Source organism: Flagellimonas sp. MMG031 (assembly GCF_040112705.1).
Taxonomy (GTDB): domain Bacteria; phylum Bacteroidota; class Bacteroidia; order Flavobacteriales; family Flavobacteriaceae; genus Flagellimonas.
Genome location: NZ_CP157804.1, coordinates 2710416 through 2824963, shown reverse-complemented (window position 1 = coordinate 2824963; position 114548 = coordinate 2710416). Strand labels below are relative to the sequence as shown.

General features: G+C 44.2%; 114 protein-coding genes, 1 other RNA gene and 1 pseudogene (2 of these 116 cut by a window edge). 53 read left to right on the top strand and 63 right to left on the bottom strand.

All coding sequences use genetic code 11. From position 1 onward, the window contains the following. The 3 genes in view from ABNE31_RS12835 to priA are tightly spaced (at most 2 nt apart) and all read left to right on the top strand, a layout consistent with a single transcriptional unit that may run on beyond the window. Positions 1–859, top strand: the 3' portion of a protein-coding gene (locus ABNE31_RS12835) for a YihY/virulence factor BrkB family protein (protein ID WP_306013131.1). The gene continues 122 nt to the left of window position 1, outside the view; only the last 859 of its 981 coding nucleotides appear in the window; its start codon lies off the left edge, out of view; its stop codon occupies positions 857–859. Continuing rightward, a complete protein-coding gene (locus ABNE31_RS12830) occupies positions 834–1283 on the top strand; it encodes a DUF2147 domain-containing protein (protein WP_179383960.1) in 450 nt (149 codons plus the stop codon). Before ABNE31_RS12835 ends, ABNE31_RS12830 begins: the two co-directional genes overlap by 26 nt. A gap of 2 nt (positions 1284–1285) precedes the next feature. Continuing rightward, positions 1286–3742 carry a primosomal protein N' gene (gene priA / locus ABNE31_RS12825; RefSeq protein WP_349351414.1) on the top strand — a complete coding sequence of 819 codons (2457 nt, stop codon included), beginning with the start codon at positions 1286–1288 and terminating at the stop codon, positions 3740–3742. Here priA and ABNE31_RS12820 read toward each other — a convergent pair whose 3' ends face one another. Continuing rightward, on the bottom strand, positions 3743–4435 hold the full coding sequence (locus ABNE31_RS12820) for a LytTR family DNA-binding domain-containing protein (RefSeq protein WP_100818563.1): 693 nt from the start codon (positions 4433–4435) through the stop codon (positions 3743–3745). Between the two features lie 236 nt (positions 4436–4671). On the opposite strand from ABNE31_RS12820, the gene rpsF reads away from it, so the two are divergent. The 3 genes from rpsF to rplI are packed head-to-tail and all read left to right on the top strand — an operon-like array spanning position 4672 to position 5776. Then, the gene (rpsF, locus tag ABNE31_RS12815) at positions 4672–5010 is read left to right on the top strand and encodes a 30S ribosomal protein S6 (protein ID WP_014031369.1); all 339 of its coding nucleotides are present in this window, start codon (positions 4672–4674) and stop codon (positions 5008–5010) included. A gap of 3 nt (positions 5011–5013) precedes the next feature. Further along, positions 5014–5310, top strand: coding sequence for a 30S ribosomal protein S18 (gene rpsR / locus ABNE31_RS12810; RefSeq protein ID WP_014031368.1), 297 nt, complete (start codon positions 5014–5016; stop codon positions 5308–5310). Between the two features lie 13 nt (positions 5311–5323). Then, positions 5324–5776 (top strand): 50S ribosomal protein L9, encoded by a 453-nt coding sequence (gene rplI, locus ABNE31_RS12805; RefSeq protein WP_179383957.1) that lies wholly within the window; start codon positions 5324–5326, stop codon positions 5774–5776. A gap of 76 nt (positions 5777–5852) precedes the next feature. On the opposite strand, the gene ABNE31_RS12800 is transcribed toward rplI, so the two are convergent. After that, a complete protein-coding gene (locus ABNE31_RS12800; protein ID WP_349351413.1) occupies positions 5853–6317 on the bottom strand; it encodes a DUF4168 domain-containing protein in 465 nt (154 codons plus the stop codon). Between the two features lie 171 nt (positions 6318–6488). Here ABNE31_RS12800 and ABNE31_RS12795 point away from each other — a divergent pair, with 171 nt between their 5' ends. Both ABNE31_RS12795 and hisS read left to right on the top strand, forming a co-directional pair. After that, a complete protein-coding gene (locus ABNE31_RS12795; protein ID WP_349351412.1) occupies positions 6489–6962 on the top strand; it encodes a DUF6495 family protein in 474 nt (157 codons plus the stop codon). Positions 6963–7101: 139 nt separating this feature from the next. Further along, complete coding sequence (hisS, locus tag ABNE31_RS12790; RefSeq protein ID WP_349351411.1) at positions 7102–8784, top strand: histidine--tRNA ligase; 1683 nt, start codon at positions 7102–7104, stop codon at positions 8782–8784. Here hisS and ABNE31_RS12785 read toward each other — a convergent pair. Both ABNE31_RS12785 and ABNE31_RS12780 read right to left on the bottom strand, forming a co-directional pair. Then, on the bottom strand, positions 8774–9322 hold the full coding sequence (locus ABNE31_RS12785) for an NUDIX domain-containing protein (RefSeq protein ID WP_349351410.1): 549 nt from the start codon (positions 9320–9322) through the stop codon (positions 8774–8776). The genes hisS and ABNE31_RS12785 overlap by 11 nt on opposite strands. Before the next feature lie 83 nt (positions 9323–9405). Continuing rightward, complete coding sequence (locus ABNE31_RS12780; protein WP_179383950.1) at positions 9406–10494, bottom strand: M42 family metallopeptidase; 1089 nt, start codon at positions 10492–10494, stop codon at positions 9406–9408. Between the two features lie 102 nt (positions 10495–10596). On the opposite strand from ABNE31_RS12780, the gene ABNE31_RS12775 reads away from it, so the two are divergent. Beyond that, complete coding sequence (locus ABNE31_RS12775) at positions 10597–11316, top strand: DUF4294 domain-containing protein (protein WP_179383949.1); 720 nt, start codon at positions 10597–10599, stop codon at positions 11314–11316. Here ABNE31_RS12775 and ABNE31_RS12770 read toward each other — a convergent pair. Further along, positions 11313–11549, bottom strand: a complete 237-nt coding sequence (locus tag ABNE31_RS12770) for a DUF6095 family protein (RefSeq protein ID WP_349351409.1) — start codon at positions 11547–11549, stop codon at positions 11313–11315. The genes ABNE31_RS12775 and ABNE31_RS12770 overlap by 4 nt on opposite strands. A gap of 57 nt (positions 11550–11606) precedes the next feature. On the opposite strand from ABNE31_RS12770, the gene ABNE31_RS12765 reads away from it, so the two are divergent. Then, positions 11607–12926: a GntP family permease gene (locus tag ABNE31_RS12765; protein ID WP_349351408.1), complete on the top strand. Its 1320-nt coding sequence runs from the start codon at positions 11607–11609 to the stop codon at positions 12924–12926. 7 nt (positions 12927–12933) lie between these two features. Here the strand turns inward: ABNE31_RS12765 and ABNE31_RS12760 are convergent, their stop codons facing one another. The 9 genes from ABNE31_RS12760 to ABNE31_RS12720 form a co-directional block, all read right to left on the bottom strand. Continuing rightward, positions 12934–13818 carry a DUF4249 family protein gene (locus ABNE31_RS12760; RefSeq protein ID WP_349351407.1) on the bottom strand — a complete coding sequence of 295 codons (885 nt, stop codon included), beginning with the start codon at positions 13816–13818 and terminating at the stop codon, positions 12934–12936. A gap of 139 nt (positions 13819–13957) precedes the next feature. Then, positions 13958–14851, bottom strand: coding sequence for a DUF4249 family protein (locus ABNE31_RS12755; protein ID WP_349351406.1), 894 nt, complete (start codon positions 14849–14851; stop codon positions 13958–13960). 4 nt (positions 14852–14855) lie between these two features. Further along, a complete protein-coding gene (locus ABNE31_RS12750) occupies positions 14856–17255 on the bottom strand; it encodes a TonB-dependent receptor (protein ID WP_179383944.1) in 2400 nt (799 codons plus the stop codon). A 252-nt stretch (positions 17256–17507) separates the two neighbouring features. Next, the gene (locus ABNE31_RS12745) at positions 17508–19727 is read right to left on the bottom strand and encodes an NADP-dependent isocitrate dehydrogenase (protein ID WP_349351405.1); all 2220 of its coding nucleotides are present in this window, start codon (positions 19725–19727) and stop codon (positions 17508–17510) included. 617 nt (positions 19728–20344) lie between these two features. After that, positions 20345–20695 (bottom strand): 50S ribosomal protein L19, encoded by a 351-nt coding sequence (gene rplS, locus ABNE31_RS12740; RefSeq protein ID WP_163627495.1) that lies wholly within the window; start codon positions 20693–20695, stop codon positions 20345–20347. Between the two features lie 123 nt (positions 20696–20818). Further along, a complete protein-coding gene (gene trmD / locus ABNE31_RS12735; protein ID WP_349351404.1) occupies positions 20819–21499 on the bottom strand; it encodes a tRNA (guanosine(37)-N1)-methyltransferase TrmD in 681 nt (226 codons plus the stop codon). A gap of 206 nt (positions 21500–21705) precedes the next feature. Continuing rightward, complete coding sequence (locus ABNE31_RS12730; RefSeq protein WP_179383941.1) at positions 21706–22299, bottom strand: tRNA (guanine-N1)-methyltransferase; 594 nt, start codon at positions 22297–22299, stop codon at positions 21706–21708. 108 nt (positions 22300–22407) lie between these two features. Then, positions 22408–23856: a glyceraldehyde-3-phosphate dehydrogenase gene (locus ABNE31_RS12725; RefSeq protein WP_349351403.1), complete on the bottom strand. Its 1449-nt coding sequence runs from the start codon at positions 23854–23856 to the stop codon at positions 22408–22410. 130 nt (positions 23857–23986) lie between these two features. After that, positions 23987–25384: a trypsin-like peptidase domain-containing protein gene (locus ABNE31_RS12720; protein ID WP_293282324.1), complete on the bottom strand. Its 1398-nt coding sequence runs from the start codon at positions 25382–25384 to the stop codon at positions 23987–23989. Positions 25385–25518: 134 nt separating this feature from the next. On the opposite strand from ABNE31_RS12720, the gene dapF reads away from it, so the two are divergent. The 4 genes and pseudogenes from dapF to ABNE31_RS12700 all read left to right on the top strand — a co-directional run bounded on the left by dapF (position 25519) and on the right by ABNE31_RS12700 (position 28659). Next, positions 25519–26301 (top strand): diaminopimelate epimerase, encoded by a 783-nt coding sequence (gene dapF, locus ABNE31_RS12715; RefSeq protein ID WP_349351402.1) that lies wholly within the window; start codon positions 25519–25521, stop codon positions 26299–26301. Continuing rightward, the gene (locus ABNE31_RS12710; RefSeq protein WP_293289385.1) at positions 26289–26822 is read left to right on the top strand and encodes a GNAT family protein; all 534 of its coding nucleotides are present in this window, start codon (positions 26289–26291) and stop codon (positions 26820–26822) included. The genes dapF and ABNE31_RS12710 overlap by 13 nt, the downstream gene beginning before the upstream one ends. Beyond that, a pseudogene (gene mltG, locus ABNE31_RS12705) lies at positions 26812–27854 on the top strand (endolytic transglycosylase MltG). Before ABNE31_RS12710 ends, mltG begins: the two are co-directional and overlap by 11 nt. A 160-nt stretch (positions 27855–28014) precedes the next feature. Next, the gene (locus ABNE31_RS12700) at positions 28015–28659 is read left to right on the top strand and encodes a hypothetical protein (protein WP_349351401.1); all 645 of its coding nucleotides are present in this window, start codon (positions 28015–28017) and stop codon (positions 28657–28659) included. Positions 28660–28706: 47 nt separating this feature from the next. On the opposite strand, the gene ABNE31_RS12695 is transcribed toward ABNE31_RS12700, so the two are convergent. From ABNE31_RS12695 to dnaA, 3 genes are read right to left on the bottom strand one after another with little or no spacing between them, the layout of a single operon-like run. Beyond that, complete coding sequence (locus ABNE31_RS12695; RefSeq protein WP_349351400.1) at positions 28707–29435, bottom strand: SAM-dependent methyltransferase; 729 nt, start codon at positions 29433–29435, stop codon at positions 28707–28709. Positions 29436–29439: 4 nt separating this feature from the next. After that, entirely contained in the window at positions 29440–29892 is a 453-nt protein-coding gene (locus ABNE31_RS12690; protein ID WP_349351399.1) for a low molecular weight protein-tyrosine-phosphatase, read from the bottom strand. Between the two features lie 19 nt (positions 29893–29911). Further along, on the bottom strand, positions 29912–31336 hold the full coding sequence (gene dnaA, locus ABNE31_RS12685; protein WP_179383932.1) for a chromosomal replication initiator protein DnaA: 1425 nt from the start codon (positions 31334–31336) through the stop codon (positions 29912–29914). Positions 31337–31538: 202 nt separating this feature from the next. Between dnaA and ABNE31_RS12680 the strand changes: the two genes are divergently transcribed. Next, positions 31539–31937, top strand: a complete 399-nt coding sequence (locus tag ABNE31_RS12680) for a thioesterase family protein (protein ID WP_349351398.1) — start codon at positions 31539–31541, stop codon at positions 31935–31937. A gap of 78 nt (positions 31938–32015) precedes the next feature. On the opposite strand, the gene ABNE31_RS12675 is transcribed toward ABNE31_RS12680, so the two are convergent. Genes ABNE31_RS12675 through ribD form a run of 4 tightly spaced genes read right to left on the bottom strand, consistent with a single transcriptional unit; the run spans position 32016 to position 35141 of the window. After that, complete coding sequence (locus ABNE31_RS12675; protein WP_349351397.1) at positions 32016–32630, bottom strand: YigZ family protein; 615 nt, start codon at positions 32628–32630, stop codon at positions 32016–32018. Beyond that, on the bottom strand, positions 32630–33493 hold the full coding sequence (locus tag ABNE31_RS12670) for a DMT family transporter (protein WP_349351396.1): 864 nt from the start codon (positions 33491–33493) through the stop codon (positions 32630–32632). Before ABNE31_RS12670 ends, ABNE31_RS12675 begins: the two co-directional genes overlap by 1 nt. After that, positions 33494–34096 (bottom strand): HAD family phosphatase, encoded by a 603-nt coding sequence (locus ABNE31_RS12665; protein WP_349351395.1) that lies wholly within the window; start codon positions 34094–34096, stop codon positions 33494–33496. Further along, positions 34089–35141: a bifunctional diaminohydroxyphosphoribosylaminopyrimidine deaminase/5-amino-6-(5-phosphoribosylamino)uracil reductase RibD gene (gene ribD / locus ABNE31_RS12660; protein ID WP_349351394.1), complete on the bottom strand. Its 1053-nt coding sequence runs from the start codon at positions 35139–35141 to the stop codon at positions 34089–34091. Before ribD ends, ABNE31_RS12665 begins: the two co-directional genes overlap by 8 nt. A gap of 31 nt (positions 35142–35172) precedes the next feature. Between ribD and ABNE31_RS12655 the strand changes: the two genes are divergently transcribed. The 4 genes from ABNE31_RS12655 to ABNE31_RS12640 are packed head-to-tail and all read left to right on the top strand — an operon-like array spanning position 35173 to position 38853. Next, entirely contained in the window at positions 35173–35658 is a 486-nt protein-coding gene (locus tag ABNE31_RS12655; protein ID WP_179383926.1) for a GNAT family N-acetyltransferase, read from the top strand. Then, positions 35658–36566, top strand: a complete 909-nt coding sequence (prmC, locus tag ABNE31_RS12650) for a peptide chain release factor N(5)-glutamine methyltransferase (RefSeq protein WP_349351393.1) — start codon at positions 35658–35660, stop codon at positions 36564–36566. The genes ABNE31_RS12655 and prmC overlap by 1 nt, the downstream gene beginning before the upstream one ends. Then, positions 36563–38563, top strand: coding sequence for an NAD-dependent DNA ligase LigA (ligA, locus tag ABNE31_RS12645; RefSeq protein WP_349351392.1), 2001 nt, complete (start codon positions 36563–36565; stop codon positions 38561–38563). Before prmC ends, ligA begins: the two co-directional genes overlap by 4 nt. Continuing rightward, entirely contained in the window at positions 38560–38853 is a 294-nt protein-coding gene (locus tag ABNE31_RS12640; protein ID WP_349351391.1) for a hypothetical protein, read from the top strand. Before ligA ends, ABNE31_RS12640 begins: the two co-directional genes overlap by 4 nt. Before the next feature lie 1088 nt (positions 38854–39941). On the opposite strand, the gene ABNE31_RS12635 is transcribed toward ABNE31_RS12640, so the two are convergent. Beyond that, positions 39942–40853 (bottom strand): metallophosphatase, encoded by a 912-nt coding sequence (locus tag ABNE31_RS12635; RefSeq protein WP_349351390.1) that lies wholly within the window; start codon positions 40851–40853, stop codon positions 39942–39944. A gap of 1 nt (position 40854) precedes the next feature. Next, positions 40855–41568: a 5'-nucleotidase gene (locus tag ABNE31_RS12630; protein ID WP_349351389.1), complete on the bottom strand. Its 714-nt coding sequence runs from the start codon at positions 41566–41568 to the stop codon at positions 40855–40857. Between the two features lie 116 nt (positions 41569–41684). Between ABNE31_RS12630 and ABNE31_RS12625 the strand changes: the two genes are divergently transcribed. From ABNE31_RS12625 to ABNE31_RS12565, 13 genes are all read left to right on the top strand, one after another. Continuing rightward, on the top strand, positions 41685–42218 hold the full coding sequence (locus ABNE31_RS12625; RefSeq protein ID WP_349351388.1) for a hypothetical protein: 534 nt from the start codon (positions 41685–41687) through the stop codon (positions 42216–42218). Positions 42219–42222: 4 nt separating this feature from the next. Further along, complete coding sequence (dapA, locus tag ABNE31_RS12620) at positions 42223–43113, top strand: 4-hydroxy-tetrahydrodipicolinate synthase (RefSeq protein ID WP_179383919.1); 891 nt, start codon at positions 42223–42225, stop codon at positions 43111–43113. 120 nt (positions 43114–43233) lie between these two features. Next, positions 43234–44055 (top strand): outer membrane protein assembly factor BamD, encoded by an 822-nt coding sequence (gene bamD, locus ABNE31_RS12615; protein ID WP_257023962.1) that lies wholly within the window; start codon positions 43234–43236, stop codon positions 44053–44055. Between the two features lie 22 nt (positions 44056–44077). Continuing rightward, positions 44078–44404 carry a DNA-directed RNA polymerase subunit omega gene (locus ABNE31_RS12610; protein WP_349351387.1) on the top strand — a complete coding sequence of 109 codons (327 nt, stop codon included), beginning with the start codon at positions 44078–44080 and terminating at the stop codon, positions 44402–44404. A 3-nt stretch (positions 44405–44407) separates the two neighbouring features. After that, a complete protein-coding gene (coaBC, locus tag ABNE31_RS12605) occupies positions 44408–45613 on the top strand; it encodes a bifunctional phosphopantothenoylcysteine decarboxylase/phosphopantothenate--cysteine ligase CoaBC (protein WP_349351386.1) in 1206 nt (401 codons plus the stop codon). Continuing rightward, positions 45606–46496, top strand: coding sequence for a DUF4835 family protein (locus ABNE31_RS12600; RefSeq protein WP_306013096.1), 891 nt, complete (start codon positions 45606–45608; stop codon positions 46494–46496). Before coaBC ends, ABNE31_RS12600 begins: the two co-directional genes overlap by 8 nt. Before the next feature lie 46 nt (positions 46497–46542). Beyond that, on the top strand, positions 46543–48195 hold the full coding sequence (gene recN, locus ABNE31_RS12595) for a DNA repair protein RecN (protein WP_349351385.1): 1653 nt from the start codon (positions 46543–46545) through the stop codon (positions 48193–48195). 72 nt (positions 48196–48267) lie between these two features. Further along, the gene (locus tag ABNE31_RS12590) at positions 48268–49080 is read left to right on the top strand and encodes an SDR family oxidoreductase (protein ID WP_293282367.1); all 813 of its coding nucleotides are present in this window, start codon (positions 48268–48270) and stop codon (positions 49078–49080) included. A 161-nt stretch (positions 49081–49241) separates the two neighbouring features. Further along, the gene (locus tag ABNE31_RS12585) at positions 49242–50249 is read left to right on the top strand and encodes a glycosyltransferase (RefSeq protein WP_349351384.1); all 1008 of its coding nucleotides are present in this window, start codon (positions 49242–49244) and stop codon (positions 50247–50249) included. Positions 50250–50290: 41 nt separating this feature from the next. Continuing rightward, a complete protein-coding gene (locus ABNE31_RS12580) occupies positions 50291–51208 on the top strand; it encodes a CdaR family protein (protein WP_293282370.1) in 918 nt (305 codons plus the stop codon). Next, positions 51205–51798, top strand: a complete 594-nt coding sequence (gene coaE / locus ABNE31_RS12575) for a dephospho-CoA kinase (RefSeq protein ID WP_349351383.1) — start codon at positions 51205–51207, stop codon at positions 51796–51798. Before ABNE31_RS12580 ends, coaE begins: the two co-directional genes overlap by 4 nt. Positions 51799–51862: 64 nt before the next feature. Beyond that, entirely contained in the window at positions 51863–53449 is a 1587-nt protein-coding gene (locus tag ABNE31_RS12570) for a HAMP domain-containing sensor histidine kinase (protein WP_179383909.1), read from the top strand. Between the two features lie 10 nt (positions 53450–53459). Next, on the top strand, positions 53460–54176 hold the full coding sequence (locus tag ABNE31_RS12565; RefSeq protein ID WP_179383908.1) for a response regulator transcription factor: 717 nt from the start codon (positions 53460–53462) through the stop codon (positions 54174–54176). A gap of 44 nt (positions 54177–54220) precedes the next feature. On the opposite strand, the gene ABNE31_RS12560 is transcribed toward ABNE31_RS12565, so the two are convergent. From ABNE31_RS12560 to ABNE31_RS12520, 9 genes are all read right to left on the bottom strand, one after another. Further along, positions 54221–55555: a gluconate:H+ symporter gene (locus ABNE31_RS12560; protein WP_349351382.1), complete on the bottom strand. Its 1335-nt coding sequence runs from the start codon at positions 55553–55555 to the stop codon at positions 54221–54223. Between the two features lie 3 nt (positions 55556–55558). Next, complete coding sequence (locus ABNE31_RS12555) at positions 55559–56050, bottom strand: gluconokinase (protein ID WP_349351381.1); 492 nt, start codon at positions 56048–56050, stop codon at positions 55559–55561. After that, entirely contained in the window at positions 56043–56966 is a 924-nt protein-coding gene (miaA, locus tag ABNE31_RS12550) for a tRNA (adenosine(37)-N6)-dimethylallyltransferase MiaA (protein ID WP_349351380.1), read from the bottom strand. Before miaA ends, ABNE31_RS12555 begins: the two co-directional genes overlap by 8 nt. Next, positions 56963–57814 (bottom strand): ion transporter, encoded by an 852-nt coding sequence (locus ABNE31_RS12545; RefSeq protein ID WP_349351379.1) that lies wholly within the window; start codon positions 57812–57814, stop codon positions 56963–56965. The genes miaA and ABNE31_RS12545 overlap by 4 nt, the downstream gene beginning before the upstream one ends. Before the next feature lie 3 nt (positions 57815–57817). Continuing rightward, the gene (locus ABNE31_RS12540; RefSeq protein ID WP_349351378.1) at positions 57818–59146 is read right to left on the bottom strand and encodes an exonuclease domain-containing protein; all 1329 of its coding nucleotides are present in this window, start codon (positions 59144–59146) and stop codon (positions 57818–57820) included. Between the two features lie 14 nt (positions 59147–59160). Next, positions 59161–59820: a YggS family pyridoxal phosphate-dependent enzyme gene (locus ABNE31_RS12535; protein WP_349351377.1), complete on the bottom strand. Its 660-nt coding sequence runs from the start codon at positions 59818–59820 to the stop codon at positions 59161–59163. Positions 59821–60104: 284 nt separating this feature from the next. Next, the gene (locus tag ABNE31_RS12530; protein ID WP_349351376.1) at positions 60105–61340 is read right to left on the bottom strand and encodes a DUF1015 domain-containing protein; all 1236 of its coding nucleotides are present in this window, start codon (positions 61338–61340) and stop codon (positions 60105–60107) included. A 6-nt stretch (positions 61341–61346) separates the two neighbouring features. Then, positions 61347–62234, bottom strand: a complete 888-nt coding sequence (locus ABNE31_RS12525; RefSeq protein ID WP_349351375.1) for a 3-hydroxybutyryl-CoA dehydrogenase — start codon at positions 62232–62234, stop codon at positions 61347–61349. A 51-nt stretch (positions 62235–62285) separates the two neighbouring features. Beyond that, positions 62286–63251 carry a Gfo/Idh/MocA family oxidoreductase gene (locus ABNE31_RS12520; protein ID WP_349351374.1) on the bottom strand — a complete coding sequence of 322 codons (966 nt, stop codon included), beginning with the start codon at positions 63249–63251 and terminating at the stop codon, positions 62286–62288. 115 nt (positions 63252–63366) lie between these two features. On the opposite strand from ABNE31_RS12520, the gene ABNE31_RS12515 reads away from it, so the two are divergent. Further along, a complete protein-coding gene (locus ABNE31_RS12515) occupies positions 63367–64008 on the top strand; it encodes a protein-L-isoaspartate(D-aspartate) O-methyltransferase (protein ID WP_179383899.1) in 642 nt (213 codons plus the stop codon). Here ABNE31_RS12515 and smpB read toward each other — a convergent pair. Then, on the bottom strand, positions 64005–64466 hold the full coding sequence (smpB, locus tag ABNE31_RS12510; protein WP_127141703.1) for an SsrA-binding protein SmpB: 462 nt from the start codon (positions 64464–64466) through the stop codon (positions 64005–64007). The two genes, ABNE31_RS12515 and smpB, sit on opposite strands and share 4 nt — an antisense overlap. An 80-nt stretch (positions 64467–64546) precedes the next feature. Between smpB and ABNE31_RS12505 the strand changes: the two genes are divergently transcribed. Continuing rightward, complete coding sequence (locus tag ABNE31_RS12505) at positions 64547–65284, top strand: DUF6503 family protein (RefSeq protein ID WP_349351373.1); 738 nt, start codon at positions 64547–64549, stop codon at positions 65282–65284. A gap of 2 nt (positions 65285–65286) precedes the next feature. Here the strand turns inward: ABNE31_RS12505 and ABNE31_RS12500 are convergent, their stop codons facing one another. Continuing rightward, a complete protein-coding gene (locus tag ABNE31_RS12500; RefSeq protein WP_313885110.1) occupies positions 65287–65823 on the bottom strand; it encodes a histidine phosphatase family protein in 537 nt (178 codons plus the stop codon). 61 nt (positions 65824–65884) lie between these two features. Here ABNE31_RS12500 and ABNE31_RS12495 point away from each other — a divergent pair, with 61 nt between their 5' ends. Next, positions 65885–67327, top strand: a complete 1443-nt coding sequence (locus tag ABNE31_RS12495; protein ID WP_349351372.1) for a PorP/SprF family type IX secretion system membrane protein — start codon at positions 65885–65887, stop codon at positions 67325–67327. A 123-nt stretch (positions 67328–67450) separates the two neighbouring features. Here the strand turns inward: ABNE31_RS12495 and ABNE31_RS12490 are convergent, their stop codons facing one another. Beyond that, positions 67451–68047: a TetR/AcrR family transcriptional regulator gene (locus tag ABNE31_RS12490; protein WP_349351371.1), complete on the bottom strand. Its 597-nt coding sequence runs from the start codon at positions 68045–68047 to the stop codon at positions 67451–67453. 118 nt (positions 68048–68165) lie between these two features. Then, positions 68166–70766, bottom strand: coding sequence for an ATP-dependent chaperone ClpB (gene clpB / locus ABNE31_RS12485; protein WP_293282404.1), 2601 nt, complete (start codon positions 70764–70766; stop codon positions 68166–68168). Between the two features lie 142 nt (positions 70767–70908). Between clpB and ytxJ the strand changes: the two genes are divergently transcribed. Next, the gene (ytxJ, locus tag ABNE31_RS12480; protein ID WP_349351370.1) at positions 70909–71298 is read left to right on the top strand and encodes a bacillithiol system redox-active protein YtxJ; all 390 of its coding nucleotides are present in this window, start codon (positions 70909–70911) and stop codon (positions 71296–71298) included. Positions 71299–71378: 80 nt separating this feature from the next. On the opposite strand, the gene ABNE31_RS12475 is transcribed toward ytxJ, so the two are convergent. After that, positions 71379–72563 carry a hypothetical protein gene (locus ABNE31_RS12475; RefSeq protein WP_293282408.1) on the bottom strand — a complete coding sequence of 395 codons (1185 nt, stop codon included), beginning with the start codon at positions 72561–72563 and terminating at the stop codon, positions 71379–71381. 250 nt (positions 72564–72813) lie between these two features. On the opposite strand from ABNE31_RS12475, the gene glyA reads away from it, so the two are divergent. After that, positions 72814–74088 (top strand): serine hydroxymethyltransferase, encoded by a 1275-nt coding sequence (gene glyA, locus ABNE31_RS12470; RefSeq protein WP_293288802.1) that lies wholly within the window; start codon positions 72814–72816, stop codon positions 74086–74088. 19 nt (positions 74089–74107) lie between these two features. Here glyA and ABNE31_RS12465 read toward each other — a convergent pair whose 3' ends face one another. From ABNE31_RS12465 to ABNE31_RS12425, 9 genes are all read right to left on the bottom strand, one after another. Further along, on the bottom strand, positions 74108–74773 hold the full coding sequence (locus ABNE31_RS12465) for a hypothetical protein (RefSeq protein ID WP_349351369.1): 666 nt from the start codon (positions 74771–74773) through the stop codon (positions 74108–74110). A 182-nt stretch (positions 74774–74955) separates the two neighbouring features. Next, positions 74956–75624, bottom strand: coding sequence for a response regulator transcription factor (locus ABNE31_RS12460; protein ID WP_179383890.1), 669 nt, complete (start codon positions 75622–75624; stop codon positions 74956–74958). Between the two features lie 32 nt (positions 75625–75656). Then, positions 75657–77267: an ATP-binding protein gene (locus ABNE31_RS12455; RefSeq protein ID WP_349351368.1), complete on the bottom strand. Its 1611-nt coding sequence runs from the start codon at positions 77265–77267 to the stop codon at positions 75657–75659. A 39-nt stretch (positions 77268–77306) separates the two neighbouring features. After that, positions 77307–77750, bottom strand: coding sequence for a hypothetical protein (locus ABNE31_RS12450; RefSeq protein WP_349351367.1), 444 nt, complete (start codon positions 77748–77750; stop codon positions 77307–77309). A 77-nt stretch (positions 77751–77827) separates the two neighbouring features. Continuing rightward, positions 77828–78064 (bottom strand): hypothetical protein, encoded by a 237-nt coding sequence (locus ABNE31_RS12445; protein WP_349351366.1) that lies wholly within the window; start codon positions 78062–78064, stop codon positions 77828–77830. A 6-nt stretch (positions 78065–78070) separates the two neighbouring features. Continuing rightward, complete coding sequence (locus tag ABNE31_RS12440; protein ID WP_349351365.1) at positions 78071–78241, bottom strand: hypothetical protein; 171 nt, start codon at positions 78239–78241, stop codon at positions 78071–78073. Positions 78242–78380: 139 nt separating this feature from the next. Continuing rightward, positions 78381–79115: a LytTR family DNA-binding domain-containing protein gene (locus tag ABNE31_RS12435; RefSeq protein ID WP_293282418.1), complete on the bottom strand. Its 735-nt coding sequence runs from the start codon at positions 79113–79115 to the stop codon at positions 78381–78383. Positions 79116–79548: 433 nt separating this feature from the next. Further along, a complete protein-coding gene (locus ABNE31_RS12430; protein ID WP_349351364.1) occupies positions 79549–79938 on the bottom strand; it encodes an acyl-ACP thioesterase domain-containing protein in 390 nt (129 codons plus the stop codon). A 2-nt stretch (positions 79939–79940) separates the two neighbouring features. Next, the gene (locus tag ABNE31_RS12425) at positions 79941–80981 is read right to left on the bottom strand and encodes a glutaminyl-peptide cyclotransferase (protein WP_349351363.1); all 1041 of its coding nucleotides are present in this window, start codon (positions 80979–80981) and stop codon (positions 79941–79943) included. Between the two features lie 99 nt (positions 80982–81080). Between ABNE31_RS12425 and ffs the strand changes: the two genes are divergently transcribed. From ffs to fsa, 3 genes are all read left to right on the top strand, one after another. Continuing rightward, positions 81081–81179, top strand: an RNA gene (gene ffs / locus ABNE31_RS12420) — signal recognition particle sRNA small type. 24 nt (positions 81180–81203) lie between these two features. Continuing rightward, a complete protein-coding gene (locus ABNE31_RS12415; RefSeq protein WP_349351362.1) occupies positions 81204–82013 on the top strand; it encodes an SDR family oxidoreductase in 810 nt (269 codons plus the stop codon). Between the two features lie 38 nt (positions 82014–82051). Then, a complete protein-coding gene (gene fsa, locus ABNE31_RS12410; RefSeq protein WP_127141719.1) occupies positions 82052–82708 on the top strand; it encodes a fructose-6-phosphate aldolase in 657 nt (218 codons plus the stop codon). Between the two features lie 56 nt (positions 82709–82764). On the opposite strand, the gene ABNE31_RS12405 is transcribed toward fsa, so the two are convergent. After that, complete coding sequence (locus tag ABNE31_RS12405; protein WP_349351361.1) at positions 82765–84153, bottom strand: transaldolase; 1389 nt, start codon at positions 84151–84153, stop codon at positions 82765–82767. Positions 84154–84324: 171 nt separating this feature from the next. On the opposite strand from ABNE31_RS12405, the gene ABNE31_RS12400 reads away from it, so the two are divergent. After that, on the top strand, positions 84325–85953 hold the full coding sequence (locus tag ABNE31_RS12400; protein ID WP_293282422.1) for an ATP-binding cassette domain-containing protein: 1629 nt from the start codon (positions 84325–84327) through the stop codon (positions 85951–85953). Here the strand turns inward: ABNE31_RS12400 and ABNE31_RS12395 are convergent. After that, positions 85950–86669, bottom strand: coding sequence for a hypothetical protein (locus ABNE31_RS12395; RefSeq protein ID WP_179383881.1), 720 nt, complete (start codon positions 86667–86669; stop codon positions 85950–85952). The two genes, ABNE31_RS12400 and ABNE31_RS12395, sit on opposite strands and share 4 nt — an antisense overlap. A gap of 214 nt (positions 86670–86883) precedes the next feature. On the opposite strand from ABNE31_RS12395, the gene ABNE31_RS12390 reads away from it, so the two are divergent. Continuing rightward, positions 86884–87411 (top strand): fasciclin domain-containing protein, encoded by a 528-nt coding sequence (locus ABNE31_RS12390; RefSeq protein WP_179383880.1) that lies wholly within the window; start codon positions 86884–86886, stop codon positions 87409–87411. Here the strand turns inward: ABNE31_RS12390 and pheT are convergent, their stop codons facing one another. Then, the gene (gene pheT / locus ABNE31_RS12385; protein WP_349351360.1) at positions 87412–89823 is read right to left on the bottom strand and encodes a phenylalanine--tRNA ligase subunit beta; all 2412 of its coding nucleotides are present in this window, start codon (positions 89821–89823) and stop codon (positions 87412–87414) included. 129 nt (positions 89824–89952) lie between these two features. Here pheT and ABNE31_RS12380 point away from each other — a divergent pair, with 129 nt between their 5' ends. After that, a complete protein-coding gene (locus tag ABNE31_RS12380; RefSeq protein WP_293282425.1) occupies positions 89953–91179 on the top strand; it encodes a TlpA disulfide reductase family protein in 1227 nt (408 codons plus the stop codon). Positions 91180–91196: 17 nt separating this feature from the next. On the opposite strand, the gene leuB is transcribed toward ABNE31_RS12380, so the two are convergent. Continuing rightward, the gene (gene leuB / locus ABNE31_RS12375) at positions 91197–92315 is read right to left on the bottom strand and encodes a 3-isopropylmalate dehydrogenase (protein ID WP_349351359.1); all 1119 of its coding nucleotides are present in this window, start codon (positions 92313–92315) and stop codon (positions 91197–91199) included. Positions 92316–92329: 14 nt separating this feature from the next. Then, positions 92330–93502, bottom strand: a complete 1173-nt coding sequence (locus ABNE31_RS12370; protein WP_349351358.1) for a 2-isopropylmalate synthase — start codon at positions 93500–93502, stop codon at positions 92330–92332. A 146-nt stretch (positions 93503–93648) separates the two neighbouring features. Between ABNE31_RS12370 and ABNE31_RS12365 the strand changes: the two genes are divergently transcribed. Next, a complete protein-coding gene (locus tag ABNE31_RS12365; protein ID WP_349351357.1) occupies positions 93649–95193 on the top strand; it encodes a hypothetical protein in 1545 nt (514 codons plus the stop codon). Here ABNE31_RS12365 and ABNE31_RS12360 read toward each other — a convergent pair. Then, positions 95183–95908, bottom strand: coding sequence for an RNA pseudouridine synthase (locus ABNE31_RS12360; protein WP_349351356.1), 726 nt, complete (start codon positions 95906–95908; stop codon positions 95183–95185). The two genes, ABNE31_RS12365 and ABNE31_RS12360, sit on opposite strands and share 11 nt — an antisense overlap. Before the next feature lie 174 nt (positions 95909–96082). Further along, positions 96083–96901: a 3-methyl-2-oxobutanoate hydroxymethyltransferase gene (gene panB / locus ABNE31_RS12355; RefSeq protein ID WP_179383873.1), complete on the bottom strand. Its 819-nt coding sequence runs from the start codon at positions 96899–96901 to the stop codon at positions 96083–96085. A gap of 70 nt (positions 96902–96971) precedes the next feature. On the opposite strand from panB, the gene ABNE31_RS12350 reads away from it, so the two are divergent. Next, positions 96972–97451 (top strand): nuclear transport factor 2 family protein, encoded by a 480-nt coding sequence (locus ABNE31_RS12350; RefSeq protein WP_349351355.1) that lies wholly within the window; start codon positions 96972–96974, stop codon positions 97449–97451. Here the strand turns inward: ABNE31_RS12350 and ABNE31_RS12345 are convergent. Then, positions 97448–98872 carry an L-serine ammonia-lyase gene (locus ABNE31_RS12345; protein WP_349351354.1) on the bottom strand — a complete coding sequence of 475 codons (1425 nt, stop codon included), beginning with the start codon at positions 98870–98872 and terminating at the stop codon, positions 97448–97450. The genes ABNE31_RS12350 and ABNE31_RS12345 overlap by 4 nt on opposite strands. Positions 98873–99103: 231 nt before the next feature. Between ABNE31_RS12345 and dnaK the strand changes: the two genes are divergently transcribed. Beyond that, the gene (dnaK, locus tag ABNE31_RS12340) at positions 99104–101020 is read left to right on the top strand and encodes a molecular chaperone DnaK (protein WP_349351353.1); all 1917 of its coding nucleotides are present in this window, start codon (positions 99104–99106) and stop codon (positions 101018–101020) included. 119 nt (positions 101021–101139) lie between these two features. Here the strand turns inward: dnaK and ABNE31_RS12335 are convergent, their stop codons facing one another. From ABNE31_RS12335 to ABNE31_RS12320, 4 genes are all read right to left on the bottom strand, one after another. Next, complete coding sequence (locus tag ABNE31_RS12335) at positions 101140–101784, bottom strand: response regulator transcription factor (RefSeq protein ID WP_349351352.1); 645 nt, start codon at positions 101782–101784, stop codon at positions 101140–101142. A 682-nt stretch (positions 101785–102466) separates the two neighbouring features. Further along, on the bottom strand, positions 102467–103309 hold the full coding sequence (locus ABNE31_RS12330; RefSeq protein ID WP_349351351.1) for a hypothetical protein: 843 nt from the start codon (positions 103307–103309) through the stop codon (positions 102467–102469). A 274-nt stretch (positions 103310–103583) separates the two neighbouring features. Beyond that, positions 103584–104600: a DUF4421 family protein gene (locus tag ABNE31_RS12325; protein WP_349351350.1), complete on the bottom strand. Its 1017-nt coding sequence runs from the start codon at positions 104598–104600 to the stop codon at positions 103584–103586. Between the two features lie 60 nt (positions 104601–104660). Next, positions 104661–105044 carry a DoxX family protein gene (locus ABNE31_RS12320; RefSeq protein WP_179383864.1) on the bottom strand — a complete coding sequence of 128 codons (384 nt, stop codon included), beginning with the start codon at positions 105042–105044 and terminating at the stop codon, positions 104661–104663. Between the two features lie 154 nt (positions 105045–105198). On the opposite strand from ABNE31_RS12320, the gene ABNE31_RS12315 reads away from it, so the two are divergent. After that, positions 105199–106386: a TlpA disulfide reductase family protein gene (locus tag ABNE31_RS12315; RefSeq protein WP_349351349.1), complete on the top strand. Its 1188-nt coding sequence runs from the start codon at positions 105199–105201 to the stop codon at positions 106384–106386. Positions 106387–106459: 73 nt separating this feature from the next. Here the strand turns inward: ABNE31_RS12315 and ABNE31_RS12310 are convergent, their stop codons facing one another. From ABNE31_RS12310 to ABNE31_RS12290, 5 genes are all read right to left on the bottom strand, one after another. Then, the gene (locus tag ABNE31_RS12310; protein WP_349351348.1) at positions 106460–107380 is read right to left on the bottom strand and encodes a DUF4382 domain-containing protein; all 921 of its coding nucleotides are present in this window, start codon (positions 107378–107380) and stop codon (positions 106460–106462) included. A gap of 162 nt (positions 107381–107542) precedes the next feature. Next, positions 107543–108460: a hypothetical protein gene (locus tag ABNE31_RS12305; protein WP_349351347.1), complete on the bottom strand. Its 918-nt coding sequence runs from the start codon at positions 108458–108460 to the stop codon at positions 107543–107545. Between the two features lie 89 nt (positions 108461–108549). Next, entirely contained in the window at positions 108550–109173 is a 624-nt protein-coding gene (locus ABNE31_RS12300; RefSeq protein WP_349351346.1) for a protein-tyrosine-phosphatase, read from the bottom strand. 15 nt (positions 109174–109188) lie between these two features. Beyond that, positions 109189–109653: a DUF6428 family protein gene (locus ABNE31_RS12295; RefSeq protein ID WP_349351345.1), complete on the bottom strand. Its 465-nt coding sequence runs from the start codon at positions 109651–109653 to the stop codon at positions 109189–109191. Between the two features lie 49 nt (positions 109654–109702). Continuing rightward, on the bottom strand, positions 109703–110032 hold the full coding sequence (locus ABNE31_RS12290; protein ID WP_349351344.1) for a metalloregulator ArsR/SmtB family transcription factor: 330 nt from the start codon (positions 110030–110032) through the stop codon (positions 109703–109705). A gap of 126 nt (positions 110033–110158) precedes the next feature. On the opposite strand from ABNE31_RS12290, the gene ABNE31_RS12285 reads away from it, so the two are divergent. The 6 genes in view from ABNE31_RS12285 to ABNE31_RS12260 are tightly spaced (each overlapping or abutting the next) and all read left to right on the top strand, a layout consistent with a single transcriptional unit that may run on beyond the window. After that, positions 110159–111337 (top strand): cysteine desulfurase family protein, encoded by a 1179-nt coding sequence (locus tag ABNE31_RS12285; RefSeq protein ID WP_349351343.1) that lies wholly within the window; start codon positions 110159–110161, stop codon positions 111335–111337. Next, the gene (locus ABNE31_RS12280) at positions 111334–112488 is read left to right on the top strand and encodes an XdhC/CoxI family protein (protein WP_349351342.1); all 1155 of its coding nucleotides are present in this window, start codon (positions 111334–111336) and stop codon (positions 112486–112488) included. Before ABNE31_RS12285 ends, ABNE31_RS12280 begins: the two co-directional genes overlap by 4 nt. Beyond that, positions 112485–113087: a nucleotidyltransferase family protein gene (locus ABNE31_RS12275; protein ID WP_349351341.1), complete on the top strand. Its 603-nt coding sequence runs from the start codon at positions 112485–112487 to the stop codon at positions 113085–113087. The genes ABNE31_RS12280 and ABNE31_RS12275 overlap by 4 nt, the downstream gene beginning before the upstream one ends. Beyond that, complete coding sequence (locus tag ABNE31_RS12270; protein ID WP_349351340.1) at positions 113084–113320, top strand: MoaD/ThiS family protein; 237 nt, start codon at positions 113084–113086, stop codon at positions 113318–113320. Before ABNE31_RS12275 ends, ABNE31_RS12270 begins: the two co-directional genes overlap by 4 nt. Continuing rightward, positions 113317–114330 carry a HesA/MoeB/ThiF family protein gene (locus ABNE31_RS12265; RefSeq protein ID WP_349351339.1) on the top strand — a complete coding sequence of 338 codons (1014 nt, stop codon included), beginning with the start codon at positions 113317–113319 and terminating at the stop codon, positions 114328–114330. The genes ABNE31_RS12270 and ABNE31_RS12265 overlap by 4 nt, the downstream gene beginning before the upstream one ends. Then, a protein-coding gene (locus ABNE31_RS12260) for a molybdenum cofactor biosynthesis protein MoaE (protein WP_349351338.1) crosses the window boundary here: on the top strand, positions 114323–114548 show its 5' portion. Its footprint extends 218 nt past the window's final position; the window shows 226 of its 444 coding nt (coding positions 1–226); the start codon lies at positions 114323–114325; the stop codon falls past the right edge of the window. The genes ABNE31_RS12265 and ABNE31_RS12260 overlap by 8 nt, the downstream gene beginning before the upstream one ends.

Below are 114548 nucleotides of genomic sequence, written 5' to 3'. Positions count from 1 at the left end.
GTATTTGGTGGGCATCGTTAAAGGAACCCTGTCGTCGCGGGCAAGTTCCATTGCGTTCAGCCTGTTTTTGGCCCTTTTCCCATTGCTTATTTTCTTGTTGACCCTGATCCCGTTCATCATACCCTATGTGAGTGTCGGCAATGAGAATTTTGATGCCCAATTCCTTGATTTTCTGGAGTCCTTTCTCCCTTCCGCCACCAGTGATTATTTTGGGGAAATCTATCAGCAGATTAAGGACCAAAAGCAAGGAGGATTGTTGTCCTCTGCCTTTATTTTGTCCATTTTTCTGGTGGCCAACGGCGTAAATGCCATTTTTGGGGGTTTTGAGAACTCCTATCATGTGGAACTGACCCGAAACTTTTTCCGTCAGTATGCCTATGCGCTCATGGTGGGGCTCATTCTTTCCATTTTATTGATTGTGGGAGCCGTTGCGTTCGTTTATTTTGAATTTTATATTGTGGAATACACCAGTGAATATTTGGGCAAAACCTTGGGGTACGATGTGGAAAAAGGCGATACGGTAGGCATTCAGATAGCCAAAGTCCTGTTCTTTTTGTTTTTGTCCTACATCACCACGGCCATACTGTACTATTTTGGAACCGCGGAAGGGCGCAAGGCACGATTCTTCTCCGCCGGGGCATTGATGACCACCCTCTTGTTCTTACTCACCTCTTACCTTTTTGGTATTTACGTGGACGAATTTGCCCGTTACAATGAACTTTATGGCGCTTTGGGAGGATTATTGATCCTAATGGTGTTTATTTGGTTAAATTCAAACATTTTATTGTTGGGCTTTGAGCTCAATGCAACCTTAAATTCCCTTAAAAAAAGGCATGAAAAACAGAAGAATGATGCGTAAATGGGTTTTCGCCCTATGTTTTCTGATGGGTCAAATCACCTTTGCACAGACCGTTTTTGGCAAGTGGAAAACCATTGACGACCGTGATGGTACGGAAAAGGCGATCATCGAAATATATAAGGACGGTGGCTTGTTGCATGCCAAGGTGGTGAAGATTTTGCAGGAAGGAAAAAAAGGTGCGGTATGTACCAAATGTGAGGGAGAACGAAAAAATAAGCCTATCCTCGGCATGAAGATCATGGAGGATTTTGAGGAAAAGAAAGATGGAATCTACAAAGGCGACAAACTCTTCGACCCCGAACAGGCCATGACCTTTAGGGGCAGGGTTTGGTTGGACGAGGAAAACGCCAACCGTCTCAAAGTACGGGGCTATCTCGCCTTTTTGTATAGAACCCAAACATGGCACCGGGTGATAGAGAACTAGATATGGATTATTTTTTGGAGGTTGTTTTGCCCATTCCCTTGGAGAAACTCTTCACGTATAAAATTTCAAAAGCTGAAGCGGATTTTTTACAGGAGGGTATGCGTGTGGCCGTTCCCTTCGGGAAATCCAAGATTTATACGGCTTTGGCCTACCGCATCCACCAAAATGCCCCGGAAGCCTACGAACCCAAGGAGATTTATCAGATTTTGGATGAACACCCGGTGGTCACACCAGTACAACTCAAGCATTGGGAATGGGTGGCAAAGTACTACATGTGCACCTTGGGAGAGGTGATTCGGACTGCGTTGCCCAGTGCCTTTATGTTGGAAAGCGAAACGCTGATTCTGCCCAATAAAAATACCGAAGTGGACGAACAGGAACTCAACGATGATGAGTTTTTGGTGTATGAGGCATTACAACATCAAACCGCATTAAAAATAGCTGAGGTCAGTGATATTGTGGACAAAAAGCACGTGTTGAAGCTTATCAATACCTTGGTGCATAAAGGCGTGGTGGTCCAAAAAGAGGAACTGTACGAGCAGTACAAACCGAAATTGGTCCGCTATGTAAAACTCTCCGAGCAGTACGAGGGCGAAGTGGAACTTTCTGCATTGCTCAACGAACTGACAAGGGCTCCAAAACAAAGCCAGGTTGTACTTTCCTTGTTCCAACTAAAGGCCAAAAGTTCCAAACCCATACCCATTGCCGAACTCGAAAAAGAAAGCAGGGCCTCACGGGCCGTGATCAAGGCACTGGTGGATAAAGGTATTTTGGAGGAGTACCACATCCGAAAGGATCGGGTAGATTTTGATGAGCGTTCCGATGCTTCCGAACAGGTCCATTTAAACGAGTACCAACAACTGGCGTTAGAGGATATCCATCACGGTTTTGAAGAGCAAAAACCAGTATTGTTGCACGGGGTCACCTCCTCAGGAAAGACCGAGGTGTACGTCAAATTGATACAGAAATGCTTGGAAGAGGGCAAACAGGCCTTGTATCTGCTGCCCGAAATTGCGTTGACCTCCCAATTGATCAATAGGTTGCGGCATTATTTTGGACATCAAGTATCCGTATATCATTCCAAATACAGCATTCACGAAAGGGTAGAGGTGTGGAACAATGTGCTGAAGAATGCCGAGAAAGCCCAGATTGTCATTGGTGCACGTTCGTCACTGTTCCTTCCGTTTACCCAATTGGGGTTGGTGGTGGTGGATGAGGAGCATGAAACCTCTTTTAAACAATTTGACCCAGCTCCACGTTACCACGCACGGGATGCGGCCGTGGTTTTGGCTTCCATGCACAAGGCCCATATTGTTTTGGGTTCCGCTACGCCAAGCATTGAAAGTATGTACAACGCCAAGACGAAAAAATATGGCTACGCTTCCATTGCCCATCGGTTTGGAGAGGTGCTGATGCCGGAAATCAATTTGGTGGATATCAAGGAAGCGACCCGTAAACGGCGCATGAAAGGACATTTTTCCGAAATTTTGATCAAGGCGATGACCGAAGCCTTGGAGGAGGGGGAGCAAATCATACTTTTTCAGAACCGAAGGGGTTTTGCCCCTGTGGTGGAGTGTACCACTTGCGGTCATGTGGCCCAATGTCCCAATTGCGATGTCAGTTTGACTTATCACCAACACAGAAACCAATTGCGTTGCCATTATTGTGGGTATCACATGGCTTTGCAGCAGGCGTGTTTGGCTTGTGGGAGCCCTACTCTGGACAACAAAGGTTTTGGTACGGAACAGATTCAGCAGGAATTGGGACAGTTGTTCCCCGATGTTTCGGTTGGGCGGATGGATTTGGACACTACCCGAGGAAAATATGCCTATGAGAAAATCATTTCATCTTTTGAAAATCAGGAAATGGATATTCTGGTCGGTACCCAAATGGTAACCAAGGGGCTGGATTTCAGAAATGTGAGCTTGGTGGGCATCATGAATGCGGATTCCATGCTCAATTTCCCCGATTACCGGGCGCATGAACGCAGTTTTCAAATGCTGACACAGGTAGCGGGCAGGGCAGGGCGTACCCAAAAACGGGGTAAGGTCCTCATTCAAACCTACAATCCATACCATCAAATATTGCAACAGGTGACCACGAACAGCTACGATAGCATGTTCAAGGAGCAATTCTATGAAAGGGAGCAGTTTAAATATCCCCCTTTGGTGCGGTTGATCAAAATCACCTTAAAGGATAAAGATTTCAATAAATTGAACGAGGCAGCGGACTGGATGGCAGGGTCGCTGCGGAATGTGCTCGGCACGAATATTCTTGGCCCTGAATACCCACCGGTATCCCGAATCCGAAGGGATTACCTCAAAAATATCTTGATCAAGGTGCCCAGAAAAGAGCCCTTGGCCCAAACAAAAAATAGCATTAAAAGAATCGAAAAATCCTTTAATGCTATTTCTAAGTATAAAAGTGTACGATTGGTCTACAATGTGGACCACATCTAATTATACATTGGCCAGCGCTTCGGCTAGTTCTGTTTTCTTGTTTCTACTCAAAGGAATCTGTCTGCCCCCTACTTCAACATTTTTGCTGTTGAATTTCTCAATCTTCTCCAGATTCACAATATAAGATTTATGGATACGTAGAAATTTTTCGGCAGGCAATTGCTTTTCAAAAGATTTCATGGTGGATAGGATTACGATATTGGCTTCGTCGGTCACCAATTTGATGTAATCTCCCAATGCTTCTATCCATTTTATGTCGTTTAGGATAACCTTACGCTTTTTAAGGTTACTCTTTACAAAGATGTGCTCTTCGTCCTCATCAACACGGTTCATTTGCTCGTATTTGGCAACGGCTCTTTTTACAGAGGCTTCAAAACGCGCTAGGGTGATGGGTTTGTGAAGGTAATCGGTTACATCGTAGTCAAATGCTTTAAGTGCATAATCAGGTTTTCCGGTAATAAGTATGACCTGTGGTGGGTTCTCTAGGGCCTCCAAAAGGTCAAAACCGCTGATGATGGGCATTTCAACATCTAAAAAGATAAGGTCGATTTCATGGTTCTTTAGGCCATTTTTGGCTTCAATGGCATTGCTGTACTCAGCAACCAAGGCGAGGTGTGGATGATTGTTGACCAACTTTGCAACCGCCATGCGCTGCATCGAGGAATCGTCTACAATTATACTTTTTAATTTCATAGAATGGGGTGATTTGTAGGGTTTTAAATCATGGGCAAATTACATAAAAAAGCCGCTTACGGGCAACAAAAGATGTAAACATGGTCTATTTTGTTGTGTAAATTGCCATAAGTGTTATTTAGGTTTATTGGGTTTTTCACTGTTGATAACTCTGTTACTTTAACGAAGTTTTTTTACTTTTCTTGCAGGGCGAAGGAATTATTATTAATTTTGCGCTCCTTTAAAAATATATTATAATGAACCATTACGAAACTGTTTTCATTTTGAATCCCGTTCTGTCTGAGACCCAGATAGAGGAAACAGTCAAGAAATTTGAAGATTTCTTGATTAAGAATGGTGCCAAAATGGTCTCCAAGGAAGATTGGGGACTTAAAAAGTTGGCCTATCCCATTCAGCACAAGAAAAGTGGATTTTACCACTTGTTCGAATTCCAAGCTCCAGGTGAGGCTATTGGCCCATATGAGCTTGAATTCAGAAGAGACGAGCGCATCATGCGTTTTTTGACCGTTAAATTGGACAAGCATGCAATTGCTTGGGCGGAAAAAAGAAGAAACAAACTAAAAGCAAAGGCATAGGGTATGGCATCTATCGAACAACAAGCAAAATCTAAAAAAGACGGGGAAATCAGATATTTGACCCCGCTGAACATTGAGACCAGCAAGCAGAAGAAGTATTGTAGGTTCAAGAAATCAGGTATCAAGTATATCGATTACAAAGATCCGGATTTCTTGATGAAGTTGGTAAACGAACAAGGAAAATTACTTCCTAGAAGACTTACCGGTACTTCCTTGAAATACCAAAGAAAAGTGGCTCAGGCCGTAAAGCGTGCCCGTCACCTAGCCTTAATGCCGTACGTTGGCGATATGTTGAAATAAAAAACACCAAAGAATGGAACTTATTCTAAAAGAAGATGTACAGGATTTGGGATTTAAGGATGATATCGTTACCGTAAAGAACGGTTACGGCAGAAACTTCCTAATCCCTCAAGGGTTGGCCGATTTGGCCACTCCATCTGCCAAAAAAGTTTTGGCCGAGAACCTTAAGCAAAGAGCTCACAAGGAGAAGAAAGTCATTGACGAGGCCCAAAAAGTGGCCGATGCGTTAAAGCAATTGGAAATCCGCATTACTGCCAAGGCAGGTGCCGGTGATAAATTGTTCGGTTCGGTGACCAACATCGACCTTGCTGCTGCCTTGGACAAAGAAGGACACCAGATTGATAGAAAATTCATCAACATTAAAGGTGGAGCTATCAAAAGAACCGGTCCTTACGAGGCCATTATCAGATTGCACAGGGAAGTTGTAGTAGAATTCCCTTTTGAAGTGGTTGCGGAAGCTAAATAATCCACACCATATCATATAAAAAAAAGCCCTTTGATTTTTCAAAGGGCTTTTTTAATGTACTTATTTTTAAATAATCTTAGGGCTTTTGTTCCATAGCGGCCCGTAGTCTACCCTGTAGATCGGCATCCGTTTGTAGCGCCATCGCTATTTTTTCGTAGCGTTCCATGGTTAAACCTTCCTTGCTGATGATTTCTTGGATTTGTTTCATGAAACCCGTTTGCATTTGCTGAATTTTACCCATTACCTCACCAAAGCGCTGTTTCTCCTCATCACTTGCTTCTACCGTTTGTTCTGCGGAAGCTGAGGCTTGGTACATTTCGTTGAAGCGATTTGGGTCGAAACCGCTCTCCTTTACGGTTGCCATAACCTGTTGTTGGGCCTCCATGTTCACCTTTTGGATATCTTGGAATGCAGCGGCGATTTTATCCAGTTCCGCATCGCTTACCTCTACTTGTTCTTGTGCCGTAATTTGTGAAAAGGCAGTGGCACCCATAACGGCCACACCCACCACAAACGTTTTCATTGATTTCAAAAATGTCATGCTATCTTCTTTTTATTACATGTGAATCTCCGAAACTACAATAATTAAAAGGGCTTGCCAAACCTTGTAGGTTAAGGTAAACTTAAAGAACTCGCTTGTAAACTGCTTTTTTGACTGTATTCTTGGGGCAAAAACAGGGTGGTTCTCCCTAGCCTTTTATATTTTTGCCGCATGAAGTACAGAAGATTGACCAAGGAGCAATTGGAAGAGCTCCACCCCGAATTCATCAACTTTTTGGCGACACAATCCATTACGGCAGAAGAGTGGGATACCCTTAAAAAGGAAAAGCCCGAAGTGGCCGAAGAGGAAATCGATGTGTTTAGCGATTTGATTTGGGAAGGTGTACTGAACAAGGTGGAATATCTGGAAAATGTTTCCGAGCGGCACATGCATCTTTTTCATTTGACGGAAAAGGAGATGAAATTACTTTCCGTTAAAATCCTCAACCCCGAAATCGACCTGAGGACCGAGGTAGGCTTTGGTTGGTTCAAACGGAACTATCAATCGGATTTTGTGGAATACCTATCCGCTTCCAAGGCCTATGGTGAGGACAAGAATGTCGATAAATTTGAGCTCATCAAACAAGGTGCAGTCATCACCAAAGGAGAGCTGTACCAGTGGTTTGAGCAGATTATGGAGCATTGATTTGGACGTTGGAAGCAAGAAATTCAGGAATTCAATCATTTATCAATCTGAAAGCGTAAAGGCATCGTGGAATCTTTTGTCCTTTAGCTTTCCACCATTCTACCATCAAGCGTATATTTGCACGAGAATGTAAGATCAAATGGCAAAAAAACCATCCATACCTAAAGGAACCCGAGATTTTTCACCCGCCGAGGTGGCCAAGCGTAACTATATCATCCAAACCATTAAAAAGCATTTTGAAACCTTTGGTTTTCAACCCATCGAGACCCCGTCTTTTGAGAATGCGGAGACGCTTATGGGAAAATATGGGGACGAAGGCGACCGCCTGATTTTCAAGATTTTGAATTCCGGTGAGTTTTTAAAGGATTTTAATTATTTATTGATTGAAGTCGCAAAGTCGGTTTTATATAATCTGCATTTGAAGCTTAAGAACCCCGAAATTTCATTGAGTTTAAATGAAATTTTAAGGGATGATAAATTTGTTAAATTCATTTTGAAGAGTAACAATAAGAGAATTATTGGACTGAAGTCAAAGTCTAATTTTGATGAACTGATTTTCTTAAAAGATTTATTTTTCAGAATTGAGAATGGACTTTTATCAGATTCGAAAAAGATTCAATCCTTTTTAAAAAGAGATATAGATGATTTGAATGATCATTCAATGAGAATATATGGTGATTTTTATTTTAATCTTGAGTCAGCCTACCTAACCAATTTTATCTCCGAAAAAGCCCTCCGCTACGACCTTACCGTGCCTTTTGCCCGCTACGTGGTGATGCACCAAAACGAAATTGATTTTCCGTTCAAACGGTATCAAATTCAGCCGGTATGGCGTGCCGACCGTCCCCAAAAAGGGCGTTTCCGTGAGTTTTACCAATGCGATGCTGATGTGGTCGGGGCAAATTCGTTGTTGCAGGAAGTGGAGTTTGTACAGCTTTACGATGCCGTTTTTACAGACTTGGGGCTAAAAGGGACAACCATCAAAATCAATAACCGCAAAATTCTATCCGGCATTGCCGAGGTGATTGGCGCACAACAGTTGCTGGTCGATTTTACCGTGGCCTTGGATAAGTTGGACAAGATAGGAGAGGAGAAAGTAAAGGCCGAGATGATCGAAAAAGGCATCTCCGAGGCAGCCATTACCAAGGCACAACCTTTGTTCGAGATGACAGGAACCGCTTCCGAACAATTGGAACAGCTTAAAACCATTCTAGCGGAATCCAAAGTGGGCATGTTGGGAGTTTCTGAACTGGAAGAAATCATCGCTACGGTTGATATGTTGGGATTACAATCGGCCATGCTTCAATTGGACGTGACTCTTGCCCGCGGACTCAACTACTATACCGGAGCCATTTTTGAGGTGGCCGCTCCAGACGGTGTCCAAATGGGCTCTATTGGTGGTGGTGGTCGCTACGACGACCTTACGGGTATTTTTGGACTGAAAGATGTGAGCGGTGTGGGGATTTCCTTTGGATTGGATCGTATTTATCTGGTTTTGGAAGAATTGAACCTGTTCCCTGACAGCTTGGATACATCATTGGACGTACTTTGCCTCAACTTTGGTGAAAATGAGGGAAGGGCAGCCTTGCAATTGGTGTCAGGACTTCGCAAACATGGGCTCCGGGCCGATTTGTACCCTACGGACACCAAAGTGCAAAAGCAATTCAAATATGCGGACAAAAGGGGAGTGCCCTATACCATTCTTTTGGGTGACCAAGAGCTGACCGATGGCAAGTTTGTGGTTAAAAATATGAAGACTGGAGACCAAAAATCGTTTGCGTTGGATAGTGTAGAAGCTTTTGTGGAGCAGCTCAGGTCCTAGCTTTAATAGCCTGTATGATTTTTTTGTAATAGGTGGGACCATGCGGCACGTACTTGCCCGTATTGGCAAGACCCCACGTTTCTTCGGCAAACCTGAAAAGCGGAATCAAATCCAGAGCTTCCACTTCGCTTTCCTGTTTGGTTAGATTTGTGAAAGGCGTCTCAAGCTCACACAAAAAGATATGATGGAGTTCCGCATCGATGAAATCCTCTGAAATCTTATGGATAGCCTTAAAAGTACCGATGGCTTCCAAATCCTCTTCCGTAATTTGATAGCCTACTTCTTCCTCGACCTCACGTATTGCCGCAGTAACGATTGGCTCTCCAGATGCCACATGCCCTGCTACCGAAACGTCCCAAAGCAAAGGATGGGTAGCCTTATTTTTGCCACGTTGTTGTATCAGAACCCGACCGTCCGCGGTATACAACCAAATATGGACCGTAGGGTGCAACAATCCCTGGCGGTGTGCTTCCGATTTTAAACAGGATTTGCCTGTTGGTTTTCCCTCGTCGTCCAATATGTCCACCTTCTCGTCCATGGTACATAAAGATAAAAAAAAGTCACCCCGAAGCTGCTTCGAGATGACTTAATTTAAATGATTCCACTGAGAAACTGGCTCAGTTAATCAAAATAACTAAAGGTTTCCCCTTCCTTAATGTTCAATAAAGTTTCATAAATCAACCGGATCACATTCTCCACATCATCCTTATGAACCGTTTCTACCGTGGTGTGCATGTAGCGCAACGGCAACGAAATCAAAGCCGAGGCCACGCCACCATTGCTATATGCAAAGGCATCGGTATCGGTTCCCGTGTATCGGGAAGATGCATTGCGTTGGAACGGAATCTTATGGGCTTCCGCAGTCTCCAAAATACGTTCGCGCAATTTGTTCTGTACCGCAGGCGCATAAGCTATTACCGGACCGTCGCCAATCTTGGTCTCGCCTTCCGTCTTTTTATCGATCATTGGGGTGGTGGTGTCGTGGCACACATCTGTTACAATGGCCACATTCGGTTTAATGGTCTGTGTGATCATTTCCGCACCACGTAGCCCAATCTCTTCTTGTACCGAATTAGTGATGTACAGACCAAAGGGAAGCTCTTTTTTATTCTCTTTGAGCAAGCGGGCCACCTCTGCAATCATGTAACCGCCCATACGGTTGTCCAAGGCCCTACAAACAAACTTGTCCTTGTTCAAAATTTCGAACTGGTCAGGGTAAGTGATGACGCATCCTACGTGAACGCCCATTTCCTCCACCTCTTTCTTGTCCTTTGCACCAATATCGATGAAGATGTTGTCCAACTTTGGCGGTTCCTCTTTCTCCTTATTTCTGGTGTGGATGGCGGGCCATCCGAAAACTCCTTTTACAATACCATTTTTGGTATGGATATTCACCCATTTGGATGGGGCGATCTGGTGGTCGCTTCCCCCGTTTCGGATAACGTAGAGCAACCCTTCGTCGGTGATATAGTTCACATACCACGAAATTTCATCGGAGTGGCCTTCGATGACAACTCTATATTTGGCATTTGGATTGATAACACCTACCGCCGTGCCGTAAGTGTCGGTAATAAACTCATCCACATAGGGCCTCACATAGTCCATCCAAATTTTTTGTCCGGCGAGCTCATAGCCCGTGGGCGAGGCGTTGTTCAAATATCTTTCTAAAAATTCAAGCGATTTTTCGTTGATGATTTTCTCTTTTGCCATGTATCTGATTTAGTACACAAACATACTAATATTCACTTTTATTTAATAGCCAAATCATACCTTTATCCTTACTTTTGGCAGGACTATTGAGAAAGAATTGTGATGTTACGTAACACTCTTCTGCTTGTATTTTTGGCGATTGCCGCCATTGGGTTTGCCCAGGAACCGCAAAAGGATTCGCTGGTTTACCCGCGGGATTCCATTGCCCAAGATTCCATCGAGGACTATTATGTGAGGTTTGAGGGAGATTCTATTTTGATGAGCTCCATTGAACTGGACGAAGTCTATCTTTTCGGACAATTGGACTTTGCCAGCCAACAGGACAAACTACGGTATTACATTCTACGAAGAAAAACCTTGAAGGTGTATCCCTACGCCAAATTGGCTGCAGAGCGCTTAGTGGAACTGAACGATAGTCTTGAGCTCATCAAAAAAAGAAGGCACCAACGGCGATATACCCGAAAGGTGCAAAAATATATTGAGGGGGAATTTTCTGAAGAGCTGAAAAAGTTGACCCGAACCGAAGGACAGATTTTGGTCAAATTGATCCATAGGCAAACGGGTACCACCGCTTTTGATTTGGTGAAGGACCTCCGCAGTGGGTGGCGGGCATTTTGGTACAATACCACGGCCAGTCTGTTCAAGATCAGTTTAAAGGAAGAGTTTAAGCCCGAAGAGGTCCATGAGGACTATTTGATAGAGGACATTTTACAGCGTGCCTTTGCTGCCAGTCGATTGGAGCGGCAAAAATCGGTATTGGACTACGATTATGCACAACTGACCAATAAGTGGAAAAATACGCCTCAAAAGACGAACGACTAATCCTTGGTCTTTTCTCCAAAAACGGCGTCCATAACAGTCTTTACGGAGCGAAAGCCCAAATAAATGGCCAATATAGCGCACGCAATGCCCAAGATGAGTACGGGCCAATAAAACGGGTGCCCCTCATTTTTAAACGCTTGGTAGATAAGAAACGGTCCCATAAACATGGCTACGACCGTAAACCCAAATGATTTGATACCTTTTACCAGAAGTTCCTTGTTCGTATGCCTCATGGGACCAAAGTAGGAATATTAGCTTATATTTAGCGGGTATTGCACTAAAAATCAACCATGGAAATGCTAGTTCTTGGGGTAGTGGTCCTATTTATCATTGTGGCCACTGTAAAATTTAAGATGCACCCCATCTTTTCGTTGACCATTGCAGCAGTGGCTTCTGGTTTTTTACTGGGCCTTGCCCCACAACACATCATGACCACCATGGCGGAAGGTTTCGGCAACACGCTTTCGGGCATAGGTCTGGTCATCGCTTTTGGAACGGTCATCGGAATTTATTTAGAAAAGACGGGAAGCACCCAAGTCTTGGCCAATAGTATTTTAAAGGTAATCGGATTAAAACGCTCCCCTTTGGCAATCAATCTGGCTGGATTTGTTATTTCCATCCCTGTATATTGTGATTCAGGATACATCATACTTTCTTCCTTGAACAAGGCCATCAGCAAAAAAACGGGTATACCTGCTCTAGTGTTTGCCATTGCCTTGGCCACGGGCTTGTATTCCGCCCATGTGTTTGTGCCTCCGACCCCTGGACCGTTGGCAGCAGCCGCTATTTTGGAGGCTGATTTGGGCATGGTGCTCATTTTTGGACTTTTGGTGGCCATACCTGTTTCCATTTCAGGTTATTTTTGGGCCCGGTTCATCGGGAAATCCCTTCAAGAAGATGATAGTACCAAAACCATAGAGCAAAAGGAAGAGGTTTTAGCCACCGTAAAGCCCTATCAGGCTTTTTTGCCTTTATTAGTGCCGATTGTATTGATAGCCATGAAATCCATCGTGGATTACCCGACACACCCTTTGGGAGAAGGATGGCTGTTCCAACTGTTCAACTTTTTGGGCAGTCCGGTAATAGCTTTGTTGATTGGTGTCTTTTTTGCTTTTGCTTTGGGTAGAAAGGTACCACAAGAAGATAAAAAAGGATGGGTTTCCGAAGCGTTCATGCAAGCGGGTGCCATTGTGTTGATCACAGGGGCAGGAGGGGCTTTTGGAGCCATTCTGCGAACCATGGATATTGCTTCCATCATCAATTTGGAGTCCAGCACAGGCGTTGGTGGACTTTTGATAGCTTTCGTTATCGCTGCGGTGCTCAAAACGGCCCAAGGTTCTTCAACGGTAGCGATTATTACCACTTCGGCCATTATTGCGCCTTTGTTGGAGACTTTTGGTTTGATTTCGATTACGGATAAGGCTCTGGCTGTTCTGGCCGTTGGTGCGGGCGCCATGACCGTTTCACACATCAATGACAGCTATTTTTGGGTGGTTTCCCAATTTTCCCATATGAAAGTAAAGACAGCGCTTAAAGGTCACACCCTTGGTACCTTGGTTCAGGGTACAATTGGACTTTTGGTGATTCTATTCCTTTATGCCGTAGTATAGAGATGAATTATGGGATGGTAAGGGTTGCGGTGTATTCCTGCACCATGGCAAAATAGCCGAGGGCGTAATCATTGGGTCGTTCTACATTATCAAATAGATTGATGTTGTCCAATCCCGTAATATCAAATACATTACCTCGCACGGTTGCCACGGGTGTTTGGAATACCCCACCATTGTTTTCCGTCTGCTCCAGTACCAAATCCATATAATTATAGAATTCTTCCGTAGCCCCTAGGATACTTACTGTAACGGTTTCTCCAGTGGTGATTTCATCATCATAGAAATAGGAAAATGAGAATTGCTGTCCCTGAAAGAATTCATCTTCCACCACCAAAAACTCACTGTTCATAAAATCAAAGAGGTAAAAGTTATCCTCATCTCCATTATCGGTAAAGGTGACGATGATTTCGGTCTCTTCTTCATTCAAAAAAGTATCCGTGCCTTGTTCCAGATTATCAATAGGAACGGTAGGGGCATATTCGGTTTGGGCATAGTACCTTTTCCCTTGATGTGTGATCTGAAGGATAAAAACTACACCAGGCTCTACAAAGGCGGTGCGTATTTGGTCTTGCTCCAGGTTTGGCACATAGATTCCACTGCCCAAATCTTTTTCAACAAGGGTAGAGAATGAAATATCCTCAAAAAGTCCACCACTCGTGGGTTTTCCATAGTAAATCAGCACGCTTTCGGCTTGTGTGGGCTGGTTCTCCTCGAAGAAATTGCTACTCTCCCTTAGTTTGATCTTTACATCTACCAATTCCTGACTTTTATCCACTCGGACAAGACCATCCACGATCAGCCGTGTTTCAACTTCCGGTAAGTCCACCTCAATCGTGTCCTCACAAGAAAAAAACAGGATGGCACATAACAGTATGGTAATCGCTTGTTTCATGGTTGATGTAAAAAAACGGCAGCAGCTTGTTCAGGAAATTTGATTACCCTCTTCCTTAAGGGTTTTTTTGGTCGTACTTAGTGAACAATTGCGCAGTCAATCCTTAAAATCAATTTGAACATTGCCTTGATATCATTAGCTAATCCGTAATCGTTAGTTCTCTGGAGAACTCTTGAACTACGCCAAAATAGCCCAATGCATAATCGTTTGGGCGTTCAACATTGTCCAAAATAGTAATATTGTCCAATCCCGTAATATCAAATACATTACCTCGTACGGTTGCCACGGGTGTTTGGAATACCCCACCATTGTTTTCCGTCTGCTCCAAGACCAAATCCATATAATTATAGAATTCTTCCGTAGCCCCTAGTATACTTACTGTAACGGTTTCTCCAGCGGTGATTTCATCATCATAGAAATAGGAAAATGAGAATTGTTGTCCCTGAAAGAATTCATCTTCCACTACCAAAAACTCACTGTTCATAAAATCAAAGACATAAAAGTTGTCCTCATCCCCATTATCCGTAAAGCTGACGATGATTTCAGTCTCCTCCTCGTCAAAGAGGGTGTCGGTTCCCTGTTCCAGATTGTCTATGGGAACGGTGGGGGCATATTCGGTCTGTGCAAAGTACTTTCTTCCCTTATGGGTAACCTGCAACACAAACACTACTCCGGGTTCCGCAGCGGCGGTACGAATACGTTGGTCCTCCATAAAAGTGGGGTCCGGCACGTATATACCAGAGCCCGGTGTTTCTTCGGTCAGGTTACTGAAGGCGATACTTTCAAAATTGCCATTCTCGAGCACCCCGTAGTAAATGAGGGCACTTTCGACTTGGGCCGGAGGATTATCCTCAAAAAAATTGCTGCTTTCCCGCATTTGGATGCGAACATCTATAAATTCCTGACTTTTGTCCACGCGCAACAGCCCATCTACCACGAGTCTGGTTTCTACCTCGGGCAGATCTACCTCGATGACGTCTTCGCAAGATGTCATGGCCAAAACGATAACCATAAGAGCGATAAGTTTCTTCATCTCACTAGAATTTAAAGTTATAGGTTACTGAGGGTACAATACCAAAAATAGAGGTACGGACGGCTTCGTTACGTCCTGTATCTTCGTTTTCCCTAAAATTGATAGAGGCGGCGTTCATGCGATTGTAGGCGTTATAAATACTGAACACCCATTCCGATTGAAATTTCCTTCCTTTATTTTTTCTTGGAGTCAATATGGCCGATATATCCAAACGGTGATAGTCCGGTAACCGTTCCTTGTTCCGCAACCCATAATAAGGTACACTCACACCTTCAAACTCAAATTGGCCTATGGGATAATTGGTGGGCTGCCCGGTTTGATAGACAAAGTTGGCGTTGAAGCTCCACTTATCGTTCAATTCAAAACTGCCGTAGAGGGAAAGGTCATGTGTTTTGTCAAAGGGGGTACTGTACCAATCGCCAAAATTGATTCCAGTTTCCAGGTTGGAACGTCCAGAGTCAAAATTGAGTGTACGACCGGGGGTTCGTTGTTCAGAGCGGGATAAGGTGTAAGCCAACCACCCCTTAAATTGGCCTTCGTTTTTTCGCAGCAGGAGTTCCAGACCGTAGGCCCTGGCCTGTCCGTTGAGGATGACCTGTTCAATGGCATTATTGGCAATCAGATTGGCCCCATCAATATAATCTATCCGATTTTGAATGTCCTTGTAGAACACTTCGGTTTCCAAGGTGTAGGCCCCATTTTTTATGTTTCTAAAATAACCCATCGCGTATTGGTCCAGTAGTTGTGGCTCCACAAACGGTCCGCTGGGCGTCCACACATCCAACGGGGTAGGGGAGCTGGTATTGGACAATAAGTGAAGGTATTGTGCCAATCGTGTATAGCTCGCCTTGATGGAATTGTTTTCTTTAAAGGTGTAGGACATGGATACCCTGGGCTCCAAATTGAAAAATGACTTTAAGGTTCCGCTTCTTCCAGGGCTTATGGTGTCTATAGGTTTTGCTTCCCGATACGTAAGTGTAAAGGGGTCAAACTCGACAGGGTTGTTGTTTTGGTACACAAAGAACTCGTCCTGTCCAAAACGGTTGAACTGACTTGCCCTAAGCCCATATTGCATACTTAGGTTTTCAGTTATTTGATGTTCAAGGTCTACATAGACTGCATTTTCGTTGGCGTATTTTTTGGTCAGCTGCTCTTCAACAATACCGGAATCGGGACTGTTGGGCACAATCTTCCCGGGGTTGAACACGTAGTAGATGCTGTTGAGGCCATAATTCATCTGAAACTTATCATTTAGATAATGCTTCAGGTCATATTTTACATTGAAATTCTGAATCCCGGAATTCCACTCAAATCCAACAAAATCGAGTTCCAGACCGTAGTAATAATCAGAATAAATCAGGGAAAGGTTGGAAAAAAGTTTATCGGAAAACAAGTGGTTCCATCTGAGGTTTCCAACGGCATTCCCGTAAATGTTCACGAAGCGTTCGCTCACGTTAAATAAGTCCCGCCCAAAATAACCCGAAAGGAAAACACTGTTGTTCTCATTGATTTTATGGTTGATTTTGGTGTTCAAATCGTAGAAGTAGGCCTTGCTATTGACGTCGAACAGGGGCAGAAACAAGTGAGCGTAGGAGGCACGGCCGCCGATCAAGAATGCGGTACGGTCTTTTTGAATGGGCCCCTCCACCAGCAACCTGCTGGCTACCGCTCCAATCCCACCGTTGACCTTAAATTCTTTGCTGTTTCCTTCTTTTTGAAAGATTTCCAACACCGAGGACACCCTTCCGCCGTAGCGCGCAGGAATACCCCCCTTGAAGAGTTTTACGTCCTTTATGGCGTCCGGATTGAATACGGAAAAGAATCCGAAGAGGTGTGAAGAATTGAAGATTATCGCCTCGTCCAACAAGATAAGATTTTGGTCTACGGCACCACCCCGAACATTGAATCCGGAGGAAGCTTCACCAGCGTTGGTGATTCCAGGGAGCAATACCAAGGATTTGATAACGTCTGCTTCACCCAACACTACGGGAACCTGTTTTATGGTATTGGAGGAAAGGGACGTAACGCTCATTTGTGGCTTTCGTATATCGAGTTTTTCCACATCATCTGTGACGACCACCTCGGCAAGCTCTTCTGCCTTTTCTTCCAGTTTAAAGTCCAATTTTTGGTTTTGGTTCAAATTGATGGTGCGCACCACCTCTTGAAAACCTAAATAGCTCACAATAACTTGGTACTCACCTTCGGGCAGGGTAATGGAATAAAAGCCGTATTCGTTGGTCGTGGTACCTGTTCGTAGCTCGGAAATGGCCACGGTGACCCCGATAAGGGTTTCATTACTGGAAGCTTCGGAAATGGTACCGCTCAACGTATAGCGTTCTTGGGCGTGTATCACAAAAAAATGCCCAAACAGGGCTAGCAACAACGCAAGATAATGTCTGGGCATTCGATTGTTTTTTTTAAAAGTACGTATTTATGGCAGAGTGAAAAAGGGAAAGTGGGAAACCATCCACATTTTAACATTTTGGTCCAAGAATAAAAAAAGGCCGTCTAAAAAGCATTAATATTTGAACTTTGTTAGGTTGAGCGCAGTCGAAACCCATTGATTTTCAAAGTCTCTTAAGTTCTCGACTAAGCTCGAACTGACAGGCAAACTGCTTTTCGGACGGCCTAAAGAATTGTAGTTACGTTATTTTGCCTACCCGATCGAACTCAAAATCTGGTTCAATGTTGCACTGGGACGCATGGCTTTGGATGCTTTTTCCGGGTTTGGAAGGTAATACCCTCCGATATCCATGGGCGACCCTTGGGCATCGATCAATTCTTGGGCGATTTTCTGCTCGTTGGTGGACATGGCTTCGTACACTTTAGAGAAGATGGTTTTCAATTCTTGATCTTGTTCTTGCTTGGCCAATTGCTCTGCCCAATATAGGGCAAGGTAGAAATGGCTGCCCCGGGTATCCAGTTCGTTCACTTTACGTGAGGGCGATTTATCCTGATTCAAAAATTCTTCGGTGGCCTTGTCCAATGCTTCGGACAATATGAGAGCTTTGCTGTTCTTGTTCTTTTCCCCGTAAAACTCCAATGAAACGGCCAACGCCAGAAATTCTCCCAAAGAATCCCATCGTAAGTGACCTTCTTCCAAAAATTGCTCTACGTGTTTTGGGGCAGAACCTCCGGCACCTGTTTCAAATAAACCACCTCCATTCATCAAAGGAACGATGGACAACATCTTGGCACTGGTTCCTACTTCGAGAATGGGGAAAAGGTCCGTTAGGTAATCCCGCAATACGTTACCGGAAACGGAAATCGTGTCCTTGCCATCTTTCATGCGCTTCAAGGTAAACTTGGTCGCTTCGATAGGGGATAGGATTCGAATATCCAATCCTTCCGTATCATGGTCTTTTAGGTATAGATTGACCTTTTTGATCAGTTCTGCGTCGTGGGCCCTTTCGGCATCCAACCAGAAAACGGCGGGCGTATTGGTTGCCCTGGCTCGGGAAACTGCCAGTTTTACCCAATCCTGGACTGGGGCATCCTTTACCTGGCACATTCTCCAAATATCTCCTTCTTCTACCTTGTGCTCAATCAAGGTTTTTCCGTTGGCGTCTACCACTTTTACGGTTCCAGCCGTCTCAATTTCAAACGTTTTGTCGTGCGAACCGTATTCTTCGGCTTTTTGGGCCATCAAACCTACATTGGGCACTGTTCCCATGGTAGTAGGGTCGAAGGCGCCGTGCTCTTTGCAGAAATCAATGGTCGCTTGGTAAACGCCAGAGTAACTGCTGTCAGGAATGATTGCCTTGGTATCTTGAAGTTCTCCATTTTTGTCCCACATTTTACCAGAATTTCTGATCATGGCGGGCATGGAAGCGTCAATAATGACATCGCTGGGTACATGAAGGTTGGTGATTCCCTTATCGGAATTCACCATGGCCAAATCGGGTCCATTGTCGATGCTGGCCTTGATGGCTGCTTCAATTTCTTTGTGCTGCTCTTCGGGCAGTTCCCCGATTTTGTCCAATAAGGTTTCCAATCCATTGTTAGGGTTGATGCCCAACTTTTGGAAGGTGTCGCCATAGGTCTTGAACAGTTCGGAGAAGTATACTTCCAAAGCATGACCAAAAATGATCGGGTCGGAAACCTTCATCATGGTCGCCTTGAAATGGAGTGATAACAACAGGTTCTTCTCTCTTGCATCGGCAATTTCCTTGGTCAAAAACTCCACCAATGCTTTTTTGCTCATGACGGTGGCATCGATGACCTCGCCTTTAAGAAGGGAAAGTTTATCCTTGAGCACCGTAGTGTTTCCGTTGGCATCCACTAACTCAATGCGAACATCTCCCGCGCTTTCCATCGTCAACGACTTTTCGTTGGATTTAAAGTCGCCGTGTGACATGGTAGCTACGTGGGTCTTGGAGTCGGAGGACCATTCGCCCATGGTGTGCGGATGTGCCTTGGCGTAATTTTTTACGGCTTTTGGTGCCCTACGGTCGGAGTTGCCTTCGCGCAGTACAGGGTTTACGGCACTTCCTTTTACTTTATCGTATTTAGTCTTGATGGCCTTTTCCTCATCTGTTTTGGGTTCGTCCGGATAGTCGGGCAGTGGGTAGCCTTTTTCTTGTAGTTCTTCGATGGCTTCCTTTAGCTGAGGAATGGAGGCACTGATATTCGGTAATTTGATGATATTGGCCTCTGGTGTCTTGGCAAGTTCGCCCAAAATGGACAAATCGTCCGGAACTTGTTGCTCCTCGGTCAATAATTCTGGAAACATGGCTGCAATTCTACCGGCCAAAGAGATGTCCTTGGTCTCAACGGAAATGTCAGCAGTTTCGGTAAAGGATTTTACAATGGGTAAGAAGGATAGTGTTGCTAAGGCAGGTGCCTCATCTGTTTTGGTATAATAAAGTTTAGCCATTTATATGTATTTGTTTGAGCGGTTGCAAATATACGATTTATGGACGGTGAAGGAAGAATGGAAGTGATTAAAAGTGTGGGCTTTTGCTGCGAATTTGTTAAAAAACAAAAGCCATTTCCTTGTTTTTACCAAGGAGATGGCTTTCAGATAGGACTCAGGAAAAGTTTGGTGGTACCAAACTACAATCGTTTCGAATGCACCTTTGCCCTTTCGACGTTTGCTTTGCTATGCTCTTAATTTTTCAACTAATCTACATTCTGCAAAGTATGCTGTGGTTTCCTAAACTTTATCAAAACGGAAAATTGCTCTTCCGTTCGCACATAAAATTCTATTTCTCATTAGTATTTGCCAAAGCATATCCTAAATCGAAAATCCTTTTGTGATCAGTAGTGTTACTAATTCCAAGGATATCCACAGTTTTAAAGAACGTCAACTTTAAGGCGATATAATGATGATGGTATCATTATTATATCTGTTGCTAAAGTAGTTTGACAATGTGAAGAAAGCAAATTTTTAAAGCATTAAAAATCAACACGATATGAACCAATGTTATTAACAATTGTTCATAAAAAAAGCACCCGATTTCAGGTGCTTTTTCTTGTAATGTGGGATAAAAACTATCCCTTAACTTCTTTGATACGGGCCTTTTTACCGGTAAGACCTCTAAAGTAGAAGATTCTGGATCTACGTACTTTACCTTTTTTATTTACTTCAATTCTTTGCAAAGCTGGCATGTTTACTGGGAAAATTCTTTCCACACCAACAGTACCGGACATTTTGCGAATGGTGAAGGTTTCGGTGGCACCGCTACCTCTTCGTTGAATCACCACACCCTTAAAGAACTGGGTACGTGTTTTTTCACCTTCCTTGATTTCGTAATAAACAGTGATGGTGTCACCAGCTGAAAATTTTGGAAATTCTTTTTTTGGAACAAATTCGTCTTCAACAAATTTTACTAAGGATTCCATTTTTGTCTTTTTAATTGTTTGGGTCAAGACCAACTTTCACGGATTTCGTCAGAGGTTGATTTTGAGATTGCAAAAGTAATGCAATATTTAGAAATAGCAAGCTGTTTTTTTGACTTTTCAGTCTTACTCATTTTCCAATAGGTCGGGCCTTCTTTGGCGGGTGCGTTCAAGGGCTTGTTGTTCCCGCCATTTTTCGATTTTGGGGAAGTTGCCGCTCAACAATATCTTGGGTACTTCCATTCCTTTGTATTCTGCTGGACGGGTATACACGGGCGGTGCCAATAAATTATCCTGAAAGGTATCGGTAAGGGCGGAGGTTTCATCGTTCAACACGCCCGGAAGCAAACGGATTACAGCATCGCACAAGATGGCTGCGGCCAATTCCCCTCCCGAAAGCACATAATCCCCAATGGAAATTTCACGGGTCACGAACATATCCCTTACCCTTTGGTCCACACCCTTGTAATGCCCGCAAAGCACAATAATGTTCCCTTTCATGGAAATCTCATTGGCCATACCTTGGTTCAGGGTGTTTCCATCGGGGGTCATGTAAATCACTTCGTCATAATCCCGTTGTGCTTTGAGTTCGGAAATGCACTTATCAATAGGTTCCACCATCATGACCATACCGGCCCCGCCACCAAACTGGTAGTCGTCCACTTGTTTGTAATTTCCCGAAGCATAATCCCTCAAATTATGAAGATGCACCTCTACCAATCCTTTTTCAATGGCTCGCTTTAGGATAGAAGCTTCAAAAGGACTTTGCAGAAGTTCGGGAAGTACGGTAATGATGTCAATCCGCATGGAGTTGTATGCTGAATGTTAGTATGCCGCAAAAGTAATCAAACGTATTGTAAAAAGGATCAAAAAGGAAAAGGCTGTCTAAAAGCGGTAATGTTTGAACTTTGTCAGGTTGAGCGCAGTCGAAACCCATTGATTATCAACGCATCTTACGTTCTCGACTGCGCTCGAACTGACAGGTAAACCGATTTTTAGACAGCCTCTTTCACCTATTTTTTCTGCTTGTTCAGCTCATCCTGCAGTTGTCTGCTGATTTTCTGCTCGCGCTCCAAAGCCCGTCGCCTGTGGTTCTGATATTCTTCCTCCAAGTCGGCAAGGGCAGATTTGGCCTGCTGCGTCAAGAAATTACTGTTCCTGAACCTGTAGATAAAGAACAGCAAAAGCAGCAGCAATCCAAAAATGATGGACCACAAAATAAAATTGTAGGTTCCTTTGCTCACCATGGCTCCAAAAAACGAAATACTGTCCTTTTCTTCGGTAACTGCATTCAACTTGTTGGTGGTTTCCTGCAGCTTGGTATTCAAATCCTCTATTTCGGCATCGTTGGCCGTAATGGTAGCCGATAGATCCTTGATGGTCTTGTTGGCCGTTTCTATGGAATCAAAGATGTTGTTCTTTGTTTTATAGAGGTCGGATAGTTTAATCACTTCATACTGGATACCGTTTGCGCGATAGTTCCCCGACTTGCTTTCCAGTTCCTCAAATTGTCCCCGTAGCGTATTGTCGGACTCTTCTTCCTGTGCTTGGACGGACAGTGTGGAAATAAGTAAGGTCAAGGCGAATAAAATGCGTAAATGCTTCATGTTCAATTATGTTCTCGTGTTAAATTTAGATTAAGGGCGGGACGAAATTACGTCAATAAACCAAATTTAAAAAACTGAAAGCCGGTTCTTTGAACATTTCATACCTCCTTAATAGTAGGTATAACGCCTAACTTTAGCGATATATTTCGCCAATCGGATAACTTGATGGGAATATCCGTACTCATTGTCATACCATATGTAAAGTACAATATTTTTCCCATCGGCCGACACAATGGTCGCCTTGCTGTCATAAATGGATGGCGCCGTGGTCCCTACAATGTCCGATGATACCAGTTCGTTGCTCAACGCATATTTGATCTGTTCCACCAAATCCCCTTCGAGGGCGTATTTTTTTAGGATGGTATCCACACCTTCCTTCGAGGTTTTATTTTTCACCTCTAGGTTAAGAATGGCCAAGGACCCATTGGGTACGGGAACCCGAATTGCATTGGATGTCAATTTTCCCTTTAGGGAAGGAAGCGCTTTGGCCACGGCGGTGCCCGCACCAGTTTCCGTAATCACCATGTTGAGCGCAGCAGCGCGACCCCTACGGTATTTGCTGTGCATATTGTCCACCAAATTTTGGTCGTTGGTGTAGGCATGTATGGTTTCCAAATGCCCTTTTTTAATGCCCAAGGAATCCTCTATCACCTTGAGAATGGGTGTAATGGCATTGGTGGTACAGGAAGCGGCAGAGTAAATGTTGGTTTTGTCAGGATCAAAATCCTTGTGATTTACCCCATGTACGATATTGGGCACCTCTTTTCCCGGAGCGGTGAGCAGCACCTTGCTCGCTCCTTTGGATTTTAAATGACGGGAAAGGGCCGTTTTGTCCCGAAATGCACCGGTATTGTCTATGATCAGGGCATTATTGATGCCGTGTTTGGTATAATCAATATCTTCGGGCTGGTTGGCATTGATTATTTTTACCGTTGTGCCGTTAATAATCAGCGCCTGTTTCTTGTCGTCCACATCCACGGTTCCGGTGAAGGGTCCGTGCACGGAGTCGGTTTTAAGGAGTGCCGCTCTTTTTTCGAGCATTTCCCTGTTCAATTCTCCACGTACCACAATCGCACGCAAGCGCAACTGACTTCCCCGTCCAGTTTTGGCCATAAGTTCACGTGCCACTAAACGCCCGATACGTCCAAAACCATAAAGCACCACGTCTTTGGGTTTGATAGCTTTTGATGATTGTGCATCTTTAAGTTTGTCAATTACGAACGCCTTTACATTGAGGTGGGCATTTTGGCTGGAGTTGTACTCGTAGGTCAATTTGCCAATATCCAGCTTGGCCGGAGGGAGGTTAAGGTCGTTTATGGCCCTTAATATTTCCACGGAATCAAAAATGGACATCGGTTTTTGAACAAATTCACCGGCATATTCGTGCAGGTTGATGATGTCGCTTACATTTTTGTCGATAATCTGGTTTTTGAACAAGACCACTTCAATGGCCTTGTCGTACCAGAGGTCGCTAATGATTTTGATGAATTCCGTAGTTGCTTTTCGCCTATCTGCTTGAAAGGCTAGCTCTTTTTCGTAGGAAGAATTGTCACTCATGGAAAATGGTTGCGGTTGTACAGTTTATATATTTTCGGCAAAAATAGATATTTCAAACGTTTTCGTAAAACATCTCGGATATAAAAAAAGCGTCTTTTTTAGAGACGCTTTTAAGTGTTTTTTAGGCACTTTATTGAAGGATCATATGTTCCTTTTCACCGTTCTGGTTGATCATGGTAAAACTGGTCCGTCCGTATCGGGAAATCTCACCAAAATATTTTTTGGCATCCTCAATATTATTGACCTTGTTTCCATCGACCTCCACAATAATTTTATCTTTCAAATCATACCTTTCATAGCCTTGGGGAACATCGGTGATTTTAACGCCTTTGGATACCCCGAATTTTTTAATGTCCTCCTTGCTCAGGTTTTTTACCCTAAAGGCGGTAGCTGGCAAAATAACGCTGTTTTGTTTTTTCAACGTCACATTTTTGACCAAGCTTTTGCCATCTCGGTCCAATGTGACCTGTACCACATCACCAGGTCTCTTGGCTGAAAGGTAACCGGTAAGTTCGGAGAACTTCTGGATTTCGATATTGTCTATCTTTTTGATGACGTCGCCTTCCATTAAACCGGCATCCTCGGCTCCGGATTCCTCTTCCACACCGGCAATATATACACCTTCGAGCTGGTCAAGACCCATTTCAATGGCAGCAGGTGAGTTCGTATTGGCGGCGGAAATGCCCAAAAGCCCTTTTTGCACATTACCAAACTCCATTATGTCCTCTACCACTTTCTTCGCGATATTGCTGGGCACCGCAAAGGCATAACCCACATACGAACCTGTTTGGGAGGTAATGGCCGTATTGATTCCGATAAGGTCTCCATTGGTGTTCACTAAGGCACCCCCGCTGTTCCCGGGATTCACCGCAGCATCGGTCTGGATAAACGATTGGGTTCTTGTCGGTGACAACGATCTGGCTTTGGCACTAACGATTCCAGCTGTTACTGTGGACGTCAAATTAAAAGGATTGCCTACGGCAAGCACCCATTCCCCAATTTTGGTATTGTCAGAATCACCAAAAGCCAAGTAAGGGAGTGCATTCTCCGCATCGATTTTCAGCAGGGCAATGTCGGAATCGGGGTCCGTTCCAATCACCTCGGCTTCGTAGGTTTTGTTGTTGTTCAAGGTAACTTCCAACTGGCTTGAGTTGGCAATCACATGATTGTTGGTGACAATATATCCATCTGGCGAAATGACAACGCCCGAACCTGTTCCTACTTGAGGGGTTTGTTGGCGCTCATACCCATAAAAGAACTCTGCAATACTGGATGGGCCTCTGCTCAAGGTCATATTTTTAACGTGCACCACGGAATTGACCGTTTTCTCGGCAGCCAAGGTGAAATCAACTTCATTGATTCCCGCCCCTCTGGCCGAAGTATCCAAATTACTGGTCGTCACCAAAGGCGTTTCCTCCTCAGAGGTGACCCACTTGTAGCTTTCCTTCTCAAAAAACAATTTATAAGCTCCCAGGGTAATAGCTCCTGCGAATACAGATACTAGGAGTAAACTTGCTATTTTCTTCATAATTCAATAATTATTTAACATTTAGCTCAATCAAAATTAAAAGTTTTCAATTCTCGGTCAGGTTGGTTTAACGCTGTTTTAACTACAAAAAAAAGCTTAAAGAATCCCATATATTTGTTCCTTTGTAGCTGCTTATGGAACTATCCTTTTTTAAATACCAAGGAACAGGGAACGATTTTGTAATTATCGACAATCGTCAAACTATATTTCCCAAAAACAATACCAAGCTTGTGGCAGCGCTTTGCGACCGAAGATTTGGCATAGGTGCGGATGGTTTAATCCTGCTCGAAAATGACAATATGTCGGATTTTAAGATGGTCTATTATAACTCAGATGGCGCCGAAAGCAGCATGTGCGGCAACGGTGGTCGATGTTTGGTCGCTTTTGCCCATTATTTGGGTGTTATCGACAAAGAAACCACTTTTAATGCCGTGGATGGATTGCACTATGCAACCATAGAAGGGGATATCGTGAACTTAAAGATGATGGATGTGGACAAGATCCATGAAAAGCCCAACCATAGTTTTTTGGATACCGGTTCCCCTCACCATGTGCAATTGGTGACAGCGTTGGACAAGTTCGATGTACAAAAAGAGGGAAAAAAACTTCGCTATGGCATTTATGGTGAGTCCGGAAGCAATATCAACTTTGTGGAACAGACCAAAGACAATGCCTTTGATGTAAGGACCTATGAAAGAGGAGTGGAAGGCGAGACCTTTTCCTGTGGAACCGGAGTGACCGCCGTGGCCTTGGCCATGCACGAATCGGGTAAAACGGCTGCCAACGAAGTGCACATCCATACCATTGGAGGCGATTTGACCATTTCTTTTGAGAAAAAGGACGGCAAGTACAGCAATATTTTTTTAAAAGGACCTGCCATTCAGGTATTTAAAGGAACCATCGAATGCTCAATCTAAAAGGAAAACAAGTATATCTGCGGGCGCTGGAACCCACCGACCTCGATTTTCTGTACCAACTGGAAAACGATACCTCGGTCTGGGAACTGAGCGGTACGTTAAAGCCGTATTCCAAAAAGGTGCTGCAACTATATTTGGACAATGCCCACAGGGATATTTACGAAGTAAAGCAGTTGCGCCTGTGCATCAGTAACCTGCAAGATCAGTGTATAGGATTGATCGATTTGTTTGATTTTGACCCCAAACATCGCCGTGCAGGTATCGGTATCATCATTGTGGAACCAGGGGACCGAAATAAAGGTGCCGGGGCGGAAGCCTTGTCGCTTTTGAGCGATTATGCCTTTTCCACTTTGGATGTACATCAACTGTATGCCAATATTTTGGAAGACAATGCAGCGAGTATCCATTTATTTGAGAAGATGGGGTTTGAGAAAATCGGGGTCAAAAAAGAATGGATCAGGACCAGTCAAGGGTTCAAGAACGAATTAATGTATCAAAAGATCAACAGGAATGAATCTTAAAAAAGTACTTTGGGCCACGGCCATTCTTGGGTTGTTGATTTGTGGTTTTATCGCTTATCAAATTTACAATGCCATATTCAGCCCCAATACCCAGTTCAATAATGAAGAAGCGTTTGTATATATCGCATCAGACGCTACTTTTTCCGATGTAACCAAATCATTGGAGCCCTTGTTGAAGGATTTGTCCACTTTTGAGTCGGTCGCCAAACGAAAAGGATACATAACCAACATCAAAGCAGGAAAGTACGCCATCCAAAAAGGGATGAACAATAACGAGATTATCAATACGCTGCGAAGCAAAAACCTTCCAGTGCAGGTATCTTTCAATAATCAGGAGTCCCTGGCATCCTTGGCGGGGAGGATTGCCGAACAGATTGAGGCCGATAGCCTTTCCCTGCTCCAAACCTTGAACGATGCTGATTTTTTGGCATCGACCAAGTTTGATGAGGATACCAAACTGGCCATGTACATTCCCAATACCTATGAATTTTTCTGGAATACCGATGCAGAGCGTTTTAGGGACCGGATGAAAACCGAATACGACCGCTTTTGGAACGATGAGCGTATAGCAAAGGCAAAAAAACTGGGTCTAACCCCCAATGAGGTAACTTCCTTGGCTGCCATTGTGCAAAAAGAAACGGCCAAGGTGGTGAACGACCAAGGGTGGCTGGGGTATATCTTAACAGAATACGAAAGGGAATGCTGCTTCAGGCCGACCCAACAGTGATTTATGCCATCAAAAAGGAAACGGGCAACTACGATACCATTATAAAACGAGTATTGTTCCGTGATTTGGAAATGGATTCCCCATACAATACCTATAAATATGCAGGGATTCCTCCGGGGCCTATTACCATGCCGGATATCAGTTCCATTGATGCTGTTTTGAACCCAGAAAAGCACGATTATCTCTATTTTGTGGCCGACGTTTCCAACTTTGGATACCACTTATTTGCCAAAACTTTGGCGCAACACAACCGAAATAAGGTGCAATATACCCGATGGCTCAACCAACAAAAGGTGATGAGATAGTGCTCTTTACCGTTGATTTTCATCACTTTAACGGATTTTAGGGTCGATTTAAGAAATCTTTATGAGCTTTAGGGTACCCATTAACTTATCCCAACCTATCTTTGCCGGCCAAATTGATTTTTGATACGTATATAGTATTGAGATCACAAATATGAAAATTATGAAAAGATGGATAGGTTTTATTCTACATCTTGCCATGATCGTAGTTTTGACAAGTTTTGGTTCTTATTCTGTAATGAAGAAAGGGAACGTTGAAATTCCCGATTCATTGAAGGTAACGACCAATTTGGAATTTTTTGCACCGCAAGATTCCATCACACTTCTTGACGAGGACGAGGTAACCCCTCCTTTTCTGGGCAAAGCTTTTAATGGCTTTAAGGAAGCACTCGCTTTTAAAGAGTCCCAGGGCAAATATCATAGCGTAAACACATTGGGTTATTTGGGGAAATACCAATTTGGTAGCAGTACCCTTAATTTGATGGGCGTTTACGATATGGATGAGTTCTTGAGCAGTGCCGAGCTTCAGGAAAAGGCCTTTGCCGCCAATATTGCCCGTAACAAATGGATTTTGAGACGAGATATTAAACGCTTTAATGGAAAAACCATCGGAGGGATTAAGGTCACAGAGTCCGGGATTTTGGCAGCGGCCCATTTGGCCGGCGCAGGAAACGTCAAAAAATATCTACGATCGTATGGACAAAGCGATGTAACTGATGCTTACGGAAGTAGTATCTCGTATTATATGAAGAAATTCGCGGGCTACGATATTTCCAATATCAAGCAACAGAAAAACGCCAAAGTATAATTAGTAAAAAATAGCAACTAAAGGGCCTCGATATTCGGGGCCTTTTTTTATGCTTGAATGATGTAGATGGTAGGTCTTTTGTCCAGATCTAATTCTATTTCGCTCCATTCGTGTACACTCTTGGTAGCAATAAACTCAGTGGGCAAGGTGATATCCGCAGCAATGCACAAGCGGGTCGATTTCTGCAAGGTTCGCAAAAGTTCCTTGAGCAACTTGTTGTTTCGGTAAGGAGTTTCCATAAAAATCTGCGACTGACCAAGGTCTCGGGACACGCGCTCCAAATTTTTAACCATTTTTTTACGCTCGGTATTATCGATGGGCAAATAGCCGTTGAAGGCAAAATTTTGTCCGTTCATGCCGCTGCTCATCATGGCCATTAAAATGGAAGAAGGGCCAACCAATGGCACTACTTTGATGCGTCTTTCGTGGGCGATCCGAATGACATCTGCACCGGGGTCTGCTATGCCAGGACATCCTGCTTCGGAAATGATGCCCACATCAAATCCGTGAATGCAAGGATCTAGGAAGGAAGGAATCTCCTCTGGCTTGGTGTACTTGTTCAAGGAATACAGTTGCAGCTCTGGTTGTGATTTACTAGGGCTTACACGCTTAATGAACCGTCGGGCCGTCTTTTCGTTTTCCACGATGTAGTGGTCAATCCGCTCAATGGTTCCCTTGACTGATATGGGCAATACCTCCAAAGGAGCGTTGTCGCCCAAGGTAGTGGGAATCAAATAGACTTTGCCCATCACCAAACCTGGTTTTTCTGCTTCCATGGGTTTAATTTAGCTTTTTCGCAATTGCCTCACAAGCTTGATCCACCATTTGGTAGACATTTTCAAAGCCATCATCGCCACCGTAGTAGGGGTCGGGAACTTCCTGAAGGTCCAAATCCACTTCGCTCAATAAGAGTTTTACCTTTTGGGCTTCTTGTGCATTGCTGGCGAGTTGGGCCACATCCGAAAAATTGCTTCGGTCCATCACATAAATGTGGTCGAATTCCAAAAAATCCAATCGAGAAAACTTTCTACAACGTTGATGGCTGATGTCCAACCCATATTTTTGGGCAACGGCGATGGAACGTTTGTCCGGAGGATTGCCGATATGGTACCCAGCTGTTCCTGCAGAATCGACCAATACCTTGTCCGAATCCACCTTGGATCGCAAAATACCTTCAGCCAATGGTGACCTGCAAATATTTCCCAAGCAGACCATCAAGACTTTGGTTTTCATAAATTATGGGTATAAAATGCTAGGAGAACTTTTTGTTCAAATCGTCGATATACTTTCTGAACTGTTTGTCGGTTTCAGCAAGATTATCCACTGTTTTGCAAGCGTGGAGCACGGTGGCGTGGTCACGCTTACCAATTTGGGAGCCAATGCTGGCCAATGAGGCTTTCGTGAACTTTTTGGCGAAGAACATGGCCAATTGTCTTGCCTGTACAATGTGTCGCTTTCGTGTTTTGGACTGTAGCGTCTCCACATCCATTTCAAAATAATCGGAAACCACTTTTTGGATGTAGTCGATGGACACTTCGCGTTTGGTATTCTTTACGAATTTTTCCACCACTTGTTGTGCCAACTCCAAGGTAACCTCGCGTTTATTGAAAGAGGATTGGGCAATCAAGGAAATGATGGCTCCTTCCAGTTCGCGGATATTCGTTTTGATGTTCTTGGCCACGTGATCGATGATGTCGTCCGGCATTTCCACACCATCCCTGTACAATTTGTTCTTCAGGATAGATACCCGGGTCTCATAATCCGGGCTTTGCAATTCTGCCGATAACCCCCATTTGAAACGGGACAGCAAACGTTGTTCGATGTCCTGCATGTCCACGGGCGCCTTATCCGATGTCAAAATGACCTGTTTGCCATTTTGGTGCAAGTGGTTGAAAATATGAAAGAACACATCTTGGGTCCCTGATTTACCGGATAGGAATTGTACATCATCGATGATAAGTACATCTATCAATTGGTAAAAGTGGATAAAATCGTTTCGGGTGTTCTTTTTTACGGACTCAATATATTGCTGGGTGAATTTCTCCGCCGAAATATAGAGTACCGTCTTTTCCGGATATTTGTCCTTGATTTCTACCCCTATGGCGTGCGCCAAGTGGGTTTTTCCCAAACCTACGCCACCAAAAACCAATAAAGGGTTAAAGGATGTCCCTCCAGGCTTATTCGCCACGGCCATTCCTGCCGACCGCGCCAAGCGGTTGGAATCTCCTTCAAGGAAATTGTCAAAGTTGTAGTTGGGATTTAATTGGGATTCGATTTTTATGTTTCGGATTCCCGGTATCACGAAAGGGTTTTTAAGCTCGGGACTTTTGGAGGTAATCGGTACGTCCAACTCTTGGGGTCCCACTGCGGTACGGTTGGAACTCGGGATCTGTTCCGTAAAAGGTTCCTTGTTGCCGTACTTGTTTTCCATTTTTATAACGTAGATAAGCTTTGCACTGGACCCCAATTCTCTGGTCAGGGCCACCTTTAAAAGCTTTACATAATGTTCTTCGAGCCATTCATAGAAAAACTTGCTGGGAACCTGAATGCTGAGGGCCTTATCGGTCAGCTTCATCGGTTTAATGGGTTCAAACCATGTTTTGAATGCCTGCGGTTGGATATTATCTTGGATAAAAGCCAAACAGTTGTTCCATACGGAATTAGCAGTAGCACTCATAGAAGTTTTTCCTTGTTTTAATGGTTAGCTTTAATACTTAAGAGCAAGCATCTAAAGGGTTGCAAGATGCTCATTGGATGCGACAAATATGTGAACAATTCTTTTAAAAAAAAAATCAAATTGTCATTGAAAGTCTTGTTTTTTTTTCGCATGTTTCCCTCAGAATAAGCAAGCCTCTAAATATATAATTTTTCAGCTTAAAATGGGTCTAAATTCATATTCTTTTCGGGTTCGATACGCAGAAACCGACCAAATGGGGGTTGTTTATCATGGTAACTATGCCCAGTATTTTGAACTGGGTCGTGTAGAGTGGTTAAGGGCCATGGGAATCACTTACAAAAGCATGGAAGATAACGGTATTATGCTGCCCGTAATTTCCTTACATATCGACTACAAGAAATCTGCGGTATATGATGATCTACTAACGGTTCGAACCCAACTTACTTCCAAACCCTTGGTAAAAATTGCGTTCGACTACGAGCTAGTGAACGAGGCCGGGGAATTATTGGCCACTGCTCATACCGTTTTGGCCTTTATGGACAAAAATACAGGCAGGCCCATTAAATGTCCCGATTACATTCTTGAAAAGTTGGAGGATTGATTTTTTGGAGACAGGAGACAGGAGACAGGAGACAGGAATCTTTTCCTAATAATTTTTAGTGAAGCGGTCTGGAATCGATCAAACCGACATTTTTACATCTACCCCATGCATTTCATCGAAAAGTTGAAACGTTTCCTCCGATTCACTTAAGCGAACCGCGACCACAAGTTCACAATCCAGTTCCATTTTTTGGGATACCATATCCAAATCTTTCTGTTTGATGGTACGCATCACCATATCCATCATTGGATACTCAAATTTTAAATGCAATTCTGCCTTTAAGGTCTTTTGTACAATTTGGGCACTTTCCAATGCCATTTGCGCAGCGGTTTTGTAGGCTTGTATCAACCCGCCGACCCCAAGCTTGGTGCCCCCAAAAATTCGGGTGACCGTGATTAAAACATTCGTGACGTCAAAAGACTGTATTTGTCCGTAAATCGGCATCCCTGCCGAATTGTTGGGTTCACCGTCATCATTGGCCCTGTACACTGGGTTATCGGTACCCAATTGCCAAGCATAACAAACGTGATTGGCGGTGTGATGTTTTTTTCGGAGTTCCTCCACAATCGGTTTTACATCGTCTTCCGTAGCAATGGGATAAACCGCAGCATAGAATTTGCTCTTTCGGTCCTTATATAAAATTTCGGGTGAAGGTTTAATGACAGTGCGGTAAACATCTTCTTTTTTATCCATCAGAACAAAGCTACCAATATTATGCTCAAAATGGCCAAGGCCACGCCGCTCCAATTCTTGATGCTCAGCTTCTCCTTAAAAAGCAGAATCCCGAATAGGGTGGAGCACATCACAATCGCCACATTATTTAAGGTGAATATGGCCGCGCTGCTCAAAATATCCGCCCGAAGGGCGCGAATCAAAAAATAGATGGAAAAATAATTGGGTATGCCCAGCGCAATACCACCCACTATATTTTTAAGGTTGATTTTTAACGGGACCTTTATGGATGTAATACCGATAAAAATAAATCCCGTGAGCGCCGCAAAGCCAAAAATCATGGAAGAGAAAACAGGAATCTCTTGGTCGGTCAAATGGATTTCCTCAAAGTATTGGATGCTGGTATCGATGATTCCCGACCCTAAAAACACTAACAACGGCAGCAAAAGAGCCTTTCTGTCGATGCGGATATGCTTTTCCTTAATGGAAGCCAAATACACAGCGACCAAAGCCAGCGCAATCCCAATGATTTGAAGGGCGCTCAAACGTTCCCCATAAAGCAACATGCCCATCACTACGGGAATGGCCAACGACATTTTGGTGGCCACCGAGGCCACGGACACTCCTGAGACCTGTGCCGTGCGTGCCATCAAATTAAAAATTACAATAAAAAGGATACCTAATACTATTGGGCCAATGAGCCACGGTTTATTGGTAAGATCGGTTATGCCAACGGGACCCTCATACAAAAAAAAGCCTACGGTGCAGGCCACCACATAATTGGTGATGATGGCATACAGTGTCTGGATTTTGTAAACATCGAACAATTTGAAGACCACAAAAATCAGGGTGGAGCTGAGTACGCTAAGAATCAGATATACCATTTACAATCTTGATTTTAGTTGTGTGATGTCCTCTTTGCCCACCTGCAAGTTCCAAACCTTGATGCCCAAATCCGCGGCGGAGGCCGTATTTTCCGCTACATCGTCCACAAAAAAGGTCTCATGGGCCAAGAGCCGGTTTTCTTGCAGTACAAAATCAAAGATTTCAGCGTCCGGTTTTCGCATTCCCATTTCGTAGCTCAAATAAAACACATCAAATGCATTTTTAAACCTGTTGAACCGCTCCATTCCCATCTGCTCCTTTACATGTTCGATATGCAGGTCGTTGGTATTGCTCAACAAAATCATTTTATATTGATTTTCCCTTGCCAGTTGTTCAATAAACTCCAGTCGGTGTTCTGGAAAATCCAAAAGAATCGAATTCCAAGCTTTGATAAGATAATCTCGATTCGCGTTGGGAAAATGCGAAGCGACCTCGTCCAAAAAATCCGAAGAGCCCAAAAAACCTTTCTCGTAGTCTTGGAACAAAACTTCCAGCGCTGGTGTAATCTCGGTGAACCCATGTTGCACCATGGCTTTGGCCGTTGCCGGTTTGTCCAGATTGATGAGCACATCGCCAAAATCGAGGATAATGTTTTTAATCATTTCGATAAATAGATAAGGTATCTGTCCATATTTTTTGTTGCTGCTGCAAAGTTCCTTGTAATCGGGGAGCTGGCAAACCCTTTTTAAAGTCAATAGTGCCTTTAAATATTCTGGCTTCGTCCCATAGATTGGCATCGATAAAGGTTTGCAGCATTTTTGCGCCACCTTCAACAATCACACTGGTGATACTGTGCCGATGGAGTACATCACAGATTTGCTGGGCCAAAGGCTGAGCAAAATCAACCATTTCATAAGTGATTCCCTCCAAATGTTTTGATGTGTCGTCTACTGCTGTCAACATAATGGTCTGCACCGATCTGTCCAAAACATGATGGGAGGCATCTATTTTCAAATGCCTGTCCAACACCACCCGAATAGGGTTTTTGCCCGACCATTCACGGGTGGTCAGCTTGGGATTGTCCTCCAAAACGGTGCGGGTACCCACCAAAATGGCCTGTTCTTGGCTTCGCCATTGGTGCACCATTTGTTTGGAGTAGGGGTTTGTAATCCAAAAAGGCTCTGGATTGGTATTTCGTAACGACTTTTCCGGGGCCAAAAATCCATCGTTGGACTCCGCCCATTTTAAAATGATGTAGGGTCGTTTCTTCTCTTGAAAGGTCAAAAATCGTTTGTGATGTTCCCGACATTCATCTTCCAGAACACCCACCGTTACCTTGCAGCCCGCCTCTTTCAGTTTTTGGATGCCCTTACCAGCGACTTTGCCGTGCGGGTCCTGCAAGCCTATAAAAACTTCCTTCAATTGATGTTTGGCAATCAAATCGGCGCAGGGAGGTGTTTTTCCGAAATGGGAGCAAGGTTCCAAGGTAACGTACAAAGAAGCACCTTTAAGCAGTTCTTTGTTTTTTACCGAGTTGATGGCATTCACCTCGGCATGTGGACCTCCGTAGGGGTCGGTAAACCCCTCTCCAATAATGTTGTTTTGATGCACGATCACACACCCCACCATTGGATTTGGAGCCGTCGTCCCAAGTCCCTTTTTGGCCAGTTCAATGCAGCGAAGGAGGTATTTTTGATGTATCTTCACCTCGCAAAAATAGAACATTAAAAACACAAAAATGGGAGATATGGTCATTCGTGAAATAACCCCCGAAGACAATGCACAGGTGGCCCAAGTAATACGAAAGGTTTTTGAGGATATGGGCGTTCCCAAAGTGGGCACCGCTTATGCCGACAAAGCGTTGGATGATATGTATAGCCATTACAACGTGCCCAAGGCTGCCTACTTTGTAGTGGAGCATGAAGGTCGCATTATCGGGTGTGCGGGCGTGGCTCAATTGGACAATTATGATGGAAACGTCTGCGAGCTTCAAAAAATGTACTTTTTGGAAGAGGCCCGAGGAAAGGGACTAGGTGCCAAAGTGATAGAAGCCTGCTTGAACAAGGCCAAGGAATTCGGTTTTGAAGCCTGCTATTTGGAAACCATGCCCTATATGGAAGCCGCCCAAAAGTTGTACAAAAAGAACGGTTTTGAATACATTGATGCCCCGATGGGTAATACGGGACACTATTCTTGCCCTGTTTGGATGCTTAAAAAATTGTAATGCTCCTCAAAGAAATCAAAGACATTTTCCAAAAAGAACTGAGTGAGCTTTATCCCAAGGAAGAAATCGATTCGTTTTTCTATTCCTGCATTGAGCATTACCTCAAATTGGAGCGCTTTATCTTGGCCATACAGCCGGGAATTACCTTGACCAAGGATGAGGAGCAACCACTTTTTGAAGCCTTGGCTGAGTTGAAAACGGAAAAACCCCTACAATATATTTTGGGAACCACCCATTTTAGGGATTTGGAGCTTCAGGTGAACGAGAATGTACTGATTCCACGCCCCGAGACCGAAGAATTGGTGCAATGGGTTTTATCGGACGCTGAGCGGAGTCGAAGCGTCATTTCGACTTCCTGTCCGTCCGGCAGGCGGGCGCTCAATGACCGTTCTTTGAAAATTCTTGACATCGGAACTGGGAGCGGATGTATCGCTATTGCGCTGGCCAAAAATCTAACCGGTGCTGACGTTTACGCCTTGGATGTTTCTGAAGGTGCATTGGAGATTGCCCAGAAAAATGCAGCAACCCATAAGGTAGATGTCACTTTTTTGCATCAGGACATTCTTAATCCCAAACTTGAACTTGCGCCTGAACTTTATTTTGACATCATCGTCTCCAATCCGCCCTACGTTAGGGAGTTGGAAAAGCATGAAATCCGGAAAAACGTAAAGGATTTTGAACCAGAAACCGCTCTTTTTGTAAAGGATGAAGACCCCTTACTTTTTTATAGGGCCATCATCGATTTTGCGGAAAAACACTTGTCCGAAAAGGGAAGTTTGTATCTCGAGATCAATCAATATATGGGAGCAGAGACCAAAGCACTTTTTCAAGCCCATAATTTTTCGGAAATTGAACTCCGAAAAGATCTATTTGGCAACGATAGGATGCTAAAAGCACTAAGAAAATGAACATCCAAGACAAAATAAATGCCCTGCGAGAAGAGCTACGGGAGCACAACTACAAATATTACGTGCTCGACCAACCTTCCATTTCCGATTACGAGTTCGACATGAAGCTCAAAGAGCTTCAAAAGCTGGAGGCGGCGCACCCTGAATTTAAGGACCCGACTTCGCCCACTTTGAGGGTAGGGGGCATGGTCACCAAACATTTTGAAACCGTGGCCCATAAGCACCGGATGTATTCGTTGGACAATTCCTATTCCAAAGAGGATTTAGAGGATTGGGAAAAGCGCATACAGCGGATTTTGGGCGATGCAGCAGTAGAGTTTACCTGTGAATTAAAATATGATGGCGCTTCCATAAGTCTGACCTATGAAGACGGTCAATTGGTAAGGGCGGTTACCCGCGGGGATGGTTTTCAGGGGGATGACGTGACCAACAACATCAAAACCATAAAATCCGTTCCCTTGCAATTGAAGGGCGACTACCCTCCAAAATTCGATATACGGGGAGAAATCATTCTAACGCTCGAAGGCTTTGCCAAAATGAACGCAGAACGCGTGGAAGCAGGTGAGGACCCTTACATGAATCCAAGGAACACGGCATCAGGCAGTTTAAAACTTCAGGATAGTGCCCTAGTGGCCCAACGCCCGTTGGAATGTTTGTTGTACAGCATAGCTGGGGAAAATTTGGGCATTAGCTCCCAATTTGAAGTGTTGGAAAAAGCGCGCTCTTGGGGATTCAAGGTACCTACGGTGGCCAAACTATGCAAATCCACCGAAGAAGTGATGCAATTTGCAGACTATTGGGAAGTGCACCGTCACGATTTGCCTTACGAAACCGATGGTGTGGTGGTGAAAGTGAATAGTATTCAGCACCAAGAAGAGTTGGGTTACACCGCGAAATCCCCACGCTGGGCCATGGCCTATAAATTTAAGGCGGAGCAAGCCACAACGGTATTGAACCAAATCACCTATCAAGTGGGGCGTACGGGAGCCATTACCCCCGTGGCCAATTTGGAGCCTGTTTTACTGGCAGGAACCACTGTGAAAAGGGCCTCATTACACAATGCCGACCAAATCGCCAAGTTGGATGTACGCGAGGGGGATACCGTTTTTGTGGAAAAAGGAGGAGAAATCATCCCAAAAATAACCAAGGTTGATTTTACGAAACGAGATAAGGACTCTCAACCCACGAAATACATTGAAAACTGCCCTGAATGCGGTACGGAACTGATACGAAAGGAGGGCGAAGCACAACATTTTTGCCCCAATGATATCGGTTGTCCACCACAGATTACGGGCCGAATCCAGCACTTTATTTCCAGAAAGGCGATGGATATTGAAGGGTTGGGCGGTGAAACGGTAGAATTATTGTTCAAAGAAGGACTCATTGCCAACTACGCCGACCTGTACACCTTGACCAAGGAGCAAATTCTGCCCTTGGAACGTATGGCTGACAAATCCGCTGAAAACTTGGTAAACGGGGTGCAGGCCTCCAAAACCATTCCGTTTGAACGGGTCCTTTTTGCATTGGGGATTCGGTATGTGGGCGAAACCGTGGCCAAAAAGCTGGCCAAGGCTTTTAAAAATATCGACGCCTTGATGACCGCTACACAGGAACAGTTGGTAGCCGTGGATGAGATAGGGGAGCGCATTGCCGAAAGTGTGGTCGGGTTTTTCTCGGAGCCTGCCAATGTGCAATTGATAGACCGTTTAAAATCCTACGGATTGCAATTCTCACTCTCTGAGGAACAGTTGGAGAATCAAACTGAGTTGCTCAAAGGTCAGACTTTTGTGGTATCCGGAGTGTTTGAAACCATCAGCCGTAATGACCTAAAGAAATTGATTGAGGACAATGGTGGAAAAGTGGCCTCGTCCATATCCTCCAAAACCACTTTTTTGGTAGCGGGAGACAATATGGGCCCTAGTAAAAAGACCAAAGCAGAGTCCTTGGGTGTGCCCATTATTTCCGAGCAGGAATTTTTACAAAAACTGGACGCATGATACCCGACAACCACGAAGCATTTGAAGCTACTTTGGACCAGACTGCCCCTCCCGAAGAATGGCCGGAAGCGCTACAATCGCTTTGGTTTGATGCCAATGGGGATTGGGAGTCGTCCCATAACATTGCCCAGGACCTCCAATCGACCATGGGCAGTTGGATTCACGCCTACTTGCATCGAAAGGAAGGGGACGAATGGAATGCCCGGTATTGGTACGATAGAGCAGGGAAACCCTTTCCAAATTATAGTTTGGAGGAAGAACTGAAGGTTTTGGTGGAGGCTAATCTTTAGGAGGTTCAAACTCAAAGTCAAGTTGCAAGTTTCAAGTTCAAGGTTTAGGATTTAACTTCACAGGGTCATTTCGACATGAGGAACGAAGTGACGATTGAGAAATCCAAAGGGAAAACTCAAATTCAAGGTTCAAGGTTTAAGGTTAAGGGTTAAAGGTTAAAGATTTAGGGTATAACTTCAAAAGGTCATTTCGACATAAGGAACAAAGTGACGATCGAGAAATCCAATGGGAAAACTCAAGTACAAGGGGCAAGTTCAAGTTTCAAGTTCAAAGTTTAAGGTTTAGGGTTGAACTTCAAAGGGTTATTTCAAATGACAAAGAACCCTATTCGTGCTCATTCGTGAAATTCGCGTCAACTGCCCACTGCCGACTGCTGACTGACTTCCGACCCCCATAGATTTCACACTTCGTTTCGAAATGACATCTTAGCCCCTGACTTCCGATTTCGGACTTCGGACTGCCCAGAGATTTCTCACGCTCCCGTTGGTCGTTTCGAAATGACAAAGAGCCGCTATTCGTGTTCATTCGTGACATTAGTGTCAACTGCACATTGCCCATTGCACATCAACCCAACTCTATTTTCTATGGTCTTTCCTCTCTTGAGTCTTGGCTCTTGGTTCTTGGCTCTTTACTGAAATAGGTTCTCGATACATTTTTCGCCTCTTTTTTTACAAAAACCGCCAAAAAACACTCGAACTGACAAAGAACCCTATTCGTGCTCATTCGTGACATTAGTGTCAACTGCCCACTGCTAACTGCCCACTGCCAACTGCTGACTGCCCACTGCCCATTGCCCATCAACCCAACTCTATTTTCTATGGTCTTTCCTCTCCTGGGTCTTGGCTCTTGGCTCTTGGCTTCTCACTGAACTAGGTTCTCGATACATTTTTTGCCTCTTTTTTTTATAAAAACCGCCAAAAAACACTCGAACTGACAAAGAACCCTATTCGTGCTAATTCGTGAAATTAGTGTCAACTGTCCGCTGATTTCGGACTTCTTATTGTCGCTTCGGCTCATTTCGACTACGCTCAATGACCGTCGCTCAGCGACCGCTGCCTACTGCTGACTGACTGCCGACTTCAAACAACTAAACCGAAATACTCACACCCTTCGCCGAAGCTTTCTTATCCGTATCAAAAAAGAAATCGATACGACCTACGTTGATCCCGTAGCAACCCACTTGGTTAACTAGCACTGAATTTCCATTTTGGTTGATGCGTACATCGGGTTTATCCAAAAAAGTATGGGTGTGTCCGCCAATGATGAGGTCGGTGTGGTAAGTCTGTTGTGCCAACTTAGTGTCGCAGGGCCTATTGGGTTCTTTGTAATCATAACCCAAATGCGAAAGGCAAACGATCAAATCACATTGCTCTTCTTCTTTGAGTTGTCGCTCCATATCGAGGGCAATCTCATAGGGGTTGAGGTACTGGGTCTCTTTGTAGAGTTTTTTCGTCACTAGTCCGTCGAGTTCAATGCCAAGCCCGTACACCCCGATTTTAATTCCATCGACCATATATATTTTGTATGGCTTTACGTAGCCATCCATGACGGTATTGGAAAAATCGTAGTTGGCAGAGAGCAGTTCAAAAGAGGCGTGTGGCATTTGTGCCAAGAGTCCATCGATACCGTTGTCAAAGTCGTGGTTACCAATGGTAGCAGCGTCGTATTTTAGCTTGCTCATCAAGGTAAATTCCAACTCCCCGCCATAAAAATTGAAATAAGGCGTACCCTGAAAAATATCCCCGGCATCAAAAAGTAGCGTGTTCGGGTTTTCGTTACGAATCTGCTCCACTAGAGTAGCCCTTCGGGCAACCCCGCCCATATTGGGGTGTCGCGAATGCGTAGCCGGAAAGGCATCAATATGGCTGTGCACATCATTAGTATGCAGAATGGTGATTTGCTTTCTTCCCAAAGAGGAGCAAGAGTTCAAGCCAAGTCCGCCCAAGCCGATGAGGGCGGAAGCTGCGGAGGTGTGAGTGATAAAATCCCTTCTTTTCATGCTACTTCAGTTGTTTGATTCGGTCATCGGCCACGGCTTCCAAGGTATCCACTTTCTTCAAGTAGTCGATAATGGCGTTGCGCAGCAAATAATCGGTCTGGGTTCTGGATTCAAATTCATTGAAAAAACCAACGCTAGGCCCTCCATTGATCAAGTAATCGGTAGAGGCCACGTAGTAATTCCGTCCTTCATCAAAAGGTTGTCCACCAATGTTCACGGATTCCAAAGAGCCATCGGCATTGGTTACAATTTCAATCCCCGCCACAGGATGTCGCCGGGAGGCCTTCGCCACAAAGTTGATAAGTTCGCGAGTCGCCGACCCGTTGAGCTCGACCACATCAATATAATTTTCAAAGGGCATCACTTCGTAGGCGTTTCGGGCGGACACATTTCCTTCGGAAATTATGGACCGGACCCCGCCTGCGTTTAGGACCACAAAGTCCAGGGTTTGCCCGGACCGTGCATTGAAAATGGGCGCAGCTTGTTCCAAAACAATATCTGCCATCAGGTTGCCCATGGATGAGGTGCGCTCTCCATCGTTGAGCAACAACGGTTTTGGGGCATAGGCCAAGGTGCTGTCCAAAACCTGGTCAATTCGATTTTTGTAGGGTGCTATATAGCTGGCAATGGAATCGGTGATGGCAAGGGTAGTGTCGATTGGGATTTGCTTGCCTTCAATTTCGGAAAGGGTGCCTGTTTCGTGCTTGCAGGCCATCAAAAAACAAAAAGTTAGGAATATAACAAATTGTTTTAATTTAAAATTACTCACGTGCGTATCTTTGTATAAGTTGTCTTGGTAGATTAATTACTTTTGTAAAAAGTGTCAAAAATATGTTTTTGAAAGGACTCCAAGACAAATTTAAGGTTAAATCGGGGCTAAAATATTTAAAGGAGGAAATGGAAAAACCTCCGCAGTCCGTAACCAGGGAGAAAGGGATTACCAGTGTTGGCTGTATCGTGGATGTTGATAATTTCCCCAAAGCCGAGACCTTTTACGAACTGATTGACGAGTTTAAATTGAGGCCCAATGCCATAAAGATTATTGGATATAAGCGGGAATACGACAAAAACTCCCCTTACGCCATTCAAATGTACTCGGACAAGGACCTCGGTTGGAAAGGTGAAATAGCCAACGGTTACGTTCTTGAGTTTTTGGGAAGGGAATACGATATGTTGATCAATTATTATGAAGCGGATAATTTGATGATGAAGCTATTATCGGTAAAAACCCCCGCCCGTTTGAAGGTTGGACTGGGTGCCCAAGACCCCAAGGTGAACGATTTGATCATAAATACCCCCTTGAACGATTTTAAACTCTTTAAGGGAGAGCTGAAAAAATATTTAAAGATCTTAAACGAAATTTGAGTTGATGGAACAATTGATCGGAACTGGAGTAGCTTTGGTAACTCCATTTAAAGCTGATTTATCGGTTGATGTGCAGGCATTGGAACGTGTAGTGGAGCACAATATCCAAGGCGGTGTGGATTATTTGGTGGTGCTCGGCACCACGGCAGAATCCGCAACACTCTCCCAAGCGGAAAAACAATTGGTGGTGGACGTGGTCGTGAGGACGAATGCGGGCAGACTACCTTTGGTGCTCGGCGTTGGTGGCAACAACACCATGGCGGTGGCCCACGAACTACAAACCCTGGACCTTTCCGATTTCGACGCCATTCTTTCCGTTTCGCCCTATTACAACAAACCAACGCAGGAAGGCATCTACCAGCATTTTAAGGTGGTGGCGGAAGCTTCGCCACTTCCCATTATCCTGTACAATGTTCCTTCCCGCACAGGCAGCAATATGTTGCCCGAAACCACCTTGCGACTGGCCTACGAGTTTTCAAAAATTGTAGGGATCAAGGAAGCTTGCGGGGATATGGTACAAATAGACAATATCATCAAAAACAAACCAGAGGAATTTATGGTCATTTCCGGGGATGATGCCACGGCATTGCCTACCGTATTGGCCGGTGGGGCAGGGGTAATTTCCGTTTTGGGACAGGGATTGCCTGGACTCTTTTCCGATATGATCCGATTGGGATTGGAAGGTCAGGTGAAAGAAGCCTACGCCATTCACCACAAACTTTCCTCTTTGATGCAACTCATTTTTGAAGAGGGCAACCCAGCGGGAATCAAAAGTATTTTTGAAAGTTTGGGTGTGTCCACAGCCGCAGTTCGCTTGCCTTTAGTGGAAGCTAGCCCTACCTTAAAGGAAAAAATCAGTGTTTGGTTGAAGTCCTTGGACAAGGCTCAAGTGTAAAATTCGTTAAATCTTGCCCAAATTCTTGGGGATTGGCCCTTGTACCCGTTACATTTGAGTGGTGAAAATTCTTTTTTTATATCCATTCAATATCACTAATTTTGCAAAATGTTTTTGAAAATGAGGTCCATACTCCTAGTTTGTTGTGCGTTAGCGCTGTTCGTTTCCTGTAGCGAGTACCAAAAGGTGCTGAAGGAGACCGACGTAAAGGCCAAATATGATATGGCCGAGAAGTTGTACAACGAAGGGGATTACAAAAGAGCGGTTCGACTCTTTGAGCAAATAGCGCCCAGCTATATAGGAAAGCCCCAAGGAGAAAGGGTGATGTTCTTTTTTGCGGACAGTTATTTCAAAAATGGAGATTACTATTTGTCGGGCTACCAGTTCGAGCGATTTGTAAAATCCTATCCAAGGAGCGATAAAATTCAGGAAGCCAGTTTTTTGGGTGCCAAAAGCTATTATCATCTTTCACCTAGATATTCGTTGGACCAAACGGAAACCGACAAGGCACTGTTAAAGCTTCAGACCTTTATCAACAACTATTCAGAATCCGAATATTTTGAAGAGGCCAATGCGATGGCGCGGGAGCTTACCACGAAAAAGGAAAAGAAAGAAATTGAGATTGCAAAGCAATTCAACAAATTGGGAGAGTTCAATCTGCCCGTTTTGATTTCGGCCATTACGGCCTTCGATAATTTCATTACCGATAACCCTGGTTCGGTATATAGGGAAGAAGCCCTTTACTACCGAATCGAAGCCACCACACGATTGGCGGTCAACAGTACAGAAGACAAGAAAAAAGAGCGATTGGAAGAAGCTCTTGACTCGTATAACAATTTATTGCGTTATTTCCCTGAGACGAAGTTCAAGCAAGAAGCAGATAAACTTGCCGAGACCATTCAGCAGGAATTGAGCGCATACACAACTTCCTTATCCAAATAAAAAAGTTTTTAAACCACTGCACATGCAAGATTTGAAAAGCACCAAGGCGCCGGTATCCACAGTTACGCTCAACAGAAACGAGTTTGACGAAAAGACCGGAAACATTTATGAAGCCATTTCCATAGCGGCCAAGAGAGCTATCCAAATCAACTCCGAGATCAAAAAGGAGTTGTTGGAAAAGTTGGAAGAGTTCGCTACCTATAGCGATAGCTTGGAAGAGGTTTTTGAGAACAAGGAGCAAATCGAAGTATCCAAGTTCTACGAAAAGCTACCAAAACCACATGCCCTTGCGGTACAGGAGTGGTTGGAAGATAAAATCTACCACAGGAATACAGAGAAAGACTCCTAGGAAATGCTTAGCGGTAAAAACATCCTTTTGGGAATTTCCGGGGGAATTGCCGCGTACAAGACCACATTTCTGGTACGGTTACTGATTAAAGCTGGTGCACAGGTCAAAGTTGTAATGACCCAGAGCGCCAGCTCTTTTGTTTCTCCACTTACCCTTTCTACCCTCTCCAAAAATCCAGTGTTGATGGATTTTGTGAACGAAGAGGATGGAAGCCTATCTTGGAACAATCATGTGGAATTGGGACTTTGGGCAGACTTGATGCTGATTGCCCCGGCAACCGCAAATACCTTGTCCAAAATGGCCAACGGAACCTGCGACAATTTGCTGTTGGCCACGTATTTGTCCGCAAAATGTCCCGTATTTGTGGCTCCTGCCATGGATTTGGATATGTACAAGCATCCGTCCACCAAAGCGTCTTTGGAAAAGCTGGAATCCTTCGGAAACCGAATAATTCCTGCCGAATCTGGCGAATTGGCCAGTGGACTTCAAGGAGAAGGGCGTATGGCAGAACCAGAAAACATCATTACATATATTGTATCGGATTTGGCGAAGGGCTTGCTGTTAACGGGCAAAAAGGTACTCATTACCGCCGGCCCAACGCATGAAGCCATTGATCCCGTCCGTTTTCTTGGCAATAAATCAACCGGTACCATGGGCTTTGAACTGGCCAAACACGCCGCCAATTTAGGGGCAAAAGTAGTATTGGTCTCTGGCCCAACACACTTGAACTTGGACCATACTTCCATAGAATTGGTTCGAGTTACCTCTGCCCAAGAAATGTATGATGCTTGCCACAAATACTATGCTGATTCGGATGTGACCATTTGTGCTGCTGCCGTAGCCGATTACCGACCAGCCACTGTTGCCACCGAAAAAATCAAAAAGAAGGAAGGTGAGATGTCCATCCAGCTGGAACGCACCCCCGATATCCTAAAATCTTTGGGAACGGCAAAAAAGAACCAATTTTTGGTCGGCTTTGCTCTGGAAACAGAAAACGAGCTTGAGAATGCCAAAGGCAAGCTCCAGCGTAAGCACTTGGATGGCATTGTGCTCAATTCTTTAAAGGATGATGGGGCCGGATTTGGTGGAACCACGAATAAAATCACTTTTATAGACAAGAATTTGGAGATAAAAACGTTTGATTTGAAAACGAAGTCCGAAGTAGCCTCGGACATTTGGGAAGAAATCATCTCCAGGATCCATGCGTAGCATACTTTTTTTTATTGCCCTGCTCTTTACAGCCCTTGCCGGTAGTGCGCAGGAATTGAACTGTCAGGTTACCGTGAACTCCGATCAGGTAGGGCAGACCAATCAACAAATTTTCAGGACATTGGAGCGTTCGCTCAATGATTTTGTGAACAAGACCAAATGGACCAATCGTGTTTACAAGGAAAATGAAAGGGTAAATGCCCGTATGTTCATAACGGTGACCCAATACGAGTCAGACCGTTTTGAAGCGAACATCCAAATCCAGTCCACGCGCCCCGTTTTTGGAACAAGCTACGAGAGCCCAGTGTTCAATTATAAGGACAACGCCTTTAACTTTCAATATCAGGAATTTGAACCATTGGTATACAATCCCAATTCGTTCGATTCCAATTTGGTCGGTGTCATATCCTATTATGTGTATATGATCTTGGGACTGGACGCCGATACCTTTTCTTTGGAGGGCGGAAATGATTACTACCGACTGGCACAGAACATCGTTACGCAGGCCCAAAGCTCCAGTTTTGGTGGTTGGAGCCAAGAGACCGGCGACCGTAGCCGCTTTGAGTTGGTGGACAACCTGCTCAACAACGCGTTCCGGGAGTATCGTATTGCCATGTACAATTACCACAGAAAAGGACTTGATATTCTGGCGGATAACAATAGTACCGGAAAACAAATTATCGCTGGAAGCCTTCGCTTATTCGAGCCCCTTATCAGCAGACGGCCCAATGCCTTTTTGATACAGACTTTTTTCGATGCCAAATCAGAGGAAATCCAGAACATTTTTTCCGATGGACCCAAAGTGGACATTGTGAAACTTAAGGAAACCTTGAACAAAGTGGCCCCATTCTATTCTGGCACCTGGAATGAAATAAATTACTAGTGCAGTTCTCCAAAGAGGTTTATCTTTACGGGTAAAATCTACGGTATTGCTAGTAAATTTATCCATTCAAAACTATGCATTGATTGATGATGTCCGCGTGGCATTCCCCAAAGGTTTTACGACCATTACAGGGGAAACCGGTGCGGGAAAATCCATTCTGTTGGGAGGACTTTCCTTGGTACTGGGCAAGCGGGCCGACCTGTCTTCCCTAAAAAATACGGAGCAGAAATGTGTCATAGAGGCAGAGTTCGAGGTGTCCAATTACCAACTCCAATCCTTTTTTAAAGAGAACGATTTGGATTATGAGGACCTCACCATTCTCCGAAGAGAAATCCTGCCCAGTGGTAAATCAAGGGCATTTGTGAACGATTCCCCTGTGACCTTGGATGTGATGCGCGCCTTGGGCGATCAGTTGGTAGATGTGCACTCCCAGCATCAAACGATGCAGTTGACCGACAATGATTTCCAGATGAAGGTACTGGATGCTTTGGCTGAGAACTCCGAAAATCTTTCCGGATACGCACAGGAGCTTCAAAAATTGAGAAATGTATCCAGGGAACTTCAAAAATTGGAGGAATTTCAGGCTAATGCGGATAAAGAACACGATTACAACAGTTTTTTGCTGGAAGAACTCGAAGCCGCAAAGCTCAAAGAGGGGATGCAGGAGGCCTTGGAAGAGGAATATGAGCAATTGAGCAACGTGGAGCAGATTATGGAAAACTTGTCTGCAGGGCATCAATTATTGAACGATGAACAATTGGGAATCGTGGGCAGGCTTACAGAATTTAAGCGGGCTTTCCAAAACCTTAGTGATTTTGGCTCGGACTATAAATCCTTGAATGACAGGATTCAATCTGTGTTGATAGAAACGGATGATATTGCCTCTGAATTGGAGCGTTTAAAGGATGGGGTAGAAGCCAACCCAGAACGGTTGGAGGTGGTAAACGGGCAATTGCAGCAATTGTACGACCTTCAGAAAAAACACCATACGGACTCTGTGCCCGAGTTGATTAACATACGGGAAGAATTGGCCCAAAAGGTGGATGCAGTGGCCAATATTGAGTCCAAAATCAAGGCCAAAAGGGACGAAGTGGCTTCCATCACAAAGACAGTGGATGCATGGGCCAAAAAAATCAGTGAGGGTAGAAAAGCTATCATTCCTAAACTGAAGGAACGATTGCAGCTCGACTTGGCTTCCCTTGGAATGCCTTCAGCGACCTTCAAAATTGAACTGAATCCGTCCAGCACCTTTAAACCTTATGGGAAGGATGATTTGGTATTTCTTTTCTCCGCGAACAAAGGGTCCAACTACGGCGAACTCAAGAAAGTGGCATCCGGAGGGGAGCTTTCCCGAATCATGTTGGCCATCAAGTCTATTTTGGCTCAGTATGAAAATCTTCCTACCATGATGTTTGACGAAATTGACACCGGAGTTTCTGGTGAGATTTCCAACCGAATGGGAGAAATCATGCAGCAGATGAGCAGCACAATGCAAGTGTTTTCCATAACGCATTTGCCACAAGTGGCCTCCAAAGGACAGCATCAGTTTAAAGTTTACAAAGAAGAGGCACCAGGAGGCACAAGCACCCACATCAAACAATTGACCCGAGACGAAAGGGTAAGGGAACTGGCGGAGATGTTGGGCGGAAAGAGCTTGTCGGAATCCGCTTTGGCACACGCCAAGGAGCTGTTGCAATAAAACACGGAGGTGCTTCCCAAACTTCAATTAGTTTAAATATCTTTGCCTTACAATCAACAATTGCAAAAAATTATGGCATACAATCTTTTAAAAGGTAAAAAAGGAATCATTTTTGGCGCGTTGGACCCAAACTCCATCGCTTGGAAAACCGCAGAACGCGTTCATGAGGAGGGAGGCACCTTTGTGCTTACCAATGCCCCCATCGCCATGCGTATGGGAAAAATCAATGAACTGGCGGAAAAGACCGGCTCAGAAATCATTCCTGCAGATGCCACTAGCGAAGAGGATTTGAAGAACTTAGTTGAGAAGTCCATGGAAATTTTGGGCGGAAAGCTGGATTTTGTGCTTCACTCCATTGGAATGTCCGTAAATGTGAGGAAAGGAAGGGCCTACACGGATGAAAACTACGATTTTACGGCCAAGGGATGGGATGTATCCGCGCTTTCTTTTCATAAGGTAATGCAGTCCCTGTACAAAGCCGAGGCCATGAATGAGTGGGGGAGTATTGTTGCCTTGACTTACATGGCGGCACAACGAACCTTTCCCGATTACAATGATATGGCCGATAATAAAGCCTATTTGGAGTCCGTAGCCAGAAGTTTTGGTTACTTCTTCGGAAAAGAGCATAAAGTTAGGGTGAATACCATTTCCCAATCACCAACACCGACCACAGCGGGACAAGGCGTGAAAGGTTTTGACGGCTTCATCAACTATGCGGAAAAAATGTCACCTCTAGGCAATGCTACCGCTGATGACTGTGCCAATTACACTGTTTCACTTTTCTCCGATTTGACCAAAAAGGTGACTATGCAGAACCTTTTTCATGATGGTGGTTTCTCCAATACGGGTGTGAGCCAAGAGATTATCGATGAATTTTCGGAATAAACCGTAAAAAATAGAAGGGATAGAGCCGTTTAAAACGCGGTAATATTTTGATATTGTCAGGTTGAGCGCAGTCGAAACCCATTGATTATCATACCTTAAGTTCTCGACTGCACTCGAACTGATTTAAAACCAGCTTTTTAGAAAGCCTCTTTCTATTTCAAATGAAAATTCTTTTCTCCATAGTAGTTCCTGTGTTCAATAGGCCCGAAGAAGTTCGTGAACTCTTGGAAAGTCTTCAAAAACAAGATTTTCAGGACAATTTTGAAGTCGTCATCGTGGAGGATGGGTCCACAGAGCGTTCGGAGGCCGTGGTTGAACAATTTCGTGAACAACTTCAGATTTCCTACTATTTCAAGGAGAATTCAGGGCCGGGCGATTCCCGAAATTTTGGGATGCAGAAGGCCAAAGGGAATTATTTTATCATTTTGGACTCCGATTGTATGCTCCCGCAGCAATATTTATCCGAAGTGGACAGGGAACTCAAAGCGGAATTCGTCCATTGCTTTGGTGGACCCGATGCTGCCGACACCTCATTTACCATTGTTCAAAAGGCCATCAATTATGCGATGACCTCTTTTTTGACTACGGGAGGTATTCGCGGAGGGAAAAAGGCGGTGGGCAAATTTCAGCCCCGAAGTTTCAATATGGGTATTTCCAAGATTGCTTTTGAGAAGACAGCTGGCTTTGGTCGAATCCATCCCGGGGAAGACCCAGATTTGACCTTCCGGATTTGGAAAGCTGGATTTCAAACCAGATTGTTCCCAAAGGCTTTTGTCTATCACAAAAGAAGGATTGATTGGCATAAATTTTACAAACAGGTAAACAAGTTTGGTATGGTACGCCCTATCCTGAACAAGTGGCATCCGGGAACGGCAAAGCCTACCTATTGGTTTCCCACCTTGTTTATGTTGGGTTTCTGTGTTGCCATTTTGGCGGCTTTTTTAGGACTTTGGTTGCCCTTGTTTCTCTACGCCTCATATTTTTTGGTATTGTTCTTGGACGCTTGGGTCAAGACAAGGAGCATAAGAGTGGCCCTTTTGTCGCTTTATGCCGTAGGTGTCCAATTTATAGGTTACGGAATTGGTTTTATCAAGTCCACAATGTTGCTTAACTTTAGTAATAAGGATCCAGAAGAACTGTTTCCCAAACTATTTTTCAAGAAAAAGTAAAAGTGTTCAAAAAGGTATTGCACGGCCTCAATCAAAAGAAGGTGAAAGTTTTTTCACTGTTCCTGTTATGCTCTTTTTTGGCGTGGTTTATCAGCAATCTATCCGAAACCTACGAATCAAGGTCTTATTTTGTGCTTAATTATCGGAATTTGCCTGATTCCCTTTTGTTGGGCGACCAGTCCAATGTACAGATTGAGGCCAAACTCCGAACCAGTGGTTTTCAGTTTTTATACTACAAAATCTTTAAGGGCCGCATGGATATCGACGTTTCCCAAGTAGCTTATCAAAATGGGAAATATGTGCTTGGCCAAGAGGCATTGCGACGGCAGATGGATCAGCAATTATCCCAAAACGTTTCACTATTGGAACTGGATCGGCAGGTTTTGGAGGTCGACCTTTATCAGGTGGAAACCAAAAAAATACCCGTTCGACCCAAAATGAGCCTTCAGTTGGAGCAGAATTTTATTTTGGAGGGAAAAGTAGAGGTAAGCCCTGATTCCATTGAGGTGAAGGGTCCAAAAAACGAAATCGATACCATCGAATCCATTGCAACCGCACCTTTGCAACTTACCAACGTTAAAAGTGATTTTTCAAAAGAGATCAATTTGATTTTCCCAAAAGGCTTGGGCAATAGTATATTTTCAACAAGCCGAGCCACGGTCACAGGAAAGGTGTCCAAGTTTTCCGAAAGGGTGTTCGAGGTTCCCATACAAGTGATCAATATCCCGGAGGGTTATCAAATCAGGACATTTCCGGATTCGGTGACCTTGCTATGCAAAGCGTCGATTGAACGGTTAAAAGAGCTATCGGCCACCGATTTTGAGGTAGTGGCAGATTATGGGCAATTGATGGGGTCGGAAAGTAGGACCTTGTTTTTGGAACTGACCCAAAGCCCACAAAAGGTATATGATGTGAAGTTGGAAGAGAATGCCGTGAACTTTGTACTCGAACAACAATGATGATCGTAGGACTTACAGGCGGAATTGGAAGTGGTAAAAGTACCGTGGCCCAAATATTCTGGGAGCTGGGTGTCCCTGTCTACGATTCCGATAAGGAGGCCAAGCAGCTCATGGTTAGCTCCGAAACGGTAAAAAACGCCATTATAGATCTATTTGGAAAAGAGGCCTATACAGAAGATGGCTTAAATCGTTCGTTTATAGCGAATACCGTGTTCAAAAACCGTGAGTTATTGGAAAAGTTGAACGGAATAGTGCATCCGGCAGTGAGAAAGCATTTTTTGGATTGGGCCCATGACCAAGAATCACCGTACGTTATTCAGGAAACCGCCCTGATTTTTGAAAATGGGGCAGCGGAAAAGTACGACTATACGATTTTGATCACGGCTCCCGAAGAAACCCGTGTTCAACGCGTAGTGCAGCGAGATGAGGTAGCCAGGGAATCAGTAGCCGATAGGATGAAACACCAATGGGATGATGATGACAAAGCTAAGCTGGCAGATTTTACCATTGAAAATCTCGACCTAGAAAAAACCAAAGAAAAGGTTAACGAACTACACCTCAAACTTTTAGGGCTAGCATCCAAATTTTAACATTTATGTTAAGTTTTGGTTAAACGCCCAAAGTGCTAAATGTTAAATTTTTAATTTTACGCCAATGAACAAGAAGCTATTTGTTCTTCTGGTTGTTCTTATGAGTTTATCCCTATTGGGGATCATCTTTGTGCAAGTTTATTGGATCAAAACCTCCATAAACGACAAGGAAGAACAATTTTCAAGAACGGTTACGGACATTCTGGACAAGGTAGCGAGCAGGGTGGAGAAGCGCGAGATGAAGGAATACTCGGACCGTTTAGCCTCCTTGGCGGACAGCATTGGTGAGCCCAAAAGCACACAGTACAAGAATTTTTTGTTCGTGGATCGGGATTTGAACTCCGATGAAATTCTTTTTTATTCCCATGGAATCCTGGAAGAAGATTACAATATAACCTCTGCGTTCTTTGATATTGATACCAATGGAAGTGAAGATACCACGACCATCAAGAATTTCACCAGTAAGCGTACAAAGGCCATTTTTAAGGAAGAGTACGGTTTGGATGGCAGGACCTATAGTCTTACCCCAATCCAACGAGCGGAAAAAATCGGGGGACTTAGCAGTATTGACAAAGCGGCTTGGGAAGATGTATTTATGGAAGCGGCCAAAACACGTCCCATCCACAAACGGGTTTCCAAGCAAGAACTGGAACTCCTACTGAGCCAAGAACTGAGCAATCGAAATATAAACATCGATTATGAGTACGGGGTATACAGTCAAGGATATCCCACTAAAATAAGGTCCAGAAAATTTAAGTTTTCCGGTTCCAAAATGTACAAGGCTCCCATTTTTAAGGACAGCGAAGGGGTTTCCAATTTTTCACTGTTGCTCACTTTTCCGAGCATGAAGCGTTTCATCTTTGGCTCCATAATGAAAATGGCATTGTTGTCTCTGGTATTCACCTTGGTGATTGTTCTGGCATATTCGAGTGCCATTTACCAGTTGATTAAGCAAAAGCGGATTTCCGAAATCAAATCGGATTTCATCAACAATATGACCCACGAGTTCAAAACGCCCATTGCAACCATTAATTTGGCCGTTGAGGCGATACGGAACCCAAAGTCGATTGAGGACAAAGAAAAAGTATTGCGTTATCTAGGCATGATTCGTGATGAAAATAAACGGATGCATGCTCAAGTGGAGAACGTATTGAGAATATCCAAACTGGAAAAAAACCAGTTGGACATTACCAAGGACAGGGTGAACATGCACGATATCATTACCGATGCCATCGCCCACGTGGAATTGATAGTGCAGGACCGAGGGGGTTACGTAAACGCCCATTTGGATGCCGAGCGCTCCGAGGTATTGGCCAACGATATGCATATGACCAATGTGGTGGTCAACATTCTGGACAATGCGGTGAAGTATTCGCCAGAGACCCCTAAAATTGATGTGTTCACCGAAGTGGTGAAAAACAGCATCATTATAAAAGTGCAAGATCAAGGGGCGGGCATGAGCAAGGCGGTATTGAAAAAAGTATTTGAAAAATTTTACCGGGAACATACCGGCGACATACATAACGTTAAGGGTCACGGATTAGGGTTGGCCTACGTAAAACGAATTATAGACGATCATCAAGGAGAGGTTTATGCGGAAAGTGAAAAAGGAAAAGGAAGCACCTTCTTTATAAAACTCCCATTAATTTAAAAAACGAACTATGGACACAGAAAAAAAGAAGATACTACTGGTAGAGGACGACCCCAATTTTGGAATTGTCCTAAAGGATTATTTGACCATGAACGACTTTGAGGTGGTTTTGGCCAAAAATGGAATGGAAGGATTTGAAAAGTTTAAAAAAGATAACTACGATGTCTGTATCTTGGATGTCATGATGCCCTATAAAGATGGATTTACCCTGGCTAGGGAAATCCGCGAAAAGAACGAGAACGTACCCATTATCTTCTTGACCGCAAAAACGATGAAAGAGGATGTTTTGAAGGGTTATAAGGCAGGAGCTGATGATTATTTGAACAAACCATTTGATTCCGAGGTGCTGCTTATGAAATTGAAAGCGATTCTTCAACGGAAAGCATCCAGTTCCTTGGCCGATAGCAAGCAATTTGAATTTGAAATCGGAAACTTCCACCTCAATTCAAAGCTTCGTTTCTTGAAATATAAAGAGGAAGAACCCATTAAATTGTCGCCCAAAGAAAATGAACTGTTGCGTTTGTTGGCTTTACATGAAAACGATTTGATGCCACGTGAACTGGCATTGACCAAGATCTGGAGGGATGATAACTACTTTACCTCCCGAAGTATGGATGTGTACATTGCCAAATTGAGAAAGTACCTGAAAAAGGACGATTTGGTAGAAATCTTGAACATTCACGGTGAAGGATTCCGATTGGTCGTGAAAGCTGAGAATGAGCAATAATCAGAAGATTATAAGATAGACAAGCCACCCTCGGGTGGCTTTTTTTATGCAAAAATATAGACCAAGGAAACGGTAAGCATACCAACAAAGGCCAAAATAGTAGTCATTACCGTCCAAGATCGGAAGGTTTGTTTTTCGGTAATGCCCAAATATTGTCCTACCAGCCAAAAACCACTGTCATTCACATGGGAAAAAATACTTGCTCCCGAAGCAATGGCAATCACCATACACGCCAGTTGCATGGGATTCAGTTCGGCATTGGCCAAAAGTGGCGAAACCAAACCGGCAGCTGTAATCATGGCTACCGTAGACGAACCTTGAACGATTCGCACAATGGCGGCACTGATAAAAGCAAAGGCCAAAACGGGTATTCCAGCATTGCTTAGGGAATTGGCCAGAAGCTCACCAGCTCCCGTATCGGTAAGTACCTGCTTAAAAACACCTCCCGCTCCTGTTAGCAGGATAATAGTACCTGCGGGTGCTAACGATTTGGTGGATATTTTGAGGAGTTGGTCCTTAGTGAACCCTTTTTTTAATCCAAAAAAGTACCAAGCCAGCAAATTGGCAATGATCAAAGCAGAAAATGGATGCCCCACCAAGGCGATTAGTTGTAGTACGGTTGTACTCGTAATTCCGAATGTACCCGCAGTCACCATCGTATTCAGTAGGATCAAAATTATGGGTAGGCCAATGATCATTAGGGTTTGACCAATGGGTGGAAGGCTTGGTGTGGTACCATCTTCTATTTCCTCGGGCGCAGCCACAAATATTTTTTTTGAGATATGACGTCCAAACCAAAGCCCTGCAATCAAGGCGGTGGGGATTCCGGCGATGAATCCCATGAGGATGACCCATCCCAAATCTACATCTATGATGTCAGCCACGGCGATAGGCCCTGGCGTTGGTGGGATAAAAGCATGGGTTATAGCTAGTCCCGCCAATAACGGAATGGCGTAAAGAAGCAAAGATTTTCCGGTTCTTCGCTGCAGTGCATACATCATGGGCACTAAAATGATAAAGGCTACATCAAAAAAAACGGGAATGGCAATCAAAAAACCGGAGACTACCATAGCGGCAGGAGCTTTTTTCAGCCCAAACTTGGAAACCATAAAATCAGCGATGGCTTTTGCACCGCCTGATGCTTCCAAGATTCCCCCAAATATGGCACCCAATCCCACGACGGTGGCCACAAAACCCAAGGTGCCGCCCATCCCTTTTTGTATAGTGGATATAATTTGATTTGCATCGAGTCCTGCAATAAGCCCTACAACGATACTGCCGATAAGTAGTGCAACAAAGGCATGGATGCGAAGCTTTAAAATCAAGAACAATAGGATGGCAATGCCGATGACTACGGCCAAAAAAAGCTGAACTTCCATGAGTTAAAGTTGTTTGACGATTTTTTTAACGATGTTCGCTGGGGTTTCTTCAATAGAAACGGTAATGGCCTTGGATGGAGGCTCCAAGGTATCGAACTGGGATTTGAGCAGGGCGGAGGACATAAAATGACCTTTTCTGGAGTCCAATCGGGATTTGATCAAGTCAAACGAACCTTTTAAATACACAAACACCATACAATTGCCCATGCCCGCCCGCAATAGGCTTCGGTAATTTTTTTTGAGCGCGGAACAGGCTATAACGGCCCCTTGCTCCCGGTGCTCCAAAGCAAGTCTGTTGAGTTGTACAAGCCACCCTTTACGGTCTGTATCTTTTAGGGGCTGTCCTGAGCTCATTTTCTTGATGTTTTCCTCGGGATGAAAATCATCACCATCGTAAAAGGGAACGGATAGTTTCTTCGAGAGCAGTTGTCCTATTTTGGTTTTTCCGGAACCACTGACTCCCATCACCACTATCACAGTCTTACCGTTAGGCATAGAGGTTGGTTTTTAGTCGGTCTGTGATTATCTGCAGCACCTTCTCAGCTTCTCCGTTGTAGGGTATCCACAGTATATCCTTGTTTTTTCGCAACCATGTTAGCTGCCGCTTGGCAAATCTCCTGGTGTTTTTTTTGATTTCCGAAACGGCAAATTCCAATGTGCAATGCCCGTCAAGATATTCAAAAAGTTCTTTGTAACCAACTGTTTGCAAGGCATTGAGTGTTTTGTGCGGATAAAGTCGTTCTGCTTCCTCCAGCAGGCCTGCTTGCATCATTAGGTCCACTCGTTGGTTGATCCGTTCATAAATGACCTCTCGTGGGGCCTCCAGACCAACATAAAGGGTTTTAAAGGGCCGTTTTGGTTTGGGGCGATTCAAAAATGAAGAAAAAGGTTGGCCCGAGGCTCTGCACACCTCCAAGGCACGTATCAGCCGGTGCGGATTCTCTAAGTCAACAATTTTATAATACGATGGGTCCTTGAGTTTCAATTCTTCTTGAAGACTGCTGAGGCCATTTTTTTTCAGTTTTTGGTTCAATGCTGTACGAATATCAGGATCCACTTCGGGAAACTCATCCAGCCCGTTGACCACGGCATCCACGTAAAGACCACTGCCACCGACCATGACCACAGTATCTTTTTGTTGGAACAGTCCATCCAAAACAGTCATGGCTTCTTTTTCAAAATCCCCTACGGAATAGGGCTCAAAAATACTTTTATGCTGAATAAAATAGTGCGGCACCTGTGCCAGCTCTTCTTGTGATGGAACTGCGGTACCAATTTCCATTTCCTTAAAAAACTGTCGAGAGTCGGCTGAAAGGATTTCGGTATCAAAATGTTTGGCCAATTGAATGCCCAAAGCGGTCTTTCCAATGGCCGTAGGGCCTACCACTGCCAGTAGCACCTTTTTTTTCATAACGGATGACCACAATTATAGCAGTGGGTAGCATCGTCTCTATGCCCTTCTGCGGAACAGCTAGGGCAGGCTTGGGTGTTCACATGTACCATAAAACCCTTATCGCCACTTTCTTTCCCGTTTTTTTGGTTACGGGTGAATTCTGCGGTAACAATGCCAGTGGGTACCGCAATTATGCCATAACCCAAAATCATGATTACGGTCGCCAAAAACTGCCCTAGATTGGATTGGGGCGCAATATCACCGTAACCTACGGTGGTCAGCGTTACAATGGTCCAATAAATACTTTTGGGTATGCTGGTAAAACCAGAATCGTCACCTTCAACAATGTACATTAAAGTCCCCATAATCACCGATAGAATCAAGACCACATAGATAAATACCGCTATCTTGGCTCGGCTTGCCTTTAGGGCTGACTGTAATTGGGAAGCTTCGCCCATAAACTTGACGAGCTTCAATATCCTGAAAATACGGAGCAAACGGAAAGCCCTTACTGCCAATAGCACTTGGGATCCCGCCAAAATATAAGAAAGATAAAGTGGTATGGTCGATAGAAAATCGATGATACCGTAGAAACTAAAGACGTATTTTAAAGGTTTCTTGATGCTGATGAGTCGTGCAATGTACTCAATGGTAAAAAAGATGGTCACCACCCATTCCAAGGTCAATAGTGTACGGTGGTAGCGCGCATCAAAATCGTCTATGCTTTCCAGTATCACCAAAATTACACTGATGATGATCAAGACGAAGAGAAGAATGTCAAACAGCTTGCCCGACGGAGTGTCCGCTTCATAAATAACTTCATGAAGTTTACTCTTCCATTTGGCCTGTGGTTTGTAATCTTTCAATGATCAGCGGGTTAGGGGAATGGTCTTTAATCGGTTGTTCTTTCTCAAATAGGCCTCAACGATAAAAGTGGTATTCTCATCACTCTTCATTGGGGTCATTATCGATTCTAAGATATGAATATTATTGATTTGATGATTGAGGTCCACAAATCCAAATCCCTGAAGTCGACCATTTTTGATGAGAATAAAACTGCGTTCCCCGGTTTGCCTACCACGGTCGGTCAATGCGATGTCCTTATTTTGGATGCTATATTTCTCAAAGGCGGCACGGACTTTTTCATTACAATTCTCGGCAATGCCCTTGTTTTGTTCGGACATACAAACTTCCTGCCCCAAAGATGATGGGCATAGTTCAAATTCCTCGTTAATTTTGTTCAAAAAGCTTTTCGCGGCCTCCGTACCGTTGAAAGCCATTTTTTCATGTTCCAAGGTCCTATCTTTTTCCACGTCCAGCACAATATGTTCCGTTCCATTAAGACTAAAATCTATGGTGTGGGTAAACAGCTTTTTCTTGGAAACATGATTGTAGCGAGGTCTGTTCTTTTTTTGTTCCAAATAGGCCTTTAAAATGGCAATCAATTCGCTGCCTGTGGTTTCGTAGGTCACTTTTTTGGTTTCCTTTTGAAGCTTTCGGGCAATTTTGCCCACGTTCGTAAAATGTTGGTTTACCCGCTTCTTGATATCCTTGGTTTTCCCCAAAAAGATGATTTCACCGTCCTTATCGTGCATATAATAAACTCCGGTTTCAGAGGGCAGCTTGAACACCATGTCCAATTGGTTGGGTGAAAGTTCCCCGTGGGTCTCTTCGCGGATGACCTCGGTAATGATTTTTTTATCGGAATCCTTGTCGAGCAATAGCTTAAAGAGTTTCAAGGTCGCCAAAGCATCACCGTTGGCGCGGTGCCTATCGCTCATCGGTATCCCTAGGGAACGCGCCAATTTGCCCAAGCTATGGGATTCCGCTTCGGGTATAAGCTGCTTGGAAAGGTCTACCGTACAGAGGGTTTTGCGCTGAAAATCGTACCCCAATCGCCTAAACTCGGTGCGGAGTATGCGATAATCGAACTGTGCGTTGTGGGCGACCAAAACGGTTCCTTCGGTAATCTCCACAATGCGCTTGGCCACTTCGTGGAATTTGGGAGCGGAACGCAACATTTTATTGTTGATACCAGTCAATTTGGCCACAAAGGGCTGTATTTCCCGTTCCGGATTGATCAAACAGATGAATTTGTCCACCACCTCATGCCCATCGAACCTGTGGATGGCTATCTCGGTGATACCTTCCTCATTGTATTTCCCTCCCGTGCTTTCAATGTCGAGTATGGCGTACATGAAAAAAATGCTGCTTATGTGTAGTTTCTAGCCCCAAATATACTGCTTCCTATCCGCACCATGGTACTTCCTTCCTCAATGGCGACCGTGTAATCCCCACTCATGCCCATGGAAAGGATGTTGATGTCTGTCAATTTGGCCTTAAGATGATCGTACAGGGATTTGAGTTGGGCAAACTCCCTGCGTACTTGGTTCATGTCCTCAGTAAAGGTCGCCATACCCATCAAACCTACGATTTTGATGTGCTCCATGGTTTTGAACTCGTCAGAATCCACAAGCTCATTTAACTCTTTTTCATCCAGGCCAAATTTGGTATCCTCTTCGGCGATGTGAATTTGCAACAAGCAGGGGATGACTCGATCGTGTTTTTTGGCTTGTTTGTTGATTTCCTTCAACAGACGGGGACTGTCCACACCATGAATCAAGGAAACGAACTCGGCCATATATTTGACTTTGTTGCGCTGTACGTGACCGATCATGTGCCATTCGATGTCCTTGGGCAAGTCTTCCCATTTTTGGACCATCTCCTGCACTTTATTTTCACCGAATATGCGTTGTCCCGCTTCGTACGCTTCCAAGATATCCTCGTTGGGCTTGGTTTTGGAAACGGCGACCAAGGTCACACCTTCCGGGAGTTCGGATGTTATTTTTGTAAGGTTATCTTTTACTGACATAGTTTAGTTAATGTCATTCCGCACGTGGTACGGAATCTTTTAAATTTATGGATTCCTGCTATTTTGTTCCGCTGATGAGCCAATGGCGGAGACAATAAAAATTCGTCATTTCGAGTGGTTTTTTGAACCAAAGTTCAAAAAAATGTATCGAGAAAAGAATTTTCTCAGTTACAAACCTTGTTCTCGACCTGCCTGCCGGCAGGCAGGTACTTTTTCCTTCAGAAAAAACTCGAACTGACGGTTTTCAATCATAAATATCATCAAAATGAACAATTGATTAAAATTTACAATTCGTAAATGGCCAGGCCGCTACGGAGCTTAGGCTCAATATACGTGCTTTTTGGTGGCATTACCAAACCAGCATCGGCAATGGCCTTGATTTCCTGCACTGTCGTGGGAACCAAGCTAAATCCAACGGCATAGCTGCCCGAATCCACCGAATCCTTCATTTGGATAAGGTTGTTTTTACCGTAACCGTAGCAAATCCGCTTGTCGTTCCTTAGATCAGTAATGCCCAAAATAGGTTCCAAAATGGTTTTGTAGAGGATTTGGGTGTCCAAACGGCTCAGTGCATCGGTAAACTCATGGTTTGTTTGCCTAAAATGAAGGGTGTAAAACTCTCCCTCCAAATACATGCTGAATTCATGTTTTTTAGATGGTTTGCACAACCCATTCTCCCGTTTTTCTATTCGGAAATGCTCGTCCAACTGAATCAAGAACTCCTTTTTGGAGTATCCGTTCAAATCCTTTACCATACGATTGAATTCCGAAATCCGCATCTGTGATTCGGGAATCAGGTAGGCCATGAAATAATTATAGGCTTCCTCTCCGGTATGATTGGGGTTTTCCGATTTCTTAAGGTCTGCCAACAGACTGGATGATGCGCTTCTATGGTGCCCATCGGCAATATAAAGTGCATCGAGGTCTCCAAAAGCCTTTTCCAGTTTTTCAATCCCTTCGGGATACGAAATTTTCCATAGTTTATGGTTCACCCTGTCCGTGGTGGTGAAATCGTACTCTGGCTTTCGTTCTATTTTCCGTTGAAAGATCTCATCTACGGTTTCATTGTCCTCGTAGGTCATCAAAACAGGTTCCGCGTTAAAGCCTACGGTATGCAAATAATCGGCAAAGAGCTCCTCCCGGTCCTGTAGGGTGTCCTCGTGCTTTTTAATCACATTGTTACGATAATCCTCTACGCTACAGGCACAAAAGAAACCAAGACTTTTAAAATCGTTCTTGGTGATTTGGTAGAGGTAAAAGCTGGGCTCATCATCTTTTTGGAAGATGTCTTCCTCCAAAAACTCCAAATACCGATTGTGTACCAAGCCAAACCGTTCTTTGCCCCTGATGTTCTTTTCAAACTTGAACCCTGGGTTGATGATGTGCAAAAACGAGAACGGGTTGTACTGCAATATCGCTTTTAGTTCCTCCTTGGAATATTCCTCGTAGGAGCGCGATGCCACAAAAAAAGCTTTGTCCTTTGTAGGGCGTATGGCCTTAAAAGGTTTTACAATGGCCATACGTTCTTATTTGAATTGCGCGGAGACGGTTTCAGCCTTTCTGGACTCGGAATAATCGTAAAACCCTTCGCCCGATTTCACTCCTAATTTACCGGCCATTACCATGTTCACCAGTAGGGGACAAGGGGCGTATTTGGGATTTTTGAACCCATCGTACATCACGTTCAAAATGGAAAGGCATACGTCCAATCCGATAAAGTCCGCCAATTGCAAAGGACCCATAGGGTGTGCCATGCCCAATTTCATCACAGTATCGATTTCCTCAACACCGGCTACGCCATTATACAAGGTTTCGATGGATTCATTGATCATCGGCATCAAAATACGATTGGCCACAAATCCTGGATAGTCGTTTACCTCGGTAGGGGTTTTTCCCAGTTTTTTGGAAAGCTCCATAATGGTTTCTGTAACCTCATCCGAAGTGCTGTACCCACGGATAATTTCCACCAACTTCATGATGGGAACCGGATTCATAAAATGCATGCCGATCACTTTTTCGGGGCGATTTGTGGCCGCACCGATTTGGGTGATGGAAATGGAGGATGTATTGGTGGCCAAAATAGCCGATGGCTCGCATACTTCGTCCAAATCTTTGAAAATCTGAAGTTTAATATCCAATTTCTCCGTTGCCGCTTCAACCACCAAATCCGTTTTGGAAACGCCTTCTTTTAGGTTGGTATAAGTGGTGATATTGGCAAGGGTGGCTTCTTTTTTGGAGGCATCAATGACCTCTTTGGCCATCATCCGGTCCAAATTTTTGGTAATGGTAGCCAGCCCTTTGTCCAAGGAAGCTTGGGAGATATCCACTAAATTGACTTTGTATCCGTTCTGCGCAAAAACATGGGCGATTCCATTTCCCATGGTTCCTGCTCCAATAACCGCTATTTGTTTCATAAGCTTGTATTTAAAATGGTGATCCATCCGAATATTTCGGAGGAACGACGATTAATTATCAAATGATGCAATGATTTGAAGGGCCACACGCAGGGCATTGGTGCCTTGTTCCAAACTTACAACGGGTTCAGTGTCGTTGTTGATGGCATCGGCAAAGGTTTCCAATTCGTCCAAAATGGCATTGTTCACGTCTATTTCGGGGTTTTCAAAATAGATCTGCTTTTTCTCGCCTTCGGCGTTTTGTAAGATCATATCAAAATCGCCAGGATTTTCGGGAGCGTCCTTCATTTTGACCACTTCTACTTTTTTCTCCAAGAAGTCTACCGAAATATAGGCATCGCGCTGAAAGAAACGCGACTTCCGCATATTTTTAAGGGAAATACGGCTCGAGGTAAGGTTGGCCACGCAACCGTTTTTGAATTGGATACGTGCATTGGCAATATCGGGTGATTGACTAATGACAGAAACACCACTGGCATTGATTTTTTCCACTTCGGAAGGCACCACGCTCAAAATTGCATCAATATCGTGGATCATCAAATCCAGCACAACGGGCACATCGGTCCCCCGCGGATTAAATTCCGCCAAACGATGCGTTTCGATGAACATAGGGTTCTCGATTTTGTCCTTTACGGCCAAAAATGCAGGATTAAAGCGTTCCACATGGCCAACTTGGCCTTTAACACCATGTTTTTTGGAGAGTTCGAGCAGTTGTTCTGCTTCTTCCAAAGTATTGGTGATCGGTTTTTCAATAAAGATGTGCCTTCCTTTTTCAATGGCCTTTTTGGCACAATCAAAATGGGACAGCGTAGGGGTAACTATGTCCACTACGTCCACGACATCTATCAAATTGTTGATATTGTCGTAATGGGTATACCCAAATTCGGCAACAACTTTTTTGGCATTGATCTCATCGGGATCATAAAACCCAACAAGTTCATATTTATCCGATTGGTTTAAGAGCCTGAGGTGTATCTTTCCTAAATGTCCCGCACCGAGGACACCAACTTTTAGCATATGACCTGTTTTCGTCAAAAATACGGATATGATGCCAGTTTCCATAAATTTTTGAATGGAACTAAGGGGATATTTTTGGGGAACTTTTTAACTTCGCCCCACCAGACCAGATACCATGAAGGATACGCTCAAACATAGGGGAATGCGCAAAAACTTGGCCGATGTTGTCGCAGCCAAGGGGATAACGGACAAAAAGGTGCTGGAAGCGATAAAAACGGTTCCCAGACATTTGTTTTTGGACAGTGGTTTCGAGGACCACGCGTATCAGGACAAAGCCTTTCCCATTGGTGCGGACCAAACCATTTCACAGCCCTACACGGTGGCATTCCAAACCGAATTGTTGGAGGTGAAACCGAACGATAAGATTTTGGAAATAGGCACAGGAAGTGGTTATCAAACCGCAGTTTTGCTGCATTTACGGGCCAAGGTCTATACCATCGAACGCCAATTGGAGCTCTTCAAGACCACTAAATTGTTCTTCAATAAAATGCATTATCGACCCAAAAAGATGATTTTTGGGGATGGCTACAAAGGACTGCCCGAAGAAGCGCCTTACGATGGAATTATTGTTACTGCGGGTGCCCCAGAAGTTCCTAAACCCCTTTTGTCGCAATTGAAAGTAGGGGGCAGGCTGGTGATTCCCGTTGGGGTGGATGAACAAATCATGACATTGTTCGTGCGTAAGTCTGAAAAGGAATTCGAGAAAAAGGAGTACGGTTCGTTCCGGTTCGTTCCCTTGTTGGAAGATAAAAACTAATTGTTGAAACTCTTTTTGATTCGGGATAGGTTCCGTTTGTTGTCCCGGTCCTTGATGGTTTCCCGCTTATCGTACAATTTTTTACCCTTGGCCAGACCAATGTTCATTTTGGCCAGACCCCTATCGTTGATGAAAACTTTGAGCGGCACAATGGTGAGTCCAGTGGTAGCTACCTCTTTTTGCAGTTTCTTGAGTTCCCTTTTGTTGAGCAACAATTTGCGTACAGCCTTTGGGGCGTGGTTAAAATGACTGGCATGAGTGTATTCATCAATCTGCATGTTGACGACAAATAGTTCACCCTTGTCATTAAACTCACAAAAGCTTTGCGAAATGGAAGCCTTGCCCAACCGGAGTGATTTTATTTCGGTACCTCCGAGGACGATTCCCGCCGTGTAGGTATCCAAAATTTCATAATCAAATCGGGCTCTTCTATTTTTTATGTTGATATTTTGCTGCATCGGGCACAAAAATATAAACTCTTTGCCAAGAAAATTGTAATGTTATGCCAGATTTTACGAATAAGTACATAAACAACCTTATGAAACGATTTTTAATTCCCCTTGTAATTGTTTGTGCCATTGGATGCAAACAAGAAGCTAAAGAACAACCGACTGCCCAAGAAATTGTGGACAAATCCATTGCCGATAGTGGAGGGGCATTGTTTAACGACCATACAGTGACTTTTGATTTTAGGGATAAAAGTTATGTTTCCGAAAATGTGGATGGACAAAGGGTTTTTAAGCGGATTTCCGATTTGGACACCACTACGATTATCGATATCAAAAGGGGTGATGATTTTGAACGCTACGTAAACGATTCTTTGGTGCAGGTGCACGATACCATGGCGGTGAAATATGCCAATTCCATCAACTCAGTGCATTATTTTGTGCGATTGCCCTATGGTTTAAACGATGCTGCCGTCAACAAAACTTTTTTAGGCGAGGAGACGATCAGCAACAAACCTTATTACAAAGTAAAGGTGACTTTTGACCAGCAAGGGGGAGGTGACGATTTTGAGGACACCTATTTATATTGGTTTGATAAAGAAACATTTAAGCCAGAGTATTTGGCCTACGACTTTCATGTAAATGGAGGCGGTCAGCGGTTTAGGAAAGCCTATAACGAACGCTATGTGAATGGTATCCGTTTTGTGGACTACGAGAACTATAAACCTCTAAAAGAGGGAACAGGCATTCTAGAAATCGGTCAATTGTACGATAAAGGGGAGCTTGAACTCCTGAGCAAGATCGAACTGGAAAATATTTTGGTGGAATAGGCCTAATCCATTTTTAATCGGATGTCCGTTGGTACGCCATCAATAATTCGGACGATAAACAAACTACTGTTGTCAGAATCATCCATGGCATCATATTTTTCCATGCCGATTATTTTGTTCACCAACATTGGCGTAGTGTTGCTGTGGCCGACCACAAGGACATTTTTCCCTTCATTTTCCATTTTGAACGCCTCGATATCCATATCGCGAGGGTCGTAATACTTGATATCGATATCTTTTTTGATAGAGGTAGGTGCAGCCGTCATGGAAGTCCGCTCGTAATTGGTGGAGTAGACCATGTCCAGAGGGATGGGGTCGAAGACTTCGGCCCAGCGTATGGCCCTGTCCAAACCATCCTGATTGAGCTCTGGGTCCGGGTTTTCAGGGTCCGTTCTGTCTTTTTCGGCATGCCTTATAAAATAGAAGGTGGAAATAACAGGATCTTCGGCAATTTTCGTATCTTTTTTGCAGCCGATACTTCCAACGAGTATAATTGCAAGGGCAATTAGGGGTTTGATGGTTCGCATAGTTCTATTCAAAGTTCCCGTATGTTTTTGGTTAATTTGTTTTAAAAGTAACGTTTAATTTTCATTTTCTGGTATGCCCAAGTTTTTGGTTTGTTTATTCGTTATCATAAGTACCTCCTTGACTTGGGGGCAAGAGCCTACATTGCCGTCCGATTTTAGGCAACATTCGCTCACGCAGTTCAACGCCAGTTTGCTGAATCCTACCTACGCCTTGGACTGGAACAATCCGAATTCCCTTTCGGTATGGACCCGATGGCAATGGCAGAGCATTGATGGCGACCCTTCCACCATTTTCGCCAATTACACCCACCAATTGAATCCAGCTTCAGTAGCATCGGTAGGCTTTTTACAGCACAATACAGGTGTTTTTTTGTACACTGGGGGTAATTTGACTTTTGCCCAAACCTTTCAATTGGATGATGAAATTCAGCTGATGGCCGGACTCAATGTCTTTGCCTTCCAGCAAACAGTTGCTGATGAACAATTTGTGGAAGGTGACGGGTTGGACCCTGTTGCATTGGAGGATTTTGAAGGGTTTAAGGTACAATTTACCCCTGGATTGCGGTTGATGGTCAATCGATTCAGTGTTGGTCTGGCCTTGGAAAATGCAGTGGGCTTTAATGTTTCCGGTTCCAACGGGCAAAATATGGATAGCTTTCAGAGTGTTACCGGAACGGTGTCGCATGATTTTCCGTTGATGATTTCGGAGGGTTTGGGAGATAGTTTTGTCCGCCCCGTAGTATATGTCAAATCCGTGCCTAATGGCGACACCCAGTTTGGGTTGAATGGGTTGTTCTCCACCTCTAAATTTTGGGTACAGGGCGGCTACAACAGTTTTTATGGTGCGTCAGGTGGTCTGGGGATTACCTTGGCAAAATCCTTTTCTTTGGGTGGATTGATGGAGTTTGCAACGGATAACGCGTTGAGCGAAGAAGACGCCACGTTTGAAATCGTTGCTTCCTATCACTTTGGAAAAACAAAAACAAAGGAAATTCAGCCGGAAGAGCCGCAAGAAGCCTTACCCGCAGAAACCGTGGAAGAGGAGCCAAACCCACTGGAGGAGGAAATAGAGCAACAACGACTGGAGCAGGAGCGTCGCGAACTTGAGGCAAGAAGACAATTGGAGCGTGTAAAGGACTCCCTAGCGGAAGTACAACGCCAATGGGAACTTATGGAACAGCAGCGCAAAAAGGACAGTCTGGAACAATTACAACGGCAGCAGGTAGAGGTTCGACCAAACGAACGCTACGAAGAAGTAGAAAATGAAGAAGGTTTGGAGCCCGGTTTCTATTTGATTGCCAACGTTTATGGTACCCAACGATATTTTGAAAACTTCATGAAAACGCTCCGGGAAAAAGGTTTGGATCCCAAATCCTTCTATCGAAGCGTAAACAAGTACAATTATGTGTATTTGGAGCGCTACAATACCATGGATGAGGCCAGAAAGGCCCGAGACAGCAAGTTTTTTGGTAAGTATGCGGAAAAAACCTGGATTTTCCGTGTCAAAGGAAATTGATGTTAGATGAGACGGTCATTTCAAGCAAAGAGCGAAATCCATTTCCTAATTAAATGATGTGAGCTACCTCGTCGCTTTGAGCTGTTGGAATGACAGGCGCTTGAATGAATAAGAAAATGGGCTTTACTTTTTGAGTTCTTGCTTCACCAAAAACTCTAAATACGCAACGGTATTGACCAAGTACTTTCGGTCCTGCATCATGGTGCTCATGGCCACGGCCCCTTGGATCATGGTGAACAATTGCTTGGCAAACTGTAAAGGGGGTACAGGAAGCTTAATTTCGTTTCGGTTCGCTCCATTTTCAAGGACAAGGGCAATCTTGCCCTCAATTTCTTTGACAGTTTCTTTTACCGCCGCAGCAAGGAGCTTGTTGTTGCCTTGGGCATCCACACCAACATTGAGGATGGGACATCCGCCCATGGGCAGGGTGAATACATCGTACTGCCTGTAAAAATTCAATAGGGCATAAATTCTTGCCAAGGCTTCGTCACCTGTTTCCAGAGCATTGTCAATTGCCCGCAAGAGCATATTCCGATTGTGCTCAAAGGCGGAGAGCGCCAGGGCTTCCTTGTTTTCAAAATTTCCGTAAATGGCACCTTTGGTGAGGCCTGTAGCTTCGGTAAGGTCGCTCATACTGGTGCCTATGTAGCCATGTTTGTTAAAAATGGGCGCTACGGTCTCAATAATGTAAGCGGTGGTACGTTCTGCCTTTTTGGTCATTTTGTTGGTTGCTGTTGGTCGTATCTAAGATATAAAAAATCAAATACTGTACGGTATTTTATAAAAGAAAAGCCCTCACTTTAACAAAGTAAGGGCTTTATCTATGGGTGATTTGGTATTATTCTACCAATTCATTTTGATTTCTGAATACCAACTGATCATCGAAAGAATCCAAGAGCACGATGCTGTCCGAAGTAATTCTTCCTGATAGCAGCTCTTTAGACAGGTTGTTCAACACCTCTTTCTGGATCAATCGTTTTACGGGCCGTGCACCGTATTGCGGGTCAAATCCTTTGGCTGCCAAATAATCGATTGCTTCCTCGGTCGCATCCAAGGTGATGTTTTGCTTGGTCAACATTTTTTTCAAATTGGCCAGTTGCAGCCCCACAATGTCCTTGATGTCCGATTTGCTCAACGGGGTGAACATGATAATATCATCGATACGGTTCAAGAACTCTGGTCGGATGGTTTTGCGGAGCAATCCCATCACTTCCACACGTGCGGCCTCAGATGCACTGTCCATATCCTTCGCATCCTCAAATTTCTCTTGGATGATGTGGCTTCCCATATTACTGGTCATAATGATGATGGAGTTCTTAAAATCCGCCACACGTCCTTTGTTATCGGTCAACCTACCCTCATCCAATACCTGTAAAAGAATATTGAAGGTATCGGGGTGGGCTTTTTCGATTTCATCCAGCAATATCACCGAATAAGGTTTTCTTCGTACCGCCTCGGTCAACTGTCCGCCCTCATCATAGCCCACGTAGCCGGGAGGCGCACCTACCAATCGACTCACGGAGTGGCGTTCTTGATATTCGCTCATATCTATCCGCGTAATGGCATTTTCGTCATCGAACAGATAGGCGGCCAAGGTCTTGGCCAACTCGGTCTTACCCACACCAGTGGTACCCAAGAACAGGAATGAACCGATGGGTTTTTTGGCATCCTGCAGCCCGGCCCTGCTTCTTCGAATGGCGTCGGATACGGCCACAATGGCCTCCTCTTGTCCCACTACGCGTTTGTGCAGCACGTCTTCCAGCTTCAAAAGCTTTTCGCGCTCGCTCTGCATCATCTTGTTCACCGGAATTCCGGTCCATTTGGCCACCACCTCGGCGATATCCTCATAAGTGACCTCTTCCTTGATCAAGGTGCCGGCAGTTTGTTGCTCGGACAATTCATTTTGAAGCTTTTCCAACTTCTCTTGCGCCTCTTTGATTTTTCCGTACCGTAGCTCGGCTACTTTACCGTAGTCACCGTTCCTCTCGGCGCGTTCGGCCTCCACCTTGTAGTTTTCGATATCCTCCTTGGTTCGTTGGATATTGTCCACCACGGTTTTTTCGCTCTCCCATTTGGCAAAGATTTCGTTTCGCTCTTCCTTGAGGTTGGCCAACTCCAAGTTTAGGGACTTTAATTTGGTGGTGTCGTCTTCCCGTTTGATGGCCTCCACCTCAATTTCCAACTGCATGATCTTACGGTCGAGCACGTCCAATTCTTCGGGCTTGGAGTTGATTTCCATGCGAAGTTTGGAAGCTGCTTCATCCATGAGGTCGATAGCCTTGTCGGGCAAAAAGCGGTTGGTGATGTAGCGTTGCGATAGTTCAACCGCCCCAATCACCGCATCATCCTTAATACGGACCTTGTGGTGGGCTTCATACTTTTCCTTGATACCCCGGAGGATGGAAATGGCGCTTTCGGTATCCGGCTCGTCTACCATCACTTTTTGGAACCTTCGCTCCAATGCCTTGTCCTTCTCAAAATATTTTTGATACTCATCTAAAGTGGTTGCTCCAATGGCCCTAAGTTCACCACGGGCCAGGGCTGGTTTAAGGATGTTTGCGGCATCCATGGCACCCTGTCCGCCACCAGCGCCTACCAAGGTATGGATCTCATCGATAAATAGTACGATGTTCCCATCGGAGGAGGTCACCTCTTTGATTACCGCCTTTAGGCGCTCCTCAAATTCACCCTTGTATTTGGCACCGGCAATCAGGGCACCCATATCCAATGAGTAGATGATTTTGTCCTTTAGGTTTTCGGGCACGTCACCTTGCACAATTCGATGCGCCAATCCTTCGGCAATGGCTGTTTTACCCACACCGGGCTCACCTACGAGCATAGGGTTGTTTTTGGTGCGTCGGGAGAGGATTTGCAAAACTCTTCGGATTTCTTCGTCCCTTCCAATAACGGGGTCCAACTTGCCACTATCGGCCAATTGGTTGAGGTTATTGGCGTATTTATCCAAGGAATTATAGGTTTCCTCGGCACTCTGCGAGGTTACCTTTCCTCCCTTACGTAATTCTTGAATGGCCGCTTTCAAGTCTTTTTCGGTAACGCCTTGATCTTTTAGGATTTGCGCGATCTTACTCTTGGATTTGAAAATGGCCAAGAGTAAATGTTCCACGGAAACATATTCATCGCCCATATTTTTGGCGATAATACTGGCTTCGTTGACGGTTTTTCCGGCTTCGCGCGAAAGCATGATTTCTCCTCCGGTCACTTTGGAAAAGCTCTGGAGCTCCTTGTCCAATATTTGATGGATGAGGTTGGTGTTCACGTTCAATTTTTTCAAAATGAAGGGAAGCACATTTTCATCCACCTCGCCAATGGCTTTGAACAGGTGTTCGTTTTCTATTTGTTGATGCCCAAATTCTTGGGCCAATTGCTGGGCCCTTTGAATGGCTTCTTGCGATTTTATGGTAAAATTGTTAAAGTTCATCGTTTTCGTTTTACCGATTAAAGTCAACAACCTTACCATTACCATATTACCGTCAAAATGTCCGATAAAACCTGTGATAGCAAGACATTTAGTCAGTTGTAAGCTTTTTGTTCCCTACCGACTTATCCTATAAATTTGCAATATGGGAATATTTGACAGCGTCTTCGGAAAAAAGGAGAACACAACGACAAAAAAGGAAGCATTGCCTTGGATTCCATTGGAAGCTATGGACCAATTGGAGGCGATTGCTGAAAAGTCCAATGGTCGACCACAGGTGATTTTTAAGCACTCGAATACGTGCGGCATAAGCCGAATGGTCCTCAATATGTTCGAGGGGTCGTACGATATGGATTTGGATATTGACCTTTATTTTTTGACCATTCAAAACCACCGGGATATTTCCAACCGAATTGCGGAGAAATTTGATGTACTCCACGAGTCTCCCCAATTACTGGTCGTCAAGAACGGTAAAGTTACCTTCCACACCTCGCACGGAGCCATTTCGGATATGGATTTTACGAAGTACCTATAAAAGAAATCATGATTATATGTCAGTTCGAGCGCAGTCGAGAACTTAAGGCATCTCGACTCCGCTCGATGTGACACTTTCTTTTAATTGAACTGATACCTCGAGACAATATTTTTGAGGCGCAGTTTTAAGTCTTCGCCAGCATCGTACACCATTTGCTCGTTGGACGGAAACGGTACCTCCCTAGCGTTCAGGTACAATAGCAAATCGTCTTCCAACGCTCTTTTATCCCCTTGGTAATTCGCAAAGATATGCTCAAAGACAAACTCACTGGATAGGGGGTAGGAGTTGATGACCTGTCCATCCCTTAAATTGGTAAAGCTTACCTTGGCCCCAATTTGGGCACTTTTGAATTGGGTAAATTGGAACAACTTACAAGTAACGGTTCGCATTTTATCCACTTTTATCTTGTTGCCCAAACTATCCTTCACCACATTACCATCTTGGTCCAAAAGGTATTCCCAACCGTCCTTGATCTGTCTTTCCTTAATGACTTGGGTTTCGTTGATACGCTCTGGGGAAATATTGATTTCCATAAAATCTAGGTTCATCGCATAATCATAATTAATGTTTTCCAACGGATTAGTATGGTACTGCAACCAAAAATTTTCAATTCCAAAGGCATTAAAATCCAATAATTCGGCCTCCAAACGTTCTGGGATGATCTGTTGGGTCTGATTGGCAATCTCCACACGTACAAATTCGAGCCCTTTGTTATAGGCCTCATCCATTTTGGCCACCGTTTCCCTATACCCAGGATTGATTTCCTGCAAGTACTTCAAATCATCATAGGCGGCTCGATAATCGGATTTGTATTTGGCCGAGGCCAAAAGGTTGAGGGCATTCTGATACAAATGCTCGGATAGGTCATCCTTGGTATTCAAGATTTGATTGTCGTAGTTCACAAAATTGAATCGGGCATCCCTTCCTTCATCAACAATATACAGCGGTAACAGGGGACGAATCCGTTCCTGTATTTGCTTCAGTTGAACATATTTATTGTAGATGGATTCCAAGTTTGCTGGATTTCCATCATTCTGAAGGAATGCAATTTCTTGTTGCTCTCTGGCCGCATTTTTGGCAAAGGCCTCTTCTAATAGTACAATAAACTGCTGATGCCCTTTTTTGGTCTTGTTCTCGGCCAAATTTTTAATGGCCTTGTTCATTGCCGCATTGTAATTTCCCGTATTCAGGGCCTCTTGCGTTTTTTTAACACCACTACAGGCGCCAAGAACCATAACTGTAAGTAAGAGTAAAAGTTTTCTCATGGTCATCTACTTTTTGATTTGGTTAGGGGAATCCAATAGCTGTGCCAAAAATCCCCAATCTATAAACGAAAAAGGATGAACGGTAGTATATCTTGGATAAAAAGGTTGTAAATGGGGGATTTTTGGAAGGATGGTAAACTAACATAATTGTTAATTTCCGTTTGATAAAATTAGCCCTCATTGGCTTTTTTATGCGGATAAATCCCCTTTCAATTCGTAATTTTACGCCCTTAATTAAACTATGGGCAACATGCAACGAGACCAAAAGATTTTTGAACTGATAGCGCAAGAAAACGATAGGCAGCTGGAAGGTATAGAACTGATTGCTTCCGAGAACTTTGTAAGTCCGCAAGTGATGGAGGCCGCTGGCTCCGTACTTACCAACAAATATGCTGAAGGCTACCCAGGAAAGCGTTATTATGGCGGTTGCGAAATTGTTGACCAAGTGGAACAGTTGGCGATAGACCGTGCCAAGGAGTTGTTCGGTGCCGCTTACGCCAATGTACAGCCGCACTCCGGTTCACAGGCCAATGCTTCTGTTTACCATGCGTGCCTCAATGCAGGTGATACCATTTTGGGGTTTGACCTTTCCCACGGCGGACACTTGACCCATGGTTCGCCTGTGAACTTTTCCGGTAAATTGTACAACCCTGTGTTTTATGGGGTAGATGAGGAAACCGGACTTTTGAACTACGACAAAATCCAAGAGATTGCCGAAAAGGAGCAACCCAAACTGATCATTGCCGGTGCTTCAGCTTATTCCAGGGACATGGATTTTAAGCGTTTCCGTGAAATTGCCGATAGCGTAGGAGCTATCTTGTTGGCAGATATATCGCATCCTTCTGGATTGATTGCCAAAGGTATTTTGAACGACCCGATTCCCCATTGCCATATTGTGACCACCACAACACACAAAACACTCCGTGGTCCACGTGGAGGACTTATTTTGATGGGTGAGGATTTTGACAATCCGTTTGGTATCAAACTAAAGAACGGAAACCTGAGAAAAATGTCGGCCCTATTGGATTTGGCAGTATTCCCTGGTAATCAAGGCGGACCGTTGGAGCACATTATCGCAGCCAAAGCCGTTGCGTTTGGGGAAGCCCTTTCTGACGAATTCCTCCACTACATGGTCCAAGTGAAAAAGAACGCTGCCGCCATGGCGAAGGCGTTTATGGACAGGGATTACAAAGTAATTTCTGGGGGTACCGACAACCACATGATGTTGATCGACCTCCGAAACAAAAATATCACTGGTAAAGATGCCGAAAAGGTATTGGAGCATGCGGATATCACAGCCAACAAGAACATGGTGCCTTTTGATGATAAATCACCTTTTGTTACGTCAGGAATCCGTTTCGGAACCTCTGCAATCACCACCAGAGGCTTAAAAGAGGCCGATATGGAGATCATTGTGGGCTTTATCGACGAAATCCTGACCGACCCGGAGAACGAAACCAAAATAGCTTCCATAAAACAAAAGGTCAACGATTTAATGAAATCGCGACCTCTGTTCAGTGCTTAGTAATTGCTAGTGGAAATTTTTACTCGAAGAGAAAAATGCTCTCTTCGTACAATTTTTTCTGGTGAAGGGAATAAATGTAGGCTTCCTGCCCATCCCCGCGGTCAAAATAGAGGCCCCAATAGTCAAAATAACTGATTGGGCTATCTTCCTCCTGAGTTGAAACACTGGTGCCGACCGTGGCGGTATCCTCAAAAACAGGAACAAAGATTTCATAGGGCATTTCGGTGAGCCCTTTGGTAAAGTAGACAAAGTGCTTGCCAACAGCGGTCAGTATATCGCTGGCCTGTTCGGTGATGCTATGCTTGAACAATCGTGAGATGATGATGGAAGTATCCTCAAAATGCAAGGAAAGTTCCAGAATATCCGTAGGATAGGTACTTTCTTGGTTTAGCGTCTCCAAGGCCTTGGCCAGTTTAGTGGAGATACTGGATTGGCAGTCTTCGGCAAAATCATAGCTGCCCCAATTCCCATCGTTAAAATGTCGAAGACATTCGGCTATTCCAAAGTTATGATGAAGGTGGATGATCAAATCCGTTCTGTTGTTTTGAAAATCCTGCTTACACTGCACTTTGGCTGTGGCAAAAAAGTACTTTTCCAATACTTTTAGAAAGTCGTCCAGACCATCGGTGGCCACATAGGTTTTTGGACCTTTGTATCTGCTGTTTCGTTTGTTAGGGGATGACATGTAGCTATAGATTGGATTCTACTATTCTTTCTACATAAAATTAGGATGAATCTTTGATTTTGGATTGCAGATAATCCTTAAAAATTCTATGGATTTCCCCCAGTTTGTAGGATTTTTAAGGATTTTTGGCCCATAATCCTACCACAAAACGAAAAGTAAGGCTGCGTTTAGCGCATTGATGGTCAAATAAAGCCTTTGTTTTTTGCTGCCAATATCAACGCCAAATCGTTCTCGTTTTCTGTACCGAACAAGGTTCTTAAATGACGTTTTCTGTTTTCGATGGAGGAGGGGGAAAGCCTGATGAATTTTTCCAAATCCTTGGTTTTGGTCCCTTTGGACAAATGGTAAAGGATTTGCTTGTCTTTCTCATCAAGATCTATGTTGTTGGCCATCTTTTTTCTGATGGCGCCAAGCGCTTTGGAAGAGTAGTAGGGCGGGTCCAGCATAATGGTCCGCACGGCATCTTCCAAGGTTTTGGGGTCAATATCCGTTTTTACCAAATAACCGTCCGGATCTACGGACTTAAGAATACTGTTGATCCTAAAGTTGTCGCTAAAGGAGGACATAAAAACAATCTTGCTTTCCGGTACGATCTTTCTGGCCAAGATGCCCAAATCTTCCCCACTGTGCGGTTGGTCTTCGTTAGGGGCAAATAATTGAACATCCAAAAACAAGATATCATACCTAAAGGTTTTTGCGGATTCCTCGATCAATTGTTTGCCAGCTTCGAAGGAAGTTGCGGTGTCCACTATGATCTTGTGACCGTCAAAATCGATGCCCTCGAGTATGAACTTGTACCCGAGCATGGTCATTTCATGATCATCGATGGCTAGTATTCTCAGTGTTTTCATGGTAGGTATTACTATTAATTTGGGGGAGTTGTTTATGCGTTTACCGCTATCGATGTTTTCGGAACGGTGTGTTCCACATAAGAAGCGGGTATCTGTATTTTTATAATGGTTCCGTGGCCAGGTTTGCTGTCAAAATCCACTTTACCTTTTATTTTTTTGACTCTGGATATAATGTTCTTCAGGCCAATTCCTTTTTTCGCTCGGTTTGGATCAAAGCCAACACCATCATCCGAGATATTGAGCTTTAACATATCGTCCACCAGTTGAAAGGAAATGGACACGTTTTCGCTTTTTGCGTGTTTCACACAGTTTTTTAGTGCCTCTTGGACTACCCTGAAGGCGTTGATCTTGATATCGCCCAGCAAATTGTCCCAAGGTACCTTTTTGTCGTAGTCGAAGGTACAGGAAATACCGGATGACTTTTCGATACCGCTGATCATGTCTTCCAACGACACGATAAAATTATGAAATTTTTTGTAGGCTTCATTGTTCAGCTCATGGGAAATGGTTCGGATTTCCTCCTCAACGGCCTGAAGTTTTTCAATGAACATGGCCCTTTGTTCCATGGAGGCCTGGTCCTCGCGATCGTTAAGGCCGCTCAACATCAACCGGATACCCAACATTTCGCCCAGAATGCCATCGTGGAGCTCCTCCGAAATTCGTTTTTGGGCCATTTGCTTGCCCTCCTGCAATTTTCCTTGTTGGGCGAGCATCAGGTTGTAGATTTCTTGGTTGCTTTCCTGTTGTCGCTGTTTAAACTTTAAGCGGTTGTTGCTTATATACAGGGAAATAATGATGAAGGCGGTTACCCCGAACAATAGCATTAGGGTGGAGGATAGTATCCAAATCTGCTTTTCCTGCGTCAGGATCTTGTTCTCTTCGATAATGTCGTCCGTCTCCATGCGGATACGGCCAAATTTATCCCGTTTGGTGCGTTCCTCTTCCTGTACAATGTCGTTGAGTTGGTAGTACTGCTCGGCATAGGAGGCGGCATGTACCGTATCCAACCGGGTGAGCAACCGCAGGGCATCCAAGGCGCGATCATTGTTATAGGTTTCCTTGGCAATGTTGTAGGATTCGTTGGCATTGGCAATGGCATTGAGGGTATCTCCCTTGGCCGCCAAAACCTCGGAATAGTAATAATGCAGCCTGGCCCTGTCGTAGAGGTCACCAGTTGCAGCGTTTATGGTAAAGGCCTCCTGTAACAATTCCTCGGCCTTTTCAGTGTCCTTCTCGGTTTTGAGTACCGAAAACGCATAACTTCCCAATACCTTTTCATATAAATCTGGTACGTCTTCCTTTAATTTTTGATTAGTGAATAATTCCTGAAAATTCTCTTTGGCCATTTCATAATCTCCATCATATTGATAGGTGTTTGCAATATTATTTTGCAGTTGCCATAGCAATCGGGTTTTGTTTTCCCTATCCGAGTTTTCAAGATATGTGCGGGCTTTTTCATAGGATTCTATCGCTTTTTGGCTATTGCCTAAGCCGTTGGCCAAGATGCCCAACATATTATAGGTGTTGTATAAGCGATAATCATCGTCCAGCTCATCAAAGATTTCTATGGCAGCGGCAGCACTTATTTCACCGCCCAAATAATCCTTGTAGGCATCCTGTACCCTTGACATATTATATAGCATACGCGCTTTTAAGGATTGAGAGGTGGAGTCTTTGGGCAATCAATCAAAACTCTCCAGGGCTTTTCGGTAATGGTAAAAAGCACTGTCCATTGCTCCATAGGTCTCAAAAAAATCCCCCAAATCCCAATTGGAATACCCTGAAATTTTGCTGGCCTCGGCTTCTTTGGATAATTCTAAAAGTTTGGCGTTGGACTGCCGGAAACCCATAGAATCTTTCAATTTCAAATACGCAAGAGACACTTGGGAAAGTTGCTCCAATCGGGTGGAATCCTTGGAAAGGGTCAAGGCCTGTACCTCTGCATCTTGAATATAGGTTCTGCGTTCATCGGGTGATAATTCTTTGGCGGTCTTGGCAATAGTCAGCAGTTGTTGAATGGAGTCGACCTTGGGGTTCCGCACCGTTTCATCGTTGGATGCCTGCTGTTTACAGCCCAAAACAAGCAGTAATACTAATATGAAGGCTCCGTTTTTCAAATTTTCCAAGTGGTTACTAGTTCCAAGGTAACAAAAAAGCCCCAAAACGGTATCGGTTTGGGGCTGGGTGTTATGTTAAATCTTCCTTACAGTTGTCGACTGTCGTTGCGGCTTTTTTGCAATCGTCGCTCGCTGCGTTCTATAAATCCGAGATGTACTCGATATTCATAGGATCCCTTCTGATAGTCTTCAGATAGCGTTTCTTGTCTATCCAAAGCGTTGTTATCGACTACTTGGGATTCATCCCTTTGATAAAAAAGAGCAACAACAAGAAGTACAATCAGTATAATGTTTTTGTAAAAGTTGGTATTGGCAGAAAGCATTCAAATTTAATTACTACCTCTTGAGTCCTTGTCTGCATCATCACCATCAGTCGCATTCTGATCAAGGGTCAGTTGTTCAAACATGGCTTCGGTGTCCTGTACGTCGGTTTCCGTTTCGCAAGAGTAAAATCCAGTGGTCAATAGTGCAAGGGCCAAAATGCTAAATACTTTTTTCATAATTATAGGTTTTTAGGTGTAAAAATTAGGTTTATGCAGCTAAAGTATTTCGCAATGGGGATGGCCACGCTGTATTTGAAAAGAGCGTAGTATTCTGTGGTAATCTGTTAGAATTTTACCACAATCTGCAAGAATTTTGCTAATTAAGGGCCTTTGCCGAGGTTTTGGAGAGCATGTTCTTAAGGCTGTCTACCTTATCCTTATAGGTTTTGGAGAAGGGGAGTTCCTGTTCTTCCCCGCATCTTAGACTACAGATGGATTTCCCATAATTGATACGGGAGACATATACACTATTGATAATGTAGCTTTGGTGTACGCGAATAAAATTCTTGGGCAACTTTTCCTCGAAGGACTTTAAGGTCTTGAATGCACTGATGATGCTACCGTCCTTCATAAAAAAGTCCGTGGTATTGTTATCCGATTTGAGATACAGGATGTTTTGGGTGTCCAAATACCGGTAATCCTTATAGGATTTAAGGCAAATGGTGGATGGCGTATCGTGCTTTGGGTGCAATTTGCGCAGTCGTAAAATGGTCTTACGAATATCGAACTCGTTGTGTGGCAGGATCCAATAATCAAAAAAGCCGCTTTTAATGGCATTGTAGGCGAACTTCTTGGTTTTGGCGTATCCTATAATAATAGGTAAGGACTGCATGTACTGATTCAGTTCCGTTACCATTTGAAAGTAGCTTAGGCCATCTTCGCCCAAATTGACGAGCACCACATCGGGATTGTACTTTAAAATGGAATTTAGACCTGCTGAAGCGTTGGTGTCTTCGCTGGCACAAACAAAATCATCGTACTCCTCCAAATACAATTGCAACTGCAATTTTGAGGAGGCGTCCGAGTCGATGATGTTGTAGGTATATTCCATGTGCAAATTCCTGATTGCAAGTTACTAAGGCACAAAAAAATCTCATTACAGTTTTCCCTTAAAAAAACTAGGGGTTTCACATCAAAACAGCTATTTTTCTTACATTTTCCCCTAAAAATTCGTTAAATCGAAATGGAGTGTAACAAAACACCCATTTTTTAAGGATTGCTTTTTGAATGCGAAACGGCCGTTTGAAAGCGTACTTTCCGTGGCGTTCCATCAAGATGAAAATGAGATGTAAATCGGGGGTTTTTCGTGCTCAGTTAGTTCAGAATATAGGTTTAGTCCGGTTTATTGGTTACCCTATATTACAATTTGTTGGGAAAGCATCAAAATTTAGGTGACTGGAATTAAGGAGATTGGGCGAAAATTCGATGAATTGCAGCTATTTGACCCATGGGGTAGTATTTTTTGCTACGAATTGGGGTGTACCCTATAAGAATAGTGCCTGAATTTCCTCCGGCACCCGTTTGGGCCTAAAGGTTTTGGCATCTAGCAGGCACCACTCCGTAACCGCTTTCACCAGTAGCTCGTCGGTTTCCTTGTTTTTGATTTCCACCACCCTTGTGGAAATAGGCCCTTGGTTCTTTGCTATGTAGGTAGTGATGAGTATGGTGTTCCCGAGCACGGCCGATTTATGATAGGTAATGTTGTGGTTGCGCACCACCCAAATCAAGGATTGCTGTATGGCTTCGGTGGTCACATGGTTCCAGTGCCTCTTGGAAATCTCTTGGATCCATTCCACGTAGCGGATATTGTTCACATGGTTGAGGTCGTCCAGGTCGTTGGGCACCACATCAAAAGCTTCCGAGTAGGTCTTCATCCCTATTTTTTAAGGATTTTCACCTCAAACAGCTTGTCCCAGTTTTTGCCTGTCACAAAAAAGGTTTCCCGTTCGGGGTGGTAGGCCACGCCGTTCAGTACAGAGTTGCCTTCATCCCATTCCGGCCCTCTGGTTACTTGGCTTTGAAGTCCGCCAAAGTTGATCACACCCTCAATGGCGCCGGAGGTGGCATCTATGATCATCATGCTCTGTTTTTGGTACACATTGGCATAAATTTTACCGTTCACGTACTCCAACTCGTTGGCACGGTTAAAAATGGACTTATTGGTCACGGTTTCGATATGGCCGGTCTCTTCCAAGGTCTCAGGATCTAAAAACCAGATTTTTTCGGTGCCGTCACTTTTATAAAGTTTCTCGCCATCGTTGCACAAACCCCATCCTTCGCGGCTTTTACCATAGGTAAAGTTTTTGATTTTCTCCAGAGTCTCGATATCGTACACATATCCCATCCCACTTTGCCAGGTCAATTGGTACAGCTTACCATCCATGATCGTAATGCCTTCACCAAAGACCGAAGCGTCCATATCAATTTTTTGCAGTACCTCGCCGGTTTCAAAATCGACCTTTCGGAGCGTAGAAAAACCTGTTTTCCCTGTGCCTTCGTACAAGATGCCATCGTGGAATTCCAGTCCTTGGGTGTAGGCCCCGGTATCGTGTGGGTAGGTATTCAGGATTTCGTAGGTGTACACTTCCGGTGCAGAAGCGGCCAATAAGCGGAAGTCTTTTTCTACCGAGACGTTTTGGTCTTCAATATTGAACTTTGCCACCAAGGTTTTGTTGCCCAAGGTGGGGAGGTCAAGGGTCAACTTACCGTTTTCAACGGGCATTTCCTTTCCGTCAATATAATAGCGTAGGTCCGATATTTCAATGTCCTTTTTGTTCTTGAGGGCTACTCCCAATTGCTGGTTTTGCTGTATGGCCTTGTTTTCCAGTTGGATGGAAAAATGCTTGGCCGGGTCGGCATTGCCACCGCAGGCCAAAAAGAAGAGCAAGGCCCCGGTTGCGAAAAAAAGTTTGCCCATATTTTTTATTGCTTGTATCATAAATTGTTACTCCTGAATCTTCGAAATTAAGAATGTATTGGGATTGCCACAAATTTAAAAGGTCGTATATTTGCAGCCGGGCAAGTCCTACACGACCAGCTCCTGCAGAATCCCCCAGGGCGGGAACGCAGCAAGGGTATGTGGTCGTAGCGGTGCGATGTAGGTAGCTTGCCCTTTTTTGTACCCAAAAATCAGCTGATCATGGATAAAAAAGTTGTACTGATCACCGGCGGTTCTTCAGGTATTGGTAAATCCATCGGGACCTACTTGGTCCAAAAAGGGTTTACGGTTTACGGTACTACGCGCAATCCAAAAAACTATCACGATTTTAAGGCTTTTGAATTAGTTCAATTGGATGTAACGGATGTGGAAAGCATCCAAAAGGCCGTTTCCAATGTCATTTCCAAAGAGAATAGATTGGATGTTTTGATAAACAACGCTGGGGTTGGCATTACCGGACCCATTGAAGAAACCCCACACGAAGAGATATTGCGCGTGTTCGACACCAATTTTCATGGTCCTGTGCATGTAATGAAGGCCGTTTTGCCGCAAATGCGCAAGCAGGGCAGCGGGGCTATTATCAACATCACCTCCATTGCGGGTTACATGGGATTACCTTATCGAGGATTCTACTCCGCCACCAAAGGTGCGTTGGGCATCCTTACCGAGGCCCTACGCATGGAAACCAAGGATTTTGGCGTGACCATTACCAATGTGGCTCCCGGTGATTTTGCTACCAATATTGCATCGGGCAGGTACCATGCACCGGTTATCGAAGGCTCTGCCTACCAAGAAAAATACCAACAGACCCTAAACGCCATCAATGCGGATGTGGACAGTGGGGGAGACCCAATACAGGTAGCGGAGGCCGTGTACAAGATCATCAACCAGAAAAAGCCGAAGATACACAACCCCGTAGGTGCATTTTTACAAAAATTCTCCCTTAGGTTAAAAAAGATTTTACCCGACAAAGTCTACGAAAAATTACTCCTCGACCATTATAAGTTGTAATTTTAGGGGATTAGTGAACCAAATATAAATAGTAAGAAATGAAGTTTTTTATTGATACTGCCAATCTTGACCAAATTAAGGAAGCCCAAGAACTTGGTGTTTTGGACGGTGTGACCACCAACCCTTCCCTAATGGCGAAGGAAGGCATCACCGGAAAGGATAATATTTTGAAACATTACGTGGACATCTGCAACATTGTGGATGGTGATGTTTCTGCCGAGGTAGTGGCCACGGAGTTTAAGGAAATCATAAAAGAAGGTGAGGAGTTGGCCGAGCTGCACGAACAGATTGTAGTGAAAGTACCCATGATCAAGGATGGGGTAAAGGCATTAAAATATTTTTCGGATAAGGGTATCCGTACCAATTGCACTTTGGTATTCTCGCCAGGGCAGGCGCTATTGGCCGCTAAGGCAGGAGCCACATACGTATCCCCTTTCTTGGGACGATTGGACGATATTTCTACCGACGGCCTTAATTTGATCGCCGAAATCCGTTTGATTTATGACAATTACGGTTTTGAGACCCAAATATTGGCCGCATCCATCCGTCACACCATGCACGTGATCGATTGTGCGAAACTTGGTGCCGATGTGATGACAGGTCCATTGTCGTCTATCGATGGATTGTTGAAACACCCATTGACCGATATTGGCTTGGCCAAATTCTTGGAAGATTACAAAAAAGGAAACTCCTAGTTGGTAGAGTCCTAAAGATTGAATGGCCCTGAATGAAAGTTCGGGGCTTTTTTTATTTACAGCGAAGTGTAGAGATTGGCAAAACCATCGACCACCAAAGTGTCCTTGGCAATCACGCATTTGTTGAGACCATCAATAATCATGGCCATTTGCAAATCCTTAAAATTATCGCCATGGTAATGCTTGCCCGCATCGAGTTTGTACTCGTCCATAAGCTGTTTCCACTGCGCAAAGTTGGTCCTAAGGTTGATGCCCACAAAATTGTAATGCGGATATTTTTTCTCCAAAGAAGTAATGTGTGTGTTCACATTGATAAAATGCTTCTTTTGGTCGGCAGTCCAAAAATAAAATACGGTGTTCTTTTTATCATTGGCCAATGTTTTTAGGGAAATCGCCTCATTGTTGATGTCCTTTACAGCAATATCGGGGACTGTGGTATTGGGTTGGAGGTTTTTGATGCCATTGTAAAGCAAATCGATTTCCTCTTGGTGTTCGTTATTGGTGGAAAGTGATTTGAACTTTTCAATAAAAACGGTAGCCTCTTCACTTGGTGTGTGCTCGCGAAGCAGATAATCCATCGCAATATTCCTGAAAAGAATGTCCCTTAACTCAGGTTGCTTCACAATACTGTCCACCAAAGCAAGCTTGTGCTTATTAAAGTGTAGGCGGTCGCTCACCGGTTTTTTATTGTTGGAGCAATCTTCCAAGCAGGTCATGTAAGCCACATTGCCAAAATGCCACTTCATAAAATCGAAATAAGGCCTAAAGTAGGTGAGGTCCTTATTGTTCAGGTCAATGTTTGTGCGATACCCATAAAATTCTTCGGGAAGTTCGTGGATGGTTTCTTCGCCAGTTCCTTTTTTATGGTAAAACGGATATTTTTCCTTGTTGATGTAAGTGTTGTAGTCAATGGAAGCCTCTGCCATGGACAGTGCCCTTGGGGTAAACCCATTGTCTGCATTCAATTCGTTCAGCAAAGCCACTTTGACAGTATGTAGTGAATCTATTTTTTCGCTAAACGTTTCAGGGTCTAGGTTGAAATATTCATTGATCAAAGGCTCTTCTTCCTCAATCGCAAGGAAAATCTCTATCAAAAAGTTGTTGATTTCGCTTCCTGTGCCGGAATATACCAGTGATTCGTCAAACTCGACGGTATTCAAACGGGCCAAAAGGCTGTCCCCTTCAGAAAGGTAAACATATTGCAGTTCGGGGCTATGGTCAAAATGGTAAAGTCCTTCTTCAATGCTGTCTAGTTGGAACAAAAAGTGGTTTTTATCGTCCAATTGTACGGAGTCCACATAAGAATCGTTGTGGTATAGCACCACATAATTGCTGGTTGGATTCACGATTTCGCCACCGAAAAAAACTGTAGAACCGTTTTCTGGGGCATCAGAACACGATACGATAGAAGCTACCAAGGTGAGGCCGAGTAAAAATCTTACCATATATAGGGGACCATTCAATTGACTTTCAAATGTAAGCAACCCAAGAAGCCTAACTTGTTAAGGGGTCGTTAAATGTTGTTAAACGGTATTTTTCCATCGTTCAAATATGCCGTTTTAAATTAGAATGTGGAATCGTATTTAGCTACTTTTGCAAAAAATAAAGATAGTTGCATGTTATCAGTATCGAATTTATCCGTACAGTTTGGCAAAAGAGTTTTGTTCGATGAGGTCAATGTAACCTTTGCCCAAGGGAATTGTTACGGTATTATCGGTGCCAACGGGGCCGGTAAATCTACCTTTCTTAAAATTTTATCCGGGCAGATAGATCCTACCTCGGGCCATGTGCACTTGGAGCCAGGAAAGCGTATGTCTATTTTGGAGCAGAACCATAACGCATACGACGAATATCCAGTGCTGGAAACTGTGGTGATGGGCAACAAGCCCCTGTACAAAATCAAGAAGGAAATCGATGCCCTTTATGCCGATTACACCGATGAAAATGCGGAAAAGATTGGCGAGCTACAGGTCGAATTCGAGGAAATGAACGGGTGGAACGCTGACAGTGATGCCGCTGCATTGTTATCCAACCTTGGGATTACGGAAGACCTGCACTACACCAATATGGCCGACTTGGATTCCAAACTAAAGGTACGGGTGCTCTTGGCGCAAGCCTTGTTCGGAAATCCCGATGTGCTGATCATGGACGAGCCTACCAACGACCTGGACTACGAAACCATCAATTGGTTGGAAAATTTCCTGGCCAATTACGACAATACCGTTATCGTGGTCTCTCACGACAGGCACTTTTTGGATGCCGTTTGTACCACCATTGCGGATATCGACTTTGGAAAAATCAATCTATTCTCAGGAAACTACACCTTCTGGTACGAGAGTAGTCAACTTGCTGCAAGGCAAAGGGCGCAGCAAAACAAAAAGGCAGAAGAGAAGGCCAAGGAACTACAGGAATTTATCCAGCGATTTAGCGCCAACGTGGCGAAAAGCAAGCAGGCTACTTCGCGTAAAAAGATGTTGGACAAGTTGAAGGTGGAAGACATCAAACCATCCAGCAGAAGATATCCTGCCATTATCTTTGACCGTGAGAGGGAAGCGGGGGACCAAATCCTGAATGTGGAAAAATTGACCGCTACTTCAGAAGATGGCGACCTATTGTTCAAGGATGTGAACATCAACTTGGCCAAGGGAGACAAAGTGGCCATCCTTTCCAAGGATTCCCGAGCAACTACCGCTTTTTACGATATTATCGCCGGGAAAACCAAGGCCGCGAATGGAAAGTATCAGTGGGGGGTTACGACCACCCAATCCTATTTGCCCGCAGATAACTCGGAATTTTTCCAAGATGATGTGAATTTGGTGGACTGGCTCCGTCAATGGGCCAAGACAGAAGAAGAGCGGGAAGAGGTATACCTAAGGGGATTCCTTGGAAAAATGCTGTTTAGCGGTGAGGAAGCGTTGAAAAAATGTACGGTACTCTCCGGAGGTGAAAAGGTACGCTGTATGCTCAGTCGTATGATGATGCTTCGCGCCAATGTGTTGATGTTGGACGAACCTACCAACCACTTGGACTTGGAAAGCATCACCGCGTTCAACAACTCCCTAAAAAACTTTAAAGGAACAATTCTGCTCACCACGCACGATCACGAGTTTGTGAACACCGTGGCAAACAGAATTATTGAATTGACGCCCAATGGCGCCATTGACCGCTACCTGACCTTTGATGACTATATGTCGGACAAGTCCATCAAAGAGCAGCGTGAAAAAATGTATGCCGTTACCGCTTAAGCGTTAAAATACTTGCTTTTCCAGATGGCTGGATTAAAGTTTTTACCAAGGGCAAAACCGTAGAATATCACCACGGAAGCAATACTTTTGAACATAAAGAAGTAAATGATCCAAAATTCGGCCGTGGAGCTTTTCTTGGAGAACAGCCCTTCGGGTACCATCAAGGTAACCAGATAGCTGAGCAATACCACAACCAAGATAAGATTGGAAACGTTCTTAAACGGCCATGCGAACAATTTGCGCAAGGGATGTAAATCGTTCCCCCATTTGTGGATCAAGTAAAAATAATCGTTACCGATGGGAGCAAAGAGCAATGGGTCGTCCTTGTCCTCCAAACGGAACAATTTGGACGGTGCCATTATCTTAAATCCTTTGATTTCGGTGTGGTGTGCAGCTTCCAAATGTTTGATTTTGGAAATGGCGGCCTGAGGAATCTTCCCTTTAAAATAAGAACTGTCCAAGAACCGCAATCGATAATCGATACAAATCTCCTTGATTTGATCAATGTGGAAAATCTTATCTGTTTCCAAAAGGTCAAAATCAAAGTCGTTGGAAAGAGTGTTGTTCTTGGAGCTCAATTGTTGGGCTATCTGCTCTTCTTTTTGAGCATCGTTGCTTAAAATTTGTTTGACCTCGGCCAAAATGTGTTCGCCGTTTCCGTTTTTCTCCCTGCTTTTCCGAAGCTTTTGGGCAATGTTGGTTCCTTTCAAAATCATGCAGCTTTTTTTTAGTAATCTACTCAAATTTAAGGAATTGAATTTTCGATACTGACAATTGTCATATAATCCGATGTTAAGTTTTTGTTAAATGGATTTTGAGGCCTATAAAAACTCACAGATGTCAATAAAAAAGGTGTATCTTATCGACGTTTTTGGTAGTTAATCGTAAAAGCATACTAAATCGTTCAAGCCCTAAAATTTAACCAACCTTATGAGTGCCCCCGCAACGAAGTTTCTTTGTATCGTCTGTTTTGTTTTTTCGCTAATTGCTTCAGCCCAAAGCACTTCCAATGCACTTTCGTATGCCAGTAGGTTGGGAAATCACACCATTTTATTGAGTGCGGTAAATGCCACAGAGCTTGGTGCCTTACTCCAGAAATCGGGGCCCTTCACCATTTTTGCACCTTCAGATGCGGCTTTTGAGAAGTTTTCGAGTCAAAAAATGTCGGAAATGATCAATGCGGAGGACAAGAGAGCATTAAAATCACTGCTATCTTACCATATTGTTGCAGGGCAATTAACTGCGTCCCGCATGCTCCGGGCCATCGGAAGAGGAAATGGCGTCGCAACTTTCACAACGGTTCAAGGCAAAAAATTGACAGCCCATTTGGATGGCTATGACATCGTTTTGACCGATCCTGTTGGCAATACGGCACGAATCACTGCCGCCGACCTTAATCTGGAAAATGAGGGTGTGGTTCACGAAATCGACAGCGTGATTCTCCCTGCCCAAATGTAATTAACGAAGTTCTGCTCCTAACTCCTTTTGATATTGGGCCAATAGTTTGCCCATAATCTTATCGATTTGTTTGTCAGTAAGCGTCTTCTTTTCATCCATGAGCGTGAAGCTTACCGCATAGGATTTCTTGCCTTCTGGAAGGTTGTTTCCAGTATACACATCAAACAGATTCACTTTTTTAAGTAGCTTTCTTTCTGTCTTCCAAGCGATGTCATATACTTTTTGGAAAGAAACCGATTCATCCAACAACAGCGCAAAGTCACGGGTTACCTCGGGGAATTTTGGTATTTCCTTGAAGACTACATTTTGGGTACTTACCAATTTTAATAATGCATCCCAATTCAAATCAGCATAAAATACTTCCTGTTTGATGTCAAATTGCTTCAGCGCAGCTCTGCTTACCAAACCAAGGGAAACCAAGACCGTATCATTTTTGGTGTAGGAGATGCCCTCCGAATAATCAGCATTGCCCAACGGCTGAGTGTCCAAATCCCTTACGCCCAAACGTTCAAAAACATTTTCGACGATACCTTTCAAATAGAAGAATTCGGATTTTTTCGGAGCGACCGCCCAGCTACTTTGTGTTCGATCACCAGAAACGAACAATGCCAAGTGTTGGTTTTCTTGGTACGCCCCATCCACTTTGTGGTATGTTTTTCCGAACTCGAACAATTTGAGATCCGTTTTTTGACGGTTGTGGTTATAGCTCACCGTTTGAAGCCCGGAATGCAGCATGGACGTACGCAGCACGGATAAATCGGAACTCAAAGGGTTCAGCATTTGAACGGCACCATCTTCTTCCGAACTCATGGTGTTCGCAACCAAACTATTGGTCATAATTTCATAGAAACCTTTGGAGGCCAGTAGGTTTCCGACCACATCTTGGATACGGTAATTTTCAAAACGGGAAGTTTTGGCAATACTCGCATTTAGTTTTTCCTTGAAATCGATATTGTTGTAACCATACACACGCAAGATTTCCTCGATGACATCCACTTCACGTGTCACATCTACCCGGTAGGTAGGGATGGTCAGTCCAAGGCCTGATTCCGTTACGTTGTTGATTCGTATCTCCAAAGACGATAGGATGGATTTTATGGTATCCCTCGGGATTTCCTGTCCTATCAAGGAGTTGATTTTGTTAAAGGTCAGAAATACTTGTCTTTCTTGCGGCTTTTTGGGGAACAGGTCAACAATTTCGGAAGTGATGTAGCCACCGGCAATCTCCCGGATTAGCAACGCAGCTCTTTTTAGGGCGTATTTCGTCAAATTGATATCGATGCCCCTTTCAAATCGGAAGGAGGCGTCGGTATTCAAACCATGTCTTTTGGCCGTTTTCCTAATGGAAACCGGGTCAAAATAGGCACTTTCCAAGAAAATGGAGGTAGTGTGCTCGGTAACCCCGGAATGCAGTCCGCCGAACACCCCTGCGATGCACATAGGTTTTTCCGCGTCACAAATCATAAGGTCGTCTTCATGAAGCTCACGCTCCACTTCATCCAGTGTCGTGAATTTGGTTCCTGACGGCAACGTTTTTACCTCCACCTTGCTGCCTTTTATTTTGGATGCATCAAATGCGTGCAAAGGCTGTCCCAATTCGTGGAGCACGTAATTGGTTACGTCCACCACATTGTTTATCGGTGCCAAACCAATGGCTTTTAACCTGTTTTTTAACCAATCGGGAGAATCCTGCACAACAAGATTGTTGATGGTAACCCCACAATATCTTGGAGCCAAATCGCTCTCCATAACCTCCACATCCACTTTTAGGGAACGGTTGTCAATGGAAAAATTACTCACCGAAGGAGTAACCAGTTCTTTTTGTATTTCTTTTTGTTCGAGACCTGCCTTTAGGTCACGGGCCACGCCAAAATGGCTCATGGCATCGGCACGGTTAGGGGTGAGGCCAATTTCAAAGACCTCGTCGTTTTCAATATCGAACACTTTGGCGCAAGGTGTGCCTGGGACCAGCTCCTCGTTGAGAACCATAATTCCGTCATGGCTTTCGCCCAAACCGATTTCATCTTCGGCACAGATCATGCCCTGGCTCACTTCTCCTCGGATTTTACCTTTCTTGATTACCCAAGCCTCGCCTTCTTTGGTATAAAGGGTAGTGCCAACGGTTGCCACAGGAACTTTTTGTCCAGCGGCCACATTGGGTGCCCCACAAACAATCTGTACGGGAGCTTCCTGTCCAATATCCACTGTGGTCAACTTGAGGCGGTCTGCATTAGGGTGGGACTCGCAAGTAAGCACGTGGCCCACTACGATTCCCTTTAAACCGCCTTTAACTGATTCAAATTGGGTGATGCCTTCAACTTCCAGACCCAGATCTGTTAAAAGTTCACCTGTTTTTTGAGCATCCCAATCAATTTGCAAAAATTGCTTCAACCAGTTATAAGAAATCTTCATACCCCATTTTTAGAGGGCACAAATATATAACAATAGGGGAACAGATTCAACGATAATACTAACCATAAAACCTAGGAAATGGTAAGTTTTAAAATGTATTTCCTACATTTAGGTAAAATCTTTCACTTTATGAACAGAATCGGGATAGCGTTAGCAGGGCTTGTGATTTTATGTGCCTCGTGCAAAAAAGAAGAGGCGCCCAAATTGGCAACCGGCGATTGGTTGGCCAAAATCGAAGTATCAGAGTCACAACAATTGCCTTTTGAGTTTACGCTTTCCCAAAATGAGGAAGGTGGCTATGTGATGCAAGCCTTCAACGCCGAAGAGGTAGTGACCATTGACGAATTTACCTTCAATGGGGATTCCATCAATATTCGGATGCCCGTTTTTGAAGGACATATCACAGGTACTTATACCACAGATCGGATTTCGGGCGAATTTATTGAGGAGAGTAAGGAAAGGAGGGTGCCTTTTGTGGCGACCTATGGCAAGCAGGACCGCTTTACGGTGAATGAAGATGCGGCCGTAAACCTCTCGGGAATTTGGGAGACCTATTTTGATGTAAATACGGAAGATGAATATGCGGCCAAGGGTATTTTTATGCAGAATGGCAATCGATTAAAAGGAACTTTTAGGACAAAGACTGGGGATTACCGCTATTTGGATGGCGTGGTGACGGGAGATAGCATGAAGCTTTCAGCCTTTGATGGCTCCCATGTCTTCCTTTTTTTGGCAGAGGTTACGGATAGCACGCTCAACGGCAAGTTTTACTCGGGCAACCATTCTGTGGAAGAATTTATGGCGGCCAGAAACGAGGCGTTCGAGCTACCGGATTCCAATGAATTGACCTATTTGAGGGAAGGTTATGACAAATTCGATTTTACCTTTCCCAATTCGGACGGGGAAATGGTGGGTCTGGACGACCCCATGTTCAAGGACAAAGCGGTTTTGGTCCAAATAATGGGGACTTGGTGCCCCAATTGCTTGGATGAGACCCGATTTTATGTGGATTTTGTCAAAAACAATCCCGACTTGGACCTGCAACTGGTTGGGCTGGCATTTGAGTATGCCAAAACCGAAGAAAAGGCTTTTGAGGGTATCCAACGTTTACAGGAGCGGGAAGATGTTCCCTATCCCATACTCTTGGCGCAATATGGCACGTCGAACAAGCAAAAGGCCAATGAAAAACTACCTATGCTGAACCATATTCTTTCGTATCCTACCACCATTTATATTGATAAAAGCGGAGAGGTCCGAAAGATTCATACTGGTTTCAATGGACCTGCTACGGGTGAAAAGTTTGTCGAGTTCAAAGAAGAGTTCAATAAAACGATCCAAGAACTGACCTCCGAGTAAAACCCAACGAAAACGGACTAGATAATGGTGGATTTCCCCAAATGGATGTTCTCATCGTTCATTAGGGTGTCGTCCTCAATATCCACAATATTGTGCGCAATAAAGTCCCCAACATGATTGGTTCCATATTGACTTTCCTTATTCAAGTCGGGTGTGACGATTCCCTTTTTCAGTGACTTGTCCACTGCTTTTTTTACGGCCCAAGCCTCTTCGGTAAGCCCCAGGTGTTCCAAAAGCATCGCTGCGGATAGGATGGAGGCAATCGGGTTGGCGATATCCTTGCCCTTCGCTTGTGGGTAGGAACCGTGGATGGGTTCAAACAGGGCGCTTTCCTCTCCAATGGAAGCCGAAGCCAATAATCCAATGGAGCCACCTATCACACTCCCCTCATCGGAAATGATGTCTCCGAACATGTTCTCGGTCAAAATAACGTCGAACTGTTTGGGATTGAGAATGATTTGCATAGCGGCATTGTCCACAAACAAATAGTCCAAAGCCACTTCTGGGTAGCTTTCCCCTATTTTGGTGACCACTTTGCGCCAAAGTCTGGAGGATTCCAGCACATTGGCTTTGTCCACAAGGGTCAATTTCTTTTTACGGCCCTTCGCGGCCTTAAATGCCAAGTGGGTGATACGACTTATTTCTTCTTCGGTATACTCGCAAAGGTCAGAAGCTTTGGTACCTTCCGGATTTAATTTTTTCTCCCCAAAATAAATTCCTCCCGTCAGTTCCCGATAGATTACAAAATCAGTTCCATCGATGATGTTTCTTTTTAAAGGGGATTTGTCCAATAAGGTGGGATGGGAAATCACCGGACGGATATTCGCAAAAAGTCCCAATTCTTTTCTCAATTGCAGCAAACCTTGTTCTGGGCGAACCTTGGCATCGGGATTAGTGTCATATTTTGGATCACCAATGGCGCCGAACAGCACGGCATCCGATTCCTTGCACAACTGGAGTGTGGCATCGGGTAGGGGAACCCCTTTCTTGTCGATGGCAACGGCACCTACAGGAGCCTCCTTGAAAACAAAATGCTGGTTAAAGGTTTCCTCAACGGCCTTCAAACATTTCACGGCTTGGGCCAGGACCTCAGGTCCTACACCATCACCGGGTAGCAATGCAATTTTAAACGTCATACACAAAGTGTGATTTATGCCAGGCTTTTCATCCCGATATTGCTGGTCTCCACAATTTCGTGGATATCCTCGTCCACAATTTCCTTTTTCACATCGGCGTACTTCAAGAAGTTTTCATATACCGTGTCCAACTGGAGTTTGGTGAGCTCATAACCTACCTTTTTGGCTCGGTACGCCAAGGCTGCGCGACCACTACGGGCGGTCAGCACAATGGAGGATTCACTCACCCCAACATCTTTTGGGTCGATGATTTCATAGGTTTCCCTACGTTTAATGACACCATCTTGGTGAATTCCGGAACTGTGCGCAAAGGCGTTGGAACCAACGATGGCTTTATTGGGTTGTACCGGCATTCCCATTTTTTGGGAAACCATGGTACTCGTATCCCAAAGTAATTTACTGTTGATATCGGTATCCAAATTTAAATGAGGGTGTTGTCGCATCACCATCACCACTTCTTCGAGGGAGGTATTTCCGGCACGTTCACCGATACCGTTGATGGTACACTCAATTTGTCGGGCTCCGTTGATTACCCCTGCAATGGAGTTGGCGGTGGCCAAACCTAGATCGTTGTGGCAGTGACAGGAAAGGATGGCTTTATCAATGCCTTTGACATTTTCCTTCAAATACTTCATTTTGGCACCGTACTCTTCGGGAAGGCAGTAACCAGTGGTATCTGGAATGTTAAGAACGGTGGCACCTGCTTTAATGGCCGCTTCACATATGCGGGCCAAGAATTCATTATCGGTACGGCCGGCGTCCTCAGCATAAAACTCAACATCTTCCACAAAAGTTTTGGCATAGGCCACAGCTTCAACCGCTCGCTCGATGATTTTGTCCTGTGTAGAATTGAATTTATACTTGATGTGTGATTCAGAAGTTCCTATTCCGGTATGGATTCTGGGTCTTTTGGCATCTTTGATGGCTTCTGCAGCCACTTCGATATCTTTTTTCACCGCACGGGTAAGCCCACAAACCCTTGCATTTTTGACCAACTTGGCTATTTCGTTCACCGATTTGAAATCACCGGGACTGGAAATGGGGAACCCTGCCTCGATCACATCAACCCCGAGTTCGTCCAATCGGTCGGCAATGATCAATTTTTGCTCGGTATCTAGTTTACAGCCAGGTACCTGTTCGCCATCCCTTAGTGTTGTGTCAAAAATTTCTACCTTATCTTTACCCATGTTATCAACCTGTTTTTTCTATGACTAACGAAAGTAGTAAAGCAGGGCAGAAGACGAAACGCCGCCTAGGACACGTTACAACGTTAAACGGCTTGCGCACTCAACTAAATAACTGAAAAACAATTGCTTAAACATTATTTTTTACGATGACAAATGCCCATAAGGATGCTTTGTTTGTGCTGGTGAAATCGCTTTCCAAGTCCGAAAAACGCCAATTTAAGCTCTATGTTGGCCGATTGGGTGTGAATACGGATGCCAAGTTTTTGGCGCTATTCAATCTACTGGACAAAATGCGGCGGTATGATGAGCGACAGATCTTGGATAGCGGGATTGTCAAAAAATCACAACTTTCCAACCTAAAAGCCCATTTATACAAGCAGATTTTGGTGAGTTTGCGTCTAAACCCGGTGAACCAAAATGTGCGTATTCAGATTCGGGAACAGTTGGACTTTGCCACCATCCTATATCAAAAGGGACTCTACAAGCAAAGCTTGAAAATTTTGGAGAAGGCCAAAAGCTTCGCCATTGAGAACGAGGAAAAGAACGTGGCCTACGAAATTGTGGAGTTGGAGAAAATCATCGAAACACAATACATTACACGAAGTATTCCAGATAGGGCGGACGAGTTGGCCAGGGAGGCCAAGCAGTTGTCCGCACAAAATGTAATGACGAGCAAACTCTCCAATCTTTCCCTACAATTGTACGGAATGATGCTAAAAGTGGGCTACGTGCGCAGCGATGAGGATTTGCAAAACGTAAAAACCTATTTTGACGAGCATTTGCCCAAATACAATATAGAAGACCTAGGCTTTCGTGAAAAATTATGGTTGTACAAGGCGCACTTATGGTACAGCTTGTTGATTCAGGACTTTTTGTCAGCCTATAAATACGCCAGTAAATGGGTGGACCTCTTCTACGAAAACGAACATATGATTCCTTTGAACCCGGTTTTCTTTTTGAAAGGGAACCATTACCTGCTGGAATCATTGTTTTTTGTGAAATATGCATCACAGTTTAGGGAAACTTTGGAACGATTGGAAGCACAGGTAAACGATGACAAGTTCCCTAAAAACGATAACATCAGTTCGCTGGCCTTTTTGTACATCAACACCAATAAACTGAACCTTCATTTTTTGGAAGGCACTTTTGACAAGGGGATTTATTTGGTGAACATTATCGAGTACGGCATCAAAAAACATCGCCAGCAGATTGATGAGCACCATGTTATGCTCCTCTATTACAAGATTGCCTGTTTGTATTTTGGCAACGGGGACAATAAAAACTGTATTTCGTATCTCAAGAAAATCATTTCCAACAAAAAGTTGAAAATGCGTGAAGACCTGATGTGTTTTGCCAGGGTATTGAGCTTGGTGGCGCATTACGAAGCTGGTATGGACTACCATTTAGAAGTGCAGTTGAAAAGTACCTACAAGTTCCTGTTGAAAATGAACGACTTGCACGAGGTGCAGAAAGAAATGATCAAATTTTTACGAAATCTTGGCGATATCTACCCCACCGATCTAAAAGGGGAGTTCCAGAAATTGTACAACGAGCTTAAGAAATACGAAAACCATCCGTACGAAAAGCGGGCATTCTTGTATCTGGACATCCTTTCATGGTTGGAAAGTCATTTGCAGAACAAACCGGTTTCTGAAATCATCAGGGAAAAGGCATTGGCACTTACTCGCTGATACAGGCGTTCCAAATAGGATCTTCAGGAGGGGCGGCCAAAAACGCGACAGGCTCTTTTTGCACAGGATGAACGATTACAAGGCTTCTAGCGTGCAGGTGAATCCCGCCGTCTTTGTTGCTGCGGTCCGCACCGTATTTTAAATCCCCTTTGATAACGCAGCCAATGGCGGCCAATTGCGCCCGGATTTGGTGGTGTCTGCCCGTTTTTAGGTCAATTTCCAAAAGATAATAGCTATCCAATTTTTTTATGAGTTTGTAGTCCAAAACCGCCTTTTTGCTATTGGGAACCTCCTTGTTGTGGGCATAGGATTTATTCTGCTTTGGATTACGGACCAACCAATGTGTTAGGGTGTCGCTTTCTTTAGGGGGTGGGTTTTTGACCACGGCCCAATACATTTTTTTGGTGTCTCCTTCGGCGAACATCTTGTTCAGCCTTGGTAGGGCTTTGGAAGTTTTGGCAAATAGCACAATGCCCGAAGTAGGCCGGTCCAAACGATGCACCACACCCAAATACACATTGCCGGGCTTGTTGTACTTCTCTTTCAAATACTGTTTTACGACCTCGCTCAAAGGGTCGTCACCTGTTTTGTCCCCCTGAACAATATCGCCCACTCGTTTGTTGACCACAATGAGGTGATTGTCTTCAAAGAGGACTTGAAGATTGGAAGGGGTGGACCTTTTTGATGCTTCGGATTTTTGGTTTTTGGATTTCACTTTAGGGCTAACTTGAGCTTGAAAATCAATTTGATGAGAAATTTGTCATTTCGAGTGATTTTTTGAACCGAAGATCAAAAAATTGTATCGAGAAAAGAAGCTTTGTTAATGCAAACCTGGTTCTCGATACTTTTTCCTTCTGAAAAAACTCGAACTGACGGTTTGATTATGCATTTAATACGACTCCTCATCATTCGGGAAATCCCGACTTTTCACATCCTGCACATATTGGGACACGGCTTGGGTCATTTCATCATATAGATTGAGGTACCTTCTCAAAAATCTTGGGTGAAACTCATGGGTCATGCCCAACATATCGTGCACCACCAGTACTTGTCCGTCCACTTGGTTGCCGGCACCGATGCCAATAATGGGAATGGATACACTATCTGCTACCTCTTTGGCCAATTTGGCCGGAATTTTTTCCAGAACAATGGCAAAACAGCCCAGTTCTTCCAATAATTTGGCATCTGCTTTGAGTTTTTCGGCCTCTTCCTCTTCTTTGGCACGAACCGTATAGGTGCCAAATTTATAGATGGATTGTGGTGTAAGTCCCAAGTGGCCCATTACCGGGATTCCCGCTTCCAAAATACGACTTATGGACACTTTTATCTCTTCGCCACCTTCCACTTTCACAGCATGGGCACCGCTTTCCTTCATGATTCGTATGGCCGAGCGCAACGCTTCCTTGGAATCACCTTGATAACTGCCAAAAGGAATATCGACCACAACGAGGGCCCTTTTGGCTGCTCGCACCACCGAAGTGGCATGATAGATCATCTGGTCGAGGGTGATGGGCAGTGTGGTTTCGTGGCCTGCCATGACATTACTGGCGGAATCCCCCACCAAAATGGCATCCACATGGGCGCCATCCACAATTTTTGCCATGGAATAATCGTAGGAGGTAAGCATGCTGATTTTTTCACCACGCTTTTTCATATCCACCAACGATTTTACCGTAACCCTTTTATATTCTTTTTTAGCTGTTGACATGGTAATTCTGTTTGATGGCTAAAAGTAAGCAGATTTGTTTAATTTAGGCCTCAATCAAAAGACTAATCAAATGAGAAAACTGTTCACTTTTGCCGTATTGCTAGCATTCATTGCCTTCGGATATGCCCAAGGGCCAAATCCATCAAATGAAGAAGAGAAAAATCGAGTAAAGCAAGTCATCGAAACCTTTTTTGAAGGCTTCCACAAGCAAGATTCCACCATTATTAAAAGTACCGTGGCCAATGAGATCGTATTGCAGACCACGGGAAGAAACGCTGAGGGTAAAACCCAATTTAGAACCGAGGAGTTTTCAAAATTTTTGAAATCGATTGTCGGTATTCCCGAGACCACAAAGTTTGAGGAAAAACTCACTTCCTTTTCCATACAAGTGGATAGGACCATGGCCAATGCGTGGGTCGGGTATGAGTTTTGGTTGAACGGTGAGTTTAGCCATTGCGGTATCAATTCCTTTCAGCTTATCAATTTTGATGGCGAATGGAAAATCATCTACTTGATCGATACTAGGGGCAAGGAAGGTTGTATGGATTAACAATCGCTTAGGAATACGCCCACAGCCAAGCCTCCTTCGGAGGTTTCCTTGTATTTGGAACTCATATCCTTTGCCGTTTCCCACATGGTGTTTACGACCTTGTCCAAAGGTACCTTGCACTCTTTTGGGTCGGTGTCCAAGGCCAATTCTGCGGCATTAATGGCTTTTATGGCACCCATGGCATTACGTTCTATGCACGGGACCTGCACCAAGCCCCCGATAGGATCGCAGGTGAGCCCCAAATGGTGTTCCATGGCAATTTCGGCAGCAATGAGCACTTGTTCGGGCGTGCCGCCCATCAACTCTGTTAAGCCCGCAGCGGCCATGGCAGAGGAAACTCCGATTTCTGCTTGGCAACCACCCATGGCGGCAGAAATGGTGGCACCCTTCTTAAAAATGCTCCCGACCTCGCTGGCCACCAACAAGAATTGCTTTACGTCGTCAAAATTGGCATCGTGGTTTTCAATGACCATGTAATACATCAACACGGCTGGGATGACCCCCGCGCTTCCGTTGGTGGGTGCGGTGACCACTCGGCCCAAAGAGGCATTCACCTCGTTAACGCTCAGTGCAAAGCAGCTCACCCATTTGATGATTTGTCTGAACTTGACCTCGGTATCTCGAATACTTTCCAACCATTCCTGTGGATTGGAGTAGGGGACTTCCCCTTTGAGTTTTTGGTGAATTTCAAAGGCACGCCGTTTTACGTTGAGTCCCCCCGGGAGTTTACCTTCGGTATGGCAACCAATGTACATGGACTCCAGCATGGTGTTCCAAATGTTCGCAATCCCTTCGGTGATTTCTTCTTCCGTCCGCAGGGAGAGCTCGTTTTCCATCACAATCTGGGAGATGGATTTGTTCTGCGCATTGCAATGTTGCAGCAATTCGTCGCCCGTTCGCACAGGATGGGGGAAGGTTTTGAAGGTTTCCTTATTCTCCTTGGCATGGATTCGCTCCTCTTTGACCACAAAACCGCCACCAATGGAGTAATAGGTTTCGCTAACCGTCCTTCCGTCGGCCAAATTGGCTTCAAAGCGCATACCGTTGGCATGGAAAGGCAAAAATTCACGGATAAATACGATATCATCCTGAAAACTGAACGGAATCCGTTTTTTTCCGCCAAAATCGAGTTCCTTCTCTAACTTTATCCTGTCAATACTTCCTGAAATACTATCAATATCCACGGTAACCGGGTCGGTTCCCAATAAGCCCATCACCACGGCGACGTCGGTGGCATGACCTTTTCCGGTAAGGCATAGGGAACCATAAAGATAGGCCTTGATGGACTCGACTTTTTCAAAAAGCCCTTCTTCTTCAAGCTCTCCAATCCAGCGTTCGGCGGCACGCCATGGTCCCAAGGTGTGAGAGCTGGACGGCCCTACACCTATTTTTAGCATATCAAACACACTGATGCACTCCATATATTGAATTTACCGTTTCAAATATAGGAAGCTAAACGGGATAATATTGTGAATATTTAAATATCTATATCACTTTTCCGCCCAAAATTAGGACACTCTCAATTTGAGCCGTAATTAGTGGGTTTTTCTCAATTATATGACAGCTTGTCATATTCTTTGGCATGGCATAATCATTGACATTTAAAGAGCGAAACGAAAACGAATTTTAAACAGATATAACTTTTAGATACGATGAGCAAGATTATAGGTATAGACTTAGGTACGACCAACTCCTGCGTCTCTGTAATGGAAGGTAACGAACCCGTGGTAATTCCAAATGCCGAGGGAAAACGAACTACTCCATCCATGATCGCCTTTGTGGAAGGCGGGGAGATCAAGGTCGGTGACCCTGCAAAAAGACAAGCGGTGACCAACCCGCACAAAACGATTTATTCCATCAAGCGATTTATGGGTAATAAATACTCAGAATCCAGTAAGGAAGCTAAACGTGTACCTTATAAAGTGACCAAAGGTGAAAACGATACCCCAAGGGTGGATATCGATGGTCGTTTGTACACCCCACAGGAATTGTCTGCAATGATCCTTCAAAAAATGAAGAAGACCGCAGAGGATTATTTGGGACAAGATGTAACCAGGGCGGTGATTACCGTTCCGGCCTACTTTAACGATTCACAAAGACAAGCTACCAAAGAGGCTGGCGAGATTGCTGGTCTTACCGTGGAGCGAATCATTAACGAGCCTACGGCAGCATCTTTGGCATATGGACTTGATAAGAAAGACACGGACCAGAAAATAGTGGTGTTCGACTTTGGTGGTGGTACGCACGACGTTTCCATTTTGGAATTGGGTGACGGTGTGTTTGAAGTATTGGCCACTGATGGTGATACCCACTTAGGAGGTGACGATGTGGACCAAAAAATTATTGATTGGTTGGCCGAAGAGTTCAAGAAAGATGAGGATATGGACCTTCGTGAAGACCCTATGGCGCTTCAGCGTTTGAGGGAAGCTGCGGAGAAAGCCAAAATTGAGTTGTCTTCTTCTGCGCAGACAGAAATCAACCTACCTTATGTAACTGCAACGTCTTCAGGACCCAAGCACTTGGTACGAACATTGTCCAGAGCCAAATTTGAGCAACTGATTGCCGATTTGGTCAAAAGAACAATCGAACCTTGTGAAAAAGCATTGAAGTCCGCTGGACTTTCCAAAAGTGATATTGATGAGATTATCTTGGTAGGTGGTTCTACCCGTATCCCCGCGGTACAGGAAGCGGTTGAGAAATTCTTCGGTAAAAAACCATCCAAAGGGGTAAACCCAGATGAGGTGGTGGCCATTGGTGCCGCAATCCAAGGTGGTGTATTGACAGGTGACGTGAAAGACGTACTCTTGTTGGACGTTACTCCACTTTCATTGGGTATCGAAACCATGGGAAGCGTGTTCACCAAGTTGATTGAGGCGAACACGACCATCCCGACCAAGAAGTCGCAGGTATTCTCCACAGCGGCGGACAATCAACCTTCGGTTGAAATCCACGTATTGCAAGGAGAGCGCCCGATGGCGGCAGATAACAAGACAATCGGTAGGTTCCACTTGGATGGTATTCCACCAGCGCCAAGAGGTACGCCTCAAATTGAAGTGACCTTCGATATTGACGCCAACGGTATCATCAAGGTTTCTGCTACTGACAAAGCTACCGGTAAGTCACAGGATATCCGAATCGAGGCTTCTTCTGGATTGACCGAGGAGGAAATCAAGAAGATGAAAGCCGAAGCGGAAGCCAATGCCGAGGCGGATAAGAAAGCCAAGGAAACTGCCGATAAGTTGAACGAGGCCGACGCCATGATCTTCCAGACCGAAAAGCAATTGAGCGAGTTTGGCGATAAATTGTCCGATGATAAGAAAAAGCCAATCGAAGAAGCTTTGGAAGAATTGAAGAAGGCTTACGAAGGCAAGGACCTAGCGGTGATTACGCCAGCTTTGGAAAAAATCAACGAAGCATGGAAAGTAGCTTCCGAAGAAATGTACAAAGCACAGGCCGAAGCCCAAGGGGGAGCAGGAGCATCATCTGCTGGTGCCAATGATACCACTGGAAGCGGCGGAGCTTCGGAAGGTGACAATGTTGAAGACGTAGACTTCGAAGAAGTTAAGTAGCCTGTCCTGAGCAAAGTCGAAGGATAGACTTCGAAGAAGTCAAGTAATTCAATTGTATTATATAAATAGAAAAACCCTGACGATTTCGTCAGGGTTTTTTTGTTGGTAGTAATTATGGGCTACGCCGCATTTAACTGCTGCATTTCCATTTCCTTGAGCTTTCGCAAGGCTTCCGACTTGGAGTTCACATTGAGTTTTACATAGATGTTTTGGATATGAAAATTAACGGCACTGGGTGTTACAAAAAGCTTGTCGGCAATCATTTTGTAGGTAAACCCCTGTGTGAGCAATTCCACGATTTCGTTTTCTTTTTTGGAGAACATCTCGAACGATTTGGTCTGGAACGAATCAATGATCTTTTTCGCCACATCGAGCTCCAAAGCCACACCGTGCTGGCCTAGCGCATCCAATGCATTGAAGAGCCTGTCCTTGGTGATGGGTTTGATGAGGTAGCCACTGGCACCTTTGGTGAAAGCCTCCTTAATGAGCTTAAAGTCGTTTTTCCGGCTCATCATCAACACCTTTAGATGCTTGTTTTTTCGATAAAAATATTCAAGCCCATCGATGCCCGATATACCATTGAGCATAGCTTCGCAGATAATGATATCCGGGTGAGACCGTCCAAAATTGGACAAAAGTGTGTGCACGGAGGGGTAGATTCCGTGCAGCTCGTACTGCTCATTGTCTTCAAAATACTGGGTGTAAATGCCGCCTAGCGTATCATCGTTATCGATGATGGCAATTTTTAATGAATTTGTTTTCATGATAAGAAAGATTTGGGGGATTCATACTGTTACATCATGTGTGCTGTAGGTTAAGATTTGGACAATAGTGTCCGTTCTCCCGCTATTGAAGTTGGGATAAACCTATGGAAATCGAATGGGATGCAACAAAGGGCATCTACCGGAAAGCCAATTTGGTTTTCTTCAAAAGTGGGTGTGACCCAAAAAGGGCCAAGCGCTAAAAAAATGTTTAGTTGAGGTTTTCCTCTAAAAAAGTAGATGGAAAAGAGGTTTTGGGACTCCTTTTTTCCTTGTGTTGTAGTTTCTGTTCATGACTTAATAGATTTGGGATTGTATTATTTCGATAGTGAATTTAGAATTTTTTAACTATCGAGCGGAATTTTTGTAGTGATTTTCGTTCAAATGCACATTTTCATTAAGTCATCAAAGGTGTTGGGAAGCCTAAAAATAAGACTGGATGTATCGCAAAAAATTGATTTTCAAATTATTGCATAAAAAAATAGGATGCCGTCCCATCAGCATCCTATTCTTGAAGTAAATCGGTCAGATTGAAATAATACAACCCGTTTTCTAATGATAGTCTGTCAGTTTCCCCCTGTCTTTCTTATCATTGTCATGAGTGTTTCAGAATTTCGGCTATGAAACATCATAAGACACAATCAGGTTTATTGACCGATTCAATAAAGTTGTTGGCAATCAAATATTATTCTTCGTCTTGGAATGAGGTGTCCGCATAGTCGTAGGCATTCCCATTCATAGCAGTTTGGAGTCCTGTACCTCCATCAGCAACATCATTGTACTGATCCCGATTACTTGAACGTCCGTAGGCCACTGTATATTGTGATACGGTATTGTTGAAACCTCTATTGGAGACCACAAAACCCATTTTTTTCTCAGGGCTCAACTGAATGGCGTACTCATCGCTGTTGGTGTTGATGTGGGCACCAAGGTTTACCGATGTGGTCAAGGTGTTCTTTACCACTTGGGAGGCGTAAAGGTCCAATCCGCCAAAGCCATCCCTTCCTTCGGAAGCAAAGAACAACAAGGTTTCGTTGTAGATGCTAGGGTAGAGTTCATCCTCTTTGGTGTTCACCTTTGGGCCAAGGTTTTTGGATACGCCCACGGAGCCATCCGCAGCGATATCGGCCACATAAATATCGTATTTGCCAAAGGTCCCTTTCATATTGGAGGCAAAGAACAAGCGTGTTCCGTCACCAGTAACCGTAGGATGTTTGGCAGAGTAGTGTTTTGGGCAAACTTCCAATTGGGTGATATTCGTCCATTCGCCATTGATGTTTTCCGCACGATAAATGTGGTACACCAGTTCTTTTTTGGAGAACACGCCGTAAAGTGGCTTTTCGTAGGTTCCTTTGCTAAAGTAGGCTGTTTTTCCATCTTTGGTGATGGACATGGAAGGTACATAACCGTCAATGGTGGAAACACTTCCTTCCATAGCTTCGTTGATTTGGTCTGATTGCGCTGTACTGTTTTGACTGACTAGTAATATTCCTGAAACAAGTAGGCTGAAAATTGTAGATCGTGTCATGATGTATAGATTTGGGGGTTAATACATTACAAAGATCAAAAACATTCCGCCGGAATACTTATGAATTTTTCATAGGTTTTCACTTTTAACGGATAAAAAGTGCATTTCAACGAATATTTTTTAGGTGTTTAACAGATGAATGGCGCTTAAAATGTGATTGGTCGTCTATTTTATGTCGTTTATCCGAAAAAACATGAGTTCGCAAAAATTGAAATAGTGACTAAAAAATCGTTTAATAAGGTATAATGGAGTCTCGTAGAGGCAGGGCCCTTTACTATTTTGATGGGTCGGGGTGAAAAATCTTATCGATGGCCTTTGGTGGGTCAAATCGATAGCCAAAGTATAGCAAGCCATAAAATTGATCGTTCTCTGTAATGGAAACCTTGTCCTCGTTGTACCAATCCGCACTGAAATTGATATTTATCCCATAGATTATCCTTTTGGAGCTATATCCTAAATTAAGACCGCCTTCCAGCCGTCGGGTAAGGTAGGTATTACGCTCTGTACTTATAGGATTGCCTGTTCCTGACTCCGCTTTGGAAAATCGCAATCCAAGGGAGGGGGACAAATTGGCCGAGACGAACCAGTTGTCATGAAACACAAAAGTATAGTAATATGCCGGGGCTATTCTTACATTAAAAAACTTTTCCCGGTTGACTAGGGAGATATCGTTCAAATCAAAAATGTTGTAGTCGTAAATTATAGAACCGACCAAACTTCCACTACTGATCCGTTGCCACTCATTTTGATACACAATGTTCCGATAGGAGAAATTGGGATTGAATACGTAGGATGTTGACATTCCAAATTGCTGGGTCGCTAAATCATTGAATTGGAGGTAGGGGTCGGTACCCTCGTTCCAGCTAGGTATAAAATCCCCGGTATTGCTCACATAGTAGCCGGAAATCTTGCTGTAAGAGATGGCTTGGACCCATCTGCCCAGAAAAAAACGAAACTTATAATCCGTAAAAGATGATTCCCCTTTTAAGTTTTCATCGCTATTGGCACCAAGGAACTTGGGCACAAAACCCACACTAAACCCTATAAACTCATAATCCAAAGAAAGAAAAAGCCGATAGCGATTATTGGGTTGAATGCTGATTCGATTATTTGATTGCCTGTTTTCATAAGAATAGAAGTCGGTTTTGGTGTCCAGATTGGCCTTGATAATAATCTTGTCCGAATAATTTACAATGGCAAGTGTGTCCTCTTGGGCAGTTAGACTATGCCAGAAAATACTTTGCAGCAGTATGATGCTTGCTATAACCCGGTACAGAGAGGTGCTGGCCATGCTGAAACAATCCATGGCAGCAAGATACACCGCTTTAGGTTCATTACGCTTGTAATCCTATTATTTGTTCACGTAGGGAATCTGCTTTCTATTGACCCATGCCAGTACCATACAGAAAATTAAAGTGACCAAGGCCAATATAAATAAAGTGCCTCCGTCATTTTGAACTACCACCCCCAACTGCGTTACATGGGAGAATATGGCTCCGGCCATAATACCTATACCCAATAGGGCACCTAGCCAAGTCGTTCTCGGCACAAGAATCAGTATGGCAATGATCAATTCCGCGACGCCCAGACCTATGCGTCCCCAAGGTTCCAAACCTAATTGTTCAAAGATAAAAACGGATTCTGGGGCAGCGGAAAACTTAAAATAAAGGGTTTGTAGCAGAATTATGGCTGGAACAAGTCGCAGTACCAAGCTCAAAATAGATTTTGTTGTCATGTGCTTATTGGTTTACGTTGAATGCTAACTTGGTCGTAATAAGGATTATTTAATAACTATTGATTTTTAAAATTGTGCTCGGTTTATTCCCTAATTTAATTTTTGAAAGGCTACCCCTCGGATGGCATCTGGAGAAATAGTTATTTTTATCGGTATGAAAAAACTGTTGAAAACCACACTCATTTTTTTGCTGATGATGCAATCCTGTTCCAAGGAAGCTTGGTTGTCGGGAAGCCTCAAATTATCCCAAACGGAAGACTGGAGTCCCAAAATTTACTTGGTACAGCCCGAAAAATTCAGTGATGCTGCCCAAAGTTTTGTGGGACAAATATTGGATTCTGCAGCGGTATCCAAAGACGGTAGTTTTAGGTTCACCGAAGCACTTCCCATTAAGGATAGCACCTTGCTGTTTCTCGTAGTGCAGCAGAAGGGCGAGCGATATGCCAACAGATTGGTAAATGAAAATCCGGCTACGGACAATTATTTTCCGTTGGTATATGAGCCAGGTACCTCTTTAAGTGTTGATGCTGAAATGGCAAATTTTCAATCGAGCTTCTCCATTTCGAATCCATCACCTGCCAATGCAGCAATGTTGAAGTTGAGGGATCTGCGTTTGGAGGCTTTTAAACATCACTTTGAAACGGAAAATAGCCTAGATGAATCCGATGAGGGACTATTGGAGCGAGAGAAAAACCTAAAAGCGTATCAAGGGAAGTTGATTGATTTTGCGGATGCTACAGAGCACTTGTTGCCGGCCCTAATGGCCCTTCGATGGGCGAGTCCGGAAGGAAATTATGAACGGATTGCCGAACGCATATACGCACAATCCAAAAAATGGCACCAAATACACCCAACACATCCGTGGGTCAACCAATTGGAGTCATTGGCTGACAGGGATAAGTTGCCGGTACTCTTGGGCGATACGCTTCCAGATATACAGTTGCCCATGCAAACCGGGGAGCATCTTTTCCTTTCGGAAATTGGAAAAGGGAGGGAACTGCTGTTATTGGATGTTTGGGCGTCGTGGTGCGCACCCTGCAGAGTGGAGAATCGAAATGTTTTGGTGCCGCTATGGGAAAATTATAATGATCGAGGTTTTCAGATAGTCGCCTATGGTTTGGAAAGCAGCAAATCGGCTTGGGAGAATGCCATAGAACGCGATGGTGCATATCGATGGCTTCATGCGTCACATCTGGAAGGTGATCAAAATCCGGTAATGGACTCGTTACGACTGCGTACAATTCCAGCCAACTTTTTATTGGACAAAGAAGGTAAGGTGTTGGCCAAGAATTTGCATGGCCAAGATTTGATTCGATTTGTGGAGGATTATCTGGTCAATTGATAAAAAACTTCCCAACCAGATATAAAAAAGCCAGGATTTTGGATCCTGGCTTTTCTTTGTTGTTCTGTTGCTATTAGTTACTGCTTGTGGTCGTTTCCTCCCCAGCATCAGGATCCATTTCAAGGATAAAATCTTGGGTTGTCACGTTAGCGGCATCAATCTGAACCTCCAAGGTATCACTTGCCAAATATCCTTCCAATTCGGCCACGACTTCGTACATTCCAGCTTTCAAACCTAGGATGGCGTAGTTGCCATCCACATCGGTAAAAGATGCGGTGTTTAGGGTGTCAGCAGCAAACACGGAAATCTGGGCACCTTCCAAAGCAAGTATTGATTCACTTTCCATAGTGCCAACAGTTCCAGACAAGGTACCAGAGGTAGACATGTTACTGGCCTTGATCACGGGTTTAAAATTAAATCCGTTGACACCGGCGGGGGTATCCAAGTTGCCTTTGGCAACAAAGGAACGGCTGACATCGAAGTCCAACAACAAATCTGTGGAAAGTCCACCTACTACTGTAATGGCAGGTTCGATAAACACTTTAATACCTGAAGCGTCTCCACTGGGCACTTTCAAATCGTAAACGGTCCCATCGGTCAAGACAACATTTACACCTTTAACGTGCACACGAACCAAGTCATATGATCCAGCAGGAACATCGATTTCTGCTAATTGTTGGGTCAATCCATTGGTGAGTTCCAAGAGATTTACATCGATTTCCTCTTCCATTAACGTGATGAAAGATGAACTATCATCGTCCATGCCTTCATCTGAATCAGCGTTGTCGTCGTCATCACCATCAATTTGGCGAGCTTCAACTTTATAAACGGTAACATTTGCTTCGGCTACCAGATCATAGGGGAAGGGTGCGTCGGTAAGTTGTACGGATAAGGTCCCAGTGCCTTCGGCGCTTGCCGAACCTTCTCCATCAGAACAGCCCATCATAAAAAGGGCCAATGTAAATAGTAAACTAAAAATTAACTTTGTTCTCATTGTATGGGGTTTTTGATTTCAGGGCATAATTAGCCCTGTTCTGATTTTATAATTACTAAACAATCAAAGGTCAAAAAACCCTACTGTTTCAAAGAAATATGTCAATTTTATCGATGAAATGCACAAATTGACTTAAAAAAGAAACCTTTTTCTTACAAAAAATTAATTTTTATAGATAAAATTGGGTGCTTGTTGATAGGTGAAGGTATCATCGGTCAAAATCTTTAACTCCTTGGTTTCCCAATTCATCAGCCCAATATGGAATTGGGATTGTTCATCATCAAAAAGCTCAATGGCCAACCATTTCCCATCCGGACTCCAATCGTGCCAACCTTCATTTTGGGTGTTCTCTGTCAATTTCCAGGTTTTGCTGCCGTCCAGGCTCACGGCATAGAGACTGTATTTGCCGTCCTGCATGCTTTGGTAGGTCACAAAGTTTTCTGTGGGGTGCAGTTTTGGAGCTCCTGCACGATACCCGTATTGTCCCGCTGTGGAATCTTTTTCAGGGTAATGTGTCAATTGTTTTAGGTTGCTTCCATCGGCGTCGATAATGTAAAGCTCTTCATCAAAACCATCAATGTTCTTGCTCACCGTTTTACCGCCCCTAAAAACTACCTGCTCACCATCGTTCACAAACAAAGGGTCTGCGGCAAAGCCCAATCCAGTATCCAGCCGATCTATGATGTTGCCCTTCAGGTCCAAAACGTAGAAGGTGTTCTTCATTATGAGTTTAGGCTTTACGATGAGTTCCGTGCCATCGTTTCTACTGCTCATCCAGCTATCGGCGAGCTCCAATTCCGATACTTTTTGGACGTTTTCCCCTTTAAAATTGCTTTTGTACAAATAATAGCAACGCTTACAGGCGTCCCTGTCCGAAATGAAATAGAGATCATCTTCATATGAATAATAGGTCCATTCCACATTGGGGAAATCTGTGATGTTCGTTTTGTCGGAACCATCCAGATTCATCGCGTATACTTCGTAATTCTCGATATCCATGTCCCTCAACACATTGTAGACCAAGCCCAATTCACGTTCAGCGTTGTCATTTTTTGAGTTGCAGGATAGCAACAAAATCAAAAGTCCAAGAATAGAACTCCTTTACCCATAATGCGTTCAGTTTGTTTAAGTTTTTGCGGGTTTGAAGTTACTAAACTCTGTTAAATTTGTTAAAAAGGTTTTTTGATTTTTGAGAAAATGTAACACATTTCTGTAGCAATCTGTTTGCTTCGTTCGCTGTACTTTTCAGCTTGTTGCGGCGTGTTGTCAAACGCTTTCGGGTCATCATAAGTGATTGAAATCCGTTTTTCGGCCCCAGGCACAAAAGGACAGCCTTCATCCGCTTGCGAACAGGTCATAATCGCTGCGAAGTCGGATGTTGGATTAAAAGTGTCATCCATGGTTTTGGAAAAGCAGATAGCGGGGTGTTCGTTCTCCGCAAATTTAATGGCATATACAGGGTTCTTTCCTTCGGAAAGCATTTGCACCTCAAAACCTGTATTCGCCAAAGTAGTAGCAACCATGGGAAATAGGGCAGTGGCCTCAGTTCCCCCAGAATAGCAGCTTAAATTCCTTACCCCAAAATGATGTGCCAAGGTTTGTGCCCAAACTTGGGACAAATGACTCCGTCGGGAGTTGTGGGTGCAGATAAAATTAAGCCGGATAGACTCCTTTTTGTCCATCTTTTCCTGAATGTATCCCGAGAGAAGGTCCAGTATTTGTTTTCTTTCTTGTGGAATAGCATCAGTGTCCAATTGAGAAACAAAATCGTGCAATGCTTTGTTAAGTGCCATGTTGAAGGATTATAGTTAGCAGCAACCACTTCCAGGAGCGCAGCCTGTTTGTTGAAGTTCGGAAAGTTTTACCCTAGGTTTTTCGGTTGGTATGCCACATTGGTCTTTGGCCAGGCAATCCGTCTGCTTGGTGGTCAGCAAAAAATGGGTTCCGTCAAAATCCAAGCTGAATTTCTCAATGGTCTGCCCTTGGTATTCCACTTCCACCTCCAAATTGCCAATGTCCAACGTTTTTTGGGACAATGCTATAATGTTGACCAATTTTTCGGGATGTAACCTGTGGTCGTAATCATTCGCGTTCCAAAGTTGAAAATTAACGACCTCCTCGTGGCGAACGGTGCCCCCGCAATCAATAAAGTGCTTGGTGATTTTACCTACTTCTGTCACATGAAAATGATTGGGAACCAATGTCCCGTTGGGCAATTGAAAGGCGATGGTATCCAATTGGGCCAATGCTGATTTTACTTCCTCTAGCTTCATATCAATATCTATTTATTGTAATATTACGATTAATGTATTCAAATTTTTTTTAGCAACAATCCTTTGGATTGACGTCTTGGTTCAGAAACTCGGACATCAATAGCTTCATTTTTTTCCAATTGTCGGTATCGATGCAATAACAAACACTAGTACCTTCCACATTGCCTTTAATCAGCCCCAATTGCTTTAATTCCTTCAGATGTTGGGAAATGGTGGGTTGCGCCAAACCAATTTCATCCACCAAATCACCACAAACACAAGCATTCAACTTGTACAAATATTGCAAAATGGCAACCCGGGCCGGATGCCCCAAAACCTTGGCGTATTGTGCAATGTGGTTTTGTTTGTCCGTAAATATTTCAGTTTTGGTGAGTCCCATCTAAATGATTTATTCATTGCAATATTACGATTAATGTTATGGATCGCAAAGAATTCGTTGTTTTTCTTTCATATGGTTCGAAAAATATAAGGTAATCGATGTTATTCTTCTTAAATTGCGTTATGCATGCATGTACATAACGCCAATGTTTTGACATCAAACGAGAAAATATACCTGGATCATAACGCAACTACGCCTGCCGACCCTAGGGTGGTAGAGGCCATGCTGCCGTATTTTACACAGCACTTTGGCAATGCAAGCAGTGATCATTCCTTTGGGTGGCATGCCGATGATGCCATCGAAACCGCCCGTGGACAAATCGCAGGGCTTATCAATTGCCGACCAGCGGAACTCACGTTTACTTCAGGGGCTACCGAAGCCGCCAATTTGGCCTTGCTCGGATTTTGTAAAAGGAATCGAAGCAAGGGTAACCATATCATTTCCTGTACAACGGAGCACAAAGCGGTTTTGGATACTTTGCAGGCTTTGGAGGATGATGGTTTTGAGGTCACTTATTTGGATGTGGACAGTCAAGGGAATATTGACCTCGATGTTTTGGAAGACAGCATAACGCCATCAACGATTTTGGTAAGCCTGATATTGGCCAACAACGAAACCGGGCTCATTCACCCGATAAAAAGTATAGTGGATTTGGTTCGCTCCAAAGGAGTACCGATAATGTCTGATATAACACAGGCCGTTGGAAAAATATCTATTGACTTGCAAGAATTGGGAATCGATGTAGCTGTTTTTTCCTCCCATAAACTCTATGGACCCAAAGGAGTTGGCGCACTTTATCTGAATAAGAGCAATAATACCTCTGTTGATAAGCATCTTTTCGGTGGAAATCATGAAAAGGGCGTTCGCCCCGGTACATTGAATGTCCCTGGCATTGTAGGTTTTGGAGAAGCTTGCAAGGTGGCCCAGGAAGAGATACGTGAGAATCATCAACACTATAAACATCTTCAATATCGACTTGAAGAGGAACTTTCAACCATCGAAGGAGCCATCATCAACAGCCAGCATGAAGACCGTTTACCCAATACAACGAACGTATCGTTTAAGGGAGTGGACGGTACCAAGTTGCTACGATATTTGAATCGTTTGGCCGTATCTAGGGGTTCTGCCTGTACCTCCAACCAAGTGAATCCGTCCCATGTACTAAAAGCGATGGGACTTGACGATGCCACTGCTTTGGCAAGTCTACGGATCAGCACAGGACGAAATACTTCTTTGGAAGACATTGAAACGGCTGTGCGGGACATCAAAAAAGCCGTCAACCAACTTAAAACTGTCAACGTATGAGGGAGTTGGACGTCATCATAGCGAAGTATCAAGAACTCAGACTGCAAGAAACCCGTTGCATTTTGGCCACCGTAGTCCATGTTGAAGGTTCATCGTATCGTAGGGCGGGAGCCCGTATGTTGGTAGATGAATACGGTAACATAATGGGAGCCATCAGCGGAGGCTGTTTGGAAGGTGATGCGCTCCGAAAGGCCCTTTATGCTTTGGACAGACAAGAAAACAAACTGGTCACTTATGATACCAGTGATGAGGATGATGCCATCATTGGCGCCCAGTTGGGATGCAACGGTATCATTCAAGTATTGTTTGAGCCCATTGATTATACCGATAGGCATAATCCCTGTGCATTGTTACAGACCGCTATTGAACAGGAGGTTCCCGTAGCGATTTCGATAGTTTTTGACCTGGACAAAAGCCAAAATCAATTGGGAACTAGTTTGGTTGTCAACGAAAGCCAAGCGGTTTTGGGAAAACAAATCCAAGGAAACCTGCATAAGGTCCTTCTCACCAAAAGCATGGAAGTCATTGAGGGGGGCAACTCCTGTTTTGGAAAGATTGAAACGGCGGAAAGAACAAACTTCGTGTTTATTCAGTTACATCAGCCCCCGGTAAAATTGATTTTAGTGGGAGCTGGGAACGATGCCCAGATTTTGGCGCAACAAGCCGATATATTGGGGTGGAATGTAATTGTTACGGACGGACGTCCGACCCATGCCAACAAAGAACGTTTTGTGGGTACGTGTCAAGTGATTGTGGCCAAACCCCAGGAAACACTACAAAACATTAACATTGACGAACGCACTTGTTTTGTGCTGATGAGCCATAACTATAATTACGACCTTTCGGTGCTCAAACTGTTGCTGGGAAATCCAGTAATACCCTATATCGGGATTTTGGGACCATTGAAAAAATACGAACGCATGCTCAACGAATTGGCGGACGAAGGTATGGAAGTGTCAAAATCGGATTTGGCTAAAATACACGCACCCGTGGGATTGGAAATAGGAGCGGAGACCCCTGCTGAAATTGGATTGTCCATTTTGGCGGAGATTCAAAGTGTACTGACCCATAAAGGAGCGCGACCCCTAAAGCAGAAAACCGAGCCAATTCATGAGGGCAAAACAAATCAATTTCAAAAAATAACCCTTTGAGTGCAGATGCTAACATAGCAGTTATTGTTTTGGCCGCTGGCGGCTCCACACGATTGGGCCGACCCAAGCAGTTGGTACAATTTAAAGGTGAAACGCTGCTTGAACATACCTTGAAACAAGTAAATATGCTTGGTTTTCAACGCAAGGTTTTGGTGTTGGGTTCTCGTCACGAAGAGATTTTGGGAAAAATAGATGCAAACGGATATCAAGTCGTTGTTAATTCCGATTGGGAGCAAGGAATGGCATCCAGTATTAAATTGGGCTTGAAAGCTACCTCGGCAGCGGAAGCATTGGACCACGCTCTTTTTCTCGTATCCGACCAGCCCTTTTTGGAACGCACCAACTTGATCAAACTGGTGCATACCCAACTAACCAAAAACCCGAACGCCACCTATTCCAAATATGGGGATAGTATTGGAGTGCCCGCCATTTTTAGTAAGGAAGCATTTCCGTTGTTGATGCAATTGGAAGGAGACGAAGGAGCCAAAAAGTTGATTCACCTGAAAGATTTTGACTACGGTACTGAAGTCTTCAGCAAAGGAGGATTTGATGTGGATACCGAAGAAGATGTTCGGCAATTAAAGCAAATGGATGTATGAAAGTGACCGTAAAATATTTTGGTTTGGTCGCCGAAGCCGCTGCAAAGCAGGAAGAAGTGATGGAGTTTGACGGAACATTGACCGCTTCGGAGCTAAAAGCACAGTGCTTGAACGGTTTGGCGATAGCGGACAAGGATTCCGTACAGATTGCCGTAAATCAAAATTTGGACGATAGTATAACCTTAAAAGACGGGGACGAAGTGGCCTTGTTGCCACCCTTCGCTGGAGGATGAGCAGATACGACAGACAAATACAACTCACGGAAGTTGGGACTGAAGGTCAGGAAAAGCTTCGCAATGCCAAAATATTGTTGGTTGGTGTTGGGGGACTGGGCTGTCCTGCCGCGATGTATTTGGCTGGGGCAGGAGTCGGTACCATTGGGTTGATGGACCATGATAAAGTCGATATGTCCAATTTGCACAGGCAAGTTTTGTTTCAGGAATCAGATGTAGGGCAATCGAAAGCAGCGGTAGCCAAACAACGATTGGAAAAACAAAACAGTGAGGTACAGTTTAAGGTGTATGAAGAGCCGTTGACCATTGAAAATGCGAAAAACATCACCAATCAATACGATGTTATTTTGGATGGCACGGACAATTTTGAAACCAAGTACCTGATCAACGATGCCTGCGTATTGGCGAATAAACCTTGGGTTTTTGCCTCCATTTATAAAAATGAAGGGCAATTGTCAGTCTTCAATTACCAAAATGGGCCTACCTATCGTTGTGTGTTCCCAAAAAGCACCCGACAGAACATCAGTTGTGAGGCCACTGGTGTATTGGGCGTATTACCGGGCATCTTGGGAACGCTTCAGGCGGCGGAAGTCCTTAAAATTATCCTTGGGGTGGGTGAGGTGCTGTCAGGCAAGTTAAAGTTGATCAATATGATGCAGGCCAGCGAGCAGACCATCAACATCAACAAACGGTCCGAAGAAGTAGAAAAAATCCGCAAAAACGGGATAGCCCCCGTTTATATCGATTGCGATTTAAAACATAAAGATCAGTGGTATCTTGACGTGCGTGAAGTGTTCGAACAGCCCAAACCAAAAGGCAAAAAGGTGCTGAACATTCCCTTGGGCGATCTTGCATCACGGCATAAAGAAATACCCAATAATCAGGATGTTTTTGTGTTCTGCCAGTCTGGCAAACGAAGCAAGAACGCCATAGAAATCCTTAAAAATGAATTTGGCTTCCACAATTTGAAAAACGTGGAAGGCGGCATAGAAACAATTATTGATGGATAAAAAGAAACCAAAAAAAGTATTTGTACAAGGAGCGATTCCTCCCGAAAAAATAGCGACTTCGGTGGCCAACCACCAAAGCAAGACCAATATTGGTGCCCACAGTATTTTTCTGGGACAGGTGAGGGCCGACGTAGTGGACGGCAAAACCGTAGCAGCTATTGACTACACGGCTTATGATGAAATGGCAGAGAACGTCTTTCACGACATACGCGAAGCCG

Coding starts and splice junctions, on each gene's coding strand:
- ABNE31_RS12330 (WP_349351351.1), bottom strand. CDS start 103,309: ATGACACGATCTACAATTTTCAGCCTACTTGTTTCAGGAATATTACTA.
- dnaK (WP_349351353.1), top strand. CDS start 99,104: ATGAGCAAGATTATAGGTATAGACTTAGGTACGACCAACTCCTGCGTC.
- ABNE31_RS12495 (WP_349351372.1), top strand. CDS start 65,885: ATGCCCAAGTTTTTGGTTTGTTTATTCGTTATCATAAGTACCTCCTTG.
- ABNE31_RS12610 (WP_349351387.1), top strand. CDS start 44,078: ATGCAAGATTTGAAAAGCACCAAGGCGCCGGTATCCACAGTTACGCTC.
- ABNE31_RS12820 (WP_100818563.1), bottom strand. CDS start 4,435: ATGAAATTAAAAAGTATAATTGTAGACGATTCCTCGATGCAGCGCATG.
- ABNE31_RS12455 (WP_349351368.1), bottom strand. CDS start 77,267: ATGCTATATAATATGTCAAGGGTACAGGATGCCTACAAGGATTATTTG.
- dapF (WP_349351402.1), top strand. CDS start 25,519: ATGGAACTATCCTTTTTTAAATACCAAGGAACAGGGAACGATTTTGTA.
- ABNE31_RS12540 (WP_349351378.1), bottom strand. CDS start 59,146: ATGTACGCCATACTCGACATTGAAAGCACGGGAGGGAAATACAATGAG.
- ABNE31_RS12400 (WP_293282422.1), top strand. CDS start 84,325: ATGTTATCAGTATCGAATTTATCCGTACAGTTTGGCAAAAGAGTTTTG.
- ABNE31_RS12570 (WP_179383909.1), top strand. CDS start 51,863: ATGAACAAGAAGCTATTTGTTCTTCTGGTTGTTCTTATGAGTTTATCC.
- ABNE31_RS12745 (WP_349351405.1), bottom strand. CDS start 19,727: ATGGCTAAACTTTATTATACCAAAACAGATGAGGCACCTGCCTTAGCA.
- ABNE31_RS12380 (WP_293282425.1), top strand. CDS start 89,953: ATGAACAGAATCGGGATAGCGTTAGCAGGGCTTGTGATTTTATGTGCC.
- ABNE31_RS12655 (WP_179383926.1), top strand. CDS start 35,173: ATGGGAGATATGGTCATTCGTGAAATAACCCCCGAAGACAATGCACAG.
- ligA (WP_349351392.1), top strand. CDS start 36,563: ATGAACATCCAAGACAAAATAAATGCCCTGCGAGAAGAGCTACGGGAG.
- ABNE31_RS12785 (WP_349351410.1), bottom strand. CDS start 9,322: ATGGACGAGAAGGTGGACATATTGGACGACGAGGGAAAACCAACAGGC.
- ABNE31_RS12585 (WP_349351384.1), top strand. CDS start 49,242: ATGAAAATTCTTTTCTCCATAGTAGTTCCTGTGTTCAATAGGCCCGAA.
- panB (WP_179383873.1), bottom strand. CDS start 96,901: ATGTCAACAGCTAAAAAAGAATATAAAAGGGTTACGGTAAAATCGTTG.
- miaA (WP_349351380.1), bottom strand. CDS start 56,966: ATGAAAAAAAAGGTGCTACTGGCAGTGGTAGGCCCTACGGCCATTGGA.
- ABNE31_RS12270 (WP_349351340.1), top strand. CDS start 113,084: ATGAAAGTGACCGTAAAATATTTTGGTTTGGTCGCCGAAGCCGCTGCA.
- ABNE31_RS12365 (WP_349351357.1), top strand. CDS start 93,649: ATGACAAATGCCCATAAGGATGCTTTGTTTGTGCTGGTGAAATCGCTT.
- rpsF (WP_014031369.1), top strand. CDS start 4,672: ATGAACCATTACGAAACTGTTTTCATTTTGAATCCCGTTCTGTCTGAG.
- bamD (WP_257023962.1), top strand. CDS start 43,234: ATGAGGTCCATACTCCTAGTTTGTTGTGCGTTAGCGCTGTTCGTTTCC.
- ABNE31_RS12795 (WP_349351412.1), top strand. CDS start 6,489: ATGAAGTACAGAAGATTGACCAAGGAGCAATTGGAAGAGCTCCACCCC.
- ABNE31_RS12695 (WP_349351400.1), bottom strand. CDS start 29,435: ATGGAAGCAGAAAAACCAGGTTTGGTGATGGGCAAAGTCTATTTGATT.
- ABNE31_RS12390 (WP_179383880.1), top strand. CDS start 86,884: ATGAGTGCCCCCGCAACGAAGTTTCTTTGTATCGTCTGTTTTGTTTTT.
- rplS (WP_163627495.1), bottom strand. CDS start 20,695: ATGGAATCCTTAGTAAAATTTGTTGAAGACGAATTTGTTCCAAAAAAA.
- ABNE31_RS12315 (WP_349351349.1), top strand. CDS start 105,199: ATGAAAAAACTGTTGAAAACCACACTCATTTTTTTGCTGATGATGCAA.
- ABNE31_RS12335 (WP_349351352.1), bottom strand. CDS start 101,784: ATGAAAACAAATTCATTAAAAATTGCCATCATCGATAACGATGATACG.
- ABNE31_RS12720 (WP_293282324.1), bottom strand. CDS start 25,384: ATGAAGAAAATAGCAAGTTTACTCCTAGTATCTGTATTCGCAGGAGCT.
- ABNE31_RS12755 (WP_349351406.1), bottom strand. CDS start 14,851: ATGAAGAAACTTATCGCTCTTATGGTTATCGTTTTGGCCATGACATCT.
- ABNE31_RS12800 (WP_349351413.1), bottom strand. CDS start 6,317: ATGACATTTTTGAAATCAATGAAAACGTTTGTGGTGGGTGTGGCCGTT.
- ABNE31_RS12460 (WP_179383890.1), bottom strand. CDS start 75,624: ATGAAAACACTGAGAATACTAGCCATCGATGATCATGAAATGACCATG.
- ABNE31_RS12345 (WP_349351354.1), bottom strand. CDS start 98,872: ATGGAGTGCATCAGTGTGTTTGATATGCTAAAAATAGGTGTAGGGCCG.
- ABNE31_RS12760 (WP_349351407.1), bottom strand. CDS start 13,818: ATGAAACAAGCGATTACCATACTGTTATGTGCCATCCTGTTTTTTTCT.
- ABNE31_RS12415 (WP_349351362.1), top strand. CDS start 81,204: ATGGATAAAAAAGTTGTACTGATCACCGGCGGTTCTTCAGGTATTGGT.
- ABNE31_RS12350 (WP_349351355.1), top strand. CDS start 96,972: ATGAGAAAACTGTTCACTTTTGCCGTATTGCTAGCATTCATTGCCTTC.
- ABNE31_RS12590 (WP_293282367.1), top strand. CDS start 48,268: ATGGCATACAATCTTTTAAAAGGTAAAAAAGGAATCATTTTTGGCGCG.
- glyA (WP_293288802.1), top strand. CDS start 72,814: ATGCAACGAGACCAAAAGATTTTTGAACTGATAGCGCAAGAAAACGAT.
- dnaA (WP_179383932.1), bottom strand. CDS start 31,336: ATGAGTGCTACTGCTAATTCCGTATGGAACAACTGTTTGGCTTTTATC.
- rplI (WP_179383957.1), top strand. CDS start 5,324: ATGGAACTTATTCTAAAAGAAGATGTACAGGATTTGGGATTTAAGGAT.
- ABNE31_RS12300 (WP_349351346.1), bottom strand. CDS start 109,173: ATGGCACTTAACAAAGCATTGCACGATTTTGTTTCTCAATTGGACACT.
- ABNE31_RS12370 (WP_349351358.1), bottom strand. CDS start 93,502: ATGGGTAAAGATAAGGTAGAAATTTTTGACACAACACTAAGGGATGGC.
- ABNE31_RS12515 (WP_179383899.1), top strand. CDS start 63,367: ATGAAGGATACGCTCAAACATAGGGGAATGCGCAAAAACTTGGCCGAT.
- ABNE31_RS12565 (WP_179383908.1), top strand. CDS start 53,460: ATGGACACAGAAAAAAAGAAGATACTACTGGTAGAGGACGACCCCAAT.
- ABNE31_RS12555 (WP_349351381.1), bottom strand. CDS start 56,050: ATGCCTAACGGTAAGACTGTGATAGTGGTGATGGGAGTCAGTGGTTCC.
- rpsR (WP_014031368.1), top strand. CDS start 5,014: ATGGCATCTATCGAACAACAAGCAAAATCTAAAAAAGACGGGGAAATC.
- ABNE31_RS12465 (WP_349351369.1), bottom strand. CDS start 74,773: ATGTCATCCCCTAACAAACGAAACAGCAGATACAAAGGTCCAAAAACC.
- leuB (WP_349351359.1), bottom strand. CDS start 92,315: ATGACGTTTAAAATTGCATTGCTACCCGGTGATGGTGTAGGACCTGAG.
- ABNE31_RS12750 (WP_179383944.1), bottom strand. CDS start 17,255: ATGCCCAGACATTATCTTGCGTTGTTGCTAGCCCTGTTTGGGCATTTT.
- priA (WP_349351414.1), top strand. CDS start 1,286: ATGGATTATTTTTTGGAGGTTGTTTTGCCCATTCCCTTGGAGAAACTC.
- ABNE31_RS12265 (WP_349351339.1), top strand. CDS start 113,317: ATGAGCAGATACGACAGACAAATACAACTCACGGAAGTTGGGACTGAA.
- ABNE31_RS12600 (WP_306013096.1), top strand. CDS start 45,606: ATGCGTAGCATACTTTTTTTTATTGCCCTGCTCTTTACAGCCCTTGCC.
- coaE (WP_349351383.1), top strand. CDS start 51,205: ATGATGATCGTAGGACTTACAGGCGGAATTGGAAGTGGTAAAAGTACC.
- ABNE31_RS12395 (WP_179383881.1), bottom strand. CDS start 86,669: ATGATTTTGAAAGGAACCAACATTGCCCAAAAGCTTCGGAAAAGCAGG.
- ABNE31_RS12490 (WP_349351371.1), bottom strand. CDS start 68,047: ATGACCAAAAAGGCAGAACGTACCACCGCTTACATTATTGAGACCGTA.
- fsa (WP_127141719.1), top strand. CDS start 82,052: ATGAAGTTTTTTATTGATACTGCCAATCTTGACCAAATTAAGGAAGCC.
- ABNE31_RS12765 (WP_349351408.1), top strand. CDS start 11,607: ATGGAAATGCTAGTTCTTGGGGTAGTGGTCCTATTTATCATTGTGGCC.
- trmD (WP_349351404.1), bottom strand. CDS start 21,499: ATGCGGATTGACATCATTACCGTACTTCCCGAACTTCTGCAAAGTCCT.
- ABNE31_RS12310 (WP_349351348.1), bottom strand. CDS start 107,380: ATGAGAACAAAGTTAATTTTTAGTTTACTATTTACATTGGCCCTTTTT.
- ABNE31_RS12430 (WP_349351364.1), bottom strand. CDS start 79,938: ATGAAGACCTACTCGGAAGCTTTTGATGTGGTGCCCAACGACCTGGAC.
- ABNE31_RS12320 (WP_179383864.1), bottom strand. CDS start 105,044: ATGACAACAAAATCTATTTTGAGCTTGGTACTGCGACTTGTTCCAGCC.
- ABNE31_RS12625 (WP_349351388.1), top strand. CDS start 41,685: ATGTTTTTGAAAGGACTCCAAGACAAATTTAAGGTTAAATCGGGGCTA.
- ABNE31_RS12530 (WP_349351376.1), bottom strand. CDS start 61,340: ATGGCCATTGTAAAACCTTTTAAGGCCATACGCCCTACAAAGGACAAA.
- ABNE31_RS12560 (WP_349351382.1), bottom strand. CDS start 55,555: ATGGAAGTTCAGCTTTTTTTGGCCGTAGTCATCGGCATTGCCATCCTA.
- ABNE31_RS12445 (WP_349351366.1), bottom strand. CDS start 78,064: ATGCTTTCTGCCAATACCAACTTTTACAAAAACATTATACTGATTGTA.
- ABNE31_RS12285 (WP_349351343.1), top strand. CDS start 110,159: ATGCATGTACATAACGCCAATGTTTTGACATCAAACGAGAAAATATAC.
- ABNE31_RS12710 (WP_293289385.1), top strand. CDS start 26,289: ATGCTCAATCTAAAAGGAAAACAAGTATATCTGCGGGCGCTGGAACCC.
- clpB (WP_293282404.1), bottom strand. CDS start 70,766: ATGAACTTTAACAATTTTACCATAAAATCGCAAGAAGCCATTCAAAGG.
- ABNE31_RS12730 (WP_179383941.1), bottom strand. CDS start 22,299: ATGAAGCATTTACGCATTTTATTCGCCTTGACCTTACTTATTTCCACA.
- ABNE31_RS12520 (WP_349351374.1), bottom strand. CDS start 63,251: ATGCTAAAAGTTGGTGTCCTCGGTGCGGGACATTTAGGAAAGATACAC.
- ABNE31_RS12690 (WP_349351399.1), bottom strand. CDS start 29,892: ATGAAAACCAAAGTCTTGATGGTCTGCTTGGGAAATATTTGCAGGTCA.
- ABNE31_RS12505 (WP_349351373.1), top strand. CDS start 64,547: ATGAAACGATTTTTAATTCCCCTTGTAATTGTTTGTGCCATTGGATGC.
- ABNE31_RS12475 (WP_293282408.1), bottom strand. CDS start 72,563: ATGAGAAAACTTTTACTCTTACTTACAGTTATGGTTCTTGGCGCCTGT.
- ABNE31_RS12640 (WP_349351391.1), top strand. CDS start 38,560: ATGATACCCGACAACCACGAAGCATTTGAAGCTACTTTGGACCAGACT.
- ABNE31_RS12535 (WP_349351377.1), bottom strand. CDS start 59,820: ATGTCAGTAAAAGATAACCTTACAAAAATAACATCCGAACTCCCGGAA.
- ABNE31_RS12405 (WP_349351361.1), bottom strand. CDS start 84,153: ATGGTAAGATTTTTACTCGGCCTCACCTTGGTAGCTTCTATCGTATCG.
- ABNE31_RS12440 (WP_349351365.1), bottom strand. CDS start 78,241: ATGAAAAAAGTATTTAGCATTTTGGCCCTTGCACTATTGACCACTGGA.
- ABNE31_RS12280 (WP_349351342.1), top strand. CDS start 111,334: ATGAGGGAGTTGGACGTCATCATAGCGAAGTATCAAGAACTCAGACTG.
- ABNE31_RS12680 (WP_349351398.1), top strand. CDS start 31,539: ATGGGTCTAAATTCATATTCTTTTCGGGTTCGATACGCAGAAACCGAC.
- ABNE31_RS12700 (WP_349351401.1), top strand. CDS start 28,015: ATGAAAAGATGGATAGGTTTTATTCTACATCTTGCCATGATCGTAGTT.
- ABNE31_RS12770 (WP_349351409.1), bottom strand. CDS start 11,549: ATGAGGCATACGAACAAGGAACTTCTGGTAAAAGGTATCAAATCATTT.
- ABNE31_RS12435 (WP_293282418.1), bottom strand. CDS start 79,115: ATGGAATATACCTACAACATCATCGACTCGGACGCCTCCTCAAAATTG.
- ytxJ (WP_349351370.1), top strand. CDS start 70,909: ATGGGAATATTTGACAGCGTCTTCGGAAAAAAGGAGAACACAACGACA.
- ABNE31_RS12425 (WP_349351363.1), bottom strand. CDS start 80,981: ATGGGCAAACTTTTTTTCGCAACCGGGGCCTTGCTCTTCTTTTTGGCC.
- dapA (WP_179383919.1), top strand. CDS start 42,223: ATGGAACAATTGATCGGAACTGGAGTAGCTTTGGTAACTCCATTTAAA.
- ABNE31_RS12780 (WP_179383950.1), bottom strand. CDS start 10,494: ATGGCAAAAGAGAAAATCATCAACGAAAAATCGCTTGAATTTTTAGAA.
- ABNE31_RS12725 (WP_349351403.1), bottom strand. CDS start 23,856: ATGAGTGACAATTCTTCCTACGAAAAAGAGCTAGCCTTTCAAGCAGAT.
- coaBC (WP_349351386.1), top strand. CDS start 44,408: ATGCTTAGCGGTAAAAACATCCTTTTGGGAATTTCCGGGGGAATTGCC.
- ABNE31_RS12290 (WP_349351344.1), bottom strand. CDS start 110,032: ATGGGACTCACCAAAACTGAAATATTTACGGACAAACAAAACCACATT.
- pheT (WP_349351360.1), bottom strand. CDS start 89,823: ATGAAGATTTCTTATAACTGGTTGAAGCAATTTTTGCAAATTGATTGG.
- ABNE31_RS12630 (WP_349351389.1), bottom strand. CDS start 41,568: ATGGCCTGCAAGCACGAAACAGGCACCCTTTCCGAAATTGAAGGCAAG.
- ABNE31_RS12830 (WP_179383960.1), top strand. CDS start 834: ATGAAAAACAGAAGAATGATGCGTAAATGGGTTTTCGCCCTATGTTTT.
- ABNE31_RS12325 (WP_349351350.1), bottom strand. CDS start 104,600: ATGGCCAGCACCTCTCTGTACCGGGTTATAGCAAGCATCATACTGCTG.
- smpB (WP_127141703.1), bottom strand. CDS start 64,466: ATGCAGCAAAATATCAACATAAAAAATAGAAGAGCCCGATTTGATTAT.
- ABNE31_RS12525 (WP_349351375.1), bottom strand. CDS start 62,234: ATGAAACAAATAGCGGTTATTGGAGCAGGAACCATGGGAAATGGAATC.
- ABNE31_RS12775 (WP_179383949.1), top strand. CDS start 10,597: ATGTTACGTAACACTCTTCTGCTTGTATTTTTGGCGATTGCCGCCATT.
- prmC (WP_349351393.1), top strand. CDS start 35,658: ATGCTCCTCAAAGAAATCAAAGACATTTTCCAAAAAGAACTGAGTGAG.
- ABNE31_RS12665 (WP_349351395.1), bottom strand. CDS start 34,096: ATGATTAAAAACATTATCCTCGATTTTGGCGATGTGCTCATCAATCTG.
- ABNE31_RS12670 (WP_349351396.1), bottom strand. CDS start 33,493: ATGGTATATCTGATTCTTAGCGTACTCAGCTCCACCCTGATTTTTGTG.
- ABNE31_RS12295 (WP_349351345.1), bottom strand. CDS start 109,653: ATGAAGCTAGAGGAAGTAAAATCAGCATTGGCCCAATTGGATACCATC.
- ABNE31_RS12675 (WP_349351397.1), bottom strand. CDS start 32,630: ATGGATAAAAAAGAAGATGTTTACCGCACTGTCATTAAACCTTCACCC.
- ABNE31_RS12635 (WP_349351390.1), bottom strand. CDS start 40,853: ATGAAAAGAAGGGATTTTATCACTCACACCTCCGCAGCTTCCGCCCTC.
- hisS (WP_349351411.1), top strand. CDS start 7,102: ATGGCAAAAAAACCATCCATACCTAAAGGAACCCGAGATTTTTCACCC.